The 113,835-nt window shown below is 62.8% G+C and carries 109 protein-coding genes, 7 tRNA genes and 1 riboswitch (1 of these 117 cut by a window edge); of the genes, 85 read left to right on the top strand and 31 right to left on the bottom strand.

The window, feature by feature from the left end:
- Positions 1-4 precede the first annotated feature (4 nt).
- Entirely contained in the window at positions 5-1,234 is a 1,230-nt protein-coding gene (gene dapC / locus O3298_RS00840) for a succinyldiaminopimelate transaminase (RefSeq protein ID WP_305058295.1), read from the bottom strand.
- 225 nt (positions 1,235-1,459) lie between these two features.
- Between dapC and tsaB the strand changes: the two genes are divergently transcribed.
- The 4 genes from tsaB to O3298_RS00820 are packed head-to-tail and all read left to right on the top strand — an operon-like array spanning position 1,460 to position 4,512.
- Positions 1,460-2,185, top strand: a complete 726-nt coding sequence (tsaB, locus tag O3298_RS00835; protein WP_305056302.1) for a tRNA (adenosine(37)-N6)-threonylcarbamoyltransferase complex dimerization subunit type 1 TsaB — start codon at positions 1,460-1,462, stop codon at positions 2,183-2,185.
- Complete coding sequence (rimI, locus tag O3298_RS00830) at positions 2,182-2,673, top strand: ribosomal protein S18-alanine N-acetyltransferase (RefSeq protein WP_305058294.1); 492 nt, start codon at positions 2,182-2,184, stop codon at positions 2,671-2,673. Before tsaB ends, rimI begins: the two co-directional genes overlap by 4 nt.
- Positions 2,670-3,572 carry a uracil-DNA glycosylase gene (locus tag O3298_RS00825; protein ID WP_305058293.1) on the top strand — a complete coding sequence of 301 codons (903 nt, stop codon included), beginning with the start codon at positions 2,670-2,672 and terminating at the stop codon, positions 3,570-3,572. The genes rimI and O3298_RS00825 overlap by 4 nt, the downstream gene beginning before the upstream one ends.
- Positions 3,565-4,512 carry a DUF1853 family protein gene (locus O3298_RS00820; RefSeq protein WP_369811433.1) on the top strand — a complete coding sequence of 316 codons (948 nt, stop codon included), beginning with the start codon at positions 3,565-3,567 and terminating at the stop codon, positions 4,510-4,512. The genes O3298_RS00825 and O3298_RS00820 overlap by 8 nt, the downstream gene beginning before the upstream one ends.
- A gap of 37 nt (positions 4,513-4,549) precedes the next feature.
- Here O3298_RS00820 and lplT read toward each other — a convergent pair whose 3' ends face one another.
- The gene (gene lplT / locus O3298_RS00815; RefSeq protein ID WP_034779369.1) at positions 4,550-5,812 is read right to left on the bottom strand and encodes a lysophospholipid transporter LplT; all 1,263 of its coding nucleotides are present in this window, start codon (positions 5,810-5,812) and stop codon (positions 4,550-4,552) included.
- A gap of 247 nt (positions 5,813-6,059) precedes the next feature.
- On the opposite strand from lplT, the gene alr reads away from it, so the two are divergent.
- From alr to fliD, 4 genes are all read left to right on the top strand, one after another.
- Positions 6,060-7,157 carry an alanine racemase gene (gene alr, locus O3298_RS00810; RefSeq protein WP_305058292.1) on the top strand — a complete coding sequence of 366 codons (1,098 nt, stop codon included), beginning with the start codon at positions 6,060-6,062 and terminating at the stop codon, positions 7,155-7,157.
- A gap of 69 nt (positions 7,158-7,226) precedes the next feature.
- Positions 7,227-8,603: a DNA repair protein RadA gene (gene radA, locus O3298_RS00805; protein ID WP_305058291.1), complete on the top strand. Its 1,377-nt coding sequence runs from the start codon at positions 7,227-7,229 to the stop codon at positions 8,601-8,603.
- Between the two features lie 79 nt (positions 8,604-8,682).
- On the top strand, positions 8,683-9,054 hold the full coding sequence (locus O3298_RS00800) for a PilZ domain-containing protein (protein WP_305058290.1): 372 nt from the start codon (positions 8,683-8,685) through the stop codon (positions 9,052-9,054).
- Positions 9,055-9,283: 229 nt separating this feature from the next.
- Positions 9,284-10,669: a flagellar filament capping protein FliD gene (gene fliD / locus O3298_RS00795; RefSeq protein ID WP_305056308.1), complete on the top strand. Its 1,386-nt coding sequence runs from the start codon at positions 9,284-9,286 to the stop codon at positions 10,667-10,669.
- Between the two features lie 112 nt (positions 10,670-10,781).
- Here the strand turns inward: fliD and O3298_RS00790 are convergent, their stop codons facing one another.
- Positions 10,782-11,582 (bottom strand): helix-turn-helix domain-containing protein, encoded by an 801-nt coding sequence (locus tag O3298_RS00790; RefSeq protein WP_180278731.1) that lies wholly within the window; start codon positions 11,580-11,582, stop codon positions 10,782-10,784.
- A 100-nt stretch (positions 11,583-11,682) separates the two neighbouring features.
- Here O3298_RS00790 and O3298_RS00785 point away from each other — a divergent pair, with 100 nt between their 5' ends.
- From O3298_RS00785 to O3298_RS00775, 3 genes are all read left to right on the top strand, one after another.
- Entirely contained in the window at positions 11,683-12,918 is a 1,236-nt protein-coding gene (locus O3298_RS00785) for an MFS transporter (protein ID WP_305058289.1), read from the top strand.
- Positions 12,919-12,951: 33 nt separating this feature from the next.
- Positions 12,952-13,446, top strand: a complete 495-nt coding sequence (gene rraA, locus O3298_RS00780) for a ribonuclease E activity regulator RraA (protein ID WP_035820358.1) — start codon at positions 12,952-12,954, stop codon at positions 13,444-13,446.
- A 156-nt stretch (positions 13,447-13,602) separates the two neighbouring features.
- Entirely contained in the window at positions 13,603-14,244 is a 642-nt protein-coding gene (locus tag O3298_RS00775) for a choice-of-anchor C family PEP-CTERM protein (protein WP_251351617.1), read from the top strand.
- Positions 14,245-14,302: 58 nt separating this feature from the next.
- On the opposite strand, the gene O3298_RS00770 is transcribed toward O3298_RS00775, so the two are convergent.
- Positions 14,303-14,692 carry a MerR family transcriptional regulator gene (locus tag O3298_RS00770; RefSeq protein ID WP_251351616.1) on the bottom strand — a complete coding sequence of 130 codons (390 nt, stop codon included), beginning with the start codon at positions 14,690-14,692 and terminating at the stop codon, positions 14,303-14,305.
- 82 nt (positions 14,693-14,774) lie between these two features.
- On the opposite strand from O3298_RS00770, the gene O3298_RS00765 reads away from it, so the two are divergent.
- The 7 genes from O3298_RS00765 to O3298_RS00735 all read left to right on the top strand — a co-directional run bounded on the left by O3298_RS00765 (position 14,775) and on the right by O3298_RS00735 (position 22,039).
- Positions 14,775-15,212 carry a hypothetical protein gene (locus tag O3298_RS00765; protein ID WP_099667220.1) on the top strand — a complete coding sequence of 146 codons (438 nt, stop codon included), beginning with the start codon at positions 14,775-14,777 and terminating at the stop codon, positions 15,210-15,212.
- A 102-nt stretch (positions 15,213-15,314) separates the two neighbouring features.
- On the top strand, positions 15,315-17,132 hold the full coding sequence (locus O3298_RS00760; RefSeq protein WP_305058288.1) for a DUF4153 domain-containing protein: 1,818 nt from the start codon (positions 15,315-15,317) through the stop codon (positions 17,130-17,132).
- 313 nt (positions 17,133-17,445) lie between these two features.
- Positions 17,446-18,777, top strand: a complete 1,332-nt coding sequence (locus O3298_RS00755; RefSeq protein ID WP_305058287.1) for a S41 family peptidase — start codon at positions 17,446-17,448, stop codon at positions 18,775-18,777.
- Positions 18,770-19,255: a MarR family winged helix-turn-helix transcriptional regulator gene (locus tag O3298_RS00750; RefSeq protein WP_305058286.1), complete on the top strand. Its 486-nt coding sequence runs from the start codon at positions 18,770-18,772 to the stop codon at positions 19,253-19,255. Before O3298_RS00755 ends, O3298_RS00750 begins: the two co-directional genes overlap by 8 nt.
- Positions 19,256-19,431: 176 nt before the next feature.
- Entirely contained in the window at positions 19,432-20,016 is a 585-nt protein-coding gene (locus tag O3298_RS00745) for a LysE family translocator (protein WP_305058285.1), read from the top strand.
- Between the two features lie 10 nt (positions 20,017-20,026).
- Positions 20,027-21,493: a PLP-dependent aminotransferase family protein gene (locus O3298_RS00740; protein WP_305056315.1), complete on the top strand. Its 1,467-nt coding sequence runs from the start codon at positions 20,027-20,029 to the stop codon at positions 21,491-21,493.
- A gap of 147 nt (positions 21,494-21,640) precedes the next feature.
- A complete protein-coding gene (locus O3298_RS00735; protein ID WP_305058284.1) occupies positions 21,641-22,039 on the top strand; it encodes a VOC family protein in 399 nt (132 codons plus the stop codon).
- A 15-nt stretch (positions 22,040-22,054) separates the two neighbouring features.
- Here the strand turns inward: O3298_RS00735 and motA are convergent, their stop codons facing one another.
- Both motA and O3298_RS00725 read right to left on the bottom strand, forming a co-directional pair.
- On the bottom strand, positions 22,055-22,918 hold the full coding sequence (motA, locus tag O3298_RS00730; RefSeq protein WP_077406831.1) for a flagellar motor stator protein MotA: 864 nt from the start codon (positions 22,916-22,918) through the stop codon (positions 22,055-22,057).
- A gap of 3 nt (positions 22,919-22,921) precedes the next feature.
- Complete coding sequence (locus O3298_RS00725; RefSeq protein WP_305058283.1) at positions 22,922-23,881, bottom strand: LysR family transcriptional regulator; 960 nt, start codon at positions 23,879-23,881, stop codon at positions 22,922-22,924.
- A 97-nt stretch (positions 23,882-23,978) separates the two neighbouring features.
- Here O3298_RS00725 and O3298_RS00720 point away from each other — a divergent pair, with 97 nt between their 5' ends.
- Positions 23,979-25,148, top strand: a complete 1,170-nt coding sequence (locus O3298_RS00720) for a mandelate racemase/muconate lactonizing enzyme family protein (RefSeq protein WP_305058282.1) — start codon at positions 23,979-23,981, stop codon at positions 25,146-25,148.
- A 2-nt stretch (positions 25,149-25,150) separates the two neighbouring features.
- Here the strand turns inward: O3298_RS00720 and O3298_RS00715 are convergent, their stop codons facing one another.
- The gene (locus O3298_RS00715; protein ID WP_305058281.1) at positions 25,151-25,285 is read right to left on the bottom strand and encodes a hypothetical protein; all 135 of its coding nucleotides are present in this window, start codon (positions 25,283-25,285) and stop codon (positions 25,151-25,153) included.
- Positions 25,286-25,288: 3 nt separating this feature from the next.
- Positions 25,289-25,855, bottom strand: a complete 567-nt coding sequence (locus O3298_RS00710; RefSeq protein ID WP_305058280.1) for a hypothetical protein — start codon at positions 25,853-25,855, stop codon at positions 25,289-25,291.
- 180 nt (positions 25,856-26,035) lie between these two features.
- Between O3298_RS00710 and O3298_RS00705 the strand changes: the two genes are divergently transcribed.
- The 8 genes from O3298_RS00705 (at position 26,036) to O3298_RS00670 (ending at position 34,119) form a co-directional block, all read left to right on the top strand.
- Entirely contained in the window at positions 26,036-27,094 is a 1,059-nt protein-coding gene (locus tag O3298_RS00705) for a DUF4105 domain-containing protein (RefSeq protein ID WP_305058279.1), read from the top strand.
- A gap of 223 nt (positions 27,095-27,317) precedes the next feature.
- Positions 27,318-28,580, top strand: coding sequence for a DEAD/DEAH box helicase (locus O3298_RS00700; RefSeq protein ID WP_289904295.1), 1,263 nt, complete (start codon positions 27,318-27,320; stop codon positions 28,578-28,580).
- Positions 28,581-28,661: 81 nt separating this feature from the next.
- Positions 28,662-29,126 carry a hypothetical protein gene (locus O3298_RS00695; RefSeq protein WP_305058278.1) on the top strand — a complete coding sequence of 155 codons (465 nt, stop codon included), beginning with the start codon at positions 28,662-28,664 and terminating at the stop codon, positions 29,124-29,126.
- Between the two features lie 173 nt (positions 29,127-29,299).
- Positions 29,300-30,124 carry a response regulator gene (locus tag O3298_RS00690; protein ID WP_305058277.1) on the top strand — a complete coding sequence of 275 codons (825 nt, stop codon included), beginning with the start codon at positions 29,300-29,302 and terminating at the stop codon, positions 30,122-30,124.
- Entirely contained in the window at positions 30,121-30,477 is a 357-nt protein-coding gene (locus O3298_RS00685; protein ID WP_305058276.1) for a hypothetical protein, read from the top strand. The genes O3298_RS00690 and O3298_RS00685 overlap by 4 nt, the downstream gene beginning before the upstream one ends.
- Positions 30,474-31,313: an HDOD domain-containing protein gene (locus tag O3298_RS00680; protein ID WP_099667234.1), complete on the top strand. Its 840-nt coding sequence runs from the start codon at positions 30,474-30,476 to the stop codon at positions 31,311-31,313. Before O3298_RS00685 ends, O3298_RS00680 begins: the two co-directional genes overlap by 4 nt.
- A gap of 14 nt (positions 31,314-31,327) precedes the next feature.
- A complete protein-coding gene (locus O3298_RS00675) occupies positions 31,328-32,791 on the top strand; it encodes an ATP-binding protein (protein WP_289910745.1) in 1,464 nt (487 codons plus the stop codon).
- A gap of 14 nt (positions 32,792-32,805) precedes the next feature.
- On the top strand, positions 32,806-34,119 hold the full coding sequence (locus tag O3298_RS00670; protein WP_305058275.1) for an HD domain-containing phosphohydrolase: 1,314 nt from the start codon (positions 32,806-32,808) through the stop codon (positions 34,117-34,119).
- Here O3298_RS00670 and O3298_RS00665 read toward each other — a convergent pair.
- The 6 genes from O3298_RS00665 to O3298_RS00640 all read right to left on the bottom strand — a co-directional run bounded on the left by O3298_RS00665 (position 34,116) and on the right by O3298_RS00640 (position 39,469).
- Complete coding sequence (locus tag O3298_RS00665; protein WP_305058957.1) at positions 34,116-35,441, bottom strand: ATP-binding protein; 1,326 nt, start codon at positions 35,439-35,441, stop codon at positions 34,116-34,118. The two genes, O3298_RS00670 and O3298_RS00665, sit on opposite strands and share 4 nt — an antisense overlap.
- Before the next feature lie 87 nt (positions 35,442-35,528).
- Entirely contained in the window at positions 35,529-36,200 is a 672-nt protein-coding gene (locus O3298_RS00660; RefSeq protein ID WP_289904310.1) for a hypothetical protein, read from the bottom strand.
- Positions 36,197-37,222 carry an MlaD family protein gene (locus O3298_RS00655; protein ID WP_289904312.1) on the bottom strand — a complete coding sequence of 342 codons (1,026 nt, stop codon included), beginning with the start codon at positions 37,220-37,222 and terminating at the stop codon, positions 36,197-36,199. Before O3298_RS00655 ends, O3298_RS00660 begins: the two co-directional genes overlap by 4 nt.
- A 56-nt stretch (positions 37,223-37,278) precedes the next feature.
- Positions 37,279-38,097: an MlaE family ABC transporter permease gene (locus O3298_RS00650; protein WP_369811429.1), complete on the bottom strand. Its 819-nt coding sequence runs from the start codon at positions 38,095-38,097 to the stop codon at positions 37,279-37,281.
- 48 nt (positions 38,098-38,145) lie between these two features.
- The gene (locus O3298_RS00645) at positions 38,146-38,469 is read right to left on the bottom strand and encodes a hypothetical protein (protein WP_099667240.1); all 324 of its coding nucleotides are present in this window, start codon (positions 38,467-38,469) and stop codon (positions 38,146-38,148) included.
- Positions 38,470-38,593: 124 nt separating this feature from the next.
- Entirely contained in the window at positions 38,594-39,469 is an 876-nt protein-coding gene (locus tag O3298_RS00640; protein WP_251351595.1) for a LysR family transcriptional regulator, read from the bottom strand.
- A gap of 134 nt (positions 39,470-39,603) precedes the next feature.
- Between O3298_RS00640 and O3298_RS00635 the strand changes: the two genes are divergently transcribed.
- Complete coding sequence (locus tag O3298_RS00635; protein ID WP_305058274.1) at positions 39,604-40,974, top strand: MFS transporter; 1,371 nt, start codon at positions 39,604-39,606, stop codon at positions 40,972-40,974.
- Positions 40,975-40,990: 16 nt separating this feature from the next.
- Here O3298_RS00635 and ribB read toward each other — a convergent pair whose 3' ends face one another.
- Positions 40,991-41,638, bottom strand: coding sequence for a 3,4-dihydroxy-2-butanone-4-phosphate synthase (gene ribB, locus O3298_RS00630; RefSeq protein ID WP_035820303.1), 648 nt, complete (start codon positions 41,636-41,638; stop codon positions 40,991-40,993).
- A gap of 94 nt (positions 41,639-41,732) precedes the next feature.
- Positions 41,733-41,883, bottom strand: a riboswitch (FMN riboswitch).
- 183 nt (positions 41,884-42,066) lie between these two features.
- Here ribB and O3298_RS00625 point away from each other — a divergent pair.
- The 5 genes from O3298_RS00625 to O3298_RS00605 all read left to right on the top strand — a co-directional run bounded on the left by O3298_RS00625 (position 42,067) and on the right by O3298_RS00605 (position 48,987).
- The gene (locus O3298_RS00625) at positions 42,067-44,910 is read left to right on the top strand and encodes a pitrilysin family protein (protein WP_305058273.1); all 2,844 of its coding nucleotides are present in this window, start codon (positions 42,067-42,069) and stop codon (positions 44,908-44,910) included.
- 94 nt (positions 44,911-45,004) lie between these two features.
- Positions 45,005-45,202: a hypothetical protein gene (locus O3298_RS00620; protein WP_010399555.1), complete on the top strand. Its 198-nt coding sequence runs from the start codon at positions 45,005-45,007 to the stop codon at positions 45,200-45,202.
- A gap of 144 nt (positions 45,203-45,346) precedes the next feature.
- Positions 45,347-46,930 (top strand): methyl-accepting chemotaxis protein, encoded by a 1,584-nt coding sequence (locus O3298_RS00615; protein WP_099667245.1) that lies wholly within the window; start codon positions 45,347-45,349, stop codon positions 46,928-46,930.
- 86 nt (positions 46,931-47,016) lie between these two features.
- Positions 47,017-47,886: a ThiF family adenylyltransferase gene (locus tag O3298_RS00610; protein WP_289910738.1), complete on the top strand. Its 870-nt coding sequence runs from the start codon at positions 47,017-47,019 to the stop codon at positions 47,884-47,886.
- Positions 47,887-48,987, top strand: a complete 1,101-nt coding sequence (locus O3298_RS00605) for a nitroreductase family protein (protein WP_289910736.1) — start codon at positions 47,887-47,889, stop codon at positions 48,985-48,987.
- 18 nt (positions 48,988-49,005) lie between these two features.
- Here the strand turns inward: O3298_RS00605 and O3298_RS00600 are convergent, their stop codons facing one another.
- From O3298_RS00600 to O3298_RS00590, 3 genes are all read right to left on the bottom strand, one after another.
- Complete coding sequence (locus O3298_RS00600; RefSeq protein WP_305058272.1) at positions 49,006-49,998, bottom strand: EDSAP-1 family PEP-CTERM protein; 993 nt, start codon at positions 49,996-49,998, stop codon at positions 49,006-49,008.
- Positions 49,999-50,105: 107 nt separating this feature from the next.
- Positions 50,106-51,083, bottom strand: coding sequence for an EDSAP-1 family PEP-CTERM protein (locus O3298_RS00595; protein WP_305058271.1), 978 nt, complete (start codon positions 51,081-51,083; stop codon positions 50,106-50,108).
- Positions 51,084-51,271: 188 nt separating this feature from the next.
- Positions 51,272-52,504, bottom strand: coding sequence for a glycosyltransferase (locus O3298_RS00590; RefSeq protein ID WP_305058270.1), 1,233 nt, complete (start codon positions 52,502-52,504; stop codon positions 51,272-51,274).
- A 135-nt stretch (positions 52,505-52,639) separates the two neighbouring features.
- Here O3298_RS00590 and O3298_RS00585 point away from each other — a divergent pair, with 135 nt between their 5' ends.
- From O3298_RS00585 to O3298_RS00570, 4 genes are all read left to right on the top strand, one after another.
- On the top strand, positions 52,640-52,813 hold the full coding sequence (locus O3298_RS00585; RefSeq protein ID WP_162835752.1) for a hypothetical protein: 174 nt from the start codon (positions 52,640-52,642) through the stop codon (positions 52,811-52,813).
- Between the two features lie 234 nt (positions 52,814-53,047).
- Positions 53,048-53,185, top strand: a complete 138-nt coding sequence (locus O3298_RS00580) for a hypothetical protein (protein WP_180979422.1) — start codon at positions 53,048-53,050, stop codon at positions 53,183-53,185.
- A 129-nt stretch (positions 53,186-53,314) separates the two neighbouring features.
- The gene (locus O3298_RS00575; protein ID WP_099667251.1) at positions 53,315-53,683 is read left to right on the top strand and encodes a hypothetical protein; all 369 of its coding nucleotides are present in this window, start codon (positions 53,315-53,317) and stop codon (positions 53,681-53,683) included.
- A gap of 84 nt (positions 53,684-53,767) precedes the next feature.
- The gene (locus O3298_RS00570) at positions 53,768-54,226 is read left to right on the top strand and encodes an acyl-CoA thioesterase (RefSeq protein WP_071326331.1); all 459 of its coding nucleotides are present in this window, start codon (positions 53,768-53,770) and stop codon (positions 54,224-54,226) included.
- A gap of 85 nt (positions 54,227-54,311) precedes the next feature.
- On the opposite strand, the gene O3298_RS00565 is transcribed toward O3298_RS00570, so the two are convergent.
- From O3298_RS00565 to O3298_RS00545, 5 genes are all read right to left on the bottom strand, one after another.
- Complete coding sequence (locus O3298_RS00565) at positions 54,312-55,718, bottom strand: DEAD/DEAH box helicase (RefSeq protein ID WP_071322891.1); 1,407 nt, start codon at positions 55,716-55,718, stop codon at positions 54,312-54,314.
- Positions 55,719-56,101: 383 nt separating this feature from the next.
- Entirely contained in the window at positions 56,102-56,623 is a 522-nt protein-coding gene (locus O3298_RS00560) for an AlpA family transcriptional regulator (RefSeq protein WP_289910732.1), read from the bottom strand.
- Between the two features lie 5 nt (positions 56,624-56,628).
- On the bottom strand, positions 56,629-56,907 hold the full coding sequence (locus tag O3298_RS00555) for a hypothetical protein (RefSeq protein WP_289910731.1): 279 nt from the start codon (positions 56,905-56,907) through the stop codon (positions 56,629-56,631).
- A gap of 73 nt (positions 56,908-56,980) precedes the next feature.
- Positions 56,981-57,769: an enoyl-ACP reductase FabI gene (gene fabI, locus O3298_RS00550; RefSeq protein WP_099667252.1), complete on the bottom strand. Its 789-nt coding sequence runs from the start codon at positions 57,767-57,769 to the stop codon at positions 56,981-56,983.
- A 103-nt stretch (positions 57,770-57,872) separates the two neighbouring features.
- Positions 57,873-59,285, bottom strand: a complete 1,413-nt coding sequence (locus O3298_RS00545; protein ID WP_034779271.1) for a transglycosylase SLT domain-containing protein — start codon at positions 59,283-59,285, stop codon at positions 57,873-57,875.
- Between the two features lie 338 nt (positions 59,286-59,623).
- Here O3298_RS00545 and O3298_RS00540 point away from each other — a divergent pair, with 338 nt between their 5' ends.
- Complete coding sequence (locus O3298_RS00540) at positions 59,624-60,196, top strand: DUF1415 domain-containing protein (RefSeq protein ID WP_289904335.1); 573 nt, start codon at positions 59,624-59,626, stop codon at positions 60,194-60,196.
- Positions 60,196-60,390 carry a DUF1289 domain-containing protein gene (locus O3298_RS00535; protein WP_034779267.1) on the top strand — a complete coding sequence of 65 codons (195 nt, stop codon included), beginning with the start codon at positions 60,196-60,198 and terminating at the stop codon, positions 60,388-60,390. The genes O3298_RS00540 and O3298_RS00535 overlap by 1 nt, the downstream gene beginning before the upstream one ends.
- Before the next feature lie 80 nt (positions 60,391-60,470).
- Here the strand turns inward: O3298_RS00535 and O3298_RS00530 are convergent, their stop codons facing one another.
- A complete protein-coding gene (locus tag O3298_RS00530; RefSeq protein WP_034779265.1) occupies positions 60,471-60,977 on the bottom strand; it encodes a DUF1993 family protein in 507 nt (168 codons plus the stop codon).
- A 259-nt stretch (positions 60,978-61,236) separates the two neighbouring features.
- Here O3298_RS00530 and O3298_RS00525 point away from each other — a divergent pair, with 259 nt between their 5' ends.
- The gene (locus O3298_RS00525; protein WP_305056337.1) at positions 61,237-64,374 is read left to right on the top strand and encodes an EAL domain-containing protein; all 3,138 of its coding nucleotides are present in this window, start codon (positions 61,237-61,239) and stop codon (positions 64,372-64,374) included.
- 10 nt (positions 64,375-64,384) lie between these two features.
- Positions 64,385-66,667, top strand: a complete 2,283-nt coding sequence (locus O3298_RS00520; protein ID WP_305058269.1) for a xanthine dehydrogenase family protein molybdopterin-binding subunit — start codon at positions 64,385-64,387, stop codon at positions 66,665-66,667.
- 2 nt (positions 66,668-66,669) lie between these two features.
- Here the strand turns inward: O3298_RS00520 and O3298_RS00515 are convergent, their stop codons facing one another.
- Together O3298_RS00515 and O3298_RS00510 are read right to left on the bottom strand one after the other, a co-directional pair.
- Positions 66,670-67,101: a thioredoxin family protein gene (locus tag O3298_RS00515; RefSeq protein ID WP_289904338.1), complete on the bottom strand. Its 432-nt coding sequence runs from the start codon at positions 67,099-67,101 to the stop codon at positions 66,670-66,672.
- Positions 67,102-67,153: 52 nt separating this feature from the next.
- On the bottom strand, positions 67,154-67,459 hold the full coding sequence (locus O3298_RS00510; protein ID WP_289898426.1) for a hypothetical protein: 306 nt from the start codon (positions 67,457-67,459) through the stop codon (positions 67,154-67,156).
- On the opposite strand from O3298_RS00510, the gene O3298_RS00505 reads away from it, so the two are divergent.
- Positions 67,379-68,296, top strand: coding sequence for a 23S rRNA (adenine(2030)-N(6))-methyltransferase RlmJ (locus O3298_RS00505; protein ID WP_070255356.1), 918 nt, complete (start codon positions 67,379-67,381; stop codon positions 68,294-68,296). The two genes, O3298_RS00510 and O3298_RS00505, sit on opposite strands and share 81 nt — an antisense overlap.
- Before the next feature lie 67 nt (positions 68,297-68,363).
- Here the strand turns inward: O3298_RS00505 and O3298_RS00500 are convergent, their stop codons facing one another.
- Together O3298_RS00500 and O3298_RS00495 are read right to left on the bottom strand one after the other, a co-directional pair.
- Complete coding sequence (locus O3298_RS00500; RefSeq protein WP_289910727.1) at positions 68,364-69,113, bottom strand: SAM-dependent methyltransferase; 750 nt, start codon at positions 69,111-69,113, stop codon at positions 68,364-68,366.
- A gap of 18 nt (positions 69,114-69,131) precedes the next feature.
- Positions 69,132-69,740, bottom strand: coding sequence for a Maf-like protein (locus O3298_RS00495; RefSeq protein ID WP_305058955.1), 609 nt, complete (start codon positions 69,738-69,740; stop codon positions 69,132-69,134).
- Positions 69,741-69,963: 223 nt separating this feature from the next.
- Between O3298_RS00495 and O3298_RS00490 the strand changes: the two genes are divergently transcribed.
- From O3298_RS00490 to O3298_RS00335, 32 genes are all read left to right on the top strand, one after another.
- Entirely contained in the window at positions 69,964-70,461 is a 498-nt protein-coding gene (locus O3298_RS00490; RefSeq protein ID WP_099378399.1) for a DUF177 domain-containing protein, read from the top strand.
- Between the two features lie 337 nt (positions 70,462-70,798).
- Entirely contained in the window at positions 70,799-70,981 is a 183-nt protein-coding gene (gene rpmF, locus O3298_RS00485) for a 50S ribosomal protein L32 (RefSeq protein ID WP_034749653.1), read from the top strand.
- Between the two features lie 210 nt (positions 70,982-71,191).
- Positions 71,192-72,259 carry a phosphate acyltransferase PlsX gene (gene plsX / locus O3298_RS00480; RefSeq protein WP_034779241.1) on the top strand — a complete coding sequence of 356 codons (1,068 nt, stop codon included), beginning with the start codon at positions 71,192-71,194 and terminating at the stop codon, positions 72,257-72,259.
- A 15-nt stretch (positions 72,260-72,274) separates the two neighbouring features.
- On the top strand, positions 72,275-73,273 hold the full coding sequence (locus O3298_RS00475) for a beta-ketoacyl-ACP synthase III (protein ID WP_305058268.1): 999 nt from the start codon (positions 72,275-72,277) through the stop codon (positions 73,271-73,273).
- A gap of 32 nt (positions 73,274-73,305) precedes the next feature.
- A complete protein-coding gene (gene fabD / locus O3298_RS00470; RefSeq protein WP_077406717.1) occupies positions 73,306-74,247 on the top strand; it encodes an ACP S-malonyltransferase in 942 nt (313 codons plus the stop codon).
- 49 nt (positions 74,248-74,296) lie between these two features.
- On the top strand, positions 74,297-75,040 hold the full coding sequence (gene fabG / locus O3298_RS00465; RefSeq protein WP_035820245.1) for a 3-oxoacyl-ACP reductase FabG: 744 nt from the start codon (positions 74,297-74,299) through the stop codon (positions 75,038-75,040).
- A gap of 178 nt (positions 75,041-75,218) precedes the next feature.
- A complete protein-coding gene (acpP, locus tag O3298_RS00460) occupies positions 75,219-75,458 on the top strand; it encodes an acyl carrier protein (protein ID WP_008449912.1) in 240 nt (79 codons plus the stop codon).
- Positions 75,459-75,487: 29 nt separating this feature from the next.
- The gene (gene fabF, locus O3298_RS00455; protein WP_099667260.1) at positions 75,488-76,738 is read left to right on the top strand and encodes a beta-ketoacyl-ACP synthase II; all 1,251 of its coding nucleotides are present in this window, start codon (positions 75,488-75,490) and stop codon (positions 76,736-76,738) included.
- 163 nt (positions 76,739-76,901) lie between these two features.
- Positions 76,902-77,390 carry a hypothetical protein gene (locus tag O3298_RS00450; protein ID WP_305058267.1) on the top strand — a complete coding sequence of 163 codons (489 nt, stop codon included), beginning with the start codon at positions 76,902-76,904 and terminating at the stop codon, positions 77,388-77,390.
- Between the two features lie 66 nt (positions 77,391-77,456).
- Complete coding sequence (rpoE, locus tag O3298_RS00445) at positions 77,457-78,080, top strand: RNA polymerase sigma factor RpoE (protein ID WP_171985072.1); 624 nt, start codon at positions 77,457-77,459, stop codon at positions 78,078-78,080.
- Between the two features lie 72 nt (positions 78,081-78,152).
- Positions 78,153-78,488 (top strand): sigma-E factor negative regulatory protein, encoded by a 336-nt coding sequence (locus O3298_RS00440; protein ID WP_077406705.1) that lies wholly within the window; start codon positions 78,153-78,155, stop codon positions 78,486-78,488.
- A gap of 243 nt (positions 78,489-78,731) precedes the next feature.
- Positions 78,732-80,234, top strand: a complete 1,503-nt coding sequence (locus O3298_RS00435; protein ID WP_289910721.1) for a DegQ family serine endoprotease — start codon at positions 78,732-78,734, stop codon at positions 80,232-80,234.
- A gap of 55 nt (positions 80,235-80,289) precedes the next feature.
- Positions 80,290-80,535 carry a glutaredoxin family protein gene (locus tag O3298_RS00430; protein ID WP_289904347.1) on the top strand — a complete coding sequence of 82 codons (246 nt, stop codon included), beginning with the start codon at positions 80,290-80,292 and terminating at the stop codon, positions 80,533-80,535.
- Positions 80,536-80,852: 317 nt separating this feature from the next.
- A complete protein-coding gene (gene lepA, locus O3298_RS00425) occupies positions 80,853-82,643 on the top strand; it encodes a translation elongation factor 4 (RefSeq protein WP_034749621.1) in 1,791 nt (596 codons plus the stop codon).
- A 3-nt stretch (positions 82,644-82,646) separates the two neighbouring features.
- A complete protein-coding gene (gene lepB, locus O3298_RS00420; protein WP_099667264.1) occupies positions 82,647-83,564 on the top strand; it encodes a signal peptidase I in 918 nt (305 codons plus the stop codon).
- A gap of 74 nt (positions 83,565-83,638) precedes the next feature.
- Positions 83,639-84,454 carry a ribonuclease III gene (rnc, locus tag O3298_RS00415; protein WP_077406693.1) on the top strand — a complete coding sequence of 272 codons (816 nt, stop codon included), beginning with the start codon at positions 83,639-83,641 and terminating at the stop codon, positions 84,452-84,454.
- Position 84,455: 1 nt separating this feature from the next.
- Positions 84,456-85,358, top strand: a complete 903-nt coding sequence (era, locus tag O3298_RS00410; RefSeq protein WP_099667265.1) for a GTPase Era — start codon at positions 84,456-84,458, stop codon at positions 85,356-85,358.
- A 28-nt stretch (positions 85,359-85,386) separates the two neighbouring features.
- A complete protein-coding gene (gene recO / locus O3298_RS00405; protein WP_289910719.1) occupies positions 85,387-86,244 on the top strand; it encodes a DNA repair protein RecO in 858 nt (285 codons plus the stop codon).
- Positions 86,245-86,286: 42 nt separating this feature from the next.
- Positions 86,287-87,048 (top strand): pyridoxine 5'-phosphate synthase, encoded by a 762-nt coding sequence (gene pdxJ / locus O3298_RS00400; RefSeq protein ID WP_305058266.1) that lies wholly within the window; start codon positions 86,287-86,289, stop codon positions 87,046-87,048.
- 14 nt (positions 87,049-87,062) lie between these two features.
- Positions 87,063-87,458, top strand: a complete 396-nt coding sequence (gene acpS, locus O3298_RS00395) for a holo-ACP synthase (protein ID WP_289910717.1) — start codon at positions 87,063-87,065, stop codon at positions 87,456-87,458.
- A 24-nt stretch (positions 87,459-87,482) separates the two neighbouring features.
- A complete protein-coding gene (gene uvrC, locus O3298_RS00390; RefSeq protein WP_077406680.1) occupies positions 87,483-89,363 on the top strand; it encodes an excinuclease ABC subunit UvrC in 1,881 nt (626 codons plus the stop codon).
- A gap of 257 nt (positions 89,364-89,620) precedes the next feature.
- Complete coding sequence (gene pgsA, locus O3298_RS00385; protein WP_034749601.1) at positions 89,621-90,205, top strand: CDP-diacylglycerol--glycerol-3-phosphate 3-phosphatidyltransferase; 585 nt, start codon at positions 89,621-89,623, stop codon at positions 90,203-90,205.
- A gap of 105 nt (positions 90,206-90,310) precedes the next feature.
- A tRNA-Gly gene (locus tag O3298_RS00380) sits at positions 90,311-90,386 on the top strand.
- Positions 90,387-90,478: 92 nt separating this feature from the next.
- Positions 90,479-90,554: transfer RNA gene (locus tag O3298_RS00375), tRNA-Gly, on the top strand.
- A gap of 71 nt (positions 90,555-90,625) precedes the next feature.
- A tRNA-Gly gene (locus O3298_RS00370) sits at positions 90,626-90,701 on the top strand.
- 56 nt (positions 90,702-90,757) lie between these two features.
- Positions 90,758-90,833: transfer RNA gene (locus O3298_RS00365), tRNA-Gly, on the top strand.
- An 84-nt stretch (positions 90,834-90,917) separates the two neighbouring features.
- Positions 90,918-90,993, top strand: a tRNA-Gly gene (locus O3298_RS00360).
- Between the two features lie 42 nt (positions 90,994-91,035).
- Positions 91,036-91,109, top strand: a tRNA-Cys gene (locus O3298_RS00355).
- A gap of 408 nt (positions 91,110-91,517) precedes the next feature.
- A complete protein-coding gene (locus O3298_RS00350) occupies positions 91,518-92,399 on the top strand; it encodes an ATP-binding protein (protein WP_289916292.1) in 882 nt (293 codons plus the stop codon).
- Between the two features lie 12 nt (positions 92,400-92,411).
- Positions 92,412-93,650 carry a hypothetical protein gene (locus tag O3298_RS00345; RefSeq protein WP_305056346.1) on the top strand — a complete coding sequence of 413 codons (1,239 nt, stop codon included), beginning with the start codon at positions 92,412-92,414 and terminating at the stop codon, positions 93,648-93,650.
- The gene (locus O3298_RS00340; protein ID WP_305058264.1) at positions 93,643-95,442 is read left to right on the top strand and encodes a hypothetical protein; all 1,800 of its coding nucleotides are present in this window, start codon (positions 93,643-93,645) and stop codon (positions 95,440-95,442) included. The genes O3298_RS00345 and O3298_RS00340 overlap by 8 nt, the downstream gene beginning before the upstream one ends.
- Positions 95,443-95,451: 9 nt before the next feature.
- Positions 95,452-96,096, top strand: coding sequence for an OmpA family protein (locus tag O3298_RS00335; RefSeq protein WP_289916286.1), 645 nt, complete (start codon positions 95,452-95,454; stop codon positions 96,094-96,096).
- A gap of 25 nt (positions 96,097-96,121) precedes the next feature.
- Here the strand turns inward: O3298_RS00335 and O3298_RS00330 are convergent, their stop codons facing one another.
- The gene (locus O3298_RS00330) at positions 96,122-96,541 is read right to left on the bottom strand and encodes a hypothetical protein (protein WP_289917907.1); all 420 of its coding nucleotides are present in this window, start codon (positions 96,539-96,541) and stop codon (positions 96,122-96,124) included.
- Between O3298_RS00330 and O3298_RS00325 the strand changes: the two genes are divergently transcribed.
- Positions 96,471-97,958 (top strand): SulP family inorganic anion transporter, encoded by a 1,488-nt coding sequence (locus O3298_RS00325; protein ID WP_305058263.1) that lies wholly within the window; start codon positions 96,471-96,473, stop codon positions 97,956-97,958. The genes O3298_RS00330 and O3298_RS00325 overlap by 71 nt on opposite strands.
- A gap of 33 nt (positions 97,959-97,991) precedes the next feature.
- Complete coding sequence (locus O3298_RS00320; RefSeq protein WP_305058262.1) at positions 97,992-98,444, top strand: hypothetical protein; 453 nt, start codon at positions 97,992-97,994, stop codon at positions 98,442-98,444.
- A gap of 25 nt (positions 98,445-98,469) precedes the next feature.
- Here O3298_RS00320 and O3298_RS00315 read toward each other — a convergent pair whose 3' ends face one another.
- Positions 98,470-100,179, bottom strand: coding sequence for a methyl-accepting chemotaxis protein (locus O3298_RS00315; protein WP_305058261.1), 1,710 nt, complete (start codon positions 100,177-100,179; stop codon positions 98,470-98,472).
- 382 nt (positions 100,180-100,561) lie between these two features.
- On the opposite strand from O3298_RS00315, the gene O3298_RS00310 reads away from it, so the two are divergent.
- From O3298_RS00310 to O3298_RS00270, 9 genes are all read left to right on the top strand, one after another.
- Entirely contained in the window at positions 100,562-102,712 is a 2,151-nt protein-coding gene (locus O3298_RS00310) for a TonB-dependent siderophore receptor (RefSeq protein WP_305058260.1), read from the top strand.
- Between the two features lie 295 nt (positions 102,713-103,007).
- Positions 103,008-106,079, top strand: a complete 3,072-nt coding sequence (fdnG, locus tag O3298_RS00305) for a formate dehydrogenase-N subunit alpha (RefSeq protein WP_143451508.1) — start codon at positions 103,008-103,010, stop codon at positions 106,077-106,079.
- A 13-nt stretch (positions 106,080-106,092) separates the two neighbouring features.
- Positions 106,093-107,016, top strand: coding sequence for a formate dehydrogenase subunit beta (fdxH, locus tag O3298_RS00300; protein ID WP_034779207.1), 924 nt, complete (start codon positions 106,093-106,095; stop codon positions 107,014-107,016).
- The gene (locus O3298_RS00295; protein WP_289904359.1) at positions 107,003-107,674 is read left to right on the top strand and encodes a formate dehydrogenase subunit gamma; all 672 of its coding nucleotides are present in this window, start codon (positions 107,003-107,005) and stop codon (positions 107,672-107,674) included. Before fdxH ends, O3298_RS00295 begins: the two co-directional genes overlap by 14 nt.
- 150 nt (positions 107,675-107,824) lie before the next feature.
- Positions 107,825-108,880 (top strand): formate dehydrogenase accessory protein FdhE, encoded by a 1,056-nt coding sequence (gene fdhE / locus O3298_RS00290; protein WP_305058259.1) that lies wholly within the window; start codon positions 107,825-107,827, stop codon positions 108,878-108,880.
- Entirely contained in the window at positions 108,877-110,286 is a 1,410-nt protein-coding gene (selA, locus tag O3298_RS00285) for an L-seryl-tRNA(Sec) selenium transferase (RefSeq protein ID WP_305058257.1), read from the top strand. The genes fdhE and selA overlap by 4 nt, the downstream gene beginning before the upstream one ends.
- Positions 110,283-112,238: a selenocysteine-specific translation elongation factor gene (gene selB, locus O3298_RS00280; protein ID WP_305058256.1), complete on the top strand. Its 1,956-nt coding sequence runs from the start codon at positions 110,283-110,285 to the stop codon at positions 112,236-112,238. The genes selA and selB overlap by 4 nt, the downstream gene beginning before the upstream one ends.
- A gap of 19 nt (positions 112,239-112,257) precedes the next feature.
- A tRNA-Sec gene (locus tag O3298_RS00275) sits at positions 112,258-112,353 on the top strand.
- A gap of 153 nt (positions 112,354-112,506) precedes the next feature.
- Positions 112,507-113,220, top strand: a complete 714-nt coding sequence (locus tag O3298_RS00270) for an ABC transporter substrate-binding protein (protein ID WP_253192659.1) — start codon at positions 112,507-112,509, stop codon at positions 113,218-113,220.
- An 8-nt stretch (positions 113,221-113,228) separates the two neighbouring features.
- Here the strand turns inward: O3298_RS00270 and O3298_RS00265 are convergent, their stop codons facing one another.
- Positions 113,229-113,835, bottom strand: partial view of a GGDEF domain-containing protein gene (locus tag O3298_RS00265; RefSeq protein ID WP_251348081.1) — the 3' portion only. The gene runs 134 nt beyond the window's last position; only the last 607 of its 741 coding nucleotides appear in the window; its start codon lies off the right edge, out of view — the gene reads right to left on this strand; its stop codon occupies positions 113,229-113,231.

Here is a 113,835-nt window from a genome sequence, read left to right as displayed (position 1 = left end):
CTTATTAGTGAGTTAATGCGGATGCGGAAAGCTGCTGGCAGAATTTTACTATGCGTAAGGCCGCTTCCAGCCCTTCGGCCGTTTCGGCCACGAGGGCCATGCGGATGCGGTTGCGGCCCGGATTGATGCCGTGCGCGTCGCGCGCCAGGTAGCTGCCAGGCAATACCGTCACATTATATTCGGCGTACAGGCGTTGCGCGAATTCGGTGTCGGACAGGCCCGTGCGGCTGACGTCGGCCCACAGGTAGAAGCCGGCGTCCGGCAATTGCACGTCCATCACCGATTGCAGCAGCGGTGTGATGGCGTCGAACTTGGCGCGGTACTTGGCGCGATTTTCCTCGACATGGGTTTCGTCGTTCCAGGCCGCGACGGAGGCCGCCTGCACGGCAGGGCTCATGGCGCCGCCGTGGTAGGTTCGGTAGAGCAGGAATTTTTTCAATACTTCGGCATCGCCGGCAACAAAGCCCGAGCGCATGCCCGGCACGTTCGAACGCTTCGACAGGCTGGAAAACACCACCAGGCGCGCATACGGGCGCTCGATGGTGGACAGGCCCAGCATGTGCGCCGCCTGCAGCGCGCCCAGCGGCGGCGTGTCGCCGTGGTAAATCTCGGAATAGCACTCGTCGGCGGCGATGACGAAATCGTAGCGCTCGGACAGGGCGAACAGATGTTCCCAGTCCGTCAGGGTAAGCACGGCGCCCGTCGGGTTGCCTGGCGAGCACAAAAACAGCAGTTTGACCTTTTCCCACACGCTGGTCGGTACGCTGTCGTAGTCGCAGCCGAAATTGCGCGCCGGGTCGGAATTGACGAAATACGGTTCGGCACCGGCCAGGTAGGCGGCGCCTTCATAGATCTGGTAAAACGGATTCGGGCTGATCACGAGCGAACCGGCGGCCGGATCGATCACCGTTTGCGCCAGCGCAAACAACGCTTCGCGCGAACCGTTCACCGGCAGGATTTGCGTGGCAGGATTGAGCTTGGGGATGCCATAGCGGCGCTCCAGCCAGCCGGCGATGGCTGTACGCAAGGCTTCCGAACCGATGGTGGTCGGATAGCTGGCCAGGCCATGGATATTGTCGACCAATGCCTGCTCGATGAAAGCCGGCGTCGGGTGTTTGGGTTCGCCCATGCCCAGGCTGATGGGCGCATACTCGGGATTGACCGTCACGCCGGCAAACAGCTGGCGCAGCTTTTCAAAGGGATATGGTTGCAGTTTAGCAAGAAGTGGATTCACGGAACGGACCAGGGCAAGAGTGGAAAGACGATGTTGCTCAGCGATTGCTAGGCGATTGCTTGGCGCGGCAGACTTGATGCCGGTCAAATAATGAGCCGCGTCTTTCATTATAGCCGTCCTCGCGGGGCCGCTGTGCAAGCCGCATCGGCGTGAGGGCTGCCCGGCTTGCCACGGCATGCCGCAGCGGGGAGTGCCATGCCATGGCGCGGCAAGGTAAAATACGCTATGTCTACCTTACTTCCCACCCTGCTTGCCATTGAAACCTCGTCCGAACTCGCCTCCTGCGCCTTGTTGCGCGGCGATGTCGTCCTGTCCCGCGCGTCGTCGGGCGTGCGCACCCATTCCCAGTCCATCTTGCCGATGGTGCAGGAATTGCTCGCTGAAGCGGGCGTGACCCTGGCCGACGTCGACGCCATCGCCTATGGCTCCGGCCCCGGCTCGTTTACGGGCGTGCGCACGGCTTGCGGCATCGCGCAAGGCTTGGCCTACGGCGCCAAGCTGCCTGTCGTGCCCGTCGTCACCCTCGACGCCATGGCGCTCGCGTGCCACCAGCAGCATGGCGCGCAACGCATCGTGACCGTGCTCGACGCCCGCATGGGCGAAGTGTACTGGGCGCAATATGATTACCAGGATGGCTTGCAGATTGTTGCGCCACCGGCCCTGAGCGCACCGGCCGGCGTGGCGCCGCAAGGCGATGTCGCCGCTTGCGGCAACGGTTTCAGTGCATACGCCGAAGCGCTGGCCCCGCTGCCGTGCGCCGCGACTGCCGACGCCGCCATCATGCCGCACGCCGTGCAAGTGGCGCAGCTGGCGCGCATCGCCTTTGCGGCTGGCCAGTTCGTGACGGCGGCCGAGGCGCAGCCTTTGTATTTGCGTAACAAGATCGCCTTTACCAGCGCGGAACGGCAAGAGATGCAACAGGCCAAGGCCGCTGCGGAGTCCGCGCAATGAGTGTGGCGGACCAGGACCGCGCTGCAGGCTGGGATTTGCTGCGACTCGACTATCAGCCGATGGTCGAAGCGGACTTGACCGAGGTGCTGGCGCTGGAGCAGCGCGTGTATCCGCATCCCTGGACGCACGGCAACTTCGTCGATTCGCTCAAGAGCGGCTACCCGGCCTGGGTGCTGCGCGACGTGGATGGCACCCTGCTCGGCTACTTTTTGCTGATGCTGGTCGTCGACGAGGCGCACTTGCTCAACGTGGCCGTCGAAGGCGCCATCCAGGGCCAGGGACTGGGCCGCTTCCTGCTGAACCAGTCCTGCGCCTGCGCGCGCCAGCTGGGCATGGAATCGATGCTGCTGGAAGTGCGCCCGTCGAACGTGCGCGCGCTCGATATTTACCAGCGCTATGGATTTGAACAGATCGGCCGGCGCAAGGGATACTATCCGGCCAGTAACTCGCAACGTGAGGACGCCATCGTGATGCGTTATACCTTATGAGCCGCAGCGCCGTTTTCCTCGATGAAATGGGCGTCGGCCCCCTGTGGCGCTTGCGCCAGGGTGGCGCGCCCGAGGCCGCTGAAGCGGCTGACGTCGCCGAGATCGTGGAAGCAGCAGCGGCACCGGTGGCCGCCGTGGTTGAAGCTGTCGCGCCGCCCGCACCCGCAGCTGAGGTTGTTGCTGAGGTGAAAGCCGTTGACGTTGCTGCGCCTGTCGCTCCCGTTCCTGCCACGCCTGCCGCTCCCGCCGCATCTGACGATACGGCCTGGTTCGACGATGCGCCGCCACCGCCGCCCGCCAGACAGCTGAGCGATACGGATATCGCCGCCCTCGACTGGGATGGCTTGACGGCGGCCGTCGCCAAGTGCGCGCGCTGCGACCTGTGCAAGACGCGCAAGGGCGTCGTCATGGGCCGCGGCGACCGCCAGGGCGATTGGCTGATGCTGGCCAGCAGCCCGTCGCGCCTGGAAGAGCGGGAAGGGCGCGCCTTGCCGGGCGAGCAGGGCAAATTGCTCGACAATATGCTGAAAGCCATCGCCGTCGATGCGGATCGCGATGTGTACATCACGCACTTGCTGAAATGCCGTCCGCTCGACGAGGCGGGCCAGGAACGCTTGCCGACAGAAGCCGAGTCCGCCGCCTGCCGCCCGTATTTCGAGCGCGAACTGGCCTTGCTGCAACCGCGCACCATTTTGACGCTCGGCTCGATGGCCGCCGCCGGCATCAATCCCGGCGAGAAACCCGTGCGCGGCACCGTGCGCCAGCTGGGCAAGGCTGCCGTCGTGGCCACTTTCCACCCGGAAATGCTGCTGCAGGACGAGACGGGCAAGGCCAAGGCGCGCGCCTGGGCCGATCTGTGTCTGGCGAAAAGCACGCACGGTGATTCGCACGGTGAGTGATGCGGTCGCCGGCGCCTTCCAGGCCCGCTTCGAGCGCCGCTGGGGGCATCTGACGCACCCCCGCGTGCGTGCGCTGGCCTGGCTGCTCGACTCGCCCGACTTGCTGGACCCGGCCAGCTCCCACTGGGGCGGGCGCATCGCCAGCCTCGCGCCCGTCACGCCTTCTGTTGCCGACTGGCTGGGCGCGCTGCAAGACGATCCGTCGCCGCTCGATGCGGCGCTGGGGCCGAAATTCTATTCCCGCCTGGGCCTGTACGCTGAAAAGCTGCTGGCCTTTTATTTTGAACAGCACGGACTGCTGCAGGCGCATGGCTTGCAAGTGCAGGTCAACCGCAACGACACGGTGGGAGAGTTCGATTTCCTGCTGCGCGATGGAGCGCAGGGCGACGCGTTGCTGCACTGGGAATTCGCCACCAAGTTCTACCTGCTCGAAGGCGCGCCCGATCCCGGCGTCTTCAATCACTTGATCGGCCCCAACCTGGCCGACACCCTGGGATTGAAGATGCGCAAGATCCTCGACAAGCAACTGGCCTTGTCCCGCCATCCGGCCGCGCAAACCCTGCTGGCGCAGCCCGTGCGCGCGGCGCAGGCGCTGGTCAAGGGCTGGCTGTTTTATGCCCCGGACGCCACGCCCGCCCTGGATGGTATTTCACAGGATCATGGACACGGCTTCTGGTGCGTGCCCACACAATTGCCGGCGCAGCGCTATGTCGTGCTGCCGCGATTGCAATGGCTGGCGCCGTTCAAGGGCCGCGACGTGGAAGTGCTGCACGTGGAGGCCTTGCGCGCGCGCTTGTTTGATCTGGCGCAACCGGTGATGGTGGCCACGGTGGATAATGTCGAAGGCTGGGAAGTGGAGTGCACGCGTGGTTTTGTCGTGCCGCCTGACTGGACGGAGCAGGCTGCCGCGCGGCGGCTCGCTGGCATGCTGCCAGCGTAATGCTGGGGGATGATCCGCTGGGTCAGCCCCCCCGAAATTAATGCTTTTGCTCGCCAATCAAGGAAAGATTGTCGTGCTCGGCCTGGTTCAGCTTGTGCTTGCGCATGATCATGTACATGGTGCCGGCGACGAACAGGCCGAACAGGGTGATGATGATGTTCAGCGGCAGGTGCAAGCGGATCATGATCGAATACACGGCCAGCATGGTCAGAATCGACAGGTTTTCATTGAAGTTCTGCACGGCGATGGAGTGGCCTGCGCTCATCAGCACGTGGCCGCGATGTTGTAGCAGGGCATTCATGGGCACGACGAAAAAGCCGGACAGGGCGCCGATCAGTATCAGCAGCGGGTAGGCGATCCATACGGAATGTACTTGCGTCATCATCATGACGATCACGCCCATGGCGATGCCCAGTGGAATTACGGTCAGCGATTTGCGCAACGGAATGAAGCGGGCCGACAGCACGGCGCCGGCGGCCACGCCGATGGCGACCACGCCCACCAGGCTGGTCGCCTTGTCGAAGGGCATGTTCAAGGATTGCTTGGCCCATTCCAGCACGATCAGTTGCAAGGTGGCGCCGGCGCCCCAGAACAGGGTCGTCACGGCCAGGGTGATCTGGCCCAACTTGTCTTTCCACAGGATGGAATAGCAATTGGCAAAATCGGTGATCAGTTTGATAGGATTGCGTTCCTGGTGCGGATACACGCAGCCCGTGTCAGGAATTTTCAGGTTGGCCAGGGTCGCCAGCACATAAATGCCAACCACCACGCACAGGGCCGCTTCCGTCTTGTTGGTGATGCCCGTGTCGATCAGGGGGAAGTCGAAGGATAGCAGCATGTCGGACACGTGGCCGCTGACGAGCGCGCCGCCCATGACGGTGCCGAGGATGATGGAAGTGACGGTCAAGCCTTCGATCCAGCCATTCGCCGCCACGAGCTTTTCCGGCGGCAGCAGTTCCGTCAGGATGCCGTATTTGGCGGGCGAGTACACGGCCGCGCCAAAACCGACGACGGCGTAGGCCAGCAGCGGGTGTACGTGGAAGAAGACGAGGGCGCAGCCGAAGATCTTGACCATGTTGGCGATGAACATGACCTTGCCTTTTGGCAATGCATCTGCGAAGGCGCCGACAAAAGCGGCCAACAGCACGTAAAACAGCACGAACGACAGTTTGAGCAGCGGCGTGATCCACGCCGGGGATTTCATGGACACCAATAAATCGACGGCGACAAAAAAGAGGGCGTTATCTGCCAGCGAGGAAAAGAACTGCGCCGCCATGATGGTATAAAAACCACGATTCATTCTGGATTGCCTGAAATCATATCTGGCTTGCTTTATACCACGAAAAAACGGCAAACCCCAAGTTTGGAAGGGGCCGCTTTGCATACTCTTGCCTAAGCGAACCTTAATTTTTCTGCCGTAGAAAAATACACATACGTGTGAGCATTTTATAAATGATGTCCTCTGCATACGACCTTGGGCGTCTGCCGTGTCCGCGTACGGTGCATCCGGTAAAATACGGCTTTCCCACCCGCCGTGAACGACGCATATGCCCAGGCCCCTTCTCGCCACCATCCATCTCGATGCCATGCAACACAATCTGGCGCGCGCCCGTGCCGGCGCCCGCGGCGCCAAGGTGTGGGCCGTCGTCAAGGCAAATGCCTATGGCCACGGCCTGGAACGGGCCATGCGGGGCTTTGCCGGGGCCGATGGCCTGGCGCTGGTCGAGGTCGACTACGCCGTGCGTCTGCGCGAACTGGGCTGGACCAAGCCCATTTTGCTGCTGGAAGGCTTTTTTGACGCCAGCGATTTGCCCGTCATGGCGCAATATGGCTTGAACGGCAGCGTGCATTGCGAAGAGCAGATCGCCCTGCTGGCAGCGGCGCGCCTGCCGCACGCCATCGATGTGCACCTGAAAATGAATACGGGCATGAACCGCCTGGGCTTTACGCCGGACGCCGTGGCGGGGGCGTATGCGCGCCTGCGCGCCATGCCGCATATCGGCACGATCACCCTGATGACGCATTTCGCCAACGCGGACGAGGCGGCGCCCACGCGTTTGCCCCTGGAGCAGCAGATGTTGCGTTTCGAAGCGGGCGCGGCCAGCATCGGCACATCATTGCCGCGCAGCCTGTGCAATTCGGCCGGCGTGCTGCTGCACCACCTGGACAGCGACTGGGTGCGCCCCGGCATCATGCTGTACGGCGGCACGCCCAGCGGCGCTCCCGGCGGCACCTCCGCGCAGGCGTTCGGCTTGCTGCCCACCATGACTTTGCGCAGCAGCATCATCGGCGTCCAGGATATCGCCGCCGGCGAAGTGGTGGGTTACGGCAGCCGCTACGAAGCGGCCGGCAATATCAAGGTGGGCGTGGTGGCGTGCGGCTATGCGGACGGCTACCCGCGCCATGCGCCCGAAGGCACGCCCGTGCTCGTCGACGGCGTGCGCACGGGACTCATCGGCAGGGTGTCGATGGACATGCTGATGGTCGACCTGACGCACGTGCCCGGTGCAAAAGTCGGCAGTGCCGTCACCTTGTGGGGCCAGGGCATGCCGATCGACGAGGTGGCCCTGGCCGCCGGCACCATCGGCTACGAGCTGATGTGCGCACTGGCGCCCCGCGTGCCCGTGGTCGAAGCGACACAGTGACGGCGGCCCGCCGTTTGTATATACTGTATATATAGACAGCAGTTTCACCTTACCCGGGCAAAGTACACCATGGCAAAAGTCAAGACCATCTACACCTGCAGCGATTGCGGCGCCATTAGCAACAAATGGATGGGGCAGTGCACCTCGTGCAACCAGTGGAATACCATGGTGGAAACCCTGCCAGAGACGGGCGGCAACAACCGCTATTCGAACCCGCAGCACATGTCGCTGGCGCAGACGGCGCCCGTGCTGTCGCTCGACGATATCGACGCCATCGACGTGCCCCGCTTCGGCACGGGCATCGAGGAATTCGACCGCGTGCTGGGTGGCGGCATGGTGGCGGGCGGCGTCGTGCTGATCGGCGGCGACCCCGGCATCGGCAAGTCGACTCTGCTGCTGCAGGCGCTGGCCAATATGTCGCACCACAAGCGCGTGCTGTACGTCAGCGGCGAGGAATCGGGCGCGCAGATCGCCCTGCGCGCCAAGCGCCTCGTCATCGACGCCAAGGAACTCAAATTGCAGGCCGAGATCCAACTGGAAAAGATTCTCGCCACCCTGGCCGTTTTAAAACCGGAAGTGGTGGTGATCGACTCCATCCAGACCGTGTATTCGGACGCGCTCAGCTCGGCGCCCGGTTCCGTGGCGCAAGTGCGCGAATGCGCGGCCCAGCTCACGCGCGCGGCCAAGCAGACGGGCGTGACCATCATTTTAGTCGGCCACGTGACGAAAGAGGGCGCGCTGGCCGGTCCCCGCGTGCTCGAACACATCGTCGACACGGTGCTGTACTTCGAGGGCGACGCCCACTCCAGCTTCCGCCTCGTGCGCGCCATCAAGAACCGTTTCGGCGCCGTCAATGAACTGGGCGTGTTCGCCATGACGGAAAAGGGCTTGAAAGGGGTGTCGAACCCGTCCGCGCTGTTCCTGTCGCAGCACGACAACCAGGTGCCGGGTTCGTGCGTGATGGTGACGCAGGAAGGCACGCGCCCGCTGCTGGTGGAAATCCAGGCCCTGGTCGATACGAGCCACTTGCCGAATGCGCGCCGCTTGTCCGTCGGCCTGGAGCAGAACCGCCTGGCCATGCTGCTGGCCGTGGCGCACCGCCACGCGGGCATCGCCGCCTTCGACCAGGATGTGTTCATCAACGCCGTGGGCGGCGTGAAGATCACGGAACCGGCGGCCGACCTGGCCGTGTTGCTGGCGATTAATTCTTCGATGCGCAACAAGCCCTTGCCGCGGGGCCTGGTGGTGTTTGGCGAAGTGGGCCTGGCCGGCGAAATCCGTCCCGCGCCACGGGGCCAGGAGCGCTTGCGCGAAGCGGCCAAGCTGGGCTTTACCCTGGCCGTGGTGCCCAAGTCGAACTTGCCGAAGCAAGTCATCGAGGGCCTCAAGGTGATCGGCGTCGAGCGCATCGACGAAGCATTTAACAAGTTGCGCGACCTGGAGTAAAAGTTGGTATGGTTTAAATGCCAAGCTTGAGACAAGTCAAACAAAATTTCCGTTTAGAATTATAATATTTGTCCGATGGATGCGCCTCGCGCATCCGCATCGACAATGCATAATAGAGAAGCGGAATACAGTGTCAGTTGAGCAAAGGCAGGGCGCACGCAAGATATTGCGTGCCAAGGCAATGTTGGTAATGGATGGCGCGGGCCCTGTGGCGGCGCGCACCCTCGATGTGGGGCCGGGCGGCATGTCGGCCGTCATCGCGGAACCGGTGCCGACAGGCAAGAAGGGCAAGGTGCTGTTCGAATTGTTTTACGATGGCGCGGCGCACATCATCGAGGCGCGCGTGGCCGTCTCGCACTGCATTTTCAGCAGCGCAGGTTTCAAGGTGGGACTCACTTTCCAGCAGCTGGACATGGCCGTCAGCAGCGCCATTTCGAAATTCATGCGCTGAGGCACGCCCGAAGATAAACGGCAAGTGATTGCGCTAAAATGGTGCATATGGGTTTGCAGTCAGGAAAAACCTGTTCTGTTCGCTGTTTTGATATTCCAGTAATACTGCATAATTATCAACCAGAAGAAGGACCTTGCCGCGCCACGCGCGCCTGCCGTCCGTTTCCAGCGCAGCACGGTCACGACCTGAACCGTATGCCATGACCTTACACCCGACGGGAACGCCTACCATGTTTAATTCGACCATCAACAGCAGGGCCTACACCAACAACACGCAGCAGACGACGCAGGGCAATATCTCGGCCGATGTGTATGCGAAGGTGGAGCGCCAGATGCAGTCGCAGAACACGGGCGTCGTCAAGCTCAACGCCAGCCTGGCGCGCGACCAGGCCAAATTCTCCGGCCTGGGCCAGCTGCAATCGGCGCTGGCGAAATTCCAGACCGTGGCCAAGAACATGGCCGGCAGCGGCCTGGCCACGTCGGCCACGTCCAGCAGCAAGGATGTGCTGAGCGCCACCACTACCGACAAGGCGGTCAGCGGCACCCATGAAATGAACGTCAAGCAACTGGCGCAGGGACAGACCTTGCTCAGCGGCGCGCAGAAATCCTCGAGCGCGGCCATCGGCACGGGTGCGCCCGCGCTGGTCAAGATTGAAGTGGGCTCGGCCGACGGCAAGCAATTTACGCCCGGCAGCGGCAAGATCATTGCGGTGACCATCGACAGCAGCAACAATAGCCTCGACGGCATCGCCGCCGCGCTCAAGCAGCAGGGCATCGACGCCAGCGTGGTCAAGGGCCCCGATGGCTACTCGCTGGCCCTGAACGGCAAGAGCGGCGCCGACAGCAGCATGCGCATCAGCGTGTCCGGCGACGCGGCCGTCAGCAATCTGCTCAGCTATGCGCCCGGCGCCGGCAAGGGCATGCAGCAGACGGCCGCCGCGCAGGATGCGCTGCTGACCGTCGACGGCAAGGAAATCAAGAGCGCCACGAATACCCTGACGACGGCCGTCGAGGGCGCCACCATCGAATTGAAGAAAAAAGGCACGACCGACCTCGTCATCGCCAAGGACAGCAGCCAGATCGCCAGCAACGTGGCCAGTTTCGTCACGGCCTACAATGAACTCAACAGCAAGCTGCAGAGCCTGCAGCAGGGCGACTTGAAGTCCGACACGGCCCTGGGGCAAGTGCGCTCACAGATGGAACAAGTGCTGCGCACGGCCAGCACGGGCGTGCCATCGTCGGTGCTGGGCAGCGCCGGCGTGACCCTGGGCAAGAGCGGTGAGCTGGTGCTCGACGACAAAAAACTCAAGGCCGCCATCGCGGCCGATCCGGACGCCGTCAGCAAGATGTTCACGAATAACGGCAAGGGTGTGGCGGACCAGTTCGCCACCAAGATCGGCGAGCTGACGGGCGAAACGAGCATCATCCGCAAGGAAGTGCAGACGGTCGGCAAGGACATCACGACGCTCACCAACAAGAAAGCCGTGCTGGCCAAGGCGCTGACGGCCCAGGCGCAGGCGCTGGTGAAAGCGTATTCCGCGCAGGAACAGATGGGAACGAACTCGGCCTTGCCGGGTTATACGGGCAAGAATTCCCTGTTCGACTTCATGGCTTGAGAGCGCACCGCTAAAGCGCCCATGGCGGCGTTGCATCGCCTTGCCGTACCAGCGTACTGCCTGCGGCGCTGCGCCTTGCCCTGAGCGCTGTATCGGCGCGCTTTCCAGTTGGCTAGATTCTGTCGCCCTGGGCAAAGAAGGCCGACGGCGAACTGCCGAAAGTCTTCTTGAACATGGCGGAAAAGGCCGACTGGCTGGCGTAGCCCAGTTCTTCGGCCACTTGCGACAGCGGCACGCCGCGCGCGATCAGGGGCGCCGCGTGCGCCAGGCGCACTTGCTGGCGCCACTGGCCAAAACTCATGCCCAATTCCCGTTCGAACAGCCGCGCCAGGGTACGCTCCGAGGCGCCGACCTGCTGCGCCCAGTGTTCCAGGGTCTGGTTCAAGCCCGGTTTCTCGATCAGGCTGTCGCACAGGCTTTTCAGGCGCTTGTCGCCAGGCAAGGGCACGCGGATGGGGCGCGTGGCCGAGCGTTTCAATTCATCGAGGATCAGTTCGGCCAGCAGCGCCTCGCGCGCCGGTTCCTGCCCCGGATCCAGCTGTTCCAGCGCCATGATCAGCTGGCGCAGCAAATTCGATACTTCCAGCACCTTGCAGTCGTGGCCCGCAAAGGGCGCGCGCGCGGCATGGATGCACAGGGGGCGCAAGCGGGTCTTTTCCAGTATCGTGACGGCATGCTCCACGTTGGGCGCGATCCAGATGGCGCGCATGGGCGGCAGCACCCAGCTGCTGTTGTTGGCGGTGATGCGCAGCACGCCTTCGAGCGCCATCGTGACCTGGCCCCATGGGTGGCTGTGCGGCAATAAAAATTCATCGGGTTGCAGGTCGCGCGCGATCATGGTCACGGGAATGGTGGCGCTGGGCGCTTCCCGTGGGGGACACATGCGGGTATGGTGGAGGATAGGTACACCCATCAGCTTGGCCTTAATTCGATAAATTATGTCGTTCTGTCGGAAAACAGACGATGGTATTTTGCATACACTTGAGCTTCACCAGTATAAGACAGGGTATGACATGATAACAACTAACTCGGCATCCGGACTTCCCACCTTGCGCGGCGATGCCCGCGTCATCGGCCTGGTGGGGCTGGCGCATGGCGTGTCGCACTTTTATCACCTGATCCTCGCGGCCCTGTTCGTCTGGCTGAAACCCGCCTTCGACCTGTCGTATGCGGAACTGGGCTTGCTGATGACGGTGTTCTTCATCATCTCGGGCGTGGGGCAGGCGCTGGCCGGCTTTGTCGTCGACCGTTTCGGCGCGCGTGCCGTGCTGTTTTCCGGCATTTTCTTGCTGGGCGTGTCGGCGCTGGCCCTGTCCACCGCCCACAGCTATGCGGCGCTGATGCTGGGCGCCATGCTGGCCGGCATGGGCAACAGCGTGTTTCATCCGGCCGACTACACGATCCTCAACCAGCGCGTGTCGGCGGCCCGCGTGGCCTACGGCTTTTCCGTGCATGGCATCAGCGGCAATATCGGCTGGGCCCTGGCGCCCCTGTTCATGACGTATGTCGCCACCAACTACGACTGGCGGGTGGCCTTGCAATGCGCGGCCGTGCTGCCGTTCGGCGTGCTGCTGATCCTGTTCCTGAACCGCCACGCCATCCGCCCCGAACCCGTGAAACAGGCCGCGCCGGGCCAGGCCGCCGGCGGCGAAGGCACGCTGGACTTCCTGCGCCTGCCGGCAGTGTGGATGTGCTTTGCCTTCTTCTTCATTACCGCCATCGCCCTGGGCGGCATCCAGAGCTTTGCCAGCGTGGCCCTCGTCAAGCTGTACGGCATGAGCCTGGCGCTGGCCACGAGCGCCTACACGGCCTATATGCTGGCCTCGGCCGTGGGCATGCTGGCCGGCGGCGTGGTGGGCGCGCGCAGCAAGCAGCCGGATCGCAACGTGGCGATCGCCTTTGCCGCCGCCGCGCTGCTGGCCGTGCTGCTGGGCATGACCGTCGTGCCGGCCTGGGGCGCGGTGGTGCTGATGGGCGCCATCGGCCTGATGTCGGGCGTGGCGGGGCCGTCGCGCGACCTGATGATACGCGCGGCGGCGCCGAAGAATGCCACGGGGCGCGTGTACGGCGTCGTGTATTCGGGCCTCGACAGCGGCCTGGCCGTGGGCCCTTTGTTCTTTGGCGCGCTGATGGATGGCGACCATCCGGCCATGCTGTTCGTCTTCATCGGCCTGTTCCAGGCGCTGGCGATTGCCACGGCCGTGGGCGTGGGCGGCAAAACACGTGCCGCGGCGCTGCAAAAGGCATAGAATCGTTGCCATCTGCCACGAAAGGAATCCCCCATGACCTTTGCCACCACCGACCTGTGCGACGACTATGCAGCCATGCTGGACGACGGCACCCTGGCCGTGCTGCCGCCCGTGTACCGCGCCTTCGGCCAGCGCGTGCGCTTCAGCGGCCCCGCCACCACCTTGCACGTGTTCGAAGACAACGCCCTCGTGCGCAGCACCCTGGAAACGCCGGGCCAGGGCCATGTGCTGGTGATCGATGGCGGCGGCAGCCTGCGCCGCGCCCTGGTGGGCGGCCAGCTGGGCGTGCTGGCCGAAAGCAACGGCTGGGCCGGCATCGTCGTCGATGGCTGCATCCGCGACAGCGAGGAAATCAATGTCTGCCAGATCGGCGTGCGCGCCCTGGCCACGCATCCGCGCAAGAGCAACAAGACGGGCGCCGGCCAGCGCGACGTGCGCGTGCAGATCAGCGGCGTGGCCGTGCATCCGGGCGACTGGATCTATGCCGATGCGGATGGCATCCTGGTGGCACGGCAAGAGCTTGATTGAGCTGTCGCCTTCCGGAGGAAGGGGCGAGGGCGCCTGAAGACGTTGCAAATTGCTCACATTAAATATATTTTTGCAAAGTTCTTGGATTTTCATCCTGGCTGCGATATGATTTCACTTAAGGTAACTTTAATGCCAATAAGGCAAGGAAATCAACTCATGAAAATCGCCACCATCGCAGCCGTTGTCGCCCTGTTTGCTGCCGGCACCGCCAGCGCCAGCCCCGTCAACCTGATCACGAATGGCAATTTTGAAACAGTTGCTTCCGGCTATACCTTCGACAGCGGCTTTAAAGTCGTCAACAGCGGTTCGTCGGCCATCACGGGCTGGACCGTGGGCGCCAGTTCCGTCGACCTGATCCGCAATGCGTATAACGCCATCAACGGCTACAGCGTCGATTTGCTGGGTACGCCAGGTCCGGGTTTCCTGTCGCAAAATTTCAGCGTCGTTGCCGGCCAGACGTACAGCCTGACCTTTGACATGGCGCGTAATTCCGGCGGCCCTGCAGGCCAGGGCGTGAGCGTCAATTTCGGTGGCGTGGTGGGGGATTTCTACTCGACGGCCGCCGCCTCGAACACCTTGTACAGCAACACCCTGAGCTTCACGGCCGCTTCCACGGGCCTGGCGACCCTGTCGTTTGCCAGCGCCGCCAAGGCTGGCACGCCGTTCGACAATTACTCGGGCGCCGTGATCGACAATGTTTCCGTGATGGCCGCCGTGCCGGAACCGGAAACCTACGCCATGCTGCTGGCCGGCCTGGGCCTGATGGGTTTCCTGCGCCGCCGCAAGGCCGCCAAGTAATTCCAGCTTTGCGCCACGTCAAAACCGCCTGCGGCCATGCCCAGGCGGTTTTTGTTTTTCAGGGAGCTGGTGCTGCATCGGCATCTCCCCGCAACGGACAGGCGGCCGCCTGCGGCTCCATCCGCCGCGCCAGTTCGCCGCGCAGCTGCGTCAAGCCGGCGATGCGCGCATCGATGTCGGCCAGCTTGCGCGCCAGCGCCGCGCGCAGCAGTTCCGCCATGGCCGGATCGCCTGCGCCGGCCAGCAGCGGCATGTCGGCCTCGATTTCCGCCAGCGTAAAACCCAGCTGCTGCGCCGTGCGCAGGTAGCGCAGCCAGTCCGCCGCTTCGGGCGGGTAGTCGCGGTAGCCATTCGCGCCGCGCCGCGCGCGCAGCAAGCCCCGCTTTTCATAGAAGCGCAGGGTATCGCGGCTCAAGCCCGTCGCCTGCGCCATCTCGCCGATCTGCATCGAAATATTCCTTCATAAAATGCTTGACCATGGAGTGTACTCCAGCCTTGAGAATGGATGCTTTCCATACACAGGAGTTGCCATGTTGTCCGTTTCCGCCTTCCGCCGCGTGGTGCGCGCCAGCGCCATTTACGATGTGCTCATGATTGCCCCGTTTACCACGCCGTGGACGTTTTTGCTGCTGCGCGAGCACTTGAACGCCATCAACCTGGCCCTGGGCGGCGCGCCACTGCCAGTGTTCGAACCCTTGCATTTGCTCATCAGCAGCTTGCTGGGCAGCGTGGTGATGGTCTGGTCGGTGCTGCGCATGCTCGATCCGCAGCCGCGCTTCGGCCGCTACGACGCGGTGGCCCGCTACCTGTTTTCCACCTGGATGGCGTGGGCCTTGCTCATGACGGGCCAGCCTCTGCTGTGGCTATTCCTTGTGCCGGAGCTGGCCTGGGGCCTCGCGCAAAGCTTGCCGGTGCGCCGCAGCGAGGGTGGGCCGGAAGGGGGGGCGCGCGAATCGCTGTTGAGATGACGATAACGAAATGCAATAATGGCCGTGCTCGCAGTGCAACAATGACTGCAATGAACGACTATTAAGGGAATGACTATGCAGCAGGATGCCGCAGGAAAAAACATGGCGTTGCTCGATCCGGTGGTGGCGCCGCGCATCGCGGTGACGCGCCTGGTGACGGGCCTGCTGCAAGGCTTGCTGCTGTACTGGCTGTACAGCACGGCGCAAGACAAGGTGTGGCCTGCCACGGAAGCCTATCTGCTGGGCCCGTTGATGCTGATCAGCTTGCTGTTGCCCATCCTGCTGGTATCCAGCCTGGGCCACATGTCGCTCAAGCGCATCGCCCTGTGGATGGCCGGCGCGGCCGTCGTGCTGGCCGTGCTGGCCTGGCACGACGTGGCGCGCGGCGCCGAGCATGTGATTTGGGGCAACTACAAGCCGGGCGCGCCGCTGCGCGTGATTTCGGCCCAGCTGTTCGGTTTTTGCGTGGTGGGGTTTTATATCGCCCACGCGCTGGTGCTGGCCAGCGCCCAGGATGGCCGGCGCATCGCCCGCTACCCGACCTACTTTGAAATCGCCTGGAAGCTGGGCATCCAGCTGCTGTTTTCCCTGCTGTTCGTGCTGGGCCTGTGGCTGGTGCTGTGGCTGGGCGGGCAATTGTTCCTGCTGATTAAGCTCAGTTTCCTGAAAAAGCTGCTGGGCCAGGCCTGGTTCGTGATTCCCGTCATCTGCTTCGCGTTTTCATTTGCCATCCACATCACCGACGTGCGCCCATCCATCGTGCGCGGCATCCGCACCTTGCTGCTGGTGCTGCTGTCGTGGCTGATGCCGATCGCCGCCGTGCTTGTCTCCGGTTTCCTGCTGACCTTGCCTTTCATCGGCTTCGAGCGCCTGTGGGCCACGCGCCATGCGGCGTCCGTGCTGCTGGGCATGGCCGGCGTGCTGGTGGTGCTGATCAATGCCGCCTTCCAGAACGGCGAAGTGGGCCATGGCGTGGCGCGCGGCATCCGCCTGGGCACGCGCCTGGCCTGCCTGCTGCTGCCGTGGGTGGTGGGCATCGCCATCTATGCATTGACCTTGCGCGTGATGTCGCACGGCTGGACGTCCGACCGCCTGATCGCCGCCGCCTGCCTGCTGGTCGCCACCTGCTACGCGGCCGGCTATGCCTGGGCGGCCAGCAAGTATGGCGACTGGCTGCACCTGATCGCCAACGTCAACGTGGCCACCGCCTTCGTGACCCTGCTGGTGCTGTTCGCCCTGTTTTCGCCGCTGGCGGACCCCGCGCGCATTTCCGTGGCCAGCCAGATGGCGCGCCTGGACAGCGGCAAGGTTGGCGTGGACAAGTTCGATTTCGAATACCTGCGCTTCCAGGGTGCCCGCTATGGCCAGGCGGCCCTGCAGGAATTGACGAAACTCACGACGGGCCCGGATGCGGCCATCGTGCGGGCGCGCGCCGACGCCATGCTCAAGCGCCAGAATCGCCTCGACGAGACGGGCGCGCTGAGCGACGTGTCGATCAACCTGACCCTGCGTCCGGCGACGGCGAAGCTGCCGGACAGTTTCCTGCGCCAGGACTGGACGCAAGTGGGCCCCGCCTGGCGCCTGCCCGCCTGCTTGAAGCGGGCAGGGCCGCAGTGCGACGCCTACCTGCTCGATTTCGATGGCGACGGCAAGCAGGATGTGTTGCTGATCAGCAATGATCCGCGCGCCTCGTCGGTGTTGCTGGCGGAAAAAGAAGACGGCAACTGGACGGCGCGCGGGCAAATCCCCACCGATGCCCTGCGCTGCAAGCCCCTGCGCGAGAAGCTGCAAGCGGGCCAGTTCCAGCTGGTGCCGCCGAAGGTGCGCGAGCTGGAAGTGGACGGCCAGCGCGTGCCGATGACCTTGTATACACCGGAGGACGAGGTCAGCTGCCCGGATGAAACGGCGCCGGCCCCGTAGATGGCAGGAGGAGGGCGCGCAGCGGGGCTTGCAGCGCGGGACCGAACCGCCAGCGTGCCCTGAAGGCAGCAACGTCGTGCACTGAATCATTCCGACGGTCCCGTATCGGCGGAAGCTGCGAATGACGATGGCCGGCCAGAGGCTGCCACTGAAGCGTTGAATCTGACAGCGCTGGCCGAAGCCCCCTTCTGGCGAGAGCAGATCGGACGGAAGCGGAGGTTGTCTGCTTCCCTCATCGAGGTGATTTGATTTTTCTGCAATATGTTGCGCAATATATTGTATGATTGGATTTCACCGAGGGGGGAACATCAGAATGCGTTATCACTTATGTCTGCTTCAAGCGCTGTCGGCGCTGTCCATCCTGTGCGCACCGGGCGCTTTTGCCGGGGAGCCTGGCCTTTCGCGCAATGAAAAGAGCGAGATCATCGCCTCCCTCAATAGCACCTTGAATGCAAACTACGCGTTTCCGGACATCGCCAGAAAAATTGCGCCGGTGCTTCAGGAGCATCTGACCAAGGGCGATTATGACTCGGCGACGACGCAGGCAGAGTTTGCGGGCAAGCTGACGGACGACCTCGTCAAAGTCAGCGGCGACCTGCATTTCTTCGTGGGCGCCGACCCAGCATGGATAGCGGAATTCAAGGCAAAGGCCGACCCGACGCTCAAGGCCAAGATACGCAAAGAAGAATTGAGCAGGCTGGAGGAGACCAATTTCGGTTTCGACGAGGTCGCTCGCCTGAAGGGAAATATCGGTTATCTACGCTTCAGCTATTTTGCCGATCCGGAACTTGCCCATGATACGGCGGCGTCCGTTATGCGCTTCGTCGGCAATACGGACGCCCTCATCATCGATTTGCGCTATAACAATGGCGGACATCTGGAAATGGCGCAGTTTCTGGCGAGCTATTTCTTCTCCAGCGAGAAAGACCAGCTGCTCTTCGACTATTACTATAATGAGGATGGCAAACGTATCCAGCGCGGGCAATGGGTGCTGCCGGGCTTGCCGGGCAAGCGCATGGTGGACAAGCCCGTGTATATCCTGACCGGCTCGACGTCGTTTTCCTCCGCAGAATGGTTTTCCTATGCGATGAAGAAGCTCGGGCGAGCGACACTGATCGGGGAGCGCACCGCCGGTGGTGCGCATCCGGTGGCACGCAAGCCGCTCAACGACGATTTTTTCGTGCAAGTGCCGATCGGCCAGATCCAGGATCCCGTGGAGCATGGCGATTTCGAAGGAACCGGCGTGCAACCCGATATTCCAAGCCCGTCCATCCGCGCGCTGCCTCTGGCGCACAAGCTGGCGCTTGAACATCTGGCGAAGACCGATGAGGCCAGGCGAACCGAACTTGCCTGGCTGCTCCCCAGCTTGACGGCAGCGATCGAGCGCCCGCATGTCGATGCCGGGCTGTTGACGCAAGCCGCCGGAAAATATGAAGGCCGCCAGATTGTCCTGGACAAGGGCACGCTCTACACTATCTGGCGCGACCGGTTTCGCGTCGCGCTGGAGCCGATCGGTCCCGATCTGTTCGCGGTGGAAGGCGTGTCGGATTTTCGATACCGCTTGAATGTTTCGCGCGGGAAAGTGACGGCGCTGGAACGCGTGAACCAGGACGGCAGCATCCAGAGGTACAAGCGCCTTGACTGAGAAGACACCTCACCCGGCCGCGATCGATGACGCCGTGTTTCTCGGCCGCGCCGTCGAACGGCTGAGCGTCCTGATCGCTGAGCAATCCAAGACCGTCTTCGACACGATGGGGATCGTCATCCCGGTGCGTTCGTGTTCGCTGATGACTGTTCTTGCGACGCTCGGCACGGCTTCCGCCTCGGACCTGGCGCGCGAACTCGGACATTCGCACCAGCTGGTCATGCAAAAGATACCCAAGCTGCTCCGCCTGGGCCTGATACAGCATCGGAACGATGACAATGATGCCCGGCGACGGATATTCATGCCCACTGATGAGGGTTTATCGCAGCTGGCGAAATTCGAGCAGTGCACGGTGCTGATACGGGCGGCCTACGCCGGCTTGTTTGCCGAGGTGGGGGACGTGAGGCAATTCGTGGATCGGGCCGCCGATGCGCTCCACGCGAAGCCGCTGGACCAACGCATCGATTCCCCCGGCTGACGCAGACGGTTCCGCTTCAGGCCGCGAGCAGAGCTTTCCGCATGCTTGTCCGGGCGGGGGCCGCTGTAGCAGTCGTTCGACTGATACAGCATGTGCTTGTACGCGCCGCCTTGTGCCTTGTCCCTGGCGTGCCGCGCTTCTAGACTGGGGCCTTCTCCACCTTGCGACTGCCTGCCATGACCGAACTCCTGCCCCTGATGAGCTATTGCTTCGTGATGTCCGCCACGCCCGGACCGAACAACGTCATGCTGGCCACCACCGGCGCCAATTTCGGCTATCGCGGTGCGCTACCGGTAATCCTCGGCATCCAGGCCGGCATCTTCGTGCAGACCGTGCTCATGTGCGTGGGGCTGGGCAGCGTGTTCGTCGCGTATCCGATGGCGCAGCAGGTGCTGCGGATCGCGGGTGCGCTGTACCTGATATTCCTGGCCTGGAAGCTGACCGGCGCCTCGGTGGCGGGAAGCAGCGCGCCGAAGGCCGTGTCGTTTGCGCAGGCGGCGCTGTTTCAGGCGCTGAACCCCAAGAGCTGGCTCAAGGCGATCACCATGGCGTCCGTCTTCATGCCTGCGCAGGGCAACATGCTCGCCAGCGCGCTGCTGGTGTCCGTGACCGGCACCGTGGTGGGCACGCCGTGCAACGCCATGTGGGCGCTGTTCGGCGTCTCGATCCGCGGCGTGCTGAAAGCGCCCCGCAACCAGCGCATATTCAATCTGGCGATGGGGGCCGTCCTGCTGGTCCTCGCCGTGCTGTTTTTGCGCTAGACTGCCACCCATGTTTGCCATCGACCGCTCCTCGCCCATTGCCCTGTTCCAGCAGATCGAGGCCGCATTGCGCCAGCAGATCGCGCAACGCGTCCTGCCCGGAGGGACCAGGCTGCCGTCGATCCGCCAGCTTGCCACGCAGCTCGCGGTGAGCACCAACACCGTGGTGGTGGCGTACGACAGGCTGGTGGCCGCAGGCGTCATCGATACGCACGGCACGACGGGCTTCTTCGTCTGCACGCCAGCTGACGCCGGCAGCGCCATTCCCGACGAGGTGGCGCTGGAAGCGGGCCAGGAGCAGGAGCCGGTGTGGCTGAGCCAGCAAGTGAACGACCAGCGTCCGGGCGTGATATTGGCCAGCAGCGGCGCCTTGCCGCCCACCTGGCTGCAGGATGCGCTGCCGGCGGCCGCCGTGCAGCGCGGTCTGGCGCGCAGCGCGGCCGGCATGGCCTCGCGCTGTCCGCCGCAAGGGCTGGCCGAGCTGCGCGAGCAGATCGCGCTGCTGTTGCGCGGCATCGGCGTCGCCGCGGACGCCAGCCACATCCTCACCACGTTCGGCGGCACCCATGCAATCGATTTGATCTGCCGCACGTTTTTGCAGCCCGGCGATACGGTGCTGGTGGAAGACCCCGGATATTTCCTGATGTTCGGCAGGCTGCGCCAGGACGGCGTGCGCCTGGTGCCCATCAGGCGCCGCCCCGATGGCCTCGACCTGGACGAGCTGGAAGCGGCCTGCCGCGCGCACCGTCCGCGCCTGCTGTTCGTGCAGACGGCCTTGCACAACCCCACCGGGTGGAGCAGCAGCGCCGCCAACTTGCACAAGGTGCTGATCATGGCGCAGCAGCATGGCTTCCTGATCGCCGAAGACGACGTGCACGGCCATTTTCAGCCGGGCCACAGCACGCGGCTGGCATCGCTGTCCGGACTGGACGGCGTGATCTACTACTCCAGCCTGTGCAAGGCGCTGAGCCCGGCCCTGCGCATGGGCTACCTGGCCGCGGCGCCCGCGCTGCTCAAGCTGCTGATGCGCACCAAGATCCACGCCATCATGACTTTGCCTGCGCTGAACGAATACGTTTTGCTGGAAGTGCTCAAGGCCGGCAACCTGCGCAAGCACCTGGAGCGGCTGCAACGCAAGATCATGGTGGCGCGCAACGCCAGCACGCGGCAATTGAGCGCGGCCGGCGTGCTGTTCGAGCAGCCCGGCGACGCCGGCATTTTCCTGTGGGGCAGCATGCCCGAAGGGCTGGACGTGGACTTGCTGGTGCAGGACGCCTACCGCAACAAGATCCTGCTGATGCGCGGCGCCGCGTTCTCGGCCAACGACACGCCCGACCAGCACATCCGCTTCAACGTCGCCTTCAGCCAGCATCCCCGCGTGAGCGCCTACCTTGAAGAGCGCCTGCGCGCGGTGGCTGGCGCACGCTCAAGCCTGGCCCGCGCCAGCGGCGCCGCCAGCCTCGGGAGCAAGTCCTGAGCATGGTCTGCGCCTTTCCTTGTCATTTGTTGATATTCTGGAGGGGTTCTTTTTTCGCCAGCGTGTCAATTTGGTGTGCCGCCACCCGTCGCCGGGACGGCGCACCGGTTGTCCATTCCACTTTCACCAGGGAAATAAGGAAGCGCCATGAACAAACAGATCATCCTCAACCTGCCCGTGAAGGACCTGGAGAAATCCAGGGCCTTCTTTTCCGCCCTCGGCTTTACCTTCAATTCCCGTTTCAGCGGCGAAAACGCGGCCTTCATGAACATCGTCGACGACACCATCCAGGCCATGCTGACGACCGAAGCCTTCTTCCAGTCCCTGATCGGCAAGCCGGTGGCGAAGGCAAAGGAGGCCAATGAAGTGGTCATTTGCCTCAGTTGCGAAAGCCGGGAAGAGGTGGACAGCCTGATCGTCAGGGCCAAGGCCGCCGGTGGCCGCATACCGCATCCGCCGGAAGACCATGGTTTCATGTATGACCAGGGCTTCGAGGATATCGATGGCCACCTGTGGAACCTGGTCTGGACGGCGCCGGAAGCTTGAAGCAAACGGGCCGTATCAGTTTTTCGTGCGCACCTGGCGCACGTGGTTTTCCAGTTCGCTGAATGAGGGGCGTTCCGTGGCGGAAATGACCTTGCGGCCGAATTCCACGGCCAGCGCCGGCGCGTAGCCGTTCAGGCTGGCCAGCAGGGTCACTTTCACGCACTGGTACATCTTTGCCGTTTCATGGTGCTTGCGGCGCAGCAAGCTGGCCAGCGGCGCGATGAAGCCGTAAGCCAGCAGGATGCCGATGAAGGTGCCCACCAGCGCCTGCGCGATCAGCACGCCCAGCTCGGCCGGCGGCAAGCCGACGGAAGCCATCGTGTGCACGACGCCCATCACGGCGGCCACGATGCCGAAGGCGGGCATGGCGTCGGCCAGCTGCGAAATCGTCTGGATCGGCATTTCTGCATCTTCATGGTGCGTCTCGATCTCGTTATCCATCAGGTTTTCGATCTGGTAGGCATCCATATTGCCCGACACCATCAGGCGCAGATAATCGGTAATGAATTCCAGGATGTGCTCGTCACCGAGCGTGTACGGGTATTTCACGAAGATGGGGCTGCGGTACGGGTCGTCGATATCGTCCTCGACTGACATCAAGCCTTCCTTGCGGATCTTGCTGAGGATTTCATACATCAGCCCCATCAGTTCCATATAGCGCGCCTTCGTGTATTGCGAGCCGTGGAACAGGGTGGGGATGGCCGCGAACGTGGCGCGGATGGCCTTGGCGTCGTTGCCGACAAAGAAGGTGCCCAGCGCCGCGCCGCCGATCATCAGCAGTTCCAGCGGCTGGAACAGGGCCGCCAAATGGCCGCCCTGCATGGCGAAGCCGCCGAAGACGGAAAACAGCACGACGAGAAATCCGAGTATGACTAGCAAAACCTACTCCTTCATAATATTGCCATATCGCAATATTGTAGTGTAACCCGATTTGCCTGCGGTAGCCGCGTCCGGCTGCAGCTGCTGGATGAGAAAATTGATAAAAGCGCGCACTTTGGCGGGCAATTGGTGGCGGCTCGGATAATAGGCGTACAGGTCGGCCGGCGCCAGCGCGTAATCGTCCAGTACCACGCGCAGGCGGCCGCTGTCGAGGTAGCGGGCCAGGTCCCATTCCGAGCGCAGCAGGATGCCGTGCCCGTCCAGGGCCCAGCCCAGCACCACGTCGCCATCGTTGCTGGCCACCGTGCCGCGCACCTTCACCGTGTGGGTGGCACGCCCTTTGCTCAAGCGCCAGATGCCGTAGGCGTCATCGTTTTGCCGGTGCACGATGCAGCGGTGCTGCGCCAGCTCGTCCGGGGTGTGCGGCGTGCCGTGTGCCTGCAGGTAGGCGGGTGAGGCGCACAGGAAGCGCCGGTTCGACATGATCTTGCGCGCCGACAAACGCGTGTCGGGCAAGTCGCCGAAGCGGATGCCCAGGTCGTACGCCTGCTCGACCAGGTTGATGGGGCTGTCCGTCAGTTGCAGCTGCACTTCCAGCTGCGGGTGGCGCAGGGCGAATTGCGACAGCAGGGGCGCGATCACCGTGCGGCCGAAACCCAAGGTGGCATTCACGCGCAGCAGCCCGCGCGGTTCGGCGCTGCCGCTGGCCAGCGACTCTTCCATGGCGCGGATATCGTCGAGGATCTGCCGCGCCTGCTGCAGATAACTTTCGCCGTCGCCCGTCAGGCTGATGCGCCGCGTGCTGCGGTTCAGCAAACGCACGCCCAGGCGCTGCTCCATCAGCACCAGCCGTTTGCTGACGGCGGGCGGCGTGATGCCCAGCTCGCGCGCCGTGGCCGACAGGCTGCCCAGCTTGGCCAGCAGCACAAAGAAGGCCATTTCCGTGGTGGCGTCGCTTTTCATTATTAACTTCAAGTGAAGAATGGTTTAAATTGCTATCGATTATACGATTACGTATCGCGGTTAAGCTGGCGTCACCATTCAAATACAGGAGACCCGCATGAAAATCGTCGAGATCCGCGAAAAGACCATCCCCATCTCTTCCCCCATCCGCAACGCCTACATCGATTTCACCAAGATGACGTTAAGCCTGGTGGCCGTCGTCACGGATGTGATGCGCGACGGCAAGCCCGTCGTCGGCTACGGCTTCAATTCGAATGGCCGCTACGGCCAGGGCATGCTGATGCGCGAGCGCTTCATCCCCCGCATCCTCGATGCCGATCCGGCCAGCCTCGTGACGGCTGACGGCGCCAACCTCGACCCGCACAAGGTATGGGATTGCATGTACACCAATGAAAAGCCGGGCGGCCACGGCGAGCGCTCGGTGGCCATCGGCACCATCGACATGGCCATCTGGGATGCCGTGGCGAAGATCGAGCGCAAGCCCCTGTTCCAGCTGCTGGCCGAGCGCCATGGCACGGGCGTGCCCGACAAAAAAGTGTTCGTGTATGCGGCGGGCGGCTATTACTACCCGGGTCAGAGCTTGTCCGCCCTGCAGGACGAGATGCGCAGCTATGTCGACCGCGGCTACACGGTGGTCAAGAAAAAGATCGGCGGCGCCTCGCTGGACGAGGATTTGCGCCGCATCGACGCCATCATGGACGTGCTGCAGGATGGGCAAAAGCTGTGCGTGGATGCCAACGGCCGCTTCGACCTCGACACCTCGATCGCCTACGCCAAGGCGCTGCGCCAGTACGACCTGTTCTGGTATGAAGAGGCGGGCGATCCGCTCGACTTCGAGCTGCAGGCGACCTTGCGCAGCTATTACGACAAGCCGATGGCGACGGGCGAGAACCTGTTTTCCATGCAGGATGCGCGCAACCTGATCCGCTACGGCGGCATGCGCGCCGACCGCGACTGGCTGCAGTTCGACTGCGCCCTCAGCTACGGCCTGGTGGAATACCTGCGCACCCTGGACATGCTGCACCAGCACGGCTGGTCGCGCAGCCGCTGCATCCCGCACGGCGGCCACCAGATGTCCCTGAATATCGCGGCAGGGCTGGGCCTGGGCGGCAATGAATCGTATCCGGACTTATTTCAGCCGTTCGGCGGCTTCCCCGACGGCGTGCGCGTCGAAAACGGCCGCATCACCATGCCGGACCTGGTCGGCATCGGCTTCGAGGGCAAGGCGAACCTGTATGCGGAAATGCGCGCGCTGAGCGGGCAATAGGCTCAGGCCGGCGCCTGGCGTTTCATCTGCGCGGCGGGGCTGCTCTTCTCCCAGCGGAACAGCCACATGATGATCAGCTTGGTCGTGGCGCTGACGCAGGCCAGCAGCAGCAAGGGCCAGCCCGTTTCCAGCCCCATGACTCAGGCGAAGAAGATGGTGCTGGCATCCATCGCCAGGATGAACTGGCTCATTTTCAGGGAGACGGCGCCCGTCTTGCCCGAGCGCCAGATCAAGCGGATCTGGTGCGCGTAGCCCTGCGCCAGCAGCATGGTGACGGCGACGAGCAGGCCTTGCGAGATTACGCGCTTTTCATCGCTGAAGGTGGGGCCGAAGGCCAGCCCTGCCATGCCCGCGCTCAGCAGCAGCGCGCAGGCCAGCAGCGCATTGCGCGATGCCAGGCTGCGGCGGTCGCGGTGGATTTCATACAGGATGGCCAGCGCGATCAGCGAGGCGACCAGGCGGGGCCAGACGATGTAGTGGTTGAACGGCGTGATCGAGTAGCCGTACACAAAGAACGCGCAATACGCGAGGAAGCTGACGGTGAACTGGTTGATGGACAGGATGTCCGTCGTCTTGCCGGCGCCGATGCAGGCATCGCGCTTGCGCTGCCAGATTTTTTGCAGCTGCGACCACAGGCCGTACAGGCTGACGACGATGAAGAGGGAATTGAGACTGCCGGCAAGGGTGTACAGGGAAGGGGGCTGCAAGGTATCTCCTGGGAAAGCCAAGGCGCCGCCGTGACAGGCCGCCTTGTCTATACATTTTATTTTGGCAATATGCTCTCATGAAATAAATTAGCAGGCAAGCAATGATTGCGCTGGCGCGGCCTGTTGCCGCGGCACTTGCCTGAACGTACCTGTTCCTGCGCTTGGCCCTATAATTGCGGCATGACTTTCTTATCACATCGTGCCCGCTCCGTGCTGGGCAGTATCGGCAAAATGGCCGTTTCCCTGATTCTCCTGTTGACCGCACTGTGGGGCGCGCTGGCGCTGTGGTACCAGTTGTCCGGCGGCACGGCCGCGCAAGCCATCGGCGCGCTGCTGTGGGGCGCGCTGGGCGTGGCCAGCATCGCGCTGTGGTGGACGCGCGGCGATGCGCGCGTGCTGCTGCCGTATACGGCTGGTTTTCTCCTGCTGCTCCTGTGGTGGAGCCTGATCACGCCGAAACAGCAGCGCGTGTGGGCCGACGACGTGGCGCGCAACGTCACGGGCACGGTGAAGGGCAGCACCGTCACGCTGGACAATGTGCGCAATTTCGACTGGCGCAGCGACGACGATTACACGGTCAAGTGGGAACAGCGCAGCTACGACCTCGACGAGCTGCGCACGGTGGACACGGCGCTGTCGTACTGGACGGGGCCGTACATCGCGCACACCCTGATCTCGTTCGGCTTTGCCGACGGGCGCTTTTTGACGTTTTCCATCGAAATCCGCAAGGAAAAGGGCGAGAGCTTTTCCGCCATCGGCGGCTTTTTCAAGCACTTCGAGATGAGCCTGATCGCCGCCGACGAGCGCGACATCCTGCGCGTGCGCACGAATGCGCGCGGCGAAGACATGCATCTGTACCGCGTGATGATGCCCAAGGCGGCCATGCGCTCGCTGTTCCTCGCCTACCTGGACGAAGCGCAATCGCTGAAGAACCAGCCGCAGTTCTACAACACCCTGACGGCCAACTGCACCACCATCGTCTTCGAGATGGTGCGCCGCATCGTGCCGGGCCTGCCGCTCGACTACCGGCTGATGGCTTCGGGCTACCTGGACCGCTACCTGTTCGACGTCAAGGGCCTGGTGCCCGGCCAGACCTTCCAGCAGCTGCGCGATGGCGGCCACGTCACGGCGCGCGCGCGGGCGGCCAACGACGACGCGGACTTTTCGCATGCGATCCGCCGCGGCATGCCGGGCTACGATGAAGCGGGCCACCCGAAGCTGCAAATGCCCAGGCAGTAATCAACTTGCAGCACAACGTCCAACCAAACCGTAGCGAGCGGAAGGAAGAGGTGGTCGAGAAGCGGAACTGTACTTTAGTACAGTGAGCATCGCAGGCCGCCTATGCCGACGCGCAGTAGGCTTGGTTGGGCGTTATCTGTCATTGCTTTATACTGTCGCTATCCCGACCGGCCGCACATTGCGGCCGGTCTCACTTCATGACTAAATAATAAGAAGGCCCGCTATGCCATTTTCCTCACTGGGTCTGATTCCCGCCCTGGTCCGCGCCGTCGACAAGGCCGGCTATGCCGCGCCGACGGCCATCCAGGCGGCCGCCATTCCCGCCATCCTGCGCGGCAGCGACGTGCTGGGCGCGGCGCAGACGGGTTCCGGCAAGACGGCCGCCTACGCGCTGCCGCTGCTGCAGGCGCTGATGGCGCCCGTTTCCGGCCCGCGCCAGGTGCGCGCGCTGATCCTCGTGCCCACGCGCGAGCTGGCGGCGCAGGTGGGGCAGACGGTGCACGCGCTGGCCAAGCCGCTGCCGATCAAACTGAAGATTTCCGTGCTTTTCGGCGGCGTGTCGATCAATCCGCAGATGATGGACTTGCGCGGCGGCGCCGATATCGTCGTCGCCACGCCGGGCCGCCTGCTGGACCTGGTGCGCCAGAATGCCGTCAAACTGGGCGGCGTGTCGCTGTTCGTCCTGGATGAAGCCGACCGTTTGCTGGACATGGGTTTCAGCGAGGAGATCAACGCCATCCTGGCGCTGCTGCCCAAGCAGCGGCAAAACCTGTTCTTCTCCGCCACCTTCCCCGACAACGTGCAGGCGCTGGCCGACGGCCTGCTCAGCGAACCCGTGCGCATCGAAGTGGCGTCCGAACCGCAGGACAAGCCGGACATCGTGCAGCGCGCCATCACGGTCGACGTGCCGCGCCGCACGCAGCTGCTGCGCTACCTGATCCTGCAGCAGCAGTGGGAGCGCGTGCTGGTGTTCGTCGCCACCAAGTACGCGGCCGAACACGTGGCCGACAAGCTGCAGCGCGCGGGCCTGCACGTGGGCGCCTTCCACGGCGAATTCAGCCAGGGCACGCGCAGCCAGCTGCTGGCCGACTTCAAGGCGTGCCGCTTGCAGGTGCTGGTGGCCACCGACGTGGCCGCGCGCGGCATCGACATCGCCGGCTTGCCGGCTGTCGTCAACTATGACTTGCCCCGTTCGGCCGTCGACTACACGCACCGCATCGGCCGCACGGGCCGCGCCGGCGAAAGCGGCACGGCCATCAGTTTCGTGACGGCCGATACGGAAGCGCATTTCCGCCTGATCGAAAACCGCAACGACTTGCGCATCGTGCGCGAAGTGGTGGCCGGTTTCGAACCGACGGAATTGCCGACGCCCGTGAATCCCGTCACCGACACGGTCAACGGCGGCGTCAAAGGTGCGCGCAAGAGCAAGAAGGATAAATTGCGCGAAGCTGCGGCCCTGGCGGCGAAGGCGGCCGAGGGCAATTAAATCCACCTTATGTGCGCTAGCCGCTTGAACGGCCACGTTTCCCGGACTAAGATTGTGTTTCTATAAAGCAAGGGGACGTGCATGCACAGGATCATGATCAAACGGGCGGCCGCTGCCGCCTGCCTCGCGGCGCTGGCCGCTTGCGCCGGCACGGGCGGCAACCATGGCACGTCCGGCATGCAGATGCCGGGCAAGACGCCGGCCGATGCCGCCGTGGCCGCCACCTGGTACAACCCGCCCAGCGAATTTCCCGGTATTTGCCTGACCCAGTTCAAGGATGGCAGCCTGCGTTTCGACGGCGGTTTCGCCTTCTTCAATCCGGGCCGCTGGGCCTACGATGCGGCCACGTCCGAACTGCGTTTGCAGCTGGCGCCGACCCCATCGCTGGAACTGGCGCACGCGCAAACGGTGCTGCACCAGAACCTGCTGAGGGTCGAGGCGGCCAGGAACACGCTGGTGTACGCCGTGAAAGCCGACACGCAAGCCATCGGCCTGGGCGGCTTTGTGTTTTACCGCGACACGCCGTGTCCGGCACGGCGCGGATAAGTGCCGGATAAATGCCGGATAAGTGCCATAGAGGAATATTTAGTCGTATAATTTCAAGGCAGGCTGGCTGCCGCGCAAGACTCTCCCGCGCGGCAAATCCCCCCTCCAGGCAAGCTCCGATATCGCCGCGGCGATGAGAGGATGGTCCGATGGATGTGCACGATGAGCATGGTATGCCAGGGACTGTGGCGGCGGACGCCGTGGCGTCGCCGCGCACCTTGCTGCTGGTCGATGACGAGCCGAATATCCTCGCTTCCCTGAAGCGCCTGCTGCGGCGCGACGGTTACCATATTTTGACGGCCGCCAGCGGCCAGGAAGGGCTGGAAGTGCTGGCCAGCCATGCCGTCGACGTCATCGTGTCGGACCAGCGCATGCCCGGCATGCTGGGCGCCGACTTCCTGCGCAAGGCCAAGCTGCTGTGCCCACAGACCATCCGCATCATGCTGTCGGGATATACCGAGCTGCAAGCCGTCACGGACGCCGTCAACGAGGGCGCCATCTTCAAGTTTCTTACCAAGCCCTGGGAAGACCATCAGCTGCGCGAGCATATCGCCGAAGCGTTTCGCCTGAAGGGCATCGACGACGACAATGTGCGTCTGAATGCGCAGTTGCGCGACGTCAACCAGGCGCTGGCCGCGGCCAATGCCGCCATGCAGGCGCTGGTGTGCCAGCAGCAGCACCAGATCAGCCGCGATGAAGTCAGCCTGGGCATCGCGCGCGAAGTGCTGCAATTCCTGCCGCTGCCCGTGATCGGGCTCGACGAGGACGGCATGATCGCCTTCATCAACGGGGCGGCCGCCAGCCTGTTCGAACGGGGCGCGGCCTTGCTGGGCAACGAGGCGGCGATCGTCCTGCCGCAGCTGTTCGACGGGCAGGGCACGCCCCGCCTGGCCGCCATCGATGGCCAGCCGTATGTCGTGGCCGTCCATCCGATGGGCTTGCATTCGCGCTCGCGCGGCAGCCTGGTCACCCTGAGTCGTCATGGAGCGGGTACATGAGTACAAGCGTGAGTACAAGCGTGAGTGCAAGCGGCCGCGAGATTTCCATGGAGCAGGCGCAGGAAGGCATGGTGCTGGCGCAAGCCTTGAACGACGCCAGCGGCGCCGTGCTGCTGGCCCAGGGCGCCACCCTGACGGCGGCGAACTTGACGGCCTTGCGCAGGCGCAATGTGGAGCGCTGCCATGTCGTCATGGACGAGGAGCCGGACCCCGCCGCGCAGGCGCATGCCGAGCAGGAACGGGCGCGCCGCCTGGAGCGGCTGGCCGTGCTGTTCCGCGCCACGCCGCCCGATTCCGCGGGGGCGGAACTGCTGGCGCTGCTGCAGCGCTACCGGCAAGGGGGCGCGGCATGACACGCCTCAGTTTTGAACACATCATCCGCCAGATCCAGGAACTGCCTTCGCTGCCCGTGGTGGTGCTGGAACTGCTGTCGAGTATGGACCAGGACGACACGGACGTGCATGTGCTGGCGCAAAAGATCGAACTGGACCAGGCCCTGGCCGCAAAGACCTTGCGCATTGCCAACTCCTCGTTCTACGGCATGCAATCGAAGGTCACCAGCATTCCGCAAGCCGTTTCCGTGCTGGGCTTTCACAGCATCCGCACCGTCGTCACGGCCTGCGCCCTGACGGGCAGCTTCGCGCCCGTCAGCGGCGGCTTCGATTTCCAGGCGTTCTGGCGCCACTCGCTGGCCACGGCCATCGCCGCGCGCCTGCTGGCGCCGCACTTGCGCGTCAATCCCGAAACGGCGTTCACGGCGGGACTGCTGCACGACCTGGGCACTCTGGTGCTGGTGACGCGCTTCCCGGCCGAGCACGCGCTCGTGCGCAGCCACCGCCAGGCGCAGGATTGCCAGATGGCCGAGGCGGAACTGGCCGTCATCGGCATCGATCACGCGCAGGTGGGCAGCGCCCTGGCCGCTTACTGGAAGTTTCCCGCCGCGATACAACAGGCGGTGGCCGACCATCACGCCATCGACCGCCTGGACGCGGGCGGCTTGCCGCTGGCCGTGCACCTGGCCAATGCCGTCGCCCTGGCGCTCGACCTGGCCGGCGTCGACGATGCGCTCGTGCCGCCCCTGTCGCCCACGGGCTGGCGCAGCGTCGCCCTGGACGAGCCGGCCTGGCTGGCGCTGCTGCGGCAAACGGAACACACCTTCGATGAAATGTCGCGGATCATGCTGGCATGAACAGGACAGAGGCCATGGACACAGAAGCAGGGCAGGCACTGCCGGCCAAGCCGGAACGCCGCAAGACCGATTCCATCGCGCTGTCGGCGTTTTTCGACGGCCATCCCGTGGCCACGTTCGCCATCGACACGGACCACGTGATCACGCACTGGAACAGCGCCTGCGAACAGTTGACGGGCTTCACGGCCGCCGAGATGGTCGGCACGCGCGACCACTGGAAGGCGTTTTATCCGCAGCCGCGCGCCTGCCTGGCCGATTTGCTGGTGGCCGACGATATCGCATTCGGCGAAAATGAACTCTATCTTGGCAAGCTGAAGCGCTCTTCCGTGATCCCCGGCGCCTTTGAGGCCGAGGATTTCTTTGCCGATATCGGCCCCGACGGCCATTGGCTGCATTTCACGGCGGCGCCCCTGCGCGACCGCCAGGGCTGCCTGGTGGGCGCCATCGAAACCCTGCGCGACGTCAGCGAGCGGCGCCTGGCGGAACTGGCGCTGCGCAAGGCGCACGACAACCTGGAACACCTGGTGGCCAAGCGCACGGCCCAGCTGGCTGCAATGAACGAGCGCCTGGCCGACGATATCCGCCAGCGCCAGATCGCCGATCTGGAGTTGCGCGAGCGCAACCTGGCTCTGACGGAATTGAACAGCAAGCTGTCGCTGGCCCAGCAAAAGCTGCTGCAGTCGGAAAAGCTGGCCTCGATCGGCCAGCTGGCCGCCGGCGTGGCGCACGAGATCAACAATCCCATCGGCTATGTGTTTTCCAACGTCGGCACCCTGGAAGGCTACCTGGACGACCTGTTTGCCATGCTGGACGCCTATGAGGAAGCCGAGCCGGCCGTCGCCGACCCCGTGGTGGCGGCGCGCCTGCGGGCGCTGCGCGAACAGATCGACCTGGACTTCCTGCGCACCGACATACCGCTGCTGATGGGCGAGTCGAAGGAAGGCATTGCGCGCGTGCGCCGCATCGTGCAGGACTTGAAGGATTTTTCGCGCACGGACGCGCACCAGGAGTGGGTCTGGGCCGACTTGCGCCAGGGCATCGATACCACGCTCAATATCGTGAACAACGAAGTTAAGTACAAGGCCGACGTGGTGCGCGAATATGCCGACATTCCCGATATCGAATGCCAGCCTTCCGAACTGAACCAGGTGATCATGAACCTGGTCGTCAACGGGGCCCACGCCATGGGCGAGGCGCGCGGACGCATCACCCTGCGCACGGGCAGCGACAACGCCACGGAAGTGTGGATCGAGGTCGAGGACACGGGCGGCGGCATCGCGCCCGAACACCTGTCGCGCATCTTCGACCCCTTCTTCACCACCAAGGCCGTCGGCAAGGGCACGGGGCTGGGCCTGTCGCTGGCCTACACGACGGTGCAGAAACACCACGGCCGCATCGACGTGCGCAGCGTCATCGGCCGCGGCACCACCTTCCGCATCACCTTGCCCGTGCGCCAGGCGCAGGCCGTCGCACCATGACCGAACAGGACAGCATGAGCACCAGTACCAGCACCGCGCCGCCCACCATCCTGTGCGTCGACGACGAACCGAATATCCTGTCGTCGCTGCGCCGTCTGTTCCGTCCGCACGGCTACCGCGTGCTGACGGCCGAGAGCGGCGCGGCCGGCCTGGCCCTGCTCGAGAGCGAGACGGTGGACCTGGTCATCTCCGACATGCGCATGCCGCACATGGATGGCGCGCAATTCCTGGCCCAGGTGCGCCGGCGCTGGCCCGGCACCATGCGCTTGCTGCTGACCGGCTATGCCGACATCCAGTCCATCCTCGACGCCATCAACCAGGGCGAGATATACCGCTACGTGACCAAGCCGTGGGACGAGAACGATATCGTGCTGGTGGTGCGCCACGCGCTGGAACGGCGCGCGCTGGAAGAGGAAAAACGGCGCCTGGAAGCGTTGACGGCCAGCCAGAACGTGGAATTGCAGGCGCTCAACGCCAGCCTGGAAGCGAAGGTGGCCACGCGCACGCAGCAGCTGAAACTGTCGCACGACGAGGTGCAGGCGGCCAACGAGCGCCTGAAGGCCACGTTCGTGACGACCATCAAGGTGTTTTCCAACCTGATCGAGATGCGCGGCGGCAAGCTGGCCGGCCATGCGCGGCGGGTGGCGGAGCTGTCGCGCAAGCTGGCGCAGGCGCTGGGCCTGGAAGGGCAGGAGGCGCGCGACGTGTTCATCGCGGCCCTGCTCAAGGATATCGGCAAGCTCAGCTTGAGCGACGACGTGCTGGAATTGCCGGCCAGCGCCTGGACGGGCGATCAGCTGGCCGCGTTCCGCAAGCATCCGCTGCGCGCCGAACAGCTGCTGATGGCGCTGGAAGATTTGCGCGCCGTTTCCGTGATCCTGCGCTCGCAACTGGAACGCTTCGACGGCGGCGGCTTTCCCGATGGCCTGGTGGGCCTGGCCATTCCGCTGGGCGCGCGCATCCTGGCGCTGGCGTCCGACTACGACGGCTTGCAGATCGGCGCCATGGTGCAGCGCAGCCTGCGCGCCGACGAGGCCCGCAGCCTGATCTACGACAGCGTCGGCAAGCGCTACGACCCGGCCGTGGTGGCCGCTTTCCGCGGCATCATGGAAGAGACGGAACCGCCGGCGCGCGACCTGACGGTGCTGTCGGGCCAGCTGGAGCCGGGCATGGTGCTGTCGCGCGACCTGATCAGCCGCGACGGACTGATGCTGCTGGCGGCCGAACACGTGCTGACGGCCCGCGTGATCAGCCAGCTGCTCGACTTCGAAAGCAAGAATGGCGGGCGCCTGAGCATCCGCGTGTACGCGCCGCCGAAAGACGCCTAGGCGTTCGTGGCGCCCGGCGGCTGCAGCGGCAGGTGCACGGTAAAGCGCGTGCCGCGGCCCACCTCCGAGGCCACGTCGATGCGTCCGCCGTGCTTGTTGACGATGCCGTACGACAGCGACAGGCCCAGGCCCGTGCCGCTGCCCACGGCCTTGGTGGTGAAGAACGGCTCGAAGATGCGGTTCAGGTGCTCGGGCGCGATGCCGGCGCCCGTGTCGCCGATCTCCACCCATACCCAGTCGTCCGCGTGGCCGGTGCGGATGCTGATCACGCCGTCGCTGCCGATGGCCTGGCCCGCGTTGACGAGCAGGTTCATGAAGACCTGGTTCAGCTGCGAGGCCAGGCATAGTATCGGCGGCAGCTCGCCATAGTGTTTCTCGATGCGCGCCTTGTATTTCAATTCGTTGGCGACGATATTCAGGGTGCTGTCCAGGCCCGCATGCAGGCTGGCCACTTGCCAGTCCGTCTCGCCCACGTGGGAAAAATCCTTCAGCGCCTGCACGATGTCGCGCACGCGTTTGAGGCCATCCATCGATTCGCGCACCAGGTCGCCGATGTCGTCCTGCAGGAAGGCCAGGTCGGCCTGCGCGCGCACCTGGGCCACGCGCGCGACCAGGGCCGGGCCGTCGAGCGGCTCGCCCATTGCCGCCTCGTATTGCGCGATGACGTCGAACAGGGTGCCGACATAGCCTTGCAGCGAACTCATGTTCGAATTGACGAAGCCGATCGGGTTATTGATTTCATGCGCGATGCCGGCCGCCAGCTGGCCGATGGACGCCATCTTTTCCGATTGCAGCAGCTGGTCGTGCGCTTCCTGCAGCTTGCTGATCAGTAGTTGCTGCTCTTCGCCGCGCGCCTGCAGCATCGCTTCCATGCGCTTGCGTTCCGTGATGTCCGTCAGCGAGCCGATCACCTCGAACGGCACGCCGTGCTCGTCGCGCACGAGGCGCAGGCTGTCGTGCATCCACAGATAGCTGCCGTCGCGCACGCGAAAACGGTATTCATAGGCGCGCGCGCCTTCGACGAAGATCTGCGCCAGGCTGGAAAAGATGCCGGGCGCATCGTCGGGGTGGATGTGGTCGAACCAGAAATTGGGGTCGGCCACCATTTCCTCGGGCTGGTAGCCCAGCACATTGAGGGCATTGTTGCTGACGAACGTCATCTTGAAGTCGCCGCTGGGCACGGTGCAATAGATGATGGAGGGGGTATTGTCGAGCAGGTATTGCAGGCGCACGGCCGTGGCGGCCGAGGCGTCATCGCCAGGCGCCGACCCGGCATGCCGGCCGGTATCGGGAGTGGAAAGGTCGAAATCCTCGAACTGCATCGTCACACCTCGCTGCCTGCACGGCCTTGATGTCATCCCCGCTCGATTATGCCTGATTCTGCCTGCCCTGGGCCGCCAGCGGCGCGCTCAGGGTGCCAGCGGCTGCTCGACGATCGCCATGCGCCGCGCGATGCGCTGCGCCGCCTGCGTATCGCCCGCCTGTTCGGCGCGCAGGCGCTGCACGCCCAGCCACGCCAGCAGCGGACGGCGCCAGCCCTGGTCCGAGGCCGTGGCGACGGCCGTATCGAGCAGCTCCGGCGTGGCGCGGCTGGCGCGCAGCAGCACGCCGGCCGCCACCAGCTGCGACAGCGGGTCCTTGATGGCGGCCACGGCGCTGGCGGCGGCCGTGTCCGAGCCGGCGCCGGCAGCCGCCCGCTGCGCTTCCGGCAGCAGGGCGACGTCGGCCGTTTGCGCCTTGCCGGCCAGCCAGGCCGCATACGCGCGGTCGGCGGCGGTCGCGTCGGCTTGCAGGGCGTCAAAGCCGGCGCAGTCCTCGAAGGCCAGGCTGGCCACGCGCGTGGCGCAGCGCAGCAGTTCGATGCGCGCCACCAGTTCGAGCTTGCCCGTGCCGGCCACCTGGCTGCGGGCGCGCCGGAATTCCGTCTGTTCGACGAGGGCGTTGCCACTCAGGTAAGCCGCTTGAAACCGTTCGACGGAACTTTGCGCATTCATTTTCCAGTCCGGCACGGGCGGGCCGCTGGAGCAGGCGGCCAGTGTTGTCATGGCCAGGGCAGACAGGAGGATATTGATATTTATCATGGCAGTTTGATCTCCGGATTGCGCTTGAATGGCCATTTGCGGTTGATTTCATTGACCAGCTGCTCGACCTTGCGCAGATTGCTTTCCACGTCCGCGCGCAGCGGACCCAGGTCGGCCGTGGCCGCCTTGGCGTTGGCGCCCACGGCTTGCGCCTCGACCAGCACGGCGTCGACTTTTTTCAGGCTGTTGCGCGTGTCGGCCAGCAGGGCGTTCAGCTGCACGATGGTTGCCTGCGCATCCGTCATCACGCCCTTGTCGCCGAAGACGCGCGTATCGGCATTGGCCACCAGGCCATCCGTGCGGCGCGCCAGCTGGTCGGCCGTGACCAGCAGGGCGTTGGCCCGCTCGATCAGCAGGCGCGACTGCTTGTCGTCGCCCGTCAGCAAGCCCATGGCCCCGCCCGGACCGCTCAGCTTGCCCGTCACGGCCTGCACGTTGCGCATGGTGCCGTCGAGCGCGGAATCGCTGCCCGTCAGGTTGCCCAGGTTGTTCAGCAAGTCCTTGGCGGCGGCCAGCAGGCGGGGAATTTCCGCCGCCATGTCGCCCACCAGCAAGTCGCGCGTGGCGTCGTCAGGCAGGGGAGGGTCCGTCAGGATGCCGCTGTAGGCGCGCAACTTGGCGCCGCCCACGATGCCCCGTTCCAGGGTGAAGATGGAGCTGGTGCGCAGCCAGTGCGCGTCCTTGCGCGGCACGTCGATGATGACGCGCGCGCGCCCGTCCGGCGCCAGCTCGATGCGCTGCACGCGGCCGATGGGAAAGCCGGAAAAGGTCAGGTCGGCGCCCACGCCGACGCCGTCCGAATCGTCGGCCGTCAGCACCAGCGTCTGCGTCGCTTCGAAGGCGCCGCGTGCATACATCAGGTAGACGACGGAGCCGACCACCAGCACGAACATGAAGATGAGCAAAATGGCCGCCTTCAGTTCCGCGTGGCGCACGGGCGGCGGGGCGGGCAGGACGGCATCTTGCGCGACACCGGCGGGCGCCGTCACGTCGACCTGGTCGGGATTTTGGGGTTGGCTCATGGCTTCTGGCTCTCGTTTGGGTGGTTCGGGGATGGCTGGCGGCGGCGGGCGGGGCATCAGTAGTAATTGCCCATCAGCGAAGCCACTTCGACCAGCAGGATGACGGAAAACAGGCGCAGCATTTCAGACAGGCCATGCGCGGCCCACAGGCGGTTGCGCCGGCCGTGCGGCTCGTCCGGATAGTAGGACGAGGCCAGCGGGATCAGGGCCACGGCAAAGCTGAAGAAGATGACCTTGAGCATCAGGATCAGGGCCACGGCCGGATTGAAGATCTGTCCCACGACGCGCGTATAACCCTGCAGCGCCCACGGCGTAAAACCGTAGATGGTGATGTAGGCGAGGATCAGCGAAGTGACGCAGCTGACGATGGCCAGCATCCACACGGCAAAGATGCCGGACATGACGCGTGGAAAGTATTCGCGGCGCAGCAGGTCGACGCCCTGGCGCTGCATGGTATCGAGCATGCCGGAAGAGCGCATTTGCGCAAACGCAATGCCGTCAGGCAAAGTCAGGCGCAGCGCGACGAACAGGGCGGCCGTCAGCGGGATCAGTTCCAGCACCAGCACGCGCACCACCATTTCCAGCGCATAGCGCGACAGGCCATAGCTTTGCGCGCTGACGACGACGATGCGGATGAGCACCAGGCTGACGAGCGCGCAGGCGACGCTGAACCACACGAGGTTCGGCGCCGTGTTCGTCACGAGGCGGTGCGCGAGGATGGGGCGGTTGTCGCGGTTATAGCTCGACGGCGACAGGGCCAGCGAAAACACGAGGATGGCGAAATGCAGCATGCGCCACCAGCTGACCAGCCAGGCCATGGTGGCCCGGTGCAAACGGCGCAGGCTGATGATGAGGGAGACGGATAGGGTCATCATGGCATCTTAACATCAGCCCGCCCCGGCAAGCACGGCTAGCGTGCGCGGCTATCCGAACAGGGCGAAGCCGGCCATGACGACCATCAGCACGGCGATGTATTGCATCGGAATCCAGAACAGGGTGTGGCGCTTGCGCAAGATGACTCTTTCCTGCGTGGCCGGGTCGATCAGTTCGCGTCCTGGCGCGTTGTTCAGGCGCACGCCCGCATACCAGCTGGCGGCGGCTGCCAGCAGGAAGGCCAGGGCCAGGGTCCATGCGTGGCTCTTCGTGTATTCCTCGCCCAGGGTGGCGCCAAACAACGCTTGCGCAGCCACTACGACGATGAAACAGATCAGGGGGGCGAGTATGCCGAAGCCTTGCCAGATAAGCATAAAAATTCTCCAGTGGATTGAGGGAACCCGCGGCGGCGTGGCGGTGGCTGTGCCCGGCGGGGTTGCGGATTTTATCAGACTTATCAAAAAGAAAGTTTCTTCTCGGCACTATTGTGCGTGGCTGTCATGCGGCGCTGGCGGTGGCCACGCTGGCGATGATCGCATCGGCCGCCGCGCGCACGCGGGCAGAGCGGTTCAGGTCTGCATGCATGACGAGCCACACGTCGTAGCTTTCCGCCCGCTCGGGCCAGATGCGCACGAGCAGCGGGTCGATATCACCCAGGTGGGTGGCTAGCTCGGCCACGCCCAGGCCCGCGCGCGTGGCTTCCTGCAGCATCGCCGCCGAGTTCACTTCCATGGCCACCCGGGCGTTGGCGACGGATTCGCCGGCCAGCTTTTCCGCGTGGCGGGGCGCCACGGAATGGTGGTAGATGACGATGTCGTGTCCGGCCAGCGCCGTGCCGCGCACGGGTTCGCCCCGCTGCGCCAGGTAGCTTTTTGACGCATACAGGCCCAGGCTGCGCTTGACCAGGTGGCGCGAGATCAGGTCCGGGTCGGTGGGGCGCACGGCGCGCACGGCCAGGTCCGCTTCGCGCCGCGTCAGGCTGGCCAGCTGCGGCGCCACGTGCAGCACGATGCGGATGTCCGGGTGCGCCGCGTGCAGCCGCTGCATGGCGCGGATGACGAAATGGCTGGCCATGGTGTCCGTGGTGGCCACGCGCACCAGGCCGGACAGGCGGTTGTCGACGCCCTGCATCTCGCGTTGCAGCTTGTCGGCCGCCCGTTCCATCGCTTCGGCCGCGTTCAAGGCCAGCTCGCCGGCCGGCGTGGGCACGTAGCCGGACGGCGTGCGCAGGAACAGGGTGGCGCCCAGCGAGCTTTCCAGCGCGGCCAGGCGGCGCCCGCACGTGGCCTGGTCGATGCGCAGCAGGGCGGCCGCACCGCGCAAGGTGCCGGCCCGGCCGATGGCGAGAAAGATGCGCGCGTTATCCCAGTCCATAAGCCCAGTCCATGACGTGTTCCCCTGTCGTTATCGTGATGCATTTTTGCATCATGGTGCCGATTTTATGCCTGTTTACTGCATTCTTCAACGCTCGCATAATGACTGCCCCCCCGACCCTGCAAGGAAATACCATGCCTGCCCCCACACCGCGCCGCGCCAGCGGCTTGATCCTGCTGACCCTGGCGTTCGGCTTCGTCATGGCCATGCTCGACGTCACGGCCGTCAACGTGGCGCTGTCCGATATCGCGCTGGACCTGGCCATACCGCTGACGGGCCTGGTGTGGGTGGTCGACGGCTACACCTTGACGTTTGCCGCGCTGCTGCTGGCCGGCGGCGCGCTGGCCGACCGCTACGGGCCGAAAGCCGTGTACCAGGGCGGCCTGGGCGTCTTCATTCTCGGTTCGGTGCTGTGCGGCGCCGCGCCCGACGGGCATTTTTTGACGGCCGCGCGCCTGCTGCAGGGCGCGGGCGCGGCCCTGTTCATGCCCAGTTCGCTCAGCCTGCTGACGCACAGCTTTGAAGACGAGCGCGAACGCACGCGCATGCTGGGCGCCTGGTCGGCGCTGGTGGGCGTGGCCGGCGCGTCCGGCCCCTTGATCGGCGGCATCCTCGTGCACCAGTTCGGCTGGCGCAGCGTGTTCTGGGTGAATGTGCCGCTGGGCGTGCTGGCCATCGTCATGGCGCAGCTGTTGCTGGTCGCGCCGGCGCGCCAGCCGCGCGATCTATCGCTGTTCAGCCATGCGCTGGGCGTGGCGGCGCTGGCGGGCCTGAGTTTCGTGCTGATCGAAGGTCCCGTGCTGGGCTGGCTGTCGCCGGGCGTGCTGGCGGCGGGGGCCTTGACGGTGCTGTCCTCCGGGCAATTGCTGCGGCGCGAGCGCAGCGGCCGCCACCCGCTGTTGCCGCGTGCACTGTTTCACAGCAGCAGCTTTGGCGCGGCCAATGGCGTGGGTTTTTTGATCAACTTCTGCGTGTTCGGCCAGCTGTTTTTATTGAGCCTGTTCTTGCAGCAGTCGGGCGGCGCCGATGCCTTGCAGTCGGGCTTGCGCCTGCTGCCCATGATGGCGGCCTATACGGTGGGAAACTTTATGGCGGGAAGTATTGCGGCGCGTCATGGCACGCGCTTGCCCATGCTGCTAGGCTTGCTGGTAGGCGCTGGCATGGCCTTGCTGCTGATGGCCTTGCGTCCCGGCACGCCATATTTCCTGCTGGCGCTGGGCACGGCCGTGATGAATGTGGCCATCGGCATCGCCATTCCCGCCATGACGGCCACCGTGATGCGGGTGGCCGGCAAGCAGCATGCGAACAGCGCGGCGGCGGCCTTGAATGCGAACCGGCAAATCGGCGCGCTGGTGGGCGTGGCCCTGATCGGCAGTATCCTGCATATGGTGCCGGACTGGTCGCTGCGCCTGCCGCTGGCCTACGCGACGATCGCCGTCGCGTATGGCCTGGCGGCGGGCCTCGTCTACCGCCACGTGCATCTGCCGAAGGCCGTGGCCGCCTGAAGGCTGGCTTGACGGATTATTGCTCGCGCGTGCTGCGCCACTCCACCAGTTCTTCGATGGTCAGGATCGGCATGCCGTGCAGTTCGGCGAAGCGCTCGATATCGTCGCCGCGCATCATGGTGCCGTCCGGGTTCATCAGTTCGCACAGCACGGCGGCCGGGTTCAGGCCCGCCATGCGCGACAGGTCGACGGAGCCTTCCGTGTGGCCACGGCGCTCGAGCACGCCACCGGGCGCGGCGCGCAGGGGGAAGACGTGGCCAGGACGCACCAGGTCGGCGGGCTTGGCGTTCGGTGCGATGGCGGCGCGGATGGTGGTCACGCGGTCGGCGGCCGACACGCCCGTCGTGACGCCGTCGCGCGCCTCGATGGAGACCGTGAACGGCGTGCCGTAGCGGCTGCCGTTGTCGGACGACATGGGCGGCAATTCCAGCGCGCTGACGACGTCCGTCGGCAGGCACAGGCAGACGATGCCGCTGCATTCGCGGATCAGCAGGGCCATGGTTTCGTTCGTCAATTTTTCGGCCGACAGGATCAAATCGGCTTCGTTTTCACGGTCGAAATCGTCGAGCAGGATGACGGGAATGCCGGCGCGCATGGCGGCCAGGGCGGATTGGATGCGACCTTCCAGGTCGTTGGAAAGCAGGGTATAGCTGTTGACTAACATGGTGAAACGCTCCTCGCATAGGCGAAAAACGCTGCAGGGCAAGCGAATAGACGCAACTGGCCGCATCGCCGTGGCGATGGGACATCACACTACTGCACATCTTCTTTCATCCGGACTATACCGTCGGCTCTGGAGTCACACCAGATCTGCTGACCTCGCCAAGCGGTGCCTGGAAAGCGCTCGCGGGCTTGACCGTTGCCGGTCTTACCGCCGGTGGGGAATCGCACCCCGCCCCGAAGACGTCGTTGTGCCGGTCCACATGACCGGCGGCAATACTTTAGCACAATTGAAAAAATATGGCAGGGCACTGTTGAGTTTGTCATTCGACAAAGTTGCCCGGGGAAAGCAGTTTTTCCTAAGCTGTTTTTAATGGCGGAAACAGGATTTCAGTGTAAGGTATGCCTACTGAATCTTACCGTTGAGAATACATGAAGCTGAGTAAATTACGCCTGATCTCGGGCGCCGTCTTGCTGGCGTGCGCCTGCATGGCCCAGGCAGAAATCCGTTTGAGCGATCCCTTGCCGCTGGCACCAGAAGTTACCGTCGGAAAATTGCCGAACGGCTTGACCTATTACATCAAGAAAAATGCCCGTCCCGCGCAAAAAGTGGAATTGCGCCTGGTGGTGAAAGCCGGTTCCATCCTGGAAGATGACGACCAGCAAGGCCTGGCCCACTTCACGGAACACATGGCCTTCAATGGCTCCACGCATTTCAAGCGCAATGAACTGATTTCCTATTTGCAATCGATCGGCGTGAAGTTCGGCGCCGACTTGAACGCCTACACGAGTTTCGATGAAACCGTGTACGTGCTGCCGATTCCAACGAACAAGAAGGAAAACCTGGAAAAGGGTTTTCTCGTGCTGGAAGACTGGGCGCATGGCTTGAAATTCAATCCGGCCGACATCAACAGCGAGCGCGGCATCGTGCTGGAAGAGGCGCGCCTGGGCAAGGGCGCCAGCGACCGCATGAACAAGGTGCTGTATCCGAAACTGCTGAATGGTTCGCGCTATGCGGAACGCATGCCGATCGGCAAGGAATCCGTGCTGAAAACGTTCAAGCCGGAAGCCATCAAGCGTTTCTACAAGGATTGGTACCGTCCCGACCTGATGGCCGTCGTGGTGGTCGGCGACGTGGAGCCGAAACAGGCTGAAAAACTGATCCAGCAGCATTTCGGCAAGCTGAAAAATCCGGCGAAACCGCGTCCGCGCCTGTATGCGGAAGTGCCGCAGCGGGCGCAAACGGAAGCGCTGGTGATCACTGACAAGGAAGCGCCGGACGACGCGGTCTTCATCCGCTACCCGATCCGCGCCGCGCAGGAGCCCGTCACGATTGCCGACTACCGCCGCCAGATGATCGAAAACCTGTATGGGCAGATGCTCAGCGCGCGCATGCAGGAATTGACGCAGCAGGCGAACCCGCCGTTCATCCAGGGCGGCAGCAGCATGGGCAAGCTGGTGCGCGGCTATGAATCGTTCAGCGCGTATGCCTTGCTGGGCAAGGGCGGCGTGCAGCCGGCCGTCGATGCGCTGGTGCAAGAAGATGAGCGGGCGCGCCGCTTCGGTTTCAGCCAGGATGAGCTGGACCGCGCGCGCAAGAACATGCTGCGCAATTACGAGCGCGCGTACAGCGAACGCGACAAGTCCGATTCGAGCGGTTTCGTGGCCGAGTATTCGCGCAACTTCCTGGAGCAGGAAGCCATCCCCGGCATCGCCAATGAATTGCTGTACGCGCAGGAACTCTTGCCGCAGGTAACTTTGCAGGAAATCAACGAGACGGTGGCCAGGGTGATTCCCGACCAGCAAAAGAAACTGGTGGTCTTCATGGGCGCCGAGCCGAAAGCGGGCGATGCGGCCTCGGTGGTGCCGACGCAGCAGCAATTGCTCGACGCCGTGGCGAAAGCCGAGCAGCAAACCATCGAGCCGCGCACGGAAAAAGTGCTCGCCAGCAAGCTGATGGATGGCCCGCCGGCCGGCGGCAGCATCGTCGCGGAAAAGTTGAACAGCGCCATCGGCGTGACGGAGCTGACCCTGGGCAATGGCGTGCGCGTGCTGCTCAAACCGACGGACTTCAAGAATGACCAGGTGCTGATGGGCTCGACCCGCTTCGGCGGCCAGTCGCTGTTCGGCGACGCCGACATCTACAACGCCCGCTACGCCAGCGCCGTGGTCGGCAGCATGGGTTTGAAAGACCTGGCGCCGCTGGACTTGCAAAAAGTGCTGGCCGGCAAGACGGTCAACGTGGGCGCTTCGCTGGGCGAGCTGAGCGAAGGCTTCGGCGGCTCGGCCAGCAGCGCCGACGTGGAAGCCATGCTGCAACTGGTGTATTTGTATTTCCACGACGTGCGCAAGGATGCGGGCCTGTACCAATCCTTCATCGGCAAGCAGCAGGACCTGGCGAAAAACAGCATGGCGCAGCCGGAAGCCGTGTTTTACGACGCCATCCAGCACGCCATGTTTGGCGACAACCCGCGCGTCGATGGCGTGCCGCGCGTGGCCGATTTCGACAAGGTGGGCCTGGACCGCTCGCTGGACATCTTCCGCCAGCGCTTTTCCAGCGCGCGCGACATGACCTTCATCTTCGCGGGCAGCTTCGAGCTCGACAAGATCAAGCCGCTGATCGCCAGCTACCTGGGCACCTTGCCCGTGGCCGAGGTGCCGCACGCCTACCGCGACGTGGGCATGCGTCCGGTGACGGGCGTGGTCAAGAAGGATATCTACATGGGCAGCGAGCCGAAGAGCACGATTTCCATCACCTTCAATGGCGACGTGGCGTATTCGGACGAGCAAAAGCTGACCCTGCAGGCGCTGGGCGAGGTGCTGAACCTGAAAGTCATCGAAGTGCTGCGCGAAAAGATGAGCATGATCTATGGCGGCGGCTTCGAGACGTCCATGGGCCAGCATCCGTATGGCCATTATTCCGTGGCCCTGAACTTGCCGACGGGACCGGAAAACGTGGACAAGGTGATCGCCGCCGCGTTTGCCGAAATCAACAAGATGAAGACGGACGGGCCATCCGCGGCGGACCTGGAAAAGGTCAAGCTGAACTGGATCACGCGCCAGCAGAAATCCTTGCGGGAAAATAATTACTGGATGAACCAACTGATGGGTTCGGTAACGCAGGGCCGCGATCCCGCGTACCTGCTGCGCTACGAGCAGCGCGTGCGGGCTCTCACGCCGCAAGCCGTCAAACTGGCGGCGCAGCGCTACCTGGACATGCACAATTATGTACAGGTAGTCCTGTATCCGGAACGCAAGAACGTTGCAGCCAAGTAAGCTTCATTGTTGAACTGCGGGAGCGGCAAGGTGGCGAAGCTGTTAAACTGCCGCTGATGGATGTGATCGCAATTTAACAAGCAAGGACTGTACGATGGCTAAGAAAGAAGAACTCGATCCGGAAACCCTGGAATTGATCAACTGGTGTATCGAGGTCGAAGGCTTCCTCGTGGCCGGCGGCGCCACCGTGGCGCAGGCGCAAGACCATATCGAAGAGCAGGTCGAGTGGTTCACCGACCAGTTCTACGACGGCTTGACGCCGGAAGAGGCGGCCAAGGAAGCCTTGGCCTGACCTGTCAGTCAGACTTCAGCAAGACATATGCGGGCGGTGCCTGCCGGGCATCAGCCTGGTAGCGCCGCCCGCTTTGCTTTTCTGAAAAGATTTCCACATGGAAATTGTTTATAATTCCACATTTTATTCTTTACCCAGGCTCCCATGACTCTCCGTTCGCGCATTCTCCTCCTGTGTTTCAGTACCTTGCTGGGCATCGTCCTCATCGCTTCCTTCTCCCTGTATTCGCTGCGCCAGACCATGATGGCGGAAAGGGTCGAGCAATTGACGGTGCTGGTGGAATTGGCCAATGCCTCGGTGGAAAAAGCGTATGCGCTGGAACAGTCGGGCAAGCTCACGCGTGAGCAGGCCCAGCAGCAGGCCAAGCTGGCCATCGGCAGCTTCGTCAAGGACGAAATGTATTATTTCGTGCGCGATTTCAGCACGGACTTGCTGTACGTCCACCCCAATCCTGCGCGCATCGGCACGCCGCAAAAGAACATGAAACAGTCGGGCGACCGCTACCGCGTGGCCCTGGCCACCAGCCGCATCGGCCTGGTGCAGGCGGATGGCACGCGTCCCGGCGTGAAGGATCCGGTGGCAAAAATGTATGCCGTGGTGAAATTTGCGCCATGGGATTGGCTGATCGGCACGGGCACGTATATCGATGACATCAACCACAAGTTCTGGGCCCAGGCGGGCGTGCTGCTGGCCATCGGCGGCGCGCTGATGCTGGTGGTGGGCGCCCTGGCGGCCCTGATGCTGCGCCGCATCCTGGGCCAGCTCGGTGGCGAACCCGACTATGCAGCGGCCATCGTGGCGCAAATCGCCCAGGGCGACTTGACGACGCAGATCGATACGCGTCCCGGCGATACATCCAGTCTGTTGATGGCGATCAAGGCCATGCGCGATAACCTGGCGCACCTGGTGAGCCAGGTGCGCAACGATGCGGAATCCATTTCCACGGCATCGGGCGAGATCGCTTCCGGCAACCACGACCTGTCGGCGCGCACGGAGCAGCAGGCGGGCTCGCTGGAAGAAACGGCGTCGACCATGGAAGAAATGACCTCGACCGTGCGCCAGAATGCGGACAATGCGCGCCAGGCCAACCAGCTGGCCATTTCTGCCTCGCAAGTGGCGAGCCAGGCGGGCGGCGTGGTGAGCCAGGTGGTCGACACCATGGGCGCCATCAATGCCTCGTCGAAGAAGATCGGCGACATCATCGCCGTCATCGACGGCATCGCTTTCCAGACGAATATCCTGGCCCTGAATGCGGCCGTGGAAGCGGCGCGCGCGGGCGAGCAGGGCCGTGGCTTCGCCGTCGTCGCCAGCGAGGTGCGCAACCTGGCGCAGCGCTCGGCCGCCGCCGCCAAGGAAATCAAGCAATTGATCGACAGTTCCGCCGAGCAAGTGGGCGCCGGTGAAAAACTGGTGGCGCTGGCGGGCGAGACGATGGAAAAAGTCGTTTCCAGCGTGCAGCATGTGACCGATATCGTGGCCGAGATTTCCTCGGCCAGCGCCGAGCAAAGCGCCGGCATCGAACAGATCAACCAGGCCATCGTCGAGATGGACAACATGACGCAGCAAAACTCGGCCCTCGTCGAGCAGGCGTCGGCGGCGGCGCAAGCGATGAACGAGCAGGCGGCGGGGCTGGCGCAGATCGTCAGCGTGTTCAAGGTGGGCGCAGCGGCGCCGGCGGCGGCAGCACTACAGCGCAGCGTGCCTGCGGCGCGGCGCCTGACGCGCTAAGCGCTTTTTTCTGTCATTGGGGAACTTAACCCCGGCTCACCTGTCCAACTTTCTTCGTCCGCAAGGGATGCACAGAAGAGGTGAGCATGACAGACGGTTTTTCGTATCACGCGGCGTTCGCCCGCAACCTGGGCTGGGTCACGCAAGCGGAGCAGGACAGCTTGCGCGGCAAGCGCGTGGCCATCGCCGGCATGGGCGGCGTGGGCGGCGTGCACTTGCTGACCCTGGCCCGGCTGGGCATCGGCGCCTTTCACATCGCCGATTTCGACACCTTCGATATCGCCAATTTCAACCGCCAGGCCGGCGCCATGGTGTCCACCCTGGGCCAGCCCAAGGTGGCGGTCTTGGCGCAGATGGCGCGCGATATCAATCCCGAACTTGATATTAAACAATTTCCAGACGGCATACACGACAGCAACCTGGCCGAGTTCTTCGCCGGTGTCGAGCTGTATGTGGACGGCCTGGATTTCTTCGCCTTCCCCGCGCGCCAGGCCACCTTTGCCACTTGCGCCCGCCTGGGCATCCCCGCCATCACGGCCGCGCCGCTGGGCATGGGCACGGCCGTGCTCAGCTTCCTGCCGGGCGGCATGACGTTCGAAGAGTATTTTGGCTGGGGCGACTTGCCCGAGGAAGAAAAAGCCCTGCGCTTTCTCGTCGGGCTGGCGCCGGCCGGCTTGCATGCTCGCTACCTGGTCGACCCGTCGGCCATCAACCTGAAGGAGCGGCGCGGGCCGTCGACCATCATGGGTTGCCAGCTGTGCGCGGGCGCGGCCGCCACGGAAGCCTTGAAGATCCTGTTAAAGCGGGGCAAGGTGATGGCGGCGCCGCACGGCATGCATTTCGACGCCTACCGCAACAAGCTCGTGCATACCTGGCGTCCCGGCGGCCACCGTCATCCGCTGCAGCGCCTGACGATGGCCATCATCCAGCGGCGCCGCTCCGCGCAGGGGGCATAAATGGCGCAAGCACCGCAAATCGATCCCGTGCTGGAAAACATCCTCGAGCAGGCGCGCTGGGCGCCCAGCGGCGACAATACGCAGCCGTGGCGCTTTGAAGTCGTGGCGCCGCGCCATGTCGTCGTGCACGGTTTCGATACGCGCAGCCACTGCGTGTACGACCTCGACGGCCATCCCAGTCAGCTGTCGCTGGGCGCCTTGCTCGAAAGCATGGCTCTGGCGGCCAGCAGCCACGGCTTGCGCATGGAAGCGCGCCGGCGCCTGTCCATGCCCGACACCCTGCCCACCTTCGATGTGCGCCTGGTCGACAGCCCCGGCATGCCGCCCGATCCGCTGGCGGCCTATTTGCCGCAGCGCAGCGTGCAGCGGCGCCGGCTCAGCACGCGCAGCTTGCGCGCCAGCGAAAAGGCGGCGCTGGCGGCCAGCTTGCCGCCCGGCTACGGCGTGCAGTGGTTCGAAGGCAGGCGCGCGCGCCTGGCCTGCGCGCGTCTGATGTTCGACAATGCGAAGCTGCGCCTGACCATGCCCGAAGCGCACAAGGTGCACCGCGACGTGATCGAGTGGGGCGTGCGCTACAGCACCGACCGCATCCCGGAGCAGGCGCTGGGCGTCGACGCGATGACGGCGCGTTTGATGCGCTGGGTCATGCACAGCTGGCGCCGCGTGGAGTTCTTCAATACCTGGCTGGCGGGCACCGTCGCGCCGCGCCTGCAGATGGACTTGCTGCCGGGCCTGTATTGCGCCGCCCATTTCGTGCTGCTGGCCGATGCCTCGCCGCGCCACATCGACGATTACGTGGCGGCCGGGCGCGCCATGCAACGCTTCTGGCTGACGGCCACGCAACTGGGCTTGCAATTGCAGCCGGAACTGACGCCGCTGATCTTTGCCCGCTATGTGCGCGAACGGCGCGCCTTTTCGCGCACCGATGGCCTGCAGGAGCTGGCGCAGGAGCTGGCCGTGCGCTGCCAGGCCGTGCTGGGGCCGGCCGCGTTGGATCGGGCCGTGTTTCTCGGGCGCATAGGCGCCGGCCCGGCGGCCAGTGCGCGCTCGCTGCGCCGTCCGCTGCAAGACTTGCTGGTGGCGCCAACGGCGGGGCAGTGAAGCGCGCGTGGCGCCCCGTCAGCGCCGCCGCCGGGGCGCCAGGACGGCCAGCGCCAGCAAGCCGGCCGCCAGTAACGGCAAGGTGCCCGGCAGCGCCATGGGCGTGACGCCTGGCACATAGGCCAGTTCGGAACTGTTCAGCATATTCAACACCAGCGTGTAGCTGCCGGCCGCCAGCCTGTCCGTGACGGCGCCGTACTGCCCGCCGCACGCCGTGCCGACGCCCGTGCCCGTGGGCGCGCCGCAGCCGCTGGGATCGTAGGTGAACACGCTGCCGCTGGTGAGCGGCGTTTGCGCGTAGCCCGTATTGAGGCTGGCCGCATCGGCCAGTTCGGTGCCGCCCAGGATGCCGGAGCCGAGCTTGCCGTCGGGTGCCCAGCTGAAGACGATCTGGCCATGTTCATCGATGATGCTGAACGTCATCGCCATATTCGTCGTGGCCGCCGAGCCCGTGCCGGCCAGCGCATCCAGGTACAGCTGCATGAAGGGCAGGGCCTGGAAGTCGAAGGCCAGGGTCGCGCCCGGCTGGCCGACGACGAAATTGACGGTCATCGCGGTGCTGGAACCGTTGCGCCCCGAGGCGTCCGCGCTGCCGCCGCCCGTCAGGAAGGTTTCCGCCGCGTTCACGGTATGCGTGCTGGTCGAGCCCGGTGGGAAGGGGGGGATTTGCGAGGCGACGATTTGCGCCTCGCCGCGCGCATACGAAGCGTTGCCCATGCCTTGCGGGGTAAAGTCGTTTTCTCCCTTGCTGACGGCGCCGCGTTTCGCCTGCGGCGCGTCGATCTCGTTGCTGCCTCCATTGATGACGCTGCTGCCATTGAGCGTGGCGGTGGTGCGCGACAGGTCGATGTTGCTGAGCAGGGTGACGGAGCCGGAGGGATTGCTGATGACCAGGCCAAAGACGCTGGTGTACGAATAGCCGTAGGCGGCGGCGCCGGCAGTGCCGCTGCTGGCCAGCAATAGCAAGCTCAGCAGGAGCATGGGCAATCGGGTACAAGAAAATGTAGTCATGAAAATCCTCATCTCCTGGTCGGCTGGGCTGTAAGGAAAACCGACAGGCTTGCCACATGAAAAAGGCGAGGAAACTCCCTCGCCTGTGCATCCCCCTGTTGCCTGGTTCAGGCGCTGACTTTGCGGCGGCTGGCATAGCCCAGGCCTGCCAGTCCCAGGCCCAGCAGCGCCAGGGTGCCCGGTTCCGGCGCCTGCTTGACCAGGTCCACGCTCTCCACCGCATTCAAGGTCAAGGTGTAGTTGCCGGCCGCGAGGGCATTACTGACGGCGTTGAAGTTGCCGCCGCAAGTCGTGCCCACGCCGGTGCCGCTAGGCGTGCCGCAACCGGTGGGGTTATACGTAAACATGTTGCCGCGCGTCAGGAAGTTGGTCGCCAGGCCGGTGTTCAGGTTGGCCGCATCGGCGTTCTCCGTGCCACCGAAGATGCCGGAGCCGACGACGCCATCGGGCGTCCAGTTGAAGACGGTCGCGCCGGTCGAGTTGGTGATGGTGATGGTCATCACCAGGTTGGCCGTCGCGGTGGACAGTTGTCCCACTGTGCTTTGCAGGAAGACTTGCATGAATGGCGAGGAGAAGAAGTCAAAGCTCAGCGTTGCCGTGGGCGAACCGACGACGAAGTTGACGGAGAAGCCCGTGGTCGAGCCGTTGCGGCCGGACGCGTCTGCCGTGCCAGCTGGGCCGGCCAGGTGGGCCTCGGCCACGTTTACCGCCTGCGTGGAGGTGGAGCCGGGCGGGAACGAGGGAAACTGCGTGCTGACGATCTGCGCATCGCCGCGCGAGTAGTTGCCCGAGGCGCCCTGTTGCGTGAAATTGTTTTCCCCTTTGGTCACGGCACCGATGGCGGCGCGGGGCGAGTCGAGCAGGCCGGGGCCGCCATTGATGACGCTGACGCCATTCAGGGTGGCCGTGGCGCGCGAGATCGTGGTGCTGTTCAGGGCGGTGATCGAGCCCGTGGCGGCGACGATCTGCAAGCCGAAGATGTTGTTGTAGGCGTAGCCGTAGGCGCCCGCCTGTGCGCTACCGGCGGCGCACAACATGGCCAGTGCGGCCGCGGCCGGAAGCAGTTTCAGTTTCGAGAGTTTCATTGTATTCACCTCGTGGTTAAGTGAGTCTGGAAGTGTTGCCTGAGTCCTGTCTGCAGGTGCTCATGGCCAGACTTAAGCGACTTCCATGCCAACGCATGAGGTTCTTTTGAAATCAAGGACTTGGCGTGCTTTTGTTGACGTGCTGCAGGTGTTGCCGGACTCTCTGTAAGAAAAGCCGACGCCGCCCGTCAAGGCTGGCCGCCTTGCGGTGCAGGATCCAGCAGGGCGTGCATATGGGGCAGCAAGCGTTGCCCTGGCACATAGTCGCGCATGGCCGTGGCCAGCTGGCGCGCCGCCAGCCTGGCCCGGCTATCGTCGAGCAAGCGCGTGGCGGCATGGCGCAGGGCGGTTTCCTGGAAGCGGTCGGCGCGCAGCAGCAGGCCGGCGCCGGTCCCCGCGATGCCGTGCATGTTGAGGAACTGGTCGAGGTTGCCGGCGATGCCGATGACGGGCACGCCTGCCGTCAGCGCCTGCTGGCTGGTGGGGCTGCCGCCGTTGCAGATCACCAGGCTGGCGCGCCGGGCCGCCGCGTCGCCCGGCAAGAAGGGCGCGACGTGGGCATTCGGCGGCACGGCATCGACGCGGCCGGTGCCGGCCGTGGCCGCCAATACGGTGACGGGCAGGGGCGCCAGTGCGTGCAGCACGCGCGGCAGCAATTGCCCCTGGCCGGAACTGCCCAGGGTGACGTAGATGATGGGCCGTCCACTGCTCAGTTCCGGGCGCTGCCACCAGTCCGGCAAGTCGAGCGGCGGCGCCCAGATGATGGGGCCCAGGTAGTCGTGCGTGGACGGCATGGCGTGCGGCGGAAACAGTTGCGGAATATCCGCGTACAAGGTGCGGTCCGCATCCGTATAGATGCGCCGCAGGTCGCTGCCCAGCGACGGCAGGCCATGGCGGCGGCGCACGCGGTTCAGCGGCACGGCATGCGAGGCGAAGGCCAGCGGGCGGATCAGGCGGAACAGGGGGGCTGCCAGCCAGATGGGCAGCAGGCTGGTCAGGGGCAGGCTGGGCACCGTGTAGTGCTGGCGCACGTACGGACTCCAGTAGGCATTGCTGACGGTGAGGTAGGGAATGCGCTGCAGGCGCGCGCTGACGGACAGCGACAGGCGGAAGTCGCCGATCACGAGATCGGGCTGGACGGTATTGAGCAGGCGCAAGTCGTCTTCCACATATGCGTGCAGGGTGCTTTCCGTGTAGACGGGCTTGCCGTGCGCCAAGGCTTGCAGGAATTGCAGCGATGAAATACTGTCGATGCGCCAGCGGCGAAAGGGCGTTTGCTTGAAGCAAAAGTCATAGCCATCGGCGCAGGCAAAATGCACCTCATATTTGTCCTCGTCGAGTCCCTGGGCCAGGCTCAGGGGGCGGCCGACATGGGCCAGGGTCACTGCCTCGGCCATAAAGAGGATTTTCTTGCGCGCCATGGGGATCGCTTGTACTCGCAGGAGAGAGACCTGCCAGGTTGGAGTGGCGCTGCGCCGTTTAGTTCCCGCAGCGGCTTGCCACTGGCGGGCGCCAGGATTTGGCCGCATCGGCTAGAGTGGGGCAAAGGAGGTCACATGCAAACCCAATTCCGTCCTGCCCTGTTGCGTGCGCACAGCACGCCCGAACCCGATATGCCGCCACCGCCGGAAGGCGATCCCGTCACGCCGCCGCCGGAAACGCCGCCCCATATCGAGCCCGTGCCCGTCGAGGAGCCGACGCCGCCGCCACCGCCCGTGAAAATGCAGTGACGGGGTGCGGTGCGCCGCCGGCATGGCGGCGGCGGGGAGGGGCGCGCCGCGTTTATTTCCGATCGGAAATGGATTGCGCGGTGGCCGCCAGCGCCACGCCATTTAAACAACAAAAACGCCAATAAATGTTGCCGAGTGGATACAAATCAAGCTCTAACTGTCGAGTGTCATGCGGCCGTCACGATTCTGTTCTTATAATGAGACATCATAAAAATTCTTGTACAGGAGACCATCGTGGGCAATTCCTTGCATAACAAAATTTACCTGGGCCGGCGCCCTGTGATCACCAGCAAAAACCTCGTGGCGCTGGCCCTGGCGGGCGCCGTGGCCGGTTGCGGCCTGGCATGGCTGCTGCTGCGCAGCTACAAATAACGGTCGTCACGCCCGTGTTTCCGCCGCCTGGCCGCCTGGCGGGCGGCGGTAGATTCACGTTGCCTGTTGCCGATGCGCAGCGGGGCGCGTACCATGGGGGCCGAACACCTGGCCTTTTATGGAAAAGTAATGAAGAACGAGAAATTAACGACCGATGAATATGACGCGCTGGAGCAAGTTGCACGCGGCATCAAGACCGAGCGCCCCAGCGCTTGCGTTGCCCGCAATGCCAAGCGCCTGTCCGGCCTGAAGCTGCTCAGCTATGCACGCGATGGCCGTTTGTCCATCACCGAGAAAGCACAACAACTGCTGTTCCTGCGCCGCTGCATCATGGGGCTGCGCGCCGTCGCCACCGATCCGCTGACCAAGCTGGACTCGGACGTGGCTTATTTCCTGGGCAAGAAAGCCCACATCGTGGCGCGCGCCGAAGGCGAGGGCCACGACATTTCCGACAAGGGCCGCGACTCGCTGGCCGACATCGATACCCTGGGCCTTTAAGTCCCGCTACCGGCCCCTGGGGCCGGTTTTCACATCTTCCCTCACTTTTAATTTCCCCCTTTGGAGAACACTTTGGACAGCGCGATGAACTGGTCGGCCCACGAACTGACGATGACGGTCTTGATGACGCCCGATATGGCCAATTTTTCCGGTAACGTGCACGGCGGCACCATCCTGAAATACCTCGACAGCGTTGCCTATGCCTGCGCCAGCCGCTATTCGGGCAGCTACGTGGTCACCCTGTCGGTGGACCAGGTGATGTTCCTGCAGCCTATCCACGTGGGCGAACTGGTGACGTTCCTGGCCTCGATCAATTACACGGGCACGACGTCGATGGAAGTGGGTATCCGCGTGGTGACGGAAAACATCCAGCAGCGCCTGGTGCGCCACGCCAACAGCTGCTATTTCACGATGGTGGCCGTGGATGCGAACCGCAAGCCCGTGGCCGTGCCGCCGCTGGCGCTGGAGACGCCGGAACAGCAGGTGCGCTTCGAGCAGGCCAAGCTGCGCAAGCTGTCGCGCCAGAAAGTGTCGAAGAAATAAAGCGTTGCGGGCATAAAAAAACGGCCACCAGAGCGATCTGGTGGCCGTTTTTCATTGCATGCCTAGAGGCAATGGCAAACCGTGATTAACGGTCGCCGTAGCTGCGGCGTGCGCCGTCGGTGCTGCGCGGGTTGGAACCCTTGTAGCCGCCGCCGGTGCTTGGTGCGCCGTCTTTACGCGGTGCGCCTGGCTTGCTGAACGTGCGTTGGCCTGGCTTCGCGCCGCCACGGTTGTCGCCTGGTTTCCAACCGCCTGGACGGGCGCTCGAACGTGGTGCCGATGCCGTTTTCTTTGGCTCGAAACCTTCGATGACATTGACCGGGATCAATTGCTTGGTGAAGCGTTCGATGCGCTTGACGTTCATGCCTTCAGCGTGGTTCACCAGCGAGATGGCCAGGCCGTTGCGGCCAGCGCGGCCGGTACGGCCGATGCGGTGGACGTAGTCTTCCGGGAACTTCGGCAGATCGTAGTTGAACACGTGGGTGATCGTTGGCACGTCGATACCGCGGGCGGCAACGTCGGTGGCAACCAGCACTTTGACCTGGCCGCGGCGCATGCCGTCCAGGGTGCGGTTGCGCGCGCCCTGATGCATGTCGCCGTGCAAGGCGGCAGCCGAGAAACCGGCGATGTTCAGACGGTCGGCGATGGTGTCGGCGTCACGCTTGGTGGCGGTGAACACAACAGCCTGGTCCAAGGTTTCGTCGCGCAGCAGGTGGTCCAGCAGGCGATTCTTGTGCGACAGGTCGTCGACGAAGTGGACGCGCTGCGTGATGTTTTCATGCTTGTTGCTCGAGCTTGCCACCTGGATGACCAGCGGGTTTTTCGTGATGCGGCGGGCCATGTTGCCGACCACGCCATCCAGCGTTGCCGAGAACAGCATGGTTTGACGGCCTTCCGGCGTCGCTTCGACGATCTTTTCGATGTCGTCGATGAAACCCATGTCCAGCATGCGGTCGGCTTCGTCCAGCACCAGGATTTCCAGTTGCGAGAAGTCGATCTTGCCCGAGTCCATGTGGTCGATCAAACGGCCAGGGGTCGCGACCAGAATCTCAGGATTCTTGGCCAGCAATTGCATCTGTTTAGGGTAAGGCATGCCGCCCAGGATCGACACAGCCTTGATGCGACGGATGCCGGTGCTGTACTTGTCGGTGTTGGTCGTTACTTGCAGGGCCAGTTCGCGCGTTGGCGTCAGCACCAGCATTTTTGGCTGGGCAGCCTTGAAGCGTGGACGCTCGCCGCGGGCGCGCGATGCTTGCATTTCCTGGTTTGGCGTCTTGCCGGCGGCGCTTTGTTCGGCGCTGGCCAGTTTGTGCAGCGACGGCAGCATGAATGCTGCGGTCTTGCCCGAACCGGTCTGCGACGAGACCAGCAGGTCACGGCCTTCGATCGCGGCTGGAATCGCTTGCGACTGTACCGCGGTTGGCGCGGTGTAGCCCGATTCGGTCAGAGCGGCGAGGATGGACGGATGCAGGCCTAAGGATTCAAATGTCATTCTTTTTCTTTCGTGAAAATCAGCGTTCTTGCAAAAAGCAGAACGCAAAATAGCAACGCCAACCAAAACGAAATGACTCAACTAGAAAGAAATTTCGGCACAAAAGCTTTGCGCCGGGACGGTGTCAGGTGCGACACACAAGGCGGGAGGGCTTTATTAAGCGGCATCCTGTGGATGCGCTAAGGCTTGCGAAGCTGCTAAGTTTGTAGTGCATGTAACTGCGGTGTTGCCATCGCTTCAAGGAAACATATTGCAGCGCACAACGACACTATACCGTATTTGCTGCCGTTTTGCACGGCTTAAATGGGAAGAAACGACAGTCCTACCACGTTTTGCTCATGTTTCCTATGTGAAATCAGTAAGAATACGTAGTTTTCTTCCGTTTAATGGAGCATGGCCACGATGTCGGCGGGCAGCGGCGGCGCCTGTCGCGTTTCCCTGGCCAGGTTGATTTGCCGGGCCGCTTGCGCCACGTCGACCAGGCTGCGTTCCAGCTGGTAAGTCCCCTTGGCCTGCAGCCAAGCCAGCACGTCGGCCAGGTGCCAGATGGTGGCGCTGCCTTCATGCACGGGCGCGGGGAAGCTGTGGCGGTGTTTGTTCATCAGCTTGTGCAGGTTTTGGCGAGACAAGCCCAGCACTTGCGCCACGTCCGTCAGTCCCACGAAGTCGGGGGCGGCCTCGGCCAGCACGGCCCCGGGCACGATGGCTTTCACATCGGCCATGGCGCTCAGCAGTGCTTCGCTGGCATTGCTGGCCTCGCGCGTGAATTCCAGCGCCAGGCGGCCCGCTTGCCCGATGCCGGCCAGGGCATCGTCGCAGCCGCCGCCGCCCAGGCGCTCGGCCAGCGCATCGAGGTCGGTTTCGTTGTCGGGCAGGCGGTATTTGAGAGTAAAGATGTAATCCATGATGGCTACCCCCTGGATTTGCGTTGCATGCAGTCGTGCATCAGCTTATTGAAAGTGCAATTATCGACCACCCGGCGGATCGCCCGCGCATGGTTGTCGGGATTTTTCGGCGTGCTCCAGATGCAGGCGATGCAGAATTCGCCGCAACGGCAGCTGGCATCGTTGTACGGGCAGTAGATCTTGCCCCAGGCATGGCTGCCACCCACTTCCACGCGCCAGCCCTGGTTTTCCGCGTGGCGCAGCGCCGCTTCGATGTCCTTCTTCGGGTGCGGGGAGCGCGCCATGCGATGGCCTCCAATGTAGGTCGATATTCTGCGGTTGTCAAGTGACAACCGCAGAATATCGGCCGCCACCGCATTACTCTACTTCGGGATTGACGGCCATCACTTGCGAAAAACCGCCATCGACGTAGGTAATCTCGCCCGTGATGCCGGAAGCCAGGTCGGACAGCAGGAAGGCGGCCGTGTTGCCCACTTCTTCGATGGTGACGTTGCGCCGCAGCGGGGCGTGTTCGGCCACAAAGCCCAGCAGCTTGCTGAAATCCTTGATGCCGGAAGCGGCCAGGGTCTTGATGGGGCCGGCCGAGATGCCGTTGGCGCGGATGCCGCGCGGGCCCAGCGATTCGGCCAGGTAGCGCACGGACGCTTCCAGCGACGCCTTGGCCAGGCCCATGGTGTTGTAGTAGGGCACGGCGCGCACGGCGCCCAGGTAAGTCAGGGTCAATACGCAGGCGCCCGGATGCAGCAGGGGCAGGGCGGCCTTGGCCATGGCGGGAAAGCTGTAGGCGGAAATGTCGTGCGCGATGCGGAAGCTGTCGCGCGACAGGCCGTCGAGGAAGTCGCCGGCGATCGCTTCGCGCGGCGCGAAACCGATGGCGTGCACCAGGCCATCGAGGTGTTCCCAGTGCTGCGCCAGGTCGCTGAAGACGGCGCTGATCTGTTCATCGCTGGACACGTCGCAGTCGAAGACCAGTTCGCTGCCGAATTCCGCCGCAAATTCCGTGATGCGCTCCTTGAAGCGTTCGCCCACGTAGGTGAAGGCGAGGGTGGCGCCTTCGCGGTGGCAAGCCTTGGCGATGCCGTAGGCGATGGAACGGTTCGACAGCAAGCCCGTGATGAGAATTTTTTTGCCTTGCAAGAAAGCCATGACGACTCCTGTCTGGGTAGGTGGGCGGGTAAGGCGGATGTGCAACCGGCCGCGACAGCAAGGCTGTGGCGGCCGGTGAGGTAGGTCAATACAGCTCAGGCGATCAGTGGCGGGCCTTGGCGCGACTGTTGCCGCCGCCGCGCTGGATGCGCGGTTTCACCAGGGAAATTGGCGCGGCTTGCACCTTGCCTCCCTTGGCGGCGCGGCGCAGTGCCTTGGCGGCCCGTTCCGGACGGTCCGCTTCCAGCAGCATGGTGGCGCTGTCGGCGATTTCCTGGGTGATGTCCTTGTTCATCGTGGCCGAGGTTTTTGGCACGAGGATGGTGGAGCCGGCGCGCAGGCTGGTGCGCTGCGGAATATTGTTGGCCTGGCGCAGCACGTCGGCCGTGGTGCCGAATTTCGACGCCAGGGTTTCGATGCGTTCGCGCGCATTGGTGATCTTGTGCGTCGTCCAGCTCGACAAGGCATGGCCCCATTGCGCCAGGTTGGTGGTGAACTTGGCGGCGTTTTCCTGTGGCAACAGAATCTTGGTCTTTTCGCCGCCGATGATGACGGGGCGGTTAAATTGCGGATTCAAGGCCTTGAATTCATCCATCGACAGTTCGGCCAGCTGGGCGGCGACGGTGATGTCGATGTCGCTGGTCTTGTCGATGGCCGTGAAGTAGGGCTGGTTGTCGACCACGGGCAGGGTCAGGCCGAACTGGGCCGGATTGGCGATGATGTTTTTCACCGCTTGCAGCTTGGGCACGTAGTTGCGCGTTTCGGCCGGCATCAGGTCGGCCAGGCTTTCGAAGTCGGTTGGCTTGCCCAGCGCCTGGTTTTTCTTGATGGCGCGCTGCACCGAGCCTTCGCCCCAGTTGTAGGCGGCCAGGGCCAGTTGCCAGTCGCCAAACATGTCATACAGGCGCTGCAGGTACGTCAGGGCCGCATCGGTCGAGGCCAGCACGCCGCGGCGCTCGTCCTTGAACATGTTTTGCTTGAGGTTGAAATCGCGCCCCGTGGCGGGCACGAATTGCCACATGCCGGCCGCATTGGCGCTGGAGAACGCTTGCGGGTTGAAGGCGGACTCGATGAACGGCAGCAAGGCCAGTTCCGTCGGCATGCCGCGCTTTTCCAGTTCCTGCACCACGTGGAAGATGTAGCGCGAGGCGCGCGCCGTCGTGCGGGCGATGTAGTCGGGGCGGGTGGCGTACCAGTTGACGTGATTGGCCACCAGCTGGTTATTGATGTCGGGAATCGCATAGCCGCTGCGGATGCGGCCCCAGACGTCGGCTTCGCGCAGCGGATCGGAATTGTCGCTGAGGTTTTTCAGCAGGCGGTCGGTCTTTTGCAGGCGGTTGTCGAGGGTGGGGAGTTTCGCCGTGACCTGGGCGGTCATCGGGATCAGGGCAGGTGCGGCGGCGGCGACTGGCGCGTTATCGCTCTCAACACCGGCTTCGTACGCCTGGCTGAGGGCGGGCGCAAGCGCCAGTGCCAACGCCGCCAGGACGGTAGATTTAAAGGAGTTTTCGTGCATAGTGTTCCATTGTTGTCGTCGGAGAAACATCGGACAGACCCATGATCAAGCAGCGAGTGTACGTATATCCACATGCAGGAGTCAAGAATTATGTCAGCATGATGACAGGAAATAAGCGGCAATAAGTGGGATACGGCTGAGTTTCCATTCGCAAATGCTGTCATTATTGCAAATTTAATTTGCCCAATGCGTGATTCGGCCGCTGTTATAGCATACATGGCGAAGAGGCTGGCGCAAGCTTGGACAGCGCCGGGCATGAGGCTGCGCAAAAGTGCGTACAATTTGGCTTTGGCCGGCCATTCGGCTGCCGGCCGCCATATTGATAGAGAGTTAAGTATATGAACACCCCGACGCGCCACGACGACGACAACGCCGTCATCATCGCCAATACCGTTGCCTGGCTGGAAAAGGCCGTGATCGGCCTGAACCTGTGCCCGTTCGCCAAGGCCGTGCACGTCAAGAAGCAGATCCGCTACGTGGTGTGCGAATCGAGCAATCCGGAAGATTTGCTGGCGCTGCTGATGGACGAGCTGCAAATCCTGGCCGACACGGATCCCGAGCAGATCGACACGACCTTGCTGATCCATCCATATACCCTGAACGATTTCCTCGACTACAACGAGTTCCTCGATGTGGCCGACGCGGCCGTGGAAGACATGCACCTGGCGGGCGAACTGCAAGTGGCCAGTTTCCACCCTGACTATCAGTTTGCCGAGACGTTCGAGGACGACATCAGCAACTACACCAACCGTTCGCCGTACCCGACCCTGCATTTGCTGCGCGAAGACAGCATCGAGCGCGCCGTCGAGGCATTCCCGGAAGCATCGGAAATTTTCGACAAGAATATTGCCACACTGGAAGCGCTGGGCACTGAAGGCTGGGAAAAGCTCGGCTTGCCGAAGGTATCCTGATGGCTGACAAGGAATTGCCGCCGCGTCCCGATACGCCCTGCGTGGCCGTGTGCTCGACAACCTTCGATGAAATCTGCCGCGGCTGCGGCCGTAGCGTGGTGGAAGTGGCCCACTGGGTGTCGATGACGGATGAAGAGAAGGAAGTGGTGTGGGTGCGCATCCTGGCGCAAGGGTATCCGCGCCGGAATACTTGACGTGTTTGTGTTGCCGAACCCAACGGCAAATGCTGGGGTCAGACCCGACGGGTCTGACTCCATATTTTCAGCGCTAACGATTAATAACTACCAATAAAATCCTTCTTGCCCACTTCGATACCGTTATGGCGCAGGATGTCGTACGCCGTCGTCGCGTGGAAGAAGAAGTGCGGCAGCGCGTAGTGGAACAGATAGGTCTGGCCCGTGAAGTGCTTGGTCTTTTCGCCGCTGCCGGTGGTGATGGCGCGCGTTTCGCTGCCGTCGATGTCCGCTTGCGGCAGGCTTTCCAGGAAGGCGATGGTTTTCACGATACGCGCCTTCAGCTCTGCAAAGCTCTGTTCGCTGTCTTCATACGGCGGCACGGCCACGCCGGCCAGGCGCGCGCCGCAGCCCTTGGCGAAGTCGGTGGCGATCTGGATCTGGCGCACGAACGGCAGCATGTCCGGGAACAAGCGGAATTGCAGCAGGGCGTTCGGGTCGATTTTCTTGTCTTGCGCGTGCGTTTCCGCCTTGTCCAGGATGGCGGCCAGGCTGCCCAGGATCTGTTTGAAGACGGGGATCGAAGCGGAGTAGATGGAGAAGGTCATGATGGTTCCTCTAGGTAAAGTGGCGCGATGATAGCAAGCTGCGCGCTTTTCTGCTGGCGCCGGCCTGGCGCGCCGGCATGCGTGTGGTTTTTCAACCCTGTTTATATGACATCAGGTAGCCGCCGGCGCGTGTTTGTTGGTGACTTTTCCCGCTTTTTGCATGCATAATTGCTCCTGATAAAGATTCGTCCCGCCTCGCCACCCGATTCCCCTGTAAAGTCAATGATCGCCCGCCTGATCCCTGTTGCCCTGTCGCCGCATGTTTAATTCACCTTCTCAGCGCCTGCGCGCCAGCCTGCGCGTGCTGTATGGCTCGTCGATCTATGGCGCCTTGCTGCTGGTGGTCTTTGGCGGGCTGGTCGTGCCCGCCATCTTCGGCAGCTACGTGCTGGTCGGCGTGCATGAGCGCCAGTCGGCGCGCACCAGCCTGAACGAGGCCTTGCAGCGCAATGCCGACATCCTGGCGCTGGGCATGCAGGAGTCGCTTTGGAACATGAATGCGGAATCGGCCCACTCGCTGGTCGAGTCGGTGATGCGCGACCGCTCCGTGCTGCTGGTGAAGGTGCTGGGGCAGGGCGACACGGAATTCATCCGCCTGCGGGCGCCGCAACGGCCCGTGGGCAATCTGTACCGCGCCGAGCGCGACATTCTCGTGCGCGGCGAACGCATCGGCCACGTCGTCGTCGAAATGGACGATGCCCGCAGCCAGCAGGAGCTGCGCGAAAAGCAGATCTCCTATATTTTCGTGCTGGGCGCACAGCTGGCCGTGTCGATGGCGCTGATCGTGCTGTTCCTGAACCGCCGCCTGTTGAAACCCCTGCGCCGCCTGACGCGCTTTTCCGACCGCCTGTCGCACGGCGATTTCGACACGCCCCTGGCTTCGCACAGCAATGACGAGCTGGGTCGCCTGACGGCCCAGCTCGAGCAAATGCGCGCGGCCATCGGCCAGCTGTTCGAGGACGTGGGCCAGCGCGAAGAGCGCTTCCGCACCATCGTCACGCAGGTGCCGGGCGCCGTCTTCCGCTACCGGCCCGACGGCCCCATCGACTTCGTCAGCGACGCCATCGAGGAAATTTCCGGCTATTCGGCGCGCCAGTTCATGCGCGGCACCACGCATGCCTGGGCCGACCTGATCTGCCCGGAAGACCGCCGCGAGCACCGCCGCGCCGTGCGCCAGGCGGTGGCCGAGGTGCGGCCGTATGCGCTGGAATACCGCATCATCGACGCTTTCGGCATCGAACGCTGGGTAGCCGAGAATGGCCAGCCGCAGGCGGGCGAGCAGGGCGTCATCTGGGTCGACGGCATCATTGCCGACATCAGCCAGCGCAAGCACCACGAGATGCGCATCGAAGCGCTGCTGACGGAGCAGAGCGCGATTCTCGACAACGTGATGTTCGGCGTGATGTTCGTGCGCCACCGCCGCATCATTTCCGTCAATCGCCGCTGCGAGGAGCTGTTCGGCTACGACCATGCTGAGATGACGGGCCGTTCGACGTCCATCGTGTTTGCGAGCGCGTATGACTTCGAGGATGCGGGCGAGCGCCAGTATCCGGCGCTGGCCCAGGGCGGCGATTTCAGCGAGGAGCGCCAGTACAAGCGGCGCGACGGCAGCCTGTTCTGGGCGCTGGTCAGCGGCTGCGCGCTCGATCCGCTGCGCCCCAATGAAGGCAGCATCTGGGTGTATGCCGACATTACGGCGCGCAAGGAAGCCGAGGAAAAGCTGCGCCTGTCGGCCACTGTGCTTGAACATATTGCCGACGGCGTGATGGTGGTCGATGCCAGCGGCATCATCGTCACCGTCAATCCCGCCTTCACGCAGATCACTGGCTATGCCGAGGCCGAAGCGGTGGGCCAGCACTCGTCGCTGACCCGCTCGGCGCGCCACGACGCGGCGTTTTACCAGGCCATGTGGGACGAATTGAAGGCCAGCGGTTTCTGGCGCGGCGAAATCTGGCACCAGCGCAAGAACGGCGAACTGTACCTGGAGTGGCTGACCATCAGCGCCGTGCGCGACACGCACGCCACCACCACGCATTACGTGGGCGTGTTCAGCGACATCACCCTGATCAAGGAGTCGCAGGAAAAGCTCGACCACATGGCCCACCACGACCCGCTGACGGCGCTGCCGAACCGCCTGCTGTTCCACGACCGCCTGCAGCACGCCTTGCTGCGCGCCGCGCGCGACCAGGAGCAGCTGGCCGTGCTGTTCATCGACCTGGACCGCTTCAAGAACGTCAATGACACCCTGGGCCACCATGTGGGCGACGAATTGCTGCAAAAGGTGGCCGGCCAGCTGGCGGCCCGCCTGCGCGAAGGCGACACCCTGGCGCGTCTGGGTGGCGATGAATTCATCGTCCTGCTCGAACGCGTCGACGGCGAGTACGGTGCGACGCAGGTGGCGGAAAAGCTGATGACCATGTTCGACCAGCCCTTCACGGTGGCCGACCACGAACTGTTCGTCACCTGCAGCGTGGGCATCAGCCTGTATCCGGACGATGCGCTGGACTTGAATATGTTGATCCGCAATGCCGACGTGGCCATGTACCAGGCCAAGGCGCGCGGGCGCAACGGCTACCGCTTCTATGCGCCGTCGATGACGGGCGAAGGCGTCGAGCGCCTGCGCCTGGAAACCTTTTTGCGCCGCTCGATCGAGAAAAACGAGATGTTCCTGAATTACCAGCCGCAGGTGGAAATCGACACGGGCCGCCTGGTCGGCGTCGAGGCGCTGGTGCGCTGGAACCATCCGGAACTGGGCCTGGTGCCGCCGGCCCGCTTCATTCCGCTGGCCGAGGACAGCGGTTTTATCAATCAGTTGGGCAAATGGGTGCTCGACGAGGCGTGCCGCCAGATGATGCGCTGGCAGGCGCAGGGCTTGCACGTGCCGAAGATGGCCGTGAATCTGTCGGTAAAACAGTTCGAGCGGGGCAGCATCGCCGGCATGGTGGCCGACATCCTGACGGAAACGGGCCTGGAGCCGCAGCGCCTGCAGCTGGAAGTGACGGAATCGGTGATCATGAACACGGGCGACGCGCTGGGCTTCATCAACGATTTGCACGCCATCGGCGTGGGCCTGGCCATCGACGATTTCGGCACCGGCTATTCCTCGCTCGCGTATCTGAAACAGCTGCCCGTGCAGACGCTGAAGATCGACCGCTCCTTCATCAAGGATATCTCGACGGACGTCAACGACGAGGCGATCGCGATCGCCATCATCCAGCTGGGCAAGAGCATGCAATTGTCGGTGATTGCCGAAGGCGTGGAGACGGAAGAGCAGGCCGCCTTCCTGCTGCGCCATGGCTGCAAGCTGGCGCAAGGTTATTTTTATAGCCGTCCGGTGCTGGCACAGGATATGCTGGAGCGCTGGACCGATCCGCTGGATCAACCACTAATCAATTAAAGGGTATCCCATGGCCGGAGAAAAAAACACGTCGCGCCGCCGTTTCCTGCTCGGCGGCCTGGGTCTCGGCGTGGCCGGCGTGGGCGCCCTGGTGCTGGGCTGGGGCGTGTTGCCGCCGCGCCAGCGCCTGCATGGCAGCGCGCCGCTGCCGCTGCAGGATGGCGCCGTGGCCCTGAACGGCTGGCTGGCCATAGGTACGGACGGCACGGTGACCCTGGCCATGCCGCGCAGCGAGATGGGGCAGGGCGTGCACACGGCCTTGCCGATGCTGGTGGCCGAGGAACTCGACGTGCCTTTGAGCAGCGTCAAGCTGATCCAGGCGCCCATGGATAAAATCTTCGGTAATGTCGCCATGCTCAAGGATAGCCTGCCGTTCCACCCGGACGACCAGGGCCGCCTGAAGGCGCTGGCGCAGTGGACGGTGGCCAAGGCGGCGCGCGAACTGGGCGTGGTCGTCACGGGCGGCTCGTCGAGCGTGAAGGATGGCTGGGGCCCCATGCGCGAAGCGGGTGCGTCGGCGCGCGCCATGCTGGTAGGCGCCGCCGCCGCGCTGTGGCAAGTGCCGCCCGCGCAATGCCGCACGGAAGATGGCGCAGTGCTCCACCCGGACGGACGGCGCGCCAGCTACGCCAGCCTGGCGCAGCGCGCCGCCGGCATAGCCCCGGGCACGCCCGTGCTCAAATCCCCCAAGGATTTCAAGTTGATCGGCCAGCCGGCGCCGCGCCGCGACACGCCGTCGAAAGTCAATGGCAGTGCGCGTTTCGGCATTGATGCGCGTCCGCCCGGCATGCTGTATGCGGCCCTGCATCTGCCGCCGCGCCTGGGCGACACCCTGGCCGCGTTCGACGCGGCGCCCGTGCTCGCCATGCCGGGCGTGAAAAAGGTGCTGGACCTGACGCCGCAGCTGCCCCAGCGCGGCACATCGGTCACCTCGTGCGCCGCCGTGGTGGCCGACACCTGGTGGCGCGCGAAACAGGCGGCCGCCGCCTTGCCGACGCAGTGGAAGGCCGGTCCGCAAGCGAACCTGTCCAGCGCCGGCGTGTATGCGGAGTTTGCCCGCCTGCTCGACAGTGAGGCGGGCCATGCGTACCACGCCAGCGGCGAGGTGGAAAGCAATGCCGTGCAGGGTTTGCGCAGCGTCAAGGCCGAGTACCGCGCGCCGTTCCTCGCGCACGCCGCCATGGAACCCGTCAACTGCACCGCGCAAGTCAAGGATGGCAAGGTGATGCTGTGGGTGTCGACGCAGGCGCCCGGCATCGCCGTCGACGTGGCGGCGAAGGTGGCCGGCGTCGATGCGAAGGATGTGACGATCGAAGTGCTGCTGCTCGGCGGCGGTTTCGGCCGCCGCCTGGAAGTGGATATGGTGGCCCAGGCCGTCGCCATCGCGCTGCAGTGCGGCGGTGCGCCCGTGCAACTGGTGTGGACGCGCGAACAGGACACCAGGCACGATATGTACCGTCCCGCCGCGCTGGCCCGCTTTGCGGCCCGCCTCGACGAGCACGGCCGCATCGCTTCCTGGGACAATAAATCCGTCAGCGGTTCCATCACGCATCAGTTCTTGCAGCGCAATTTCGGCTTGCCCGGTGCGGGGCCGGACAAGACGACGGCCGAAGGCGAATTCGACATGCCGTATGAAATCGCCAACCAGCGCATCGCCCACGTGATCGCCGACAGTGCCGTGCCGGTAGGCTATTGGCGCTCCGTGGGGCATTCGCACAATGCATTCTTCAAGGAAAGCTTTATCGACGAACTGGCGCACGCGGCGGGTCAGGGCGGCGTCGCCTTCCGCCGCGCCATGCTGGTGAAGCATCCGCGCCACCTGGCCGTGCTCGATGCGGCCGTTGCCAGGGCGGGCAGTCCTCCGCCCGGCCATGCGCACGGCGTGGCCTTGCACCAGTCGTTCGGCAGCATCGTCGCGCAAGTGGCGCAAGTGTCCGTGGAAAATGGAGAAATTCGCGTGCAGCGCGTGGTGTGCGCCATCGATTGCGGCATCGCCGTCAATCCGAACATCATCGCCCAGCAGATGGAGTCGGCCGTGCTGTTCGGCTTGTCCGCGGCGCTGGGCGGCGAAATCACGTTCCAGGAAGGCAAAGTGGAGCAAAGCAACTTCCACGACTATCCCGTGCTGCGCATGGGGCAAACGCCCGAGGTGGAAACCGTGATCATCGCCAGCGCCGAGCACCCCGAAGGCGTGGGCGAGCCGGGCACGCCGCCGATCGCGCCGGCCGTGGCCAATGCCGTGTTCAGCTTGACGGGAAAACGGCTGCGCAGCCTGCCGCTGCGCCTGGGCTGATCTTACTGATCGAGTGTCGCGGCCAGCATGTGGCGCAAGTTGCAGTCGCGCTGCCAGTCGCGCCGCTCCTGCGTGCTGTTGGCCAGCGCCGCCAGTTCCTGCGCGCTGAGCGCCTGCTGCGCCTGCACCATGCGGTGCGCCAGGCCGCCGTCGGGCAGCACGGTGCCGAAGAAGGCCACGTTGTCGTCGTGCTGGATCAGCAGGGTGGGGAAGTTGTCGATGTCGAGGTCGCCCACCACGTCGGCCTGGTCTTCGATATCGACCCAGACGAAGACGGTGTCCGGGTGGCGCGCGGCCAGTTCCTCGAACGTGGCGCGGTAGCTGCCGCAAGTGCCGCACCACAGCGCGCACAGGCAGGCCACCGTCCAGCGCGGGCCGGCCAGGGCTGCCGCGACGTCGGCGCGGTTATCGGTCGTGAGGGTCAGGCTGTGCATGGTCGTATCTATTCAGTAGGGCGATGGGCGCCGGGCGCCCGATGCGCGTATTCTACCGCGCCCGGCGACGCCAGTCGCGGGAATGCATGAGCTTGTTTATCCGTGTTTTTTGATGCAACGCACCTTTCTGGTGGATAATGCTGGTAATTGCGCGCTGATTACGCTGGTCCATGCTGTTTCCTGGCCCCGCAGCCTGACCCCTCCAGTCTGTTTTCATGCCCTGCCCGGTGTCAGCGCTCCCGCCTTTATTTATTTTTATTATGGAATTAGCCAGCTTATGTTGAGTTACCGCCACGCCTTTCACGCGGGTAATCACGCCGATGTGTTGAAACATTATGTGCAGATTCAGTTGTTGCAATATCTGAATCAAAAAGATACCGCCTATAGTTATATCGATACCCATTCCGGCGCGGGCGTGTATGCGCTCGACGGCGGCTATGCGTCGAAAAATGCCGAGTACGAAACGGGCATCGCGCCCCTGTGGGACCGCACGGACTTGCCGGCCTCGCTGGCCGAGTACATGAAGCTGATCAAGGAAATGAATCCGAGCGGCAAGATGCGCTACTACCCGGGTTCGCCGTACTGCGCCGACAAGGTCAGCCGCGAGCAAGACCGTCTGCGCCTGTTCGAGCTGCATCCCGCCGATGCAAAGATTCTGGCCGACAACTTCCGCAAGGTCGAGGCCCATGCGCTGGCCCAGGGCGAGCGTCCGACCGTGCGCGGCAAGCGCGTCATCATCACCAAGGCGGATGGCTTCCAGAGCCTGAAAGCCCTGCTGCCGCCGCCATCGCGTCGCGCGCTGGTGCTGATCGACCCGCCGTATGAAGACAAGATGGATTACCGCAAGGTCAAGGACACCTTGGCCGACGCGCTCGTGCGCTTCCCGTCGGGCATGTATGCCGTCTGGTACCCCGTACTGCAGCGCATGGAATCGCGCCAGTTCGCTGACAAACTGAAGCAACTGCCCAGCTCGGACTGGCTGCACGTGACCCTGACGGTGAACACCCCGTCGCCGGACGGCTTCGGCTTGCACAGCAGCGGCATGTTCATCCTGAATCCGCCGTACACCCTGGAGCCGATGTTGCGCGAAGTCATGCCGTACCTGGTCAAGGTGCTGGGTCGCGACGACGGCGCCAAGTTCGTGCTGGAAACAGGTAAAGGTGGACAGAAGAATACGGGCACTAGAAGAGTGTAATCACACTTGTCTTGGTAGTGCTGTAATAAAAAAACGCCACGGATAATGTGTCCGTGGCGTTTGTCGTTTACTGTCCCAGCAGCAAGAACACGGTCGGTTTCTTGTGGAAGTCAGGAGCCTTGCCTGCAGCCAATTGTTTCTTCCACTGTCCGCCATTCCACGTTTGCACGCTTTCCGTGTCCAGGCTCAGGTCGGTGGCGACGCAGATCAGGGTCGATGGCGCACATTGCGCCACGAGGGCGTCGAGCATGGCGGCGTTGCGGTATGGCGTTTCGATGAACAGCTGGGTCTGCTTTTCATTGCGCGAACGCCCTTCCAGTTCCTTCAGGCGCTTGGCGCGCAGGGCCGCGTCCGTGGGCAGGTAGCCGTTGAAGGCGAAGCTCTGGCCGTTCAAGCCGCTGGCCATCACGGCCAGCAGGATCGACGACGGGCCCACCAGCGGACGCACCTTGATACCGTGCTGATGCGCCAGGCGCACCAGGTCGGCGCCAGGGTCGGCCACGGCGGGCACGCCCGCTTCCGACACGAGGCCCGCGTCGCGCCCCGCCAGCAGGGGAGCCAGCAAGCCGGCCAGCGCTTGCGCCGGGGTATTCACGTTCAGTTCGGAAATCGTGATTTCCTGCAGTGGCTTGGCCAGCGGATGCTGGTTGCCGATCAATTTCAGGAAGGCGCGCGCCGTCTTGGCATTTTCCGCAACGAAATAATCGAGCTGGGACGTGATGTGCCGTACTTGCTCTGGAATGATGTGGGCCAGCGGGTCGGCCGGGCTGTCGGACAGGCCGAGGTGGTTGGGAATCAGGTACAGGGTGCCGGTCATATTCTTATTGTCGGTAAATTAAAGGGTGAAAAACGTGACGCCTGCCTTGCGCAGCATGCCGGTGAGGGCGATCAGCGGCAAGCCGGTGAGGGCGGTCGGGTCGGTGCTGTCGATACGCTCGAGCAGGGCGATGCCCAGGCCTTCGTTCTTGGCGCTGCCGGCGCAATCATAGGGCTGCTCGATGCGCAGGTAGGCGTCCAGCTCCGCATCGGGCAAGTTGCGCACGGTGACGAGGGTCTGGACATCTTCCACCTGCGCCACAGGCACCGCCTGGCGCCCGTCCAGCAGGCATAGTGCCGTGTGGAACACGGTCTGGCGTCCGCGCATGGTTTGCAGTTGCAGCAGGGCATTCGCATGGTTGCCGGGCTTGCCGATCTGCGCGCCATCAAGGGTGGCGACCTGGTCGGAGCCGATGACGAGGCTGCCAGGATGGCGGTCGAGCACGGCCTGTGCCTTGGCCTGGGCCAGGCGCAGGGCCGTGGCGCTGGGGCTTTCGCCTGGCAGGGGGCTTTCGTCGAGATCGGGCACGGCGACTTCGAAAGGCAGGCGCAGGCGTTCCAGCAATTCCTTGCGGTAGGTCGAACTCGATGCAAGAATCAAGCGCAATGGGGCGGAAGTTGGTATCATTCGGTAGTGGATGGCGGCCGGCATGGCCGCGCTGGTCGATGTCAGTGGAATTTCACGCAAATTCCAGGGCGCAGAGCCCCTGACTGAGGCTCCATGCGGCATGACGGTGTTAATGAAGTTGTCATGTTTATGGCAATGATTGCGTCAAAAAAGATGCTTAGCCTTTGACTCCGTGCTAAAAACCCTGTTATTATCGCAGGTTTTCCGGGGAAATTTTCTACCAATGAATGCTTTTGTGATCGACGCCTTTGATTTTTGTCGTATCAGCGGGAGCCGCGAGGGTGTAACTCCTGTCGCTGAAATGACCCGGTTGACCAAGGATTGTGCAGATAATTCCGGCGAAATCGCCTGGAAGATCGTCGGCGGCACCAGCAAGCTGGGCTACCCGCAACTGACCTTGTCGGTCAACGGCACCGTTCAGCTGGTTTGCCAGCGCTGCCTGACTCCGTATGCTTACGCAATTGATTCGACGACCACTCTGATGCTGGGCAAGGATGACGAGCACGCGGACGAGATCGAAGAAATCATCAATGATGAAACGATCGACGTGATCGTCGGCAGCCGCAGCATGGATGCCGCGGCCCTGATCGAAGATGAAGCCTTGCTGGCCCTGCCGCAGGTACCCAAACATGACGTCTGCCCCGATACGGCGCAGCTCGATGCTCTCAAGACTGAAAAGAAGTCGCCGTTCGCGGCACTGAAAGACTTGAAGCCAGAATAAGTTAAGAGAATAGAGAATAAGTAGTAGTGGTAGTTTATAGGGGGCCTCAGAAACCGTAGCGAGCGGTCCAATATCGTCTTGAGTAGCGCAAGCGTACGGAAGTACTGAGCGCCGCCAAGGCGATAGCGGGAAGCGCAGCAGGTTTTTTATGCTTCCAGTAAAGAACGTGTCAAACGCGTGTAGTAATCGAGTATGGCAAGTGTAGTGAAATGTAATTGTAATAAACGATGTCGGTCCGGGCTATTTTCGGGTAGTCTTTGCCGCTGGGATACTCGATTCGCATGTATTTGCTAATCGATTGTGCTAAAATTTTAGAACTTATGTATTAGGAGTCATCATGGCAGTTCAACAGAACAAGAAAACCCCTTCCAAGCGCGGCATGCACCGTTCGCACGACTTCCTGGTCGCGCCGCAATTGAGCGTCGAGCCAGTTACCGGCGAAACACACATGCGTCACCATATCAGCCCTAACGGCTTCTATCGTGGCCGTAAAGTGTTGAAGACCAAAAACGACGAGTAATCGACGTTTTTGTTGGGTAAGATGAAAGCGGTGTTGCGTGGTTATTCGGCGTGGCGCCGCTTCTTCTTTTTTATCGGCTGCAATTCATCTTGCGCACCCGTCATTTTGAATCAAGCTTGCTCAGGCGGTGCATGACATGCTGCGCCCTGCATATGCTCCAGTCCGATTCACATCTTGCCGCACGCCCGCAGCGGTATTGAATCAACACAAATGACAATCAAAATTTCTATCGACTGCATGGGCGGAGATCACGGTCCCTCAGTCACTATCCCCGCAGCAATTTCCTTCGTAAAACATGAGCCTGAAGCCGAACTGATCCTTGTTGGATTGGAAGACGTGATCCGTGCCGAACTGAAAAAACATAAAGCCGACACGCATCCGCGCCTGTCGGTATTGCATGCCTCCGAACAAGTTACCATGGACGATCCCCTGGAAGTGGCCTTGCGCCGCAAGAAGGATTCCTCCATGCGCGTGGCCATCGAACAGGTCAAGAACGGCGTGGCGCAAGCCTCCGTTTCCGCCGGTAATACGGCAGCCCTGATGGCCGTGTCGCGCTATGTATTGAAAACCATGTCCGGCGTCGACCGCCCGGCCATCTGCAGCATCTTGCCGAATCAAAAGAACGGCCCCACCTACATGCTGGACCTGGGCGCCAACGTCGATTGCGAACCGCATCACTTGCACCAGTTCGCCATCATGGGTTCCGTGCTCGTGTCCGCCATGGAAGGCATCGCACGCCCCACGATCGGCTTGCTGAACGTGGGCACGGAAGATATCAAGGGCAATGAAGTGGTGAAACTCACCTCGAAGCTGCTTCAGGCCGACCACGAGCGTGGCGCGCTGAACTTCTACGGCAACGTGGAAGGCAACGATATCTTCAAGGGTACGACCGATATCGTCGTCTGCGACGGTTTTGTCGGCAATGTCACCCTGAAAGCCATCGAGGGCCTGGCGCGCTTCATGAAAGACGTGCTCACTTCCGAATTCAAGCGCAATCCGATTACCATGCTGGGCGCGCTGATCGCCCGCGGGGCCTTGAAAGCCATCGGCAACCGCTTGAATCCATCGCGTTACAACGGCGCCAGCCTGCTGGGCTTGCGTGGTCTCGTCTTCAAGAGCCATGGCAGCGCCGATGCCTATTCCTTCGAATGGGCCTTGCGCCGCGCCTTTGATGCGGCAAAAAATGACGTGCAAGCGCACCTGGCCAGCCTGATCGCCGAGCTGATGCCGCGCACGCCAGTACCGGACGAACCTACATCAACAAGCTCTACCATTTAGTGGACGGGTATTTGCATGACTGTTTTTAGCAAAACTTACAGCAAAATTATCGGTACCGGCAGCTACTTGCCGGAGAAGCGCGTCACCAACCAGGATCTGACCGAACAGCTCGCCGCCAAGGGCATCGAGACGTCGGATGAATGGATCGTGTCGCGCAGCGGCATTTCGGCGCGCCATTACGCGGCGCCGTCGCAAAACTCCTCGGACCTGGGCGTGGAAGCGGCCAAGAAGGCCCTGGAAATGGCTGGCCTGAACGGCAACGACCTGGACCTGATCATCGTCGCCAGCTCGACCCCCGATTTCTTCGGCAGCTTCCCCAGCACGGCCTGCATCGTGCAAAACAAGCTGAGCATCACGAACAACTGCGCCGCCGTCGACGTGCAAGCCGTCTGCAGCGGTTTCGTGTATGCGGTGGCCACGGCCGACAGCTTCATCCAGTCGGGCATGCACAAGAACGTGCTGGTGATCGGCGCCGAAGTGTTTTCGCGCATCCTCAATTTCGACGACCGCGGCACTTGCGTGCTGTTCGGCGACGGCGCCGGCGCCATCGTCATGACGGCATCGAAAGAGCCGGGCATCCTGGCTACCAAGCTGCACGCGGACGGCCGCCACTCGAACATCCTCAGCGTGCCGGGCAGCCTGGCTGGCGGCGCACTGGACGGCAGCGCCTTCCTGTACATGGATGGCCCGGCCGTGTTCAAGCTGGCCGTGTCCGTACTGGAAAAAGTCGCGCACGAAGCCCTGGAACATGCCAACATGACCTCGGACCAGATCGACTGGCTGATCCCGCACCAGGCGAACATCCGCATCATGAACAGCACGGCCAAGAAACTCGGCTTGCCGCTGGACAAGATGGTCGTCACCGTCGATCAGCATGGCAACACCTCGGCCGCCTCGATTCCGCTGGCGCTCGATATCGCCGTGCGCGACGGCCGCGTCAAGAAGGGCGACAACGTCATGATGGAAGGCGTGGGCGGCGGCTTTACCTGGGGCGCCGTGCTGGCGCGCATGTAATCCCGCAACATTATTAAAAAAACGGAGTCGACATGACACAATTTGCATTTGTTTTCCCAGGCCAAGGCTCGCAAGCGATTGCGATGCTCGACGGTTTCGCCGGCAACCCCGTGGTTGCGCAGACCGTCGCCGAAGCGTCGGACGCCCTGCAATTCGACCTGGGCAAGCTGATCGCCGAAGGTCCGAAGGAAGAGCTGGATCTCACCACCAACACGCAACCGGTGATGCTGACGGCGGCCGTGGCCTTCTACCGCGCCTGGCTGGCGGCCGGCGGCCCCGTGCCGACGGTCGTGGCCGGTCACAGTCTCGGTGAATACTCGGCGCTGGTCGCCGCCGGCGTCATTTCCTTCAAGGATGCCGTGCCGCTCGTGCGTTTCCGCGCGCAAGCCATGCAGGAAGCCGTGCCCGTCGGGCAGGGCACGATGGCTGTCGTGCTGGGCCTGTCGGATGACGACGTGCGCGCCGCCTGTGCGGAAGCGGCGGCGGAAAACCCGGCCTTGGTGGTCGAGCCCGTCAATTTCAATGCGCCAGCGCAAGTCGTCATCGCCGGCCACACGGCTGCGGTCGAGCGCGCCTGCGAACTGGCCAAGGCCAAGGGCGCCAAGCGCGCCATGAAACTGCCCGTCTCCGCGCCATTCCATTCGTCGCTGCTGAAGCCCGCGTCGGACCGTTTGCGCGAGTACATGGCTGGCCTGACGTTCGCCGCGCCGCAGATCGCCCTGATCAACAACGTCGACGTGGCCATCGTCAACGACGTGGCCGGCATCAAGGATGCGCTGGTGCGCCAGGCGGCCAGCCCCGTGCGCTGGGTGGAAACCATGCAAAAGGTTGCCGCGGACGGCATCACGCAAGTGATCGAATGCGGTCCGGGCAAGGTCCTGATGGGCCTGGCCAAGCGCATCGACCCGGTGCTGGTGGGCGACGCCATCGTCGACCAGGCTTCGCTGGAACGCATTTTGACGCAGCTCAAATAAACATCAGATCGCGGCAGGCTGCCTGCCGCGGTTGCTCTTAAGGATACTCATGAATTTAGCAAATCAAGTCGTGCTGGTCACGGGCGCCTCGCGCGGCATCGGCCGCGCCATCGCCACCGAACTGGGCAAGCAGGGCGCCACCGTGGTTGGCACCGCCACCTCGGAAAGCGGCGCGCAAGCGATTACCGATTACCTGGCCGCCGAAGGCGTGGCAGGCAAGGGCCTGGTCCTGAATGTGACCGATGCGGCGCGCTGCGCGGCTGTCGTCGATGAAGTGCAGAAAACCTACGGCAGCCTGTCGATCCTCGTCAACAATGCGGGCATCACGCAAGACCAGCTGGCCATGCGCATGAAGGATGAAGAGTGGGACAGCGTCATCTCGACGAACCTGTCGGCCGTGGGCCGCCTGTCGCGCGCCGTGCTGCGTGGCATGATGAAAGCCAAAACTGGGCGTATCATCAACATCACGTCGGTCGTGGCTTCGTCGGGTAATCCGGGGCAAATGAATTACGCGGCGGCCAAGGCCGGCGTGGAAGGCATGAGCCGCGCCCTGGCGCGCGAAATCGGCAGCCGCAACATTACCGTGAACTGCATCGCGCCGGGCTTCATCGATACCGACATGACCAAGGCCCTGAGCGAAGAGCAGCATGCGGCCCTGTTGACGCAAATTCCCCTGTCCCGCCTGGGCAAACCGGAAGACGTGGCAGCGGCCGTGGCCTTTTTGGCCTCGCCGCAAGCGGCGTATATCACGGGCACGACCCTGCACGTGAACGGCGGAATGTACATGAATTGATGTGAAAGGTAGACAGGGCGGGCGTTTGTGGCATGATTCAACGGTCGTTTTTGTCTATAATCGCATCTTTTAGCAGCAGCTTCGGTTGAATTAGCAGCAGACACCGAAATTAGTATTCGGACGCGCAAACCTGATAAAATGCGCGCACTTTCCGTAACACACACTTTGGAGCCATAACATGTCGGATATCGAACAACGCGTTAAGAAAATCGTCGCTGAGCAACTGGGCGTTGCAGAAGCAGACATCAAAATCGAATCCTCCTTCGTCGACGACCTGGGCGCCGATTCCCTGGACACCGTGGAACTGGTGATGGCCCTGGAAGACGAATTCGAAATGGAAATCCCTGACGAACAAGCTGAAAAAATCACCACCGTGCAACAGGCGATCGACTACGCCACCGCACACGTCAAGGCCTAAGCCTGTCTGACCGACTTCAGGAGAATCGCTTGAGCCGTTCTAAAAACCGTCGTGTTGTTGTCACCGGCCTGGGTTGCGTTTCACCAGTCGGCAATACTATTGCCGAGGCGTGGGGCGCAATCATTGAAGGTAAATCCGGCATTGCCACGATTACCAAGTTTGATGCACAGCCATTCACCACGCATTTTGCCGGTGAAGTCAAAGGTTTCAATATCGAAGAGTACATCTCCGGTAAGGAAGCCCGCCATATGGATACCTTTATCCATTACGGCATGGCTGCAGGCATCCAGGCGATGCAGGACTCCGGCCTGGAAGTGACCGAAGAAAACGCCGAGCGTATCGGCGTGATCATCGGTTCCGGTATCGGCGGCTTGCCGCTGATCGAGGAAACCAAGTCCGAGTACGAAAAGCGCGGTCCGCGCCGTATCTCGCCATTTTTCGTGCCTGCCTCGATCATTAACATGATCTCTGGCAACCTTTCGATCAAATATGGTCTGAAGGGCCCGAACCTGGCGATCGTTACAGCGTGCACCACCGGTTTGCACAGCATCGGTGCCGCAGCGCGCATGATCGAGTACGGCGATGCCGACGTCATGATCGCCGGCGGTGCCGAATCGACCGTGTCGCCGCTGGGCCTGGGCGGTTTCGCTTCGGCACGTGCCTTGTCGACCCGCAACGACGATCCGGCAACGGCATCGCGTCCGTGGGATGCCGACCGCGACGGCTTCGTGCTGGGCGAGGGCGCTGGCGTCATGGTGCTGGAAGAGTACGAGCACGCGGTGGCCCGCGGTGCCAAGATCTATGCCGAAGTGCATGGTTTCGGGATGAGCGCAGATGCTTATCACATGACCTCGCCGCTGGAAGATGGTAGCGGCGGCAGCAAATCGGTGATCGCGGCCCTCGACAACGCAGGCTTGAACGCGGATCAGATTCAGTACCTGAACGCGCACGGCACGTCGACCCCGCAAGGCGACGTGGCGGAAGTGATGGGCATCAAGCGCACCTTCGGTGATCACGCCAAGAAGCTGGTCGTCAACTCGACCAAGTCGATGACGGGCCATTTGCTGGGCGGCGCGGGCGGTCTGGAAGCGGTGTTTACGGTCCTGGCATTGCACCATCAGGTGTCGCCTCCGACCATCAACATCTTCAACCAGGATCCGGCGTGCGATCTCGATTTCTGTGCCAACACGGCGCGTGACATGAAGATCGATTATGCAGTGAAAAATTCGTTCGGCTTCGGCGGCACGAATGGCACGCTGATTTTCGGTAAAGCGAAATAAGCAGGAACTTTCAAGCGCTCGCTACGGTCAAATCGTAGTGAGCGCTGATTCGCCGCCAACGTTCGTTGGCGGCTGAATTTGCCCGGCATGGTGCCGGCGCGCCTTTTTTCTCCCATGAACTATGTCGATCGCGGTAGCGGCTGTCATTCGCACGCCTGTCTGTTTGCGCCTGTTGCAAGCGGTGCTGGGACTGTGCGCCTTGCTGGCCGCCTGGCCCTTGAGCGGTCTCTGGCGCAGTCTGCCCGCGTCCGGCCAGCTGGTGGGCGGCTATGCGCTGGGCTGGAGCGGTGCCTTGCTGAGTGCGGCTGGCGGCGTGTTTTTGCTGGCTTTGCTGCGCCGGCGCAGAAAGCCGCAGGCGCTTGATATTTCGCCGGTCGGGCAGTTGCGGCTGGCGGTATATCTGGAGCATGGCGCGGCGCCGGATGCCGGTGCTGCCGGGCTGGCGCAGCCGGCCGGGCCGGGGCCTGTGGCGGCGCCGGGGCTGCGCCTGTTGCCGGGCACGACCCTGTGGCCGTCGCTGCTGGTGCTGTGCCTGGCGGATGCCGCCGGACGGCGCACGGCGGTGCTGGTGCAGCGCGGCGGCAGTTGCACCGCCTTCCGCCCGCTGGCCGTGGCTTGCCGGGCGATCGCGGCACGGAACAGGGAAGAATAAAAGTGGGACGAACACTGAACTTCTTGCAGCGGGCCAACTCTATATCCATACAGGCGCCCACGCTGCATGACTACAGGGACATCGGGCGTGAGGACAGAGCGCGAGTATGATCAGTTACTGGTCGAGCGGGTGCAGGCTGGCGACAAACGGGCATTCGATGTGCTGGTATCGAAATATCAGCGCCGCTTGATGCGCCTGGTGTCGCGCCTCGTGCATGACCCGGCGGAGGCCGAAGATGTGGTGCAGGAAACCTTTATCAAGGCATACCGGGCGCTGCGCCATTTTCGCGGCGAGGCCGCCTTTTATACCTGGCTGTACCGCATCGGCATCAATACGGCCAAGAATTATCTCGTCACGCAGGGGCGGCGCGCCGCCACATCCAGCGACGCCGACGCCGAGCAGGCGGAGTCTTTCGATGACGGCAATAAATTGCGCGACAACAATACGCCCGAATCGGTGCTGGCCAGCAAGCAGATTGCCGCCACCGTCAATGCTGCCATGGATGTGCTGCCCATCGAATTGCGCACGGCCATCGTGCTGCGCGAGATCGAGGGCCTGAGCTATGAAGAAATATCGGAGATCATGGCGTGCCCCATCGGCACCGTGCGCAGCCGGATTTTTCGCGCGCGCGAAGTGATTGCGGAGAAATTGAAGCCGTTGTTGGACATGCCGATTGACAAGCGCTGGTAATCTGGAGAGTATGAGGTTGGCATGGCTGCGACCGGTTTCCGCACCGATCCTCTTGAAATGGCAGGACCCATCATGGATACGCATACACGATTGCACGAGACTATTTCCGCGCTGGCCGATGGCGAGCTGGCGGCCAGCGAACTCGAACTGGCGTTTGCCGCCCTCGATACGCCATCGGGACGGCAAGCCTGGGATGCCTATCGCCATATCGGTGAGGTGCTGCGCTCGGAGCAGTACGGCCATGCGCTGAGCGCCCAATTCGATGCGCGCCTGGCCAGCCGCCTGGCCGCGGAGCCTGCACCCGAAGAGTCCGCTGCCCATGCGGAACCGCTGCCGCCCCTGGCCGCCGGCATCGTGCCGCCTGGCGTGGCCGAACCGCTGGAGGCGGGGCCGCTGGCGCAGCGCTAGCTGGCCCCTCGTCCATCTTATGCCTGGCTTAACCTTCCCGTCGCCCCCTTGACACTGGCCTTCCGTACGATTGACACTGTGCGCAGGCAATATCTTGCTTTTGCGATATATTGTTGCATTGTTTGCCATGCGCGCTGTCAGGTGGGTTTGCCCCTGGATTTCCGTCATGACGGCCAATCATGCGCGCAGGCAATCGCCTGATCCGCGTTTTGAACCGTTTATATACTCGAAAAGATCCTTTCCATGAAAAAAAACATGTGTGCCGCCAGCAAGTCGTTTTCAGTGAAGACGCTTTCCGCCTTATTGTTCGGTACGGCTGGCGTCTTCCTTGCTCCCACCATGCTGGGCCTGGCGCCACAGGCGCAGGCCGCCGTGCCGGCCGTGAAACTGCCTGATTTCTCGGACCTGGTCGACGCCGTGGGCCCGGCCGTGGTGAATATTCGTACCACCGAACGCCTGAAAATGGGCGGCGCCGGGGCTGGCGCGGGCGGTCAGGATGAGCAGGAAATGCAGGAATTCCTGCGCCGCTTCTTTGGCGGCGCCATGCCCGCGCCGCGCCAGCAGGCGCCCCGTGGCGGCCGCCGCGCCGTGCCGCAGGAGCAGGAAGTGCAGCGCGGCGTCGGTTCCGGCTTCATCATTTCGGCCGATGGCTACGTGCTGAGCAACGCCCACGTGGTCGACGGCGCCGACGAAGTGTATGTGACCCTGACGGACAAGCGCGAATTCAAGGCCAAGGTGATCGGTGCCGATGCGCGCACCGACGTGGCCCTGCTGAAAATCGAGGGCGCCAACTTGCCGCGCCTGACCATCGGCGACTCGAACAAGATCCGCGTGGGCGAGTGGGTGATCGCCATCGGCTCGCCATTCAACCTGGAAAATACCGTGACGGCAGGCATTATTTCCGCCAAGTCACGCGATACGGGCGATTACCTGCCCCTGATCCAGAGCGACGTGGCCGTCAACCCCGGCAACTCCGGTGGTCCGCTGATCAATATGCGCGGCGAGGTGATCGGCATCAATTCGCAGATCGCCACCTTGTCCGGCGCCTACAATGGCATTTCGTTTGCCGTGCCCATCGATGAAGCCATGCGCGTGGGCGAGCAGCTGAAAAAGACGGGGAAAGTCGTGCGCGGACGCATCGGCGTGCAGATCGGCGAAGTGAGCAAGGATGTGGCGGAATCGCTGGGCTTGCCGAACGCCAAGGGTGCGCAAGTATCGATGGTGGAGCCGGGCGGTCCGGCCGACAAGGCGGGCATCAAGCCGGGCGACATCATCCTGAAATTCAACGGCGCGCAGATCGAGCGTTCATCCGACCTGCCGCGCCTGGTAGGCGGCGCCGCCGTCAACGGCAAATCCACCGTCACCGTCTGGCGCAAGGGCGCGCAGCAGGACATTCCCGTCACCGTCGTCGAGCTGGAAAGCGAGAAAACGGCGAAGAAGGGCGCCAAGGAGCCGGAAGCGCAAGCCGTCAATGCGCTGGGATTGAAAGTCAGCGACGTGCCGGCCGCGAAGAAGCAGGAGCTGAAGATCGAGGCGGGCGTGCTGGTCGACGATGCCGACGGCGTGGCGGCCCTGGCCGGCCTGCAGCCTGGCGACGTGATCTTGCAATTGAACAACGTTGCCGTGAAAGACGCCAAGCAGTTCAATGCCCTGGTCGCCAAGCTCGATCCGAAAAAGTCGTCGGCCGTGCTGGTGCGCCGTGGCGACGTGGCGCAATTCGTTTCGCTGCGTCCGTCTGCCAAGTGAGTTTCTGATTCCATCCGCATCCCGGCTCCGGCCGGGATGCCTTTCCCTTTTCTTCATGCACTTCACCCTCTATTCCCGCAGTTATTGCCATTTGTGCCAGGACATGCTGGACGCCTTGCTCCTGCTGCAAGCGCCCGGAAAGCCATTCACCGTGGACGTGATCGATATCGATGCGTCGCCCGACGCCTCGCTGCTGGCCCGTTTCGACGAGCTGGTACCGGTGCTGTTCGGTGACCTGGCGCAGCCCGAGCTATGCCATTATTTCCTCGATGAGGCAGCGGTACGGCGCTGCCTGACGTAGCTTAAATACCAATATTGACACTGCATTGCACCATTCTGGTGCCGAAAACAGCCGAAAATGTCGGCTTGGCCCGGTGCCGGCCTCATAAGACGGGCTTTCTACTCTGAAATCCGGTAAAATGGGGAGGTCGAAAAAGCTACTGTCCGAGGCAGCAGCTTCTGTCGCTTCAAAAGCGCTCGCCTGGGCATGCAGATGTCCTGCTCGGAGCGCTTTTTTCATCATGAGTGGGGCGCCTGGTTCTGGCCCTGTTTGGCCCGGACATGATTCCCCTGATTCCTGTTAAAGCAGTGTCGTCAACTTCGCACTTATATTAGTTAATGAACAACATACGCAATTTCTCCATCATCGCCCATATTGACCACGGTAAATCGACCCTGGCTGACCGCATCATTCAATTGTGCGGCGGCTTGTCCGACCGCGAGATGGAGGCGCAGGTGCTCGATTCGATGGATCTGGAGCGCGAGCGCGGCATTACCATCAAGGCGCAAACGGCGGCCCTGCACTACAAGGCGCGCGATGGCCAGATCTACAATCTGAACCTGATCGATACGCCAGGCCACGTCGACTTCAGCTATGAAGTGTCGCGCTCGCTGTCGGCGTGCGAAGGCGCGCTGCTGGTTGTTGACGCATCGCAAGGCGTGGAAGCGCAAACCGTGGCCAACTGCTACACGGCGCTGGACCTGGGCGTGGAAGTGGTGCCCGTGCTGAACAAGATCGACTTGCCGAACGCGGATCCTCCGAGCGCCATTGCCGAGATCGAAGACGTGATCGGCATCGACGCGGGCGACGCCGTGCATTGCTCGGCCAAGACGGGCTTCGGCGTGCTGGACGTGCTCGAACAATTGATCGTCAAGGTGCCGCCACCGAAGGGCGACCCCGATGCGCCGCTGCAGGCGCTGATCGTCGACTCCTGGTATGACGCCTATGTGGGCGTGGTCATGCTGGTGCGCGTCATCAACGGCACCCTGAAACCGAAAGACAAGATCCGCCTGATGGCCACCGATTCGGTGCAGCTGGTGGAAGACATCGGCGTGTTTTCGCCCCGTTCGCAATCCTTGCCGCAACTGTCGGCAGGCCAGGTGGGCTTCATCATCGCCGGCATCAAGGAATTGAAAGCGGCGAAAGTGGGCGACACCGTGACCCTGGCCAACCGTCCGGCCGCCGCGCCATTGCCTGGCTTCAAGGAAGTGCAGCCGCAAGTGTTCGCCGGCCTGTTCCCCGTGGAAGCGAACCAGTACGACGCGCTGCGCGACTCGCTGGAAAAACTGAAGCTGAACGACGCGGCCCTGATGTACGAGCCGGAAGTGTCGCAGGCGCTGGGCTTCGGCTTCCGCTGCGGCTTCCTGGGCTTGCTGCACATGGAAATCGTGCAGGAACGCCTCGAACGCGAATTCGACATGGACCTGATCACCACGGCACCTACCGTGGTGTACGAAGTGATCCAGCGCGACGGCACCATGATTAACGTCGACAATCCGTCGAAGATGCCCGATCCGTCGCGCATCGAGGAAGTGCGCGAGCCTATCGTCACGGTCAATCTGTACATGCCGCAGGAATACGTGGGCTCCGTGATCACCCTGTGTATCGGCAAGCGCGGCATCCAGATGGACATGAGCTACCACGGCCGCCAGGTCAAGCTGGTGTATGAAATGCCGATGGCCGAGATCGTGCTGGACTTCTTCGACCGCCTGAAATCGACGTCGCGCGGCTATGCCTCGATGGATTACGAGTTCAAGGAATACCGCGCGGCCGACGTGGTCAAGGTCGACATGCTGATCAACAGCGAAAAAGTCGATGCGCTGGCCATCATCGTCCACCGTTCGAACAGCCAGTACCGCGGCCGCCAGGTGGCTGCCAAGATGCGTGAACTGATTCCGCGCCAGATGTTCGACGTGGCCATCCAGGCGACCATCGGCGCGAACATCATTTCGCGCGAGAACGTGAAAGCCTTGCGCAAGAACGTGCTGGCCAAGTGCTATGGCGGCGACATCAGCCGCAAGAAAAAATTGCTGGAAAAACAAAAGGCGGGTAAGAAACGCATGAAGCAAGTGGGTTCCGTGGAGATCCCGCAAGAAGCATTCCTGGCAATTTTACAAGTGGATGGTTAATACATGAACCTGCAAGTGATTTTAGGAAATTTCGCTTTAATCCTGTTCGTGCTGATGGTGTTGACGGGCCTGGTCTGGTGCCTGGATGTGTTTTATCTGTCCAAGCAGCGCCGCAAGGCGGCCGACCTTGCCCTGGCCGAGTTCGATGCGCGCCAGTCCAAGCTGGCCGCCGAGGGCATCAAGTCCGATGCGGGCGGCAGCCGCGCCACCATCGAGGCGGCCCTGTTGCGCCAGCCGACCTGGGTCGAGTATTCGGGCAGCTTCTTCCCCGTCATCGCCCTCGTGTTCTGCCTGCGCTCGTTCCTGTACGAGCCATTCAAGATCCCGTCGAGCTCGATGGTGCCGACCTTGCTGGTGGGCGATTTGATCCTGGTCAACAAGTTTACTTATGGCATTCGTTTGCCGATCGTCAACAAGCGCATCATTGAAGTCAACGATCCGCAGCGCGGCGACGTCATGGTGTTCAAGTACCCGAAAGATATGTCGCAAGACTATATCAAGCGCGTGATCGGTGTGCCCGGTGATAAAATCACCTATGAAAACAAGCGCTTGACGGTCAACGGCAAGGAAGTGCAATACACGCCGCTGGACGACTACCTGGACGATGAAAGCACCGTGTACCACAAGCAGCTGGAAGAAAACCTGACGGGCGTGAGCCACCGCATCCTCAACGACGAGCCTGCTCCTACGTTGAACTTGCGCGAAGTGAAGGATTTCCCGCACAAGGAGTCGTGCGACTACAACGAAGACGGTTTCACTTGTGTGGTACCAGCAGGCAACTACTTCATGATGGGCGACAACCGCGACAATAGCGCGGACAGCCGCTACTGGGGCTTCGTGCCGAACGAGAACATCGTCGGCAAGGCTTTCCTGGTGTGGATGAACTTCAGCAATCCGAAACGCGTGGGCGGCATACACTAAGCCGTCCCTATGGCTGCCGCGCCGATTCCCCGCGCGGCGGCCAGCCGAATTACTCAGATGACACAGAAACAACAATGAATCTTCAGTTATTGCAAACCCGTTTAGGCTATACGTTCCAGGATGCTGGCCTGTTGCAGCAAGCCTTGACGCATCGTAGCCACAGCAGTTTGCATAACGAGCGGCTGGAATTCCTCGGCGACTCCATCCTCAACTGCGTGGTCGCTTCCATCCTGTACGAGCGCTTCAAGTCCATCGACGAGGGCGACCTGTCGCGCCTGCGCGCGAATCTGGTGAAGCAGCAGTCGCTGTATGAAATCGCGCAAAAGCTGGAACTGTCGCAATTCCTGCGCCTGGGCGAAGGCGAGCTGAAGTCGGGCGGTTTCCGCCGCCCGTCCATCCTCGCCGATACCCTGGAAGCCTTGCTGGGCGCGATTTTCCTCGACACGGGCTTCGACGCCGCCAGCACGGTGATCCGCGCCTTCTACATCCCCATCCTCGACTCGGTCGATCCGCAAACCCTGGGCAAGGATGCCAAGACCCTGCTGCAGGAGTTTTTGCAAAGCAAGAAAATTTCGCTGCCACAATACAACGTGGTGGCTACCCACGGCGCCGCCCACAGCCAGGAATTCGAGATCGAATGCCTGGTGCCGAAATTGAACATCCAGGTCTACGGCCGTGGCGGAAGCCGCCGCGCCGGTGAGCAAGCCGCCGCCAAACTGGCGCTCGACGTGGCCGAGCAGGCGCTGTTGAAGTCGCCAGCCGCCAGCCGCAAGCCGAAACCGCGCGCCGCTCAGCTCAAGCTGGCCGGCATTGCCACCATCCAGAGCGACGACGCGGCAGCCCCAGCTGCCCCGGCGATCGCCGCTCACACTAAACAGAATCGACACTAGCATGACAGCCACCAAAATGCCCGACAACTTCCGCTGTGGCTATATCGCCATCGTGGGCCGCCCGAACGTGGGCAAATCGACCCTGATGAACGTGCTGATCGGCGCGAAGGTCAGCATCACTTCGCGCAAGGCGCAAACGACGCGCCACCGCATCACGGGCATCCAGACGGTGCCGGACGCGCAATTCATCTACGTCGACACGCCGGGCTTCCAGACGCGCCACTCGAACGCGCTGAACAAGACGCTCAACAAGACCGTCACCAACACCCTGATTTCCTCGGACGTGATCTTGTACGTGATCGAGGCGGGCACCTTCGGCCCGGCCGACCAGCAAGTGATGGACCTGCTGCCGAAGGAAGTGCCGTGCATCCTCGTCATCAATAAATCGGACCGCGTGAAGGACAAGGCCGTGCTGCTGCCGTTCGCGCAAAAGATCGCCGCCATGCGCGACTTCGCCGCCATCGTGCCTGTGTCCGCCAAGCTGCACTTCCAGCTGGAAGGCTTGCAGGACGAGATCAAGCGTTTCCTGCCGGAAAACCAGCCGATCTTTGGACCGGACGACATCACGGACCGCAGCGAGAAATTCCTCGCCTCGGAAATCGTGCGCGAAAAACTGTTCCGCTTCGTCGGCGACGAACTGCCGTACACGAGTACCGTGCTGATCGAGAAATTCGAGCAGGAAGGCGATCTGCGCCGCGTGTTTGCCGCCATCCTGGTCGAGCGCGATACGCACAAGTCCATGATTATCGGCAACAAGGGCGCGCGCCTGAAGGAAGTCTCCACCCAGGCCCGCCTGGACATGGAAAAGCTGTTCGGCGGCCCCGTGTACCTGGAAATCTGGGTCAAGGTCAAATCGGGCTGGGCCGACAACGAGGCGGGCTTGCGCGCCTACGGCTACGAGTAATCCGCAACCCGGGGGCGACGCCACACGCATGAGCACCACCACGCCAGCGCTGCACGATCTTGCGCCAGCTTCATCTGCTGCATCCGCACCTGTCCCCGCGCCGGCGGCCATCGCGCCGCCGGCCGCAGCTCCTGTCACTCCTGCCGCGCCGCGGCGCAGCCGTCCGCCCGCGCGCGACGGACGCATCACGGGCCAGCCAGCCTTCGTGCTGCACAGCTATCCGCATAAAGAAACCAGCCTCATCGTCGACGTGTTTACACGCGAATACGGCCGCATCGCGCTTGTCGCCAAGGGCGCCAAGCGGCCCCATTCGCAGTTGCGCGGCGTGCTGCAGACGTTCCAGCCCCTGCAGGCGGGCTGGACGGGCAAGTCCGAGCTGCGCATCTTGACGGGCGCCGAATGGGTGGGCGGTATGTTGCCGCTGGAAAAGACCGCCTTGCTGTGCGGCTTCTATTTGAACGAATTGCTGGTCAAATTGCTCGCGCGCGACGATCCGCATCCCGTCCTGTTCGACCACTACGTTGCCACCTTGAATCAACTGGCGCACAATGAGCCGCCGCCCATCGTGCTGCGCAAGTTCGAGCGCGCCCTGCTCAAGGAGACGGGCGTGGCGGCCGACCTGACGCGCTGCACCGGCACGCGCCAGGCCGTCGATGCGGGGCAGGTGTACGTGGTCGACCCGGAACGGGGGCCGCGGCCGGCGCGCGCCAGCGATGCCTGGCCCAGGATCACGGGCAAGACCCTGCTCGACATGGAGCGCGAAGATTATCTTGACGCGGCCACGCAGGCGCAAAGCAAGCTGCTGATGCGCTTTTTGCTGGCCCATCAACTGGGCGGCGCCACCTTGAATACGCGCCAGATACTGATCGATTTAATGCAGCTGTAGCTGCGGTTTGCAGCAGGACAGCACTTTACGGATACCATCACTATGAGCTTTTTGCAGCCTTCCGGCCCCGTCATCGACCTGGGCGTCAATATCGACCACGTGGCCACCTTGCGCAATGCGCGCGGCACCGCCTACCCGGACCCGATCCGCGCGGCCCTGCTGGCCGAACAGGCGGGCGCCGACGCCATCACCCTGCATCTGCGCGAAGACCGCCGCCACATCAAGGATGCGGACGTGATCGCCATCGCCCCGCAATTGCTCACGCGCATGAACCTGGAAGCGGCCGTGACGGCCGAGATGATCGACTTCGCCTGCCGCATCAAGCCGGCGGACGTGTGCCTGGTGCCGGAAAAGCGTACGGAAGTGACGACCGAGGGTGGCCTGGACGTGGTGCGCTACTTCAAAGAAGTGCAGGCGGCCGTGCAGCAGCTGCAAGGCGAGGGCATCCGCGTAAGCCTGTTCATCGATGCCGATGAGCAACAGATCGCCGCCGCCGCCGAGCTGGGTGCGCCCGTGATTGAGCTGCACACGGGCCGCTATGCCGATACGCAAGGCGCCGAGCAGCTGGCCGAGCTGGAACGCATCAAGGCGGGCGTGCTGTTCGGCGTGGGCCGCAGCTTGAAGGTCAACGCGGGCCACGGCTTGCATTACACCAATGTGCAAGCGATCGCCGCCATTCCCGATATCGCCGAGCTGAACATCGGCCACGCCATCGTCGCGCACGCCGTGTTTGTCGGCTGGGAAAATGCCGTGCGTGAAATGAAGGCTATCATGGTGGCCACGCGCCTGGGCCACAGGGCCTGAAAAGGGAGCTCAGCATGATTTACGGCATCGGTACCGATATCTGCAAGATTCCCCGCATCGAGGCGGCCCTGGCGCGCCACGGCGAGCGTTTCGCGAAAAAGATACTGGGGCCGCAGGAGCTGGAAAAGTTCCGTGCCCGCAGCGCCAAGAATGCCGTGCGCGGCGTGCGTTTCCTCGCCACGCGCTTCGCGGCCAAGGAGGCGTTTTCCAAGGCCATCGGCCTGGGCTTGCGCATGCCGATGACCTGGCCCGCCGCGCAGATGCTGAACCATCCCAGCGGCAAGCCGATGATCGTCTGTAGCGGCGTGCTGGCCGAGTTCATGGAGCAGCATCGCCTGAGCGCGCAAGTGACCATCAGCGATGAGGAAGAGTATGCGGTCGCGTTCGTGATCGTGGAACAGGCAGTGTAACTATAAGTGCGCAATGAGCCAGCAATGACCGAAGCAAGCCCAGAATCTTCCTTGGCGGAAACGCCGCCCGACCCGCGCGCGCAGGTGCTGGCCACCGTCGCCAAGCTGCCGAATTTGCCCGGCGTGTACCGCTATTTCGACGCCGCAGACAAGGTGCTGTACGTCGGCAAGGCGCGCGACCTGAAAAAGCGCGTGTCCAGCTATTTCCAGAAGAACCTGGCCAGTCCCCGCATCGCCATGATGGTCGAGCGCATCGCGCGCCTGGAAACGACCGTCACGCACAGCGAGGCGGAAGCATTGATCCTGGAAAACAACCTGATCAAGGCGCTGCAACCGCGCTACAACATCCTGTTCCGCGACGACAAGTCGTATCCATACCTGAAGATCACCAATGGCGATGCGCCGCGCATGGTGTATTACCGGGGCGCGGTGGACAAGAAAAACCAGTATTTCGGGCCGTTCCCCAGTTCCTGGGCCGTCAAGGAATCGATGCAGATCCTGCAAAAGGTTTTTCTCATCCGCACCTGCGAGGATAGCGTGTACGCCAACCGCACGCGGCCCTGCCTGCTGCACCAGATCGGCCGCTGCAGCGCGCCGTGCGTGGACCTGATCAGCAAGGAAGACTATAAGAACGACGTGGAAAACGCGGCGCGCTTCCTGCGCGGGCGCCAGAGCGAGGTGATGGCCGACCTGGAAAAGAAGATGCATGCGTTTGCCGCCGAACTGAAGTTCGAGCAAGCCGTGGTGGTGCGCAACCAGATCGCCTCGCTGTCGCGCGTGCTGCACCAGCAAAGCATGGAAACGACGGGCGACGCCGATGTCGACATCCTCGCCGTGCTGGTGCAGGGCGGACGCGCCTGCGTCAACCTGGCCATGGTGCGCGGCGGGCGCCATCTGGGCGACCGGGCCTACTTCCCCAGCCAGCTTAGCGATGCGGCGGCGATTGCCGAGGAACCGATCGAGGTGGAAGTGCTGGCCGCCTTCCTGGCGCAGCACTACACGGAAAAATTCATTCCCGGCACTCTGATCCTGAATATCGAATTCGACCAGCCAGCCCTGATGGTGGCGCTGATGGAGCAGTGCGGCCACCGTATCAACCTGATCTTCCAGCCGCAGGGTCAACGCCGCCAATGGCTGGAGATGGCGCAAAAGGGCGCCGAGATTTCGCTGGCCCGATTGTTGTCGGAGCAGGGCTCGCAGCAATCGCGCACGCGCGCGCTAGCCGAGGCGCTGCGCCTGGAAACGGAAGACCTCGACAGCCTGCGCGTGGAGTGCTTCGACATCAGTCACACGCAGGGCGAGGCGACGCAGGCGTCGTGCGTCGTATTCCACCACCACGCCATGCAGAACGGCGAATATCGGCGCTACAACATCAACGACATCACCCCCGGCGACGATTACGCGGCCATGCGCCAGGTCCTCATGCGCCGCTACGAGAAAGTGGCGAATGGCGATGGCGTCATGCCCGACGTGGTCTTGATCGACGGCGGCAAGGGCCAGATCGAAATGGCGCGCCAGGTGTTCGCCGAGCTGGGACTCGATATCAGCTTGATTGTCGGCGTGGCCAAGGGGGAAGGGCGCAAGGTGGGCCTGGAAACCCTGCTGTTCGTCGATGGCCGCGCGGCCCAGGAGCTGGGCAAGGAATCGGCGGCCCTGATGCTGATCGCGCAAATCCGCGACGAGGCGCACCGCTTCGCCATCACGGGCATGCGCGCCAAGCGGGCCAAGACGCGCCAGACCTCGCGCCTGGAAGAAATCGAGGGCATCGGCGCCAAGCGCCGCCAGAAGCTGCTGTCGCGCTTTGGCGGCTTGCGCGGCGTGGTCGACGCCAGCGTCGAGGACCTGATGTCGGTGGAGGGGATTTCCACGCAGCTGGCAGAAGAAATCTACAAGCAGCTGCATTAGAACGCCCCACCAAACCTACTGCGCGTCGCGACTTGCGGCCTGCGATGCTCACTGGCTCGGCGCCCCCGTGTCAAGCACAGTTGCGCTTCTCGGTCGCAATTCGCTGCCGCTCGCTACGGTTTTGTGAGGGTTCTATGACGGCCTGATCCGGTGCCGCGGCAACCGGACTAGGCTAATACCCTGTGGCCATGTAGACTAGTGGCGCTTTCTTCACGCTTTCCTCATGTTCAATTTACCCGTCGGCCGATTGCTCTCTTATGCCTTTTAATATTCCCATCCTTTTGACCTGGCTGCGCGTGGCCCTGATACCGCTCGTCGTCGGCGTGTTTTATTTGCCGCCGTCGATGCTGCTGCATGGCGATCAGAACCTGGTTGCCACCCTGGTCTTCATTGTTGCCGCCGTCACCGACTGGTTCGACGGCTTCCTCGCGCGACGCTGGAACCAGACGTCGGCCTTCGGCGCCTTCCTCGATCCGGTGGCCGACAAGCTGATGGTGGCGGGGGCCTTGCTGGTGCTGGTGCAGCTGGACCGGGTCAATGCCGTGCTGGCCTTCATCATCATCGGCCGCGAAATCACCATTTCTGCGCTGCGCGAATGGATGGCGCAGATCGGCGCCTCGAAGTCGGTGGCCGTCAGCTCGATCGGCAAGATCAAGACGGCCGCGCAAATGACGGCCATTCCCTTGCTGCTGTACCACGAAGTGATCTTTGGCGCGATCGATACCCATGTATGGGGCGAGAAGCTGCTGTGGATCGCCTGCGTGCTGACGGTATGGTCGATGTTTTACTATTTGCGCCTGGCGTGGCCTCTCATCAAGGAAAAGGCTGGAAATCTGCACTAAGAACAGGCAGGCGGCTGCTTTGTGCGGAATATTTTGCAAAAGACCAGATATTGCCCGTTGACAGCCCCTGTAATCCCTCTATAATGCTGGCCTGTTGTTGATGACGCGGGAGTAGCTCAGTTGGTAGAGCGCAACCTTGCCAAGGTTGAGGTCGAGAGTTCGAGACTCTTCTCCCGCTCCAGTTTTCTGGATCGTGTCATAGGTAAAAACAGCGAATGTAGTAAAAAGTAGTACTGGCGATGTAGTAGAGCTTCTGATACAATGTTGTCCACTGCGGGAGTAGCTCAGTTGGTAGAGCGCAACCTTGCCAAGGTTGAGGTCGAGAGTTCGAGACTCTTCTCCCGCTCCAGTGAATACTGGATCAGCAGTAAAGCAGCGCTGGTAAACGGTAGCAAAAGGCAGTAAAATAGCGGTTCGTATGCGGGAGTAGCTCAGTTGGTAGAGCGCAACCTTGCCAAGGTTGAGGTCGAGAGTTCGAGACTCTTCTCCCGCTCCAGCGAAAGCTGAAGCAGTACAGCAAGAATGGCAGTAGCAGAAAATAGAAGCTCCAATGCGGGAGTAGCTCAGTTGGTAGAGCGCAACCTTGCCAAGGTTGAGGTCGAGAGTTCGAGACTCTTCTCCCGCTCCAGAATTCTAAAGGGAAGCTAAGCTGGCTTCCTTTTTTTATCCGCTTGCAGCAGTAGGCGCGATTAGGCAGTAACCAAGCTCCAATGCGGGAGTAGCTCAGTTGGTAGAGCGCAACCTTGCCAAGGTTGAGGTCGAGAGTTCGAGACTCTTCTCCCGCTCCAGTTTTCAAGGTGGGCCGCAAGGCGCATCCAAGCAGTTCCTCTGGCGAGGTAGCAAAGAGGTTATGCAGCGGCCTGCAAAGCCGTTTAGACGGGTTCGATTCCCGTCCTCGCCTCCAGATGAAAAAAATAGCCCACTTTCGAGTGGGCTATTTTTTTGTCTGCACGGTATTTCTGTGCACTGCGGGCGTTGCACTAGTCCGCTTCCGCTTCCCACACTTCGGCTTCTCTGATTCCTCTCGATCGGCATTTCCTGATGCCGCCACCGTTTCGCATTACTCTGCTGCGCATTTTCTGCCGCACATCCTTGCCCGGGATTCTCACTGCTTCGCCCGCCTGTTTGCGCCGGGGTCATTTTCAGCGCTAGTTCAGTTTGATTTTCATGGTGTTATGCAATAAATATTTCCATAATGAAAATCTTATTGATATAATAGTTAATAAATATTTATTGTAATTTCGTCGGGCAAACGACGTGATTTGTCGCAATGCAGTGGATCATGCGGTGAATCACAACTTAAGGAAAAACTTTGTCATTCCCAACTTATAGTCCGCGTTACAAGCTTGGTAACGACGTGATCTTGTCTGAGGCTACCGCATTGCAGTTAAAAGAGTGTCTGGCGAAATTGCGTTTTCGCCGGACGATCTATGTCGACTGGAATTTTGCGTCCGTCGACCCGATGGGCTTGTGTACGGTAATTAATTTTTACGGTCCTCCTGGCACTGGTAAAACGCTCTCGGCCGAAGCGGTGGCCGGAGAGCTGGGTCTGCGTTTTTTGCCTCTCGGTATCGCGGAACTGGAGAGCAAGTTCCTGGGCGACACGGCCAAAAATATCCAGAAGGCCTTTGAAAGCGCGCGCGAAGACCCGGCAGTCCTGTTTTTCGACGAAGCCGATACGTTGCTGGGAAAGCGGCTGTCCTCTGTCACCCAGGGCGTGGATAACGAAGTTAATGCCATGCGTTCCACCTTGCTGATCGAGCTGGAGCGCTTCGATGGCATCGTCATTTTTGCCAGCAATTTCGAGCGCAACTACGACACGGCTTTCCGCAGCCGGATTGGCTATCACATTCGTTTTGATAATCCCGATTTTGCGGCACGCCGCCGCTTGTGGGATCGTTTGATGGTCGATGGCATTCCGCTTGGCGCCGATCGCGCGCAATTGCTGACGCATTGCGCCGAACTGAGCGAAGGTTTTTCCGGCCGCGATATTCGTACCTGCATGCGCCTGGCATTGCCGAAGGCGCTGCTGGCGGCGGAAGCGGCGGATGAGGCACCTGCGCTACAGCGTGTCCATCTGGATGAAGCGATTGCCGAGTTGACTCGGGCAATCAACGAAGTTGCTGTGGCGCCAGGCAACAGTAAAACGCATAACGATACGATGACAGCACGCCGCCTGTTGGGCGTGAATTAAAAAAGGGAGTGAATGATGGGGTGGTTCGATGATGTTGTTTCGACTGTTCGTAATGTTGCCACCAAGGTGGTCAAGGTGGTGCGCGATGCGATCAGGGTGATCGCGGAAAAGGGGGAGGCATTCATCGGGGCGGTAAAAGAGACATATGCAAAGGTCAAGCCGTATCTGCAGAAGCTGAGTCCTTACCTGAAATCCATTGCGGCAGCTGCGGAAGCAATACATCCCTGGCTTGGCAAGGCGATCCTGGCGATCGATAAGGCGATCAGCGCCTTGTTGGCCCTGGAAAATAGTCCCATCCTGCATCAGCTGGAAAAGGCGATGCGCTGGGTGGTCGAACTCGCGAAGCGCCTCGATGAACGGCTTTCGGCGATGGACGAAGCGCTGGCGCGCGAGCATGAGGCCGTATTCCGTGCCGCCAAGGCGCACGAATATTCCGCCGAGCATGTCAAGGCCTTCGATCTTGCCGCCATGATCAATGAACTGGCGCTGGTGAAAACGGGCATCGCCAACCTGATCGATGACGGTGATTTCATTGGTTTTGAACATTATCTGCGTTTGCGTGCGACACAAAAGCTGATCCGCACAGTGGAAGAGGTGCTGGCCCGTGCCACGACGATGGAGGAGATTTCAGCCGACGACATTTTCCTTGTGCAGATCGGCGCAATGTTGTTGTCCGATGCGCCTGAAATGAGCGATGCCGAGGCCGCGCGTCTTGATGCCATCGTGTTTTCCCGCTATGGAAAGAAGCTCACGCCGTTTGTGTTCGAAGAGATGAGCAAGATGTGGCAACTGGCGTTGACGGATGACAAGCGTCTGTGGAAGCGCACGGCGGAAACGTTGGCGGTTGCCCAAGCCAAGTTGAGTCGCTTGAAGCTGGAAGCGCTGCTGTCGCCGCTGTCGGCGCAAGACCAGGGCGAGCTTGAAAGCCTGGAAGCGGTGTTGCCGGTGGAGCTTGCAGCGAACAAGGCATTGATGAAACGCAATGTGGAACGGGAATATTATGTCTATGCGACAGAAGGTTTCTTGCAGCTGCTTGAAAAAACACCGGAGCAAATACAGGCCGATGATCAGGATTTCCTGTTGGAACTGGGCGAAGAAGTGGGCTTGCTGCTGACCGATTGCGCGCATCGCGATTTGCGCTGGGCCGACATGTCCGCCGAGCAGCAGGCGCTGATTGCCGATTTTGCCAATGTGTTCCGCGCCGATAGTATCAAGCGTGGCGAAGAGCTGGAAGTCGAATGCAATGGATAATCAATTGCTGACCTTTCTCCTGCCGACGCTGGATTACACGATCCATTCGGGATTGCAACTCATTTTCGCGACCGTCTTCATGCTGGCGGTGGTGTGCGTGCCGATGGCCGTGGCGCGCAGTGCGCGTGCGGGGCGCTGGCAGCGCAACCTGACGCGGCTCGATGCCGAGGATGGCGCGCCGCTTGCCTATGGCTCGGCCGACGAGCTGAGCACCGCAGTTGCCACGCCGGCGGAACGCTGGGCGGATATGTTGCCGGGCTTGCTGCTGGTATTTGGTTTGTTGGGCACATTCATCGGCCTTGGCCTCGCTTTGGTAGAGGCTGCAGGTGCGCTGGCGCCAGGCCAGGATGCACTCAATAGCTTGACTCCGATCATGAATTCTCTGGGATCCAAGTTTAAAACGTCGACCTGGGGCATTCTTGCTTTTCTCGTCCTGAAAGTATGGTTCATGCTGAAGCCATACGAAGAGGTGCGTCACGCCTGGGCAGCAAGCGAACTGAAGCAAATTACCGGCCGTCTCGCCGAACTGCAGCGCCTGGAACGCGACAAAGAGCGTACGCAGATGATTGACGCTATCGCCCAGTCCGGCAGCACCGTGGCCGCCGAGCAGCGCACTGCGGCGCAGAGGGCGGAACAGCAGCACGCGCAGTCATTGGCTGTGCTGCAAGAGTTGCTTCTCAGCAATGAGCGCGGACTGCAAGCCGCGCAGGCAGGCAGTGCGCTGCAACTGCAAACGCTGGAACGGATCGTCGAAAGGCTCGATGCGTCACAGCAGGGCCAGCAGGCATTGCTGAGCCCTATCGAGGTCATCGCAGGCCATGCCAAGGTGCAGAGCGAACAGGCGCTGCTGCAAAGTACGCGGCTCGGTGAACTGGCGGAGCACACGCAGGCAAGCCGCGCCGCCATGGAAGGTTTCGTGCGCAGTGTCTCTGAGAATATCAGTGAAATGGCAGTGGCCGCCAAGAGCATGTCCGTGGCCGCCCAATTGGCTGGCAACGCCAGCACCGAATTGGGCAGCGTAATTGAAGAGTTCCGCAATACCATGTCGTCAGTGCTGGCCAGCCTGAGAACCGAGTTGAAGGCAACGATCGATGACATGGGGGCAACCTTTACCACGAATATGACAACAATGGCTGCGGACCTGTCAACGGCTACCACGCAGATTGAACGGGTCATCGGCGAATTGTCGAATGGCGTGACGACGACTCTCAATACCTTGCACACCATGGGCGAGGACACGCGCAAACGTCAGGAGTCGGCGCAGGCCACATTTGCCGCATCGGGCGATGCCTTGAACGGGAAAGTCCATGCCATGACTGAATTCGTTTCTGCAATGCAAGAAAGCATTGAGAAGGGCTTGAATGCGATATCGACCTCGAATACCCGCATGATGCAATATGCCAAGCGTTTTGAAGCCAGTGATGAACGGGCGGCAAATCTGGTGGACAAGGTCGGTGAACTTGTTGTCGCAGTGAAAGATAGTAGTGCCAGCTTGGACCGGAACGCAACACTTGGTGACGAACTGCGCCAGTTGCTGGCACTTGTTGAGCGACAAGTGAAGGTTCAGGATACCGCCGCTGCCTCCCAGCAGCAGCAAGCGCAGGCAATGGAACAAATGTGCGTCGAGTTTCATGCTGTTGCCGATGCCGTAGCCAAGCTGCTTGTCGCATCGCCTGCGGCGGATGCACTGGGTAGCACGACCTTCCACCTCCCCAATGCGGAAATGGATTTGGTGGCCATGATGCCGCCACTGGAGCACGGCACCTCCCATTCCGCAACGAAAGCGGCATAAGGATGCGTCATGAAGGATAAAGCGAGTGAGTGGATCGTGATCGCCGATCTGATGTCGGGCGTGGTTGCCGTCGTCATGCTGATGCTGGTGGTATCTGTGGTGCAGAAGCAAGCCGCAGAGCAACGTCATCATGCTGAGATGAACGAGGGCAGCGAGGCAAAGCGACGCCAGGTGGCAGTCGTGCTCGAACAGATGAAAATTGCTTTTGCGCGCGAGGGCGCTGCCAATTTTGTTGCCATCGATGCGGCGGCCGGCAAAGTGACGCTAAGCGAGAGCGTATTCAAGAGTGGTAGCGCCTGTATCGAGCCCAAAGCCCGTGCGGTCTTCGCCCAGGTCGAAGACAGTATTGCGGCCTATCTGATGCGAGTGGAGGGCGGGCAGATTTATGTCGAGGGGCATACGGATAACAAACCGGTCAAAGCGCCTGTGACCGATATTCGTGAGTTTTGCACGGTGTACGACGACAATTTTACCTTGTCGGCTGCACGCGCCAGGGAGGCACGCCGCCTGATCATTGGGCAGAGTGGCGTTGATGCGGCAAGGCGCGTGGTCGTCGCCGGTTTTGGCGATTCGCATCCACTGCCAGGACTGGCACCGAGTGATCAGCGCAATCGCCGCGTGGAGCTGCGGTTTGGAAGCGAGCCTGCCCACTAAGCATGTCGTGGAGACAAGGCTTCCGTCAAGACGCACGCTTGCTGCGCCTTGACGGGTAGCCGATCATTACATCATTACGCGCTGAATTGCGTGGCACCGGCTGCCGTACAAAAACAGCAGATAACCGGCAGAAAATGCTGGCCATGCCTGGCTGCGCCGCTATTGGACGTTCTTGTATAATGCCGGCAAGCTCAGCCGCGCCGCCTGGCGCCTTGATGAACCTCCCCCTTTCCGCCATACCGATGTAGTCACTGACGACTTTCCTGTTCCGTTCGACCTCAGCGCCGCGTTTCTGTGACGCCCGTTGGCATGGCTGCGCCTGATTATTCTCCATCCGGCCGGCATTTTCCTGTTCCGACTTTGGATACGCATCAATGATCAACACAACTTTTCGGGATGAGTGGTACTCGAACCTGCAAAAAAACGTTTTGGCGGGCTTGACCACGTCATTTGCCCTGGTGCCAGAATGCATCGCCTTTGCCCTGGTGGCGCAGCTCAATCCCCTGATGGGCCTGTATGGCGCCTTCATCATCTGCGCCATGACGGCCATCTTTGGCGGACGTCCCGGCATGATTTCGGGCGCCGCCGGCTCCATGGCCGTCGTCATCGTGGCGCTGGTGGCGCAACACGGCGTGCAATACCTGCTGGCCACCGTGGTGCTCGGCGGTATCTTGATGGCGCTGTTCGGCATCTTGCGCCTGGGCAAGCTGATTCGCATGGTGCCCCATCCCGTGATGCTGGGTTTTGTGAATGGCCTGGCCATCGTCATCGCCATGTCCCAACTGGAACACTTCCGCCAGGCCACGCCGCAGGGCGAAGCCTGGCTGCAAGGCACGCCCTTGCTCGTGATGGTTGGCCTGGTGCTGCTCACCATGGCCATCGTCTACGTGCTGCCGCGCCTGACAAAAGCCGTGCCGCCGGCGCTGGTAGCCATCCTGGGCGTGGGCGTACTCAGCCATGTTTTGAGCTTGCCTACGCGCACCCTGGGCGACCTCGCGCATATCGCCGGCGGCTTGCCGGCCCTGCATTGGCCTGCCGTGCCGCTGGATATGAGCACCTTGCACATCATTTTCCCGTATGCGGCGCTGATGGCCATGGTGGGCTTGCTGGAAACCTTGCTCACTTTTAATCTGACAGATGAGATAACGGAAACGCGGGGGCAGCCGAACCGCGAATGCATCGCCCTCGGCGCATCGAACGTCGTCTCGGGCCTGTTTGGCGGCATGGGCGGCTGCGCCATGATCGGGCAGACGATGATCAATCTGAGTTCCGGCGGCCGCTCGCGCCTGTCGGGCGTGACGGCCGGCGTGATGATCTTGCTGTTCATCCTGTTCCTGTCGCCGCTGATCGAGCGCATCCCGCTGGCGGCCCTCGTGGGCGTGATGTTCGTCGTGGCGCAGCAGACGTTTGCCTGGGGTTCCTTGCGCGTGCTGGGCAAGGTGCCGTTGCAGGATGCGCTGGTGATCGTCGCCGTGACGGTGATCACGGTATTCACGGACCTGGCGATGGCCGTGCTGTGCGGCATCGTCATCGCCGCCTTGAATTTTGCCTGGCAACATGCGCGCGACATGCGTGCCGACATCGATGACAGCACGCAAGGCATGCGCGTCTACTTGCCGCATGGCACCCTGTTTTTTGCTTCCACCACGCATTTCCAGGAACTGTTCCAGGCAGCGTCGGACCCGGCCCGTGTCATCCTCGACTGCCGGCACCTGCACATGGCCGACCACTCGGCCATCGCCGCCATCGAATCGCTGTATGAGCGCTATGACAGGGCAGGCAAGCATCTGCAGGTGACGCATCTGTCCGCCCGCAACGAGGCCTTGCTGCAGCGGGCCGGGGTGGATGTGGGCGTGGCGTAAAATATTGGATTGCTGAATGTCTGTGGAGTGTGAATGCTGTCGAACGAACAAGAACAATTATTGCAACAAAGCCAAACGGCTTTTGATGCCTACTATGACGCGCTGGGCGCTTCGCTGGTGAATTTTGTCGAGCGCCTGGGCATCCAGCCGGCGCACGAAGTGTTGACGAACGCGGCCGAATACCTGCCGTACATCGATGCGGCCATGCGCACCATCGTCATTCGCGACGAGAGCTGGCAGTGGGTGAAAACCATGCTCGGCTACTTTATCGGCGAATATTTCGTGCAAGGCCATGCGGGCTGCTGGTATGTGGAAACGCGGGCGGAATCGCCGCATTTCTGCCGCATCATGGTGGGCGGTTTCGAGCATGGCTTGCCCGCGGACGCCGCCATTGATCCGGAAGCGCTGGCGCTGGAATTTCTGGGACAATCCGCGCCACGCGAGCTGGCGGCACTGATCACCCAGGCGCAAGCCCGCGCGGCGTGATGCCGCACGGCTTGCAGAAGCGGATTTAAAACTCTTCCCACTCGCCTTCGGCCGGTGCGCTCGCCTTGCTGCTGGTGCGCGTCACGGGCAGGCGCAGGGCAGGGGCCGTAGCCTTGCGGGCCGGCGCGGCTGCGGGCGCTGCGGGCGCGCTGCGCTGTGCGGTTTTCACGCTGAAACGGTCGGTGGCCGCCGCGTTGGCGTCCAGGCGGAAGACGCTGACCACCTGCGCCAGTTCGCTCGCCTGTTCCTGCATCGCTTCGGCCGCTGCCGAGGCTTCTTCCACCAGGGCAGCATTTTGCTGCGTTACCTGGTCCATTTCGGAAATGGCCTGGTTGACTTGCTCGATGCCCGCGCTCTGTTCTTCGCTGGCGTTGCTGATCTCGCTCATGATGGACGTGACGAAGCCGATGCTTTGCACGATTTCTTCCATCGTCTTGCCGGCCTTGTCGACCAGGTCCGTGCCCACGTCGACTTTTTGCACGGAGTCGTCGATCAAGCCCTTGATTTCCTTTGCCGCCGCTGCCGAGCGCTGCGCCAGGTTGCGCACTTCCGTGGCGACCACGGCAAAGCCGCGACCCTGTTCGCCGGCGCGTGCCGCTTCCACGGCCGCGTTCAAGGCCAGGATGTTGGTCTGGAAGGCGATGCCATCGATGACCGAGATAATATCGACGATTTTCTTCGACGAGGTATTGATCTCGCTCATGGTAGCGACCACTTCGGCCACCACGGCGCCGCCGCGGCTGGCGATGCCGGCCGCGTCGCCAGCCAGTTTATTCGCCTGGCGCGCATTGTCCGCGTTTTGCTTGACGGTCGAAGTCAGTTCTTCCATCGACGAGGCCGTTTCTTCCAGCGAACTGGCTTGCTGTTCCGTGCGCGACGACAGGTCCTGGTTGCCGGCGGCGATTTCCGCGGAGGCCGTGGCGATGGTGTCGGTGCCGCTGCGCACCTGGCCGACGATGCCGACGAGGCTATCGTTCATGGTTTTCAGGGCATGCATCAGCTGGCCCGTTTCATCGCGGCCCTGGGCCGTGATGACGCTGCTCAAGTCGCCCGCTGCCACGGTTTCCGCCACTTTCACGGCGGCGCGGATGGGGCCGGTGATCGAACGCGTGATCCACCAGGCAAAGCCGATGCCCATCAGCACGGCCAGCACGCCCATGGTGATCAGGAAAATGCGGGTGCCGCTGTAAGCTTCGATGATGCTGGCGCCGACGCCGTCGGCCGCCTTGATCTGCATGCCGGCAAAGCGCTTCACTTCGGCCAGGTAAGCCACGGTGATGGGTGCGACTTCCTTGTCGAACACGATCTTGGCGCCCGCCACGTCGCCGTCGGCCTTCATCTTGAAGGCGCGTGCGCGCGTCGTCACGTAGTCGGTGCGCACCTTGCGCACGACCTTGAACTGTTCGATCACGGCCGGGTTGAGCAAGGACGCGATGATGTCGTCCTGCAGCTTGCTGGAACGCTCCGCATCGACCTTCAAGTCTTCCTCGATCTTGGCGCGCACGACCGGATCGGTGATCTCGAACGAGGCGACGCCGCGCACGCTGTTCAGTTCAATGATCTTCGACCATTCGGCCACCATGCGCTGGTTCTTGATGCTGGTATTGATGAGGCGGTAAGTCAGGTCGCTGGCCGTCTGCATGCGCACGAGGGCGGTGATGGTCAAGGCGGCAAGCAACAGCAATACGACAGCAAAGCCGACGCCAAGGCGGCTGCCGATGTTCAGGTTTTTCATGTAATTCCTAACAGTTTAATAGTCATGATCGCCGCCGCCAGCAGGGGCGGACAGGCGCCGCAAGGCGCAGGGGATCGGGGTCTTCGGGTGCCGCGTGATGGCTGTGCGGCGCGCCACGCTGAGCGTGGCGATGGAGGTAAAGCAAGGGGCATATCGGTCAGGCTGACCGCTGCCCAGCAAGCCGCAAGTATAGCATTGACGCAGGGAAATAGTTTCTGGCGGCAATTTTAATTATTTTTTGATATTGATTTCCTGTTGCTTTTTTACGTCAAGTACCTAGTTAATAAGTACTATCACTTACATTCATCCTTACTTTTCCCATCGCCGGCTGATAAAATACTAATGATAATCATTCGTATTAAAACTTCGACCAGGGAATTGTATGCAGCAACAGCGCAAGCCAGGATGTAAACCGATCACCATCGCCGTACTGGGCGCCTTGACCTTGGGTGCCACGCCACTGGCGGCCTGGGCACAGGAAAGCTTGCCCGCCGTCACCGTGACGGCGTCGAAGGACAAGGATGGCTACGTGGCCGCCACCTCCGCCAGCGGCACCAAGACGGAAATGGCCTTGCGCGACGTGCCGCAAACGATCAACGTGGTGCCGGCCGCCGTCATCCGCGACCAGAATGCCATGTCGATCCAGGACATCATGAAGAACATCCCCGGCGTGGGCTTGTCCACGGGCGACGGCCAGCGCGACCAGGTGTTCATCCGCGGCTTCACGGCCATCGGCGACCAGTTCGTCGACGGCTTCCGCGATGATGCGCTGTATTTCCGCGACCTGTCGAACGTGGAGCGCCTGGAAGTGATCAAGGGACCGGCCGCCGTGCTGTACGGCCGCGGTTCCTCGGGCGGCCTGGTGAACCGCATCACGAAGAAGCCGGGCGTGGATATCGCGGACGTGGCGCTGAGCTTGACGAACACAGCAGGGCGCCGCGGCGAAGTCGACGTGGGCCGTGTCGGCGAGACGGTGGACTGGCGTGTCACGGGCGCGCGCGAATTGTCGGACAGCTACCGCGACCAGCAATTCATCAACCGCACGGCGCTGGCGCCGTCGGTGGCCATCCGCCTCTCCAGCGCCACCAAATTGCTGCTGCAGGGCGATTACCTGGAAGACCGCCGCCTGACGGACTTCGGCATCCCGTCCTACCACGGCCGTCCCGTGGCCGTCGATGCGGGCACGTATTACGGTGCCGCCAACGCCCGCGATGCGGACTTCAGTCAGTCGCGCGTGGTGTCCACGGCCGCCACCCTGACGCACAAATTCAGCGATAGCTTGTCGCTGCGCAATGCTTTCCGTTACTACGACTATCACCTGGACCGCAACAACACGAATATTTTCGGCAACGTCAACGAAGTCAATGGCATGATGCAGCTGAGGCACGCCAAGCTCAACCGGGACGAGAGCGGCTGGTTCAACCAGACGGAACTGACGCAAAAGCTGGTCACGGGCACCATGCGCCACGAAGTGTTGTACGGCGCCGAATTCGGCAAGCAAAACAAGGATTCCAGCAGCTGGACTGGCCCTGTGCCGAAGGACTTTATATCGATCTTCAACCCCAAGTTGCCGGTAGTCGATCCGCGTAATCTCGGGTCGCGAAGCGATACGTTCGGCACCTACGACACGGCCGCCGCTTACGTGCAGGACGCCATCAGCTTCAGCGACGAGTGGAAGGCGCTGGCCGGCTTGCGCTACGACCGCTACAAGCAGCAGTCGCGCCTGGCCAATGCGCTTGGCGTGACGACGGCGGATCTGTCGCGCACGGATTCGGCCTACAGCCCCCGCGCCGGCCTCGTCTGGCAACCGGGCGCGACGCAATCGTACTACGCGTCGTGGAGCCGCTCGTTCCAGCCGAGCGGCGAGAACTTCGCCCTGGCCGCCAACAATGCCGACCTGGCGCCGGAAACCACGCGCAACACGGAAGTGGGCGCCAAGTATGACCTGTGGGGCGGCCGCGCCAACGCCACCGTGTCGCTGTTCCGCCTGGAGCGCGACAATATCAAGACCAGCGACCCGATCACGAACCGCATCGTGCCCGTCGGCACGCAGCGCACGGATGGCCTGGAACTGACCTTCAACGCGGACTTGCACGATGGCTGGAAAATGATGGCCGGCTATGCTTACCTGGACGCCACCATCACCGATTCCATCGCCAAGGACAAGAGCGTCAATGTGCCGGGCGGCACCGTCGCCAGAGAAGTGCCGGTCAAGGGCAAGCGCGCGACCTTGACTTCGCGCAATACGGTCAACCTGTGGCTGACGAAAGACCTGGGCCACGGCTTCACGGTGGGCGGCGGTGCGAACGCCGTCGGCAGCCGCTTCGCCAATCCGGGCAACACGGTGGTCTTGCCAGGCTACGTGACGGCCGACGCCATGGCCGCGTACCGCACGGGCCGCTATGAAGTGCAGCTGAACGTCAACAATATCGGCGACACGCGCTACATCGTGTCGGGCCACGGTTCCAGCCCGAACCTGAGCTTGCCGGGCGCGCCGCGCAATGTGGCGCTGACCTTGCGCTACAGCCTGTAATTTGGCCGGCCAGTTCGGCCGCATCCCCCAAAACCCGCTCGCGAGCGGGTTTTTTTTCGTGGGTGGGTAGCGATGTGCAAGCGTGCCGGGCAGGCTGGCATTGTTTAGAGGGAACGTTCGGTATCGTCAAATTAATATTGACTAAAGGCAATTTTTTCCAGCGGACTAAGCCTTGTCGGAGTTTGAGGGGTAAAATACTGTCATACGGCACAGGCATGGTGCTTATGTCTTAGTGATATGACACTACCACGACGCCGTATGACTTTTTATTTACTCACATCATAGAGGCCTGAATATGGTTCAGATGTCCAGGCGCCAGTTCCTTCGGGTAACTGGCGCGACCATTGCTGGTTCCAGCCTCGCCCTGCTCGGTTTCGCACCGGGCCAGGCGATGGCGGAAGTGCGGCAATACAAGCTGTCTCGCACCACCGAGACACGCAATACCTGTCCCTACTGTTCGGTAGGATGTGGCGTCCTGCTGTATGGACTGGGTGACGGCGCGAAAAACGCCGTCTCCAGCATCATCCACGTGGAAGGCGATGCCGATCACCCGGTGAACCGCGGCACGCTGTGCCCGAAAGGCGCCAGCCTGGTCGACTTCATCCACAGCCCGAACCGCCTGAAAGTGCCCGAGTACCGCGCACCGGGCGGCACGGAATGGCAACCGATCTCCTGGGATGTGGCGCTCGACAAGATCGCGCGCCTGATGAAGGATGACCGCGACGCCAACCTGATCGAAAAGAATGCCGACGGCAAGACCGTCAACCGCTGGCTCTCCACCGGCATGCTTGCCGCGTCCGCCGGCAGCAACGAGGTGGGGTATCTGACCCACAAGACAGTGCGCAGCATGGGGATGCTGACCTTTGATAATCAGGCGCGTGTATGACACGGACCGACGGTGGCAGGTCTTGCCCCGACGTTTGGCCGTGGCGCGATGACGAATCATTGGGTCGATATCAAGAATGCCGATGTGATCCTGGTCATGGGCGGCAATGCAGCAGAGGCACATCCTTGCGGATTCAAATGGGTAACGGAAGCGAAGGCGCATAACAAGGCCAAGCTGATCGTTGTCGATCCGCGTTTTACCCGTACCGCATCCGTGGCAGATTACTACTGCGCCACGCGTACCGGCACGGACATCGTCTTCCTCGGCGCGATCATCAATTATCTGCTGACGAACGACAAGATCCAGCATGAGTACGTGCGCAACTACACGGACATGCCCTTCATCGTGCGCGAAGACTATGCGTTCGAGGACGGCCTGTTCTCGGGTTTCGACAAAGAAAAAGGCAAGTACACCAACAAGGCCACCTGGGATTACGAGATCGGCGAAGATGGCTATGCCAAGGTCGACCCGACCCTGGAACACCCGCGCTGCGTCTACCAGATGATGAAGAAGCACTACGCGCGCTACACGACCGAGATGGTCGAACGCACGTGCGGCGTGTCGGCCGACAAGTTCCACAAGGTGGCGGAAGCCCTGGCTTCGACCGCCGTGCCGGGACGCGCCGGCACCATCCTGTACGCGCTGGGCTGGACGCACCACTCGACGGGCGCGCAAACCATCCGCACGGGCGCCATGGTGCAGTTGCTGCTGGGTAATATGGGTATCGCGGGCGGCGGCATGAACGCCTTGCGCGGCCACTCGAACATCCAGGGTCTGACCGATCTGGGCTTGATGTCGAACCTGTTGCCAGGCTACATGACCTTGCCGAACGAGTCCGAGCAGGATTTCGACGGCTATATCGCCGCGCGCGCCACCAAGCCGCTGCGGCCGAACCAGCTCAGCTACTGGAGCAATTACCGCAAATTCCACGTCAGCTTCATGAAGACGTGGTGGGGCGACTTTGCCACGGCGGAAAATAACTACGCCTTCGACTACCTGCCGAAACTCGACAAGCCGTATGACTTGATGCAAGCCATCGAGAACATGCACCAAGGCAAGATGACGGGCTATATCTGCCAGGGCTTCAATGTGCTGGCGTCCGCGCCGAACAAGCAGAAGGTCACGGAAGCGCTGTCGAAGCTGAAGTTCCTCGTCATCATGGACCCGCTGGCCGTGGAAACGGGCGAATTCTGGAAGGCGCACGGGCAATACCACGAAGTCGATCCCACCAAGATCATGACGGAAGTGTTCCGCCTGCCGACCAGCTGCTTCGCCGAAGAGCGCGGTTCGCTGGTGAGCTCCTCGCGTGTGCTGCAGTGGCACTGGCAGGCGGCCGAACCGCCGGGCCAGGCGCGCAGCGACCTGGAGATCATGTCGGGCCTGTTCTTGCGCATGCGCAACATGTACAAGAAAGAAGGCGGCAAGTTCCCCGACCCTATCGTCAACCTGACGTGGAATTATGCGCAGCCGCATAACCCGCAGCCGGAAGAAATCGCCCGCGAATTCAACGGCAAGGCGCTGGCCGACTTGTACGATCCGAAAGATCCGACCAAGCTGCTGGTGAAAAAGGGCGAGCAGCTGGCCTCGTTTGCGCAATTGCGCGACGACGGCACGACCACCAGCGGTTGCTGGATCTTCGCCGGCAGCTGGACGCAGGCGGGCAACCAGATGGGACGGCGCGACAATAGCGACCCGACCGGCATCGGCCAGACCCTGGGCTGGGCCTGGGCGTGGCCGGCGAACCGCCGCGTGCTGTACAACCGCGCCTCGTGCGACTTGAAGGGCAAGGCTTTCGACCCGACGCGCAAGTTGATCGAGTGGAATGGCACGAACTGGAGCGGGGCCGATATTCCCGACTTCAAGGTCGACGAACCGCCGGAAAACGGCATGGGTCCGTTCATCATGCTGGGCGAGGGCGTGGCGCGCTTCTTTGCGCGCGGCGCCATGGCCGAAGGGCCTTTCCCCGAGCATTACGAGCCGTTCGAAAATCCGCTGGGCTACAACCCCATGCATCCGAAAAACCCGCAAGCGACCAGCAATCCGGCCGCGCGCGTGTTCGCCGATGACCGGAAAATGTTCGGCACGCATGAGGAATACCCGCATGTGGCCACCAGCTACCGCCTGACCGAGCATTTCCATTACTGGACCAAGCATGCGCGCCTGAATGCCATCATCCAGCCGCAGCAATTCGTCGAAATCGGCGAAGAATTGGCCAAGAGCATCGGCGTCGTTGCCGGTGGGGAAGTGCGCGTCAGTTCCAAGCGCGGTCACATCATCGCCAAGGCCGTCGTCACCAAGCGCATCAAGGCTTTGATGATCGAGGGCAAGCCGGTGCATACCGTGGGCCTGCCGCTGCACTGGGGCTTTACGGGCGTGGCCAAGCCGGGGTATCTGATCAATACCCTGACGCCGGGCGTGGGGGATGCGAATTCGCAAACGCCGGAATTCAAGTCCTTCCTCGTGAAGGTGGAAAAAGCATGATGGGAGCTCAATAATGGCACTGCAATCCTTAGATATCCGGCGCCTGTCGGCTACCACGGTAACGCCGCCGCAAGCGCGCAGCCCGGTGACGGGCACCGTGGCCAAGCTGATCGATGTGTCGAAATGCATCGGCTGCAAGGCTTGCCAGACGGCGTGCATGGAATGGAACGACTTGCGTGACGAAGTCGGCGAAAACCATGGCACCTATGACAATCCGACGGACTTGACGCCGCAATCGTGGACGGTGATGCGTTTTGCCGAACACGAAAACAACGACGGCAACCTCGAGTGGCTGATCCGCAAGGATGGCTGCATGCACTGCGAGGACCCGGGCTGCCTGAAAGCCTGTCCGGCGCCGGGTGCCATCGTGCAATACACGAACGGCATCGTGGATTTCCATCAGGAAAACTGCATCGGCTGCGGCTACTGCGTGGCCGGCTGTCCTTTCGACGTGCCCCGCATTTCGAAAAAGGACGACCGCGCCTACAAGTGCACGCTCTGCTCGGACCGCGTCGCCGTGGGCCAGGAACCGGCCTGCGTGAAAACGTGCCCGACGGGCGCCATCGTCTTCGGCACCAAGGAAGACATGAAGGTGCATGCGGAAGAGCGCATCGTCGACCTGAAGTCGCGCGGTTTCGAAAATGCGGGCCTGTACGATCCGCTGGGCGTGGGCGGCACGCACGTGATGTACGTGCTGCACCATGCCGACAAGCCGAAGCTGTATTCGAACTTGCCGGAACGTCCGCGCATCAGCCCGATGGTGGGCTTCTGGAAGGGCTGGTCCAAGCCGCTCGCGGTGGCCGGCATGGCCGCCACGGCCCTGGCAGGCTTCTTCCATTACACGCGTGTCGGTCCGAACGAAGTGAGCAAGGACGAAGAGCACGAGGCGCTGGAAGAGGCCAAACGCATCCGGGAGGAAGACCATGAGCCACAGTGATCTGCATGATGGAAAGCTGCGCGACAAGGATGGCAACCCGCTGATCCAGCGCTACGACCCGAACGAGCGCACGAATCACTGGGTGACCGCCATCACCTTCGTCATGCTGGCGCTGTCCGGCCTGGCCATGTTCCATCCCTCGATGGCGTGGCTGGCGAACCTGTTCGGCGGCGGGCAATGGACGCGCATCCTGCATCCGTTTGCCGGCCTGGTGATGTTCGTCTCGTTCGCGATCCTGGTGGTGCGCTTCTGGCACCACAACAAGTTCGAGGACGGCGACAAGCAGTGGCTGAAACAGATGGACGACGTGCTCAACAATCGCGAAGAAAAGCTTCCGAAGATCGGCAAATACAATGCCGGCCAGAAGATCCTGTTCTTCGTGCTGCTGGCCTGCATGGCGGGATTGTTGCTATCGGGCATCGTGATCTGGCGCGCGTATTTCGCGTTCTACTTCCCGATTCCCGTCATCCGCGCGGCCGCCTTGCTGCACGCCGTGTGCGCGTTCGGCATCATCTGCGCCATCATCGTGCACATCTATGCGGCCCTGTGGGTCAAGGGCTCGATCGGCGCCATGGTGCGCGGTACCGTCACCTACGGCTGGGCGCGCAAGCACCATCCGAAGTGGTTCGAGGCGGTGATGCGCAGTACAAAAGACTAAGTTCTTGCGATTGATGCCAGCGGCATTACCCGGGGTCAGTCCCAGGACTGACCCCTTTCTTTTTATCGATTAAAATACTTTCGAAACACAGCCGCATCCGCCGGATGGGCTGGCCAGCTACGCTCGGCCTTTTTTGATGGGAAAACTCCATTGGTACAACGCATTCTTCAGCCAGGCGAAATCGAAGGCCTGGACCACAACGCGATTCCGCGCCTGCTGCTGCCGCAGCCTGACAGCCTGTTCAAGGCGCGCGCCTCGCGCCTGCGCGAACTGGCGCAAGGAAAGATCAAGGGCATCCCCGTCGACGCGGGCATGCAGGGTTACCTGGTGCTGATGGCCGCGCTGGCCGACGCGCAGGCCGCCGTGGTGGGAAAACTGGCGCCCGGCGCCGTGCCTGCCGCCGACCCGGACGCGCTGCGCCGCGCGATGCAGCACCGCATGCCGGTGCTGCCCGTCAACGGCGCCCGCCCGCCCGTCTGGCGCGACATCTTCGCCAGCCTGCTCGATGAACTGGCCGCAACGGCGGCAAGCCAGCCGGCCCTGTCCGGCGGCCTGACGCAGGTGCTGGCCCAGCTGCGCGCGCTCGATGCGCCGGCGCTGGACGCCTGCGCCGATGCCGTGCTCGATGAAAATGGCGATAACCTGAACCCCATGCATGCGCCGTTCGTCGCGGCCGCGCTGCAAATCTTGTGGTCGGTGTCGGCCAGCGAACTGCGCGCCGCGCGCGTGCCGGACCTGGAAACGGGCACCCTGTGCCCCGTCTGCGGTTCGCACCCCGTCGCCAGCGTGATCCGCATCGGCGGCGGGTCGCAGGGCTACCGCTATCTGCACTGCGGCATTTGCGAAAGCGAATGGCATATGGTGCGCGTGAAGTGTTCGACCTGCGAACAGAATGGCAAGATCGCCTACCAGGGCCTGGATGCGGCCGATGCGGCGCCGTTCGACCCCGTGACGGCAAAGGACGACAAATTGCCGAACAAGGCGAATGATCCGAAGAAGGTGGCGCGCGCGGAAACCTGCGACGATTGCCATACCTACCGCAAGGTCTTCAACCAGGAACACGATTACAACGTCGAGCCCCTGGCCGACGACCTGGCCAGCCTGATGCTCGACCTGCTGGTGGGCGAAGCGGGCTACCAGCGCGCCAGCGGCAATCCGCTGCTGTGGCTGGGGAAGAGCGACAGCAGCGAGGGCCAGACAGCATGACGACGGGGCAAACCGTGCGCCTGCCATCGGTAGACCGTATCCTGGGTGACGCGGCTTGCCTGGCCCTGATTGCACACTATGGCCGCGCGCAAACCCTGGCCAGCGCGCGCGCCGTGCTGGCCGAACTGCGCACGGCCATGCTGGCGGGGGCAGTCTGCGAAGAGGGCGCATCGATCGTCGCCATCGCCGCGCAGATGGCCGAACGGCTGCAGGCGCAATCGCGTTCGCAGCTGCGCGCCGTCTTCAACCTGACGGGCACCGTGCTGCACACGAACCTGGGCCGCGCGCTGCTGCCCAACGCCGCCGTGCAAGCCGTGGTGGAAGCGTTGCAGTGGCCGATGAACCTGGAATTCGACCTGGACACGGGCAAGCGGGGCGACCGCGACGACCTGGTCGAGGAATTGCTGCGCGAATTGACGGGGGCCGAAGCGGCCACCATCGTCAACAACAATGCGGCCGCCGTGCTGCTGATGTTGAACACCCTGGCGCAGGGCAAGGAGGTGGTGGTGTCGCGTGGGGAACTGGTGGAAATCGGCGGTGCCTTCCGCATCCCCGACGTGATGACGCGCGCGGGCGCCGTGCTGCGCGAAGTGGGCAGCACCAACCGCACCCACCTGGCCGATTACGCGAACGGCGTGAATGCAGATACGGCCCTCTTGATGAAGGTCCATTGCAGCAATTACGCCATTACCGGCTTCACGAAAAGCGTGGAGCTCGACGAACTGGTGCCACTGGCGGCACAACACGGCGTGCCGACGGCCGTGGACCTGGGCAGCGGCACCCTGGTTGACCTGGCGCAATATGGTTTGCCGCATGAAACGACGGTGCGCGAAACCATCGAGGCGGGCGCCGACCTGGTCACCTTCAGCGGCGACAAACTGCTGGGCGGCCCGCAATGCGGCGTCATCGTCGGGCGCGCCGACCTGATCGCGAAGATCAAGCGCAACCCCCTGAAACGCGCGCTGCGGGTCGGCAAGCTGACCCTGGCCGCCCTGGAGCCCGTGCTGCGGCTGTACCGCGCGCCGGATTTGCTGGCCGAACGGCTGACCACCTTGCGCTTGCTGACGCGTCCCGCCGCCGCCATGCGCGCGCAGGCGGAAATGCTGCTGCCGCTGCTGCAAGGGGCGCTGGGCGCCGCGTACGCAGTCACGGCCGAAGCCATGACCAGCCAGATCGGCAGCGGCGCCTTGCCCGTCGACCAGCTGCCCAGCTTTGGCCTGGCGATCCGCAGCGCGCCAGGCTCGCGCCTGAGCAATCCCCTGGGCGCGCTGGAGCAGCGGTTGCGCGCCTTGCCGTGCCCCGTGATCGGGCGCATCGGGCAAGACACCCTGTGGCTCGACTTGCGCTGCCTGGAAGCGGCGCACGAGACGGCCTTCGTCGCGCAGCTCGCCGAGTTGTCCGCATGATCGTCGGCACCGCGGGCCATATCGACCATGGCAAGACGACGCTCACGCGCGCGCTGACGGGCGTGCACACGGACCGCCTGAAGGAAGAGCAGGCGCGCGGCATCTCGATCGAACTCGGCTACGCCTATCTGCCACTGCTTGACGGCACGGTGCTGGGCGTGATCGACGTGCCGGGCCACGAAAAATTTATCCGCACCATGGCTTCCGGCGTGACGGGCATCGATTTCGCCTTGCTCGTGGTGGCCGCCGACGATGGCGTCATGCCGCAGACGCACGAACACCTGGCCATCTTGCAGCTGCTGGGCGTGACGCGCGGCGCCGTGGCGCTGACGAAGGTCGACCGCGCTGATAGCGCCCGCGTGGCGCAGGTGGAAGCGGACATCGAGGCGCTGCTGGCCGGCACGCCGCTGGCGGGCAGCCCGATTTTCCCCACCGCCGCCAATCGCGACGGCGATGCCGGCGTGGCCGCCCTGCTGGCGCACCTGACGCAGGTGGCGCGCAGCTTGCCGCAACGCGACGAGCGGCGCTTGTTCCGCCTCGGCGTGGACCGCGTGTTCACCTTGTCGGGGCAGGGCACCATCGTCACCGGCACGGCGCTGGCGGGATGCGCGCGGGTGGGCGACATGCTGCAGCTGGCGCCCGGCGGCGCGCCAGCGCGGGTGCGCAGCATCCATGCGCAGAACCGCGCCGCCGAGACGGGCACGGCGGGCCAGCGCCTGGCGCTGAACCTGGCCGGCATCGACCGCGAGCGCATCGAGCGGGGCAACTGGATCGTCGCGCCCGAGCTGGCGCAGTGTTCCGAACGCCTCGACGTGGAACTGACCCTGCTGCCCGACGCGGGCGTGCAACTGAAAGCCTGGTCGCCGCTGCACGTGCACCTGGGCGCGGCGCACCAGCTGGCGCGCGCCGTCATGCTCGATGGCGAGACCCTGTCGCCGGGGCAGACGGGTAGAGTACAACTGGTGTTCGATGCGCCCATGCACGGCGTGCCGGGCGACCGCTTCGTCGTGCGCAATGCGCAAGCGACGCAGACGGTGGGCGGCGGCATGGTGCTCGATCCGTTCGGCCCCGCGCGCAAGCGGCGCAGCCCGGCCAGGCTGGCGTGGCTCGATGCGCTGGCCGCGTTCGTCGCGCACGGCGACTATGCGGCCCTGCTGGCGCAAAGTCCGCTGGGGTTGCGTGTATCGCTGCTGGTGCGCTTGTCCCTGCTGCCGGCGGGAGCCCTCGCGCTGCCGCCCGACACGCGGCGCATCGCCCTGCGCGCCGGCGACGCCCTGCTGCTGGCGCCGGATGCGTTGCTGGCGCTGGAAGCGCGCGTGCTGGCAGCCCTGGACGTCTTCCACGCGCGCGCGCCCGACGAGGCCGGACCGGAACTGTGGCGCCTGAAACGCATCGTCGACGCCGAGATGGAAGATGCCTTGTGGAGCCACCTGGTCGAAGGCTTGCTGGCGCGCGGCGAGATCCTGGCGCGCGGCGCCAGCCTGCACTTGCCGACGCACAGCGTGGAACTGACGCCGCAGGAGCAGGCCATGGCCGAACCCTTGCTGGCCGCCCTGGAGCAGGGGCGTGCCGATCCGCCGTGGACGCGCGACCTGGCACGCGGCTTCGGCATGGCCGAGGATGACGCTCGCCGGCTGTTGCGCAAACTGGCCAAGGCTGGGCAGATCAGCCAGGTCGTGCACGACCTGTTTTATCACCAGGCGGCGCTGGCCGAACTGGCGCAACTGGTGCGGCAACTGGCGCACAAGGCGGAAGAGGATGCAGGCTTGCCAGCGGGCAATGGCGCCGTGGGCGCGGCCACGTTCCGCGACGCGAGCGGCCTGGGCCGCAAGCGGGCGATCCAGGTCTTGGAATTCTTTGACCGCGTCGGTTATACTCGCCGTGTTGGCAATGGGCATCTATTGCGCCCGCAAGCGCTGTGGTCCTACACCGCGGCCTTGCCCAACAGCTAAGTACTAGCTCAGGCACCGCGGAAAGCACACTCATCCGGTGATGTGGCCGGGCTTCAAACCCGGTGGAGGGCGTCAGACGTTCTCCCGTAGGTTCGACTCCTACTGTTTTCCGCCAGTTATTCTTCCTTCCCCCTGCACGCTGATCGTCCCGGCGTTGGCCTGTTGTCACGTTGCGGTAAATAAATGGTGTTATTGATAATATGCAACGATGCCAGCGTGAGCCGATGGTAACATCGGCTTGTATCCCCTGTGGCAGATGAAAGCAAGCATGAAACAAGCAAGCATGGCGTGGCTGCTGGCAGTGGCGCTGCTGATGCCGGCGCTGGCCGCGGCGGTGGACGTGCGCATCGTCGGCGAGCATTTGCCGCCGTCGAGCATGATGGAAGGTAATGTCGTCGTCGGACGTGAAACGCTCAAGGTGCGCGACATCATGGCGCGCGCCGGTCTTTCCTACAGCATCGAGCTGTTGCCGTGGAAGCGCGCGTACGCGCAGGCGCTGCGCGAAGCCGACACCTGCATCTTTTCCACCAGCCGCACGCAGGAGCGCGAAGCGCAATTTCGCTGGATCGGACCCCTGAATGAAGCGGAATGGATACTCTACGGCCTGGCCGAACGGCATTTGGCGCTGCGCACGCTCGATGATGCGCGCGGCCTGGTGATCGGTACGGTGCTGGGCGACGCGCGCGACGATTACCTGCGCCAGCGCGGCCTGAACGTGGCGCCCGTGACGCAGGAGTGGCTCAATCCGCAAAAGCTGCTGCTCGGACGCATCGACCTGTGGGCCGTCGGCATGGCGGTGGGCAGCAAGCCGTTTGCCGGCAAGGAGTGGGAGGGCAAGGTGGTGCCGCTGCTGACCTTCAACCGCGTGCAGACTTACCTCGCCTGCAACAGGCAGTTGCCCGAGGCGCAGGCCTTGGCCATGCAGCGGGCGGCGGCGGCCATGCGCCGCGACGGCAGCATGGCGCGCGAGCATATCCGCTAGGGTCCGCTTCAGCTTTCCAGCCACTGGCGCACGCAGTTGCGCCCTTCGCGCTTGGCCTGGTACAAGGCCTGGTCCGCGTGGCTGTAGGCCGTCTCGAAGGCCGTGCCGGCGCGGTTCCAGCTCAGGCCCACGCTGACGGTGATGGCGCGCGTGATGGGCGCCGCATGGCGCTGGCGGCCGACGCTCTCGCAGATGCGCTGCGCCACTTGCGCCGCGTCGTCGCGCGAGGAGGTGGGCCAGACCACGGAAAACTCTTCGCCGCCGACCCGGCCGATGGCCGTTTCCTGTCCCAGCAGTGCCTTCAGGCAGTCCACTACGGCCTGGATCACGCCGTCGCCGGCCGGGTGGCCGAAATCGTCGTTGACCTGCTTGAACAAGTCGATATCGAGCACGATCAGCGCCATGTCGCCCTGCGCCAGGCAGCGCGAGGCGTGATCAATCACGGCGCCGCGGTTCAGGGCGCCCGTCAGCGGGTCGTGCGTGGCGCGGTATTCGAGCTGGCCGGCCAGGGTTTGCAATTGGCGGTTCAGCAGATGCATGTCGCGCTCGGCGCGGTCGCTGCGGCCGATCAGGCGCCGCGTCTCGCGCATCAGCCGTTCGTAGTGATTGATCAGT

It is taken from the genome of Janthinobacterium sp. SUN137 (genome assembly GCF_030587265.1).
Classification (GTDB): Bacteria; Pseudomonadota; Gammaproteobacteria; order Burkholderiales; family Burkholderiaceae_D; genus Janthinobacterium; species Janthinobacterium kumbetense.
Note: the sequence above shows the minus strand (reverse complement) of the source record. Positions and strands in the feature narration are given on the sequence as shown.

Coding starts and splice junctions, on each gene's coding strand:
- O3298_RS00800 (WP_305058290.1), top strand. CDS start 8,683: ATGCGCCTCGCGCATCCGCATCGACAATGCATAATAGAGAAGCGGAAT.
- O3298_RS00310 (WP_305058260.1), top strand. CDS start 100,562: ATGCAGCAACAGCGCAAGCCAGGATGTAAACCGATCACCATCGCCGTA.
- O3298_RS00655 (WP_289904312.1), bottom strand. CDS start 37,222: ATGAGCCAACCCCAAAATCCCGACCAGGTCGACGTGACGGCGCCCGCC.
- plsX (WP_034779241.1), top strand. CDS start 71,192: ATGACAATCAAAATTTCTATCGACTGCATGGGCGGAGATCACGGTCCC.
- O3298_RS00725 (WP_305058283.1), bottom strand. CDS start 23,881: ATGAAAAGCGACGCCACCACGGAAATGGCCTTCTTTGTGCTGCTGGCC.
- O3298_RS00295 (WP_289904359.1), top strand. CDS start 107,003: ATGAGCCACAGTGATCTGCATGATGGAAAGCTGCGCGACAAGGATGGC.
- fabI (WP_099667252.1), bottom strand. CDS start 57,769: ATGGCTTTCTTGCAAGGCAAAAAAATTCTCATCACGGGCTTGCTGTCG.
- selA (WP_305058257.1), top strand. CDS start 108,877: ATGACGACGGGGCAAACCGTGCGCCTGCCATCGGTAGACCGTATCCTG.
- O3298_RS00520 (WP_305058269.1), top strand. CDS start 64,385: ATGGCCGGAGAAAAAAACACGTCGCGCCGCCGTTTCCTGCTCGGCGGC.
- O3298_RS00620 (WP_010399555.1), top strand. CDS start 45,005: ATGGCTAAGAAAGAAGAACTCGATCCGGAAACCCTGGAATTGATCAAC.
- O3298_RS00690 (WP_305058277.1), top strand. CDS start 29,300: ATGCCAGGGACTGTGGCGGCGGACGCCGTGGCGTCGCCGCGCACCTTG.
- O3298_RS00650 (WP_369811429.1), bottom strand. CDS start 38,097: ATGATGACCCTATCCGTCTCCCTCATCATCAGCCTGCGCCGTTTGCAC.
- O3298_RS00560 (WP_289910732.1), bottom strand. CDS start 56,623: ATGGATTACATCTTTACTCTCAAATACCGCCTGCCCGACAACGAAACC.
- O3298_RS00435 (WP_289910721.1), top strand. CDS start 78,732: ATGAAAAAAAACATGTGTGCCGCCAGCAAGTCGTTTTCAGTGAAGACG.
- O3298_RS00345 (WP_305056346.1), top strand. CDS start 92,412: ATGATGGGGTGGTTCGATGATGTTGTTTCGACTGTTCGTAATGTTGCC.
- uvrC (WP_077406680.1), top strand. CDS start 87,483: ATGACCGAAGCAAGCCCAGAATCTTCCTTGGCGGAAACGCCGCCCGAC.
- pgsA (WP_034749601.1), top strand. CDS start 89,621: ATGCCTTTTAATATTCCCATCCTTTTGACCTGGCTGCGCGTGGCCCTG.
- O3298_RS00315 (WP_305058261.1), bottom strand. CDS start 100,179: ATGAAAAACCTGAACATCGGCAGCCGCCTTGGCGTCGGCTTTGCTGTC.
- O3298_RS00270 (WP_253192659.1), top strand. CDS start 112,507: ATGAAACAAGCAAGCATGGCGTGGCTGCTGGCAGTGGCGCTGCTGATG.
- rpmF (WP_034749653.1), top strand. CDS start 70,799: ATGGCAGTTCAACAGAACAAGAAAACCCCTTCCAAGCGCGGCATGCAC.
- O3298_RS00585 (WP_162835752.1), top strand. CDS start 52,640: ATGCAAACCCAATTCCGTCCTGCCCTGTTGCGTGCGCACAGCACGCCC.
- O3298_RS00525 (WP_305056337.1), top strand. CDS start 61,237: ATGTTTAATTCACCTTCTCAGCGCCTGCGCGCCAGCCTGCGCGTGCTG.
- acpS (WP_289910717.1), top strand. CDS start 87,063: ATGATTTACGGCATCGGTACCGATATCTGCAAGATTCCCCGCATCGAG.
- O3298_RS00715 (WP_305058281.1), bottom strand. CDS start 25,285: ATGGGGCTGGAAACGGGCTGGCCCTTGCTGCTGCTGGCCTGCGTCAGC.
- fliD (WP_305056308.1), top strand. CDS start 9,284: ATGTTTAATTCGACCATCAACAGCAGGGCCTACACCAACAACACGCAG.
- O3298_RS00740 (WP_305056315.1), top strand. CDS start 20,027: ATGTTTGCCATCGACCGCTCCTCGCCCATTGCCCTGTTCCAGCAGATC.
- O3298_RS00735 (WP_305058284.1), top strand. CDS start 21,641: ATGAACAAACAGATCATCCTCAACCTGCCCGTGAAGGACCTGGAGAAA.
- O3298_RS00755 (WP_305058287.1), top strand. CDS start 17,446: ATGCGTTATCACTTATGTCTGCTTCAAGCGCTGTCGGCGCTGTCCATC.
- O3298_RS00705 (WP_305058279.1), top strand. CDS start 26,036: ATGACTTTCTTATCACATCGTGCCCGCTCCGTGCTGGGCAGTATCGGC.
- fabG (WP_035820245.1), top strand. CDS start 74,297: ATGAATTTAGCAAATCAAGTCGTGCTGGTCACGGGCGCCTCGCGCGGC.
- O3298_RS00635 (WP_305058274.1), top strand. CDS start 39,604: ATGCCTGCCCCCACACCGCGCCGCGCCAGCGGCTTGATCCTGCTGACC.
- O3298_RS00605 (WP_289910736.1), top strand. CDS start 47,887: ATGGCGCAAGCACCGCAAATCGATCCCGTGCTGGAAAACATCCTCGAG.
- O3298_RS00665 (WP_305058957.1), bottom strand. CDS start 35,441: ATGCAGTTCGAGGATTTCGACCTTTCCACTCCCGATACCGGCCGGCAT.
- O3298_RS00600 (WP_305058272.1), bottom strand. CDS start 49,998: ATGACTACATTTTCTTGTACCCGATTGCCCATGCTCCTGCTGAGCTTG.
- O3298_RS00625 (WP_305058273.1), top strand. CDS start 42,067: ATGAAGCTGAGTAAATTACGCCTGATCTCGGGCGCCGTCTTGCTGGCG.
- O3298_RS00590 (WP_305058270.1), bottom strand. CDS start 52,504: ATGGCGCGCAAGAAAATCCTCTTTATGGCCGAGGCAGTGACCCTGGCC.
- O3298_RS00760 (WP_305058288.1), top strand. CDS start 15,315: ATGGCGTTGCTCGATCCGGTGGTGGCGCCGCGCATCGCGGTGACGCGC.
- O3298_RS00500 (WP_289910727.1), bottom strand. CDS start 69,113: ATGACCGGCACCCTGTACCTGATTCCCAACCACCTCGGCCTGTCCGAC.
- rraA (WP_035820358.1), top strand. CDS start 12,952: ATGACCTTTGCCACCACCGACCTGTGCGACGACTATGCAGCCATGCTG.
- O3298_RS00570 (WP_071326331.1), top strand. CDS start 53,768: ATGAACTGGTCGGCCCACGAACTGACGATGACGGTCTTGATGACGCCC.
- O3298_RS00475 (WP_305058268.1), top strand. CDS start 72,275: ATGACTGTTTTTAGCAAAACTTACAGCAAAATTATCGGTACCGGCAGC.
- era (WP_099667265.1), top strand. CDS start 84,456: ATGACAGCCACCAAAATGCCCGACAACTTCCGCTGTGGCTATATCGCC.
- alr (WP_305058292.1), top strand. CDS start 6,060: ATGCCCAGGCCCCTTCTCGCCACCATCCATCTCGATGCCATGCAACAC.
- O3298_RS00325 (WP_305058263.1), top strand. CDS start 96,471: ATGATCAACACAACTTTTCGGGATGAGTGGTACTCGAACCTGCAAAAA.
- O3298_RS00610 (WP_289910738.1), top strand. CDS start 47,017: ATGACAGACGGTTTTTCGTATCACGCGGCGTTCGCCCGCAACCTGGGC.
- lplT (WP_034779369.1), bottom strand. CDS start 5,812: ATGAATCGTGGTTTTTATACCATCATGGCGGCGCAGTTCTTTTCCTCG.
- O3298_RS00720 (WP_305058282.1), top strand. CDS start 23,979: ATGAAAATCGTCGAGATCCGCGAAAAGACCATCCCCATCTCTTCCCCC.
- O3298_RS00540 (WP_289904335.1), top strand. CDS start 59,624: ATGAACACCCCGACGCGCCACGACGACGACAACGCCGTCATCATCGCC.
- fdxH (WP_034779207.1), top strand. CDS start 106,093: ATGGCACTGCAATCCTTAGATATCCGGCGCCTGTCGGCTACCACGGTA.
- O3298_RS00745 (WP_305058285.1), top strand. CDS start 19,432: ATGACCGAACTCCTGCCCCTGATGAGCTATTGCTTCGTGATGTCCGCC.
- rnc (WP_077406693.1), top strand. CDS start 83,639: ATGAATCTTCAGTTATTGCAAACCCGTTTAGGCTATACGTTCCAGGAT.
- fabD (WP_077406717.1), top strand. CDS start 73,306: ATGACACAATTTGCATTTGTTTTCCCAGGCCAAGGCTCGCAAGCGATT.
- radA (WP_305058291.1), top strand. CDS start 7,227: ATGGCAAAAGTCAAGACCATCTACACCTGCAGCGATTGCGGCGCCATT.
- O3298_RS00680 (WP_099667234.1), top strand. CDS start 30,474: ATGACACGCCTCAGTTTTGAACACATCATCCGCCAGATCCAGGAACTG.
- pdxJ (WP_305058266.1), top strand. CDS start 86,287: ATGAGCTTTTTGCAGCCTTCCGGCCCCGTCATCGACCTGGGCGTCAAT.
- ribB (WP_035820303.1), bottom strand. CDS start 41,638: ATGTTAGTCAACAGCTATACCCTGCTTTCCAACGACCTGGAAGGTCGC.
- O3298_RS00765 (WP_099667220.1), top strand. CDS start 14,775: ATGTTGTCCGTTTCCGCCTTCCGCCGCGTGGTGCGCGCCAGCGCCATT.
- O3298_RS00545 (WP_034779271.1), bottom strand. CDS start 59,285: ATGCACGAAAACTCCTTTAAATCTACCGTCCTGGCGGCGTTGGCACTG.
- tsaB (WP_305056302.1), top strand. CDS start 1,460: ATGTCTACCTTACTTCCCACCCTGCTTGCCATTGAAACCTCGTCCGAA.
- O3298_RS00340 (WP_305058264.1), top strand. CDS start 93,643: ATGGATAATCAATTGCTGACCTTTCTCCTGCCGACGCTGGATTACACG.
- O3298_RS00670 (WP_305058275.1), top strand. CDS start 32,806: ATGAGCACCAGTACCAGCACCGCGCCGCCCACCATCCTGTGCGTCGAC.
- O3298_RS00615 (WP_099667245.1), top strand. CDS start 45,347: ATGACTCTCCGTTCGCGCATTCTCCTCCTGTGTTTCAGTACCTTGCTG.
- O3298_RS00555 (WP_289910731.1), bottom strand. CDS start 56,907: ATGGCGCGCTCCCCGCACCCGAAGAAGGACATCGAAGCGGCGCTGCGC.
- recO (WP_289910719.1), top strand. CDS start 85,387: ATGAGCACCACCACGCCAGCGCTGCACGATCTTGCGCCAGCTTCATCT.
- rpoE (WP_171985072.1), top strand. CDS start 77,457: ATGACTACAGGGACATCGGGCGTGAGGACAGAGCGCGAGTATGATCAG.
- O3298_RS00700 (WP_289904295.1), top strand. CDS start 27,318: ATGCCATTTTCCTCACTGGGTCTGATTCCCGCCCTGGTCCGCGCCGTC.
- O3298_RS00825 (WP_305058293.1), top strand. CDS start 2,670: ATGAGCCGCAGCGCCGTTTTCCTCGATGAAATGGGCGTCGGCCCCCTG.
- lepB (WP_099667264.1), top strand. CDS start 82,647: ATGAACCTGCAAGTGATTTTAGGAAATTTCGCTTTAATCCTGTTCGTG.
- O3298_RS00335 (WP_289916286.1), top strand. CDS start 95,452: ATGAAGGATAAAGCGAGTGAGTGGATCGTGATCGCCGATCTGATGTCG.
- O3298_RS00790 (WP_180278731.1), bottom strand. CDS start 11,582: ATGGGTGTACCTATCCTCCACCATACCCGCATGTGTCCCCCACGGGAA.
- O3298_RS00535 (WP_034779267.1), top strand. CDS start 60,196: ATGGCTGACAAGGAATTGCCGCCGCGTCCCGATACGCCCTGCGTGGCC.
- O3298_RS00675 (WP_289910745.1), top strand. CDS start 31,328: ATGGACACAGAAGCAGGGCAGGCACTGCCGGCCAAGCCGGAACGCCGC.
- O3298_RS00685 (WP_305058276.1), top strand. CDS start 30,121: ATGAGTACAAGCGTGAGTACAAGCGTGAGTGCAAGCGGCCGCGAGATT.
- O3298_RS00785 (WP_305058289.1), top strand. CDS start 11,683: ATGATAACAACTAACTCGGCATCCGGACTTCCCACCTTGCGCGGCGAT.
- O3298_RS00660 (WP_289904310.1), bottom strand. CDS start 36,200: ATGATAAATATCAATATCCTCCTGTCTGCCCTGGCCATGACAACACTG.
- O3298_RS00430 (WP_289904347.1), top strand. CDS start 80,290: ATGCACTTCACCCTCTATTCCCGCAGTTATTGCCATTTGTGCCAGGAC.
- O3298_RS00770 (WP_251351616.1), bottom strand. CDS start 14,692: ATGCAGATCGGCGAGATGGCGCAGGCGACGGGCTTGAGCCGCGATACC.
- O3298_RS00495 (WP_305058955.1), bottom strand. CDS start 69,740: ATGATACCAACTTCCGCCCCATTGCGCTTGATTCTTGCATCGAGTTCG.
- O3298_RS00530 (WP_034779265.1), bottom strand. CDS start 60,977: ATGACCTTCTCCATCTACTCCGCTTCGATCCCCGTCTTCAAACAGATC.
- O3298_RS00640 (WP_251351595.1), bottom strand. CDS start 39,469: ATGGACTGGGATAACGCGCGCATCTTTCTCGCCATCGGCCGGGCCGGC.
- O3298_RS00440 (WP_077406705.1), top strand. CDS start 78,153: ATGGATACGCATACACGATTGCACGAGACTATTTCCGCGCTGGCCGAT.
- O3298_RS00320 (WP_305058262.1), top strand. CDS start 97,992: ATGCTGTCGAACGAACAAGAACAATTATTGCAACAAAGCCAAACGGCT.
- O3298_RS00515 (WP_289904338.1), bottom strand. CDS start 67,101: ATGCACAGCCTGACCCTCACGACCGATAACCGCGCCGACGTCGCGGCA.
- O3298_RS00645 (WP_099667240.1), bottom strand. CDS start 38,469: ATGCTTATCTGGCAAGGCTTCGGCATACTCGCCCCCCTGATCTGTTTC.
- O3298_RS00595 (WP_305058271.1), bottom strand. CDS start 51,083: ATGAAACTCTCGAAACTGAAACTGCTTCCGGCCGCGGCCGCACTGGCC.
- O3298_RS00505 (WP_070255356.1), top strand. CDS start 67,379: ATGTTGAGTTACCGCCACGCCTTTCACGCGGGTAATCACGCCGATGTG.
- lepA (WP_034749621.1), top strand. CDS start 80,853: ATGAACAACATACGCAATTTCTCCATCATCGCCCATATTGACCACGGT.
- rimI (WP_305058294.1), top strand. CDS start 2,182: ATGAGTGTGGCGGACCAGGACCGCGCTGCAGGCTGGGATTTGCTGCGA.
- O3298_RS00775 (WP_251351617.1), top strand. CDS start 13,603: ATGAAAATCGCCACCATCGCAGCCGTTGTCGCCCTGTTTGCTGCCGGC.
- acpP (WP_008449912.1), top strand. CDS start 75,219: ATGTCGGATATCGAACAACGCGTTAAGAAAATCGTCGCTGAGCAACTG.
- selB (WP_305058256.1), top strand. CDS start 110,283: ATGATCGTCGGCACCGCGGGCCATATCGACCATGGCAAGACGACGCTC.
- O3298_RS00695 (WP_305058278.1), top strand. CDS start 28,662: ATGCACAGGATCATGATCAAACGGGCGGCCGCTGCCGCCTGCCTCGCG.
- O3298_RS00490 (WP_099378399.1), top strand. CDS start 69,964: ATGAATGCTTTTGTGATCGACGCCTTTGATTTTTGTCGTATCAGCGGG.
- O3298_RS00565 (WP_071322891.1), bottom strand. CDS start 55,718: ATGACATTTGAATCCTTAGGCCTGCATCCGTCCATCCTCGCCGCTCTG.
- O3298_RS00575 (WP_099667251.1), top strand. CDS start 53,315: ATGAAGAACGAGAAATTAACGACCGATGAATATGACGCGCTGGAGCAA.